The sequence below is a fragment of the Actinomadura latina NBRC 106108 genome, assembly GCF_001552195.1.
Lineage (GTDB): Bacteria > Actinomycetota > Actinomycetes > Streptosporangiales > Streptosporangiaceae > Spirillospora > Spirillospora latina.
The window spans coordinates 171,934-284,822 of the sequence record NZ_BCQS01000005.1; the positions used below are offsets into that span (position 1 = coordinate 171,934).

Consider the following 112,889-nt stretch of genomic DNA (forward strand, 5'->3'; position numbering starts at 1 on the left):
CCGATCGCGCCGGTGCGCAGCCGCGCCATCGGCGTGCCGAGGTCGATCCCGGCGGCGGCGACGATCCGGTCGCGCGGCGCCAGCCCGGCGCCGGCCACCTCGACGTGCCGCACCACCAGCAGCCGGGAGCCGAGCAGCACCCAGGTCACCAGGCCCAGCGCGCCGACGACCAGCAGCGCGACGAAGATCGCCTTCCACCGGTTCGGGCGGCCGCGCGCCCCGTCCGGCCCCGCCTCCGGGGCGGCGCGCCGGTCCGTCTGCGCCTCGGTCATGACCCAAGCTTGGCAGTTCTCTCCCCCGGCGCCGCCGACCGAGCCGGCGGCGGCGTGTCACTCACGACCCGGCGAGCCGGTCCAGGATGAGCGGCCCGAGCTGCGTCACGTCGCCGGCGCCCAGCGTGATCACGATGTCGCCGGGCCGGGCGAGGGACGCCGCGATGCCGGGCACCTCGTCCCGGACGGGGGCGTAGACGGTCTCGGTGCCGGCCGGGACGGCGTCCGCGACGAGGGCGCCGGTCACGCCGGGCTCCGGGTCCTCGCGGGCGCCGTACACGTCCAGCACCACCGCGACGTCGGCGAGGCCGAGCGCCGCGCCGAACTCGGCGGCGAAGAACCAGGTGCGGCTGTACAGGTGCGGCTGGAACACCGCGATGATCCGGCCGCCCCGCCCCTGCTCCCCCAGGTAGTCGCGGGTGGCGTCCAGGTCGGCGGTCAGCTCGGTCGGGTGGTGGGCGTAGCTGTCGAACACCTCGGCGCCGCCCGCCTCGCCCTTGCGCTCCAGCCGCCGCATCGCGCCGCCGAACGCGGCGAGCCCCGCCCGCACGGACGCGCCGTCCACCCCGAGGGCCTCGGCGACCGCGACGACGGCGGCGGCGTTGAGGGCGTTGTGCCGGCCGGGCACGGCGAGCACGACCTCTCCGGCGCCCTCGATCTCGAACCGGGAGCCGAGGCCGCGCGGGGTGAACCCGGTCACCCGCAGGTCGGCGCCCTCGGCCTCCCCGTAGGTGCGGACGGTCAGCCCGCGCGCCCGCGCGAGGCCGGCGAGCTCCATCGCGACCGGGTCGTCGGCGCCGGCCACGAGCGTCCCGCCCGGCTCGACGCGGTCGACGAACCGCGCGAAGTTCTCCTTCACCATGTCGAAGCCGCCGTAGTTGTCGAGGTGGTCGGCCTCGACGTTGGTGACGACCGCGATGCGCGGGGTGTACCTGAGGAACGAGCCGTCGCTCTCGTCGGCCTCGGCGACGAACACGTCGCCGGTGCCCTCGTCGGCGCCGAGGCCCGTGGTGACGAGCTGCCCGCCGATGCAGTAGGACGGGTCGGCGCCGGCGTGCTGGAGCGCGACCGTCAGCATCGACGTGGTGGTGGTCTTGCCGTGCGTCCCGGCGACCGCGACGGCGCGCCGCCCCGCCATGAGCGACGCGAGCGCCTCGGACCGGTGCAGGACGCGCAGCCCCCGCTCGCGGGCGGCGACCAGCTCGGGGTTGGCCTCCCGGATCGCCGTGGAGACCACCACCGTGTCGGCGTCGCCCACGTGCGCCGCGTCGTGGCCGACAAAGACCTTGGCGCCGAGGTCGCCCAGCTGGGCGAGCAGCTCGGAGTCGCGGGCGTCGCTGCCGGACACCGCCATGCCGCGCCGCAGCATGATGCGGGCGATGCCGGACATCCCGGCGCCGCCGATCGCGATGAAGTGGACCCTGCCGAGCTCTCCGGCGGGGACGACCTCCCCCGGGTCGATCAGGCTCATCGCGCGGCGCCCGCCGAGCGGACCACGTCGTACACCATCCGGGCGAGCGCGACGTCGGCGTCCCGGCGGCCCATCCGGCCGGCGGCCTCCGACATGTGCGCGACGCGGCCCGGGTCGGCCAGCACCGGCAGCAGGTTCCGGGCGATCCAGTCGGGCGACAGCTCGGCGTTGTCGACCAGCATGCCGCCGCCCGCCGCGACGATCGGCTCGGCGTTGAGGCGCTGCTCGCCGTTGCCGATCGGCAGCGGCACGTACACCGCGGGGAGCGCGACGGCGGCCAGCTCGGCGCAGGTCATCGCGCCGGCGCGGCACATGGCCATGTCGGCGGCGGCGTAGGCGAGGTCCATCCGGTCGCAGTAGGGGATCGTGACGTACTGCGGGCCGCCGGACGCGGGCTCGGGCTCCTCGGTGTTCTTCGGCCCGACGATGTGCAGCACCTGGATGCCGGCCTGCCGGAAGTACGGCGCGGAGGCCACCGCGGCCTGGTTCAGCGAGCGGGCGCCCTGCGAGCCGCCGAAGATCAGCAGCGTGGGCAGGTCGGGCAGCAGCCCGAAGTAGGAGCGGGCCTTGTCGCCCATGGCGAGCCGGTCGAGGGTGGCGATCTCGCGGCGCAGCGGGATGCCGACGAACGTGGCGTTCGGCAGCGGCGAGTCGGCGTGCGAGACGGCGACGTGCTCGGTGAACCGGGCGCCGAGCTTGTTGGCGAGGCCGGGCTTGGGGTTGGCCTCGTGCACGATGATCGGCACCTTGCGCTTGCGGGCCGCGAGGTAGCCGGGGGTGGCGACGTAGCCGCCGAAGCCGACCAGGATGTCGGCCCGGGCCTGGTCGAGGACGTTCGCCGCCGCGTTGATCGCGCCGCGCAGCCGGCCGGGGACCGACAGCAGCTGCGGCGTCAGCGTGCGCGGCAGCGGCACCGGCGGGATCAGCGCGAGTTCGTAGCCCCGCTGCGGGACCAGCCGGGTCTCCAGCCCCCGCTCGGTCCCGAGGCAGACGATCCCGGTGTTGGGGTCGTTGCGGCGCAGCGCGTCGGCGAGGGCCAGTGCGGGCTCGATGTGTCCGGCGGTGCCCCCGCCGGCCAGGACAACCCTCATGCTCGTTGACAACTCCTCAGCGTGGTCGAAAGGGGGGATTTCAACGCCGTGCCAGACCCAGCCAGCTTAGAGCCCTCACGACGGGTCCGGGGCCACGTGCGGAGAGTGCCTGCCGCGCGCCGGGCTCGCGTTTGGCGAACGACAGCAGCATCCCCAGCGCGAACAGCGTCGGGATGAGCGCCGACCCGCCGTAGGACACCAGCGGAAGCGGGATCCCCGTGATGGGTAGGACGGCGATCACGGCGCCCATGTTCACGACCGCCTGCACGACGATCCAGGCGGTGGCGCCCGCGGCGGCGAGCCGGGTGAACGGATCCTTCACCCGCCGCGCGATCCGCAGCCCGGCGTAGGCGAGCATCCCGAACATGCCGAGGACGACGAGGGTGCCGACCAGCCCGAACTCCTCCCCCACGATCGCGAAGATGAAGTCGGTGTCGGCGTGCGGCAGGTAGTCCCACTTGGCGCGGCCCTCGCCGAGGCCGGTGCCGAACAGGCCGCCGGAGGCGAGCGCGTACAGCCCCTGCGTGCCCTGGTAGTTGGTGGTGAGCTTGTTGCCGGACTGGTCGAGGTAGCCGGTGAGGCGCTGCAGCCGGTACGGCTCGACGACGATGAGGATCGACACGAGCATGCCCACGAGCCCGGCCATGCCGACGAACAGCCGGCCGGGAGCGCCGACGACCCACAGCAGCGCCAGGAACACCGTGAGCAGGACCAGCGTGGTGCCGAGGTCGCTGCCCAGCATGACGAGCAGGACGAGGACGCCGGCTCCCGGCATCAGCGGGACGAGCAGCGGCCGCCACTCGGTGAGCTGGCCGAGCCGGTCCTTGCGGGCCAGCAGGTCGGCGCCCCACAGCACGAGGGCGAGCTTGGCGAGCTCGGACGGCTGGATCTGCACCGGCCCGAGGTCGACCCAGCGGGTGGCGCCGCCCGCGCTGCGGCCGAGCCCGGGTACGAGCACCAGCGCCAGGCAGACGATCGACAGCAGCAGCAGCGGGTAGGCGAGGGCGCGGAACGTCTTCACCGGCAGCCGGGACGCCAGCCACATGGCGGGCAGCCCGATCGCCACCCACACGGCCTGCTTCTGGAACAGCGTGTACGCCGACCCGGTCGCCTGGAGCTGCTTCACGCTGGAGGCCGACAGCACCATCGTCAGGCCCAGCGCGAGCAGCATCATCGAGCAGCCCAGCACCAGGTAGTAGGAGGTGAGGGGCCGGTCGAGCAGCCCGACGGCGGCGACCACCTGCTCCCGTGGCCCCGGACGCCCGCCGCCCTCGTCTTCGGCCGCGGCGGTCACGGCTACTGAACGTCCCCGGAGCCGGCCGTCCCGGCGAGGCGTTCCACCGCCGCGATGAAGGCGTCGCCCCGGGCCGGGTAGTTGGCGAACATGTCGAAGGACGCCCCGACGGGCGCGAGGAGCACGGTGTCCCCGGGGCGGGCGAGGGCTGAGGCTTCGTTGACGACGCGTTCCATGGCCCCAGTGTCGGTGTCGGAGACGTCCACGACCGGGACATCCGGGGCGTGTCGCGCGAGTGCCTCCGCGATCCGCCGCCGGTCGCGTCCCATCAGCACGGCGCCGCGCAGCCGCCCGGCGCACGAACGCACCAGGTCGTCGACGTCCAGCCCCTTGAGGAGGCCCCCGGCGATCCACACGACGCTCTCGTAGGCGGCGAGGGACGCGGCGGCCGCGTGCGGCTGGGTCGCCTTGGAGTCGTTGACGTAGGCGACGCCCGCTATGTCGGCGACGTGCTGGATGCGGTGCGGGTCGGGCACGAACGAGCGCAGCCCCTCCCGGACGGCCTCGGGCGGCACCCCGAACGCGCGGGCCAGCGCGGCGGCGGCCAGCGCGTTCGCGACGTTGTGCGGCGCGTACGGCCGGACGTCGGCGAGCGCGGCCAGTTCCTCGGCCCGGCTCGCGGGGTCGTCGGTGAACGCGCGGTCGACGAGGAGGTCCTCGACGACGCCCAGCTCGCCGGGACGCGGCATACGGAGGGTGAACCCGACGCGCCGTCCGGCGCCCTCGGCGAGCGCCGCGGACGTGTCGTCGTCGGCGTTGTAGACCGCGACGCCGCACCGCGCGTAGATCTTGCCCTTGGCGCCGACGTAGGCGTCCATCGAGCCGTGCCAGTCGAGATGGTCGGGGGCCACGTTCAGCACGACCGCCGCCTCCGGCGCGAGCGAGCTGGACCAGTGCAGCTGGTAGCTGGACAGCTCCACCGCCAGCACGTCGTAAGGCTCGGCGACGGCCTCCACGATCGGCGTCCCCACGTTCCCGACGGCGAGGGCGTCGTGGCCGGCGGCGGTCAGCATGCAGGCCAGCATCCGCACGACGGTCGTCTTGCCGTCCGTCCCGGTGATGGCCAGCCACGGCGCCGCGCCCGGCCGCTCCCCGGGGCCGCCGGGCCGCAGCCGCCAGGCCAGCTCGACCTCGCCGATGATCTCGATGCCCGCGGCGGCGGCCGCGGCGAGCAGCGGCACGTCCGGCCGCCAGCCGGGCGACGTCACGACGAGCTCCGTGCCCGCGGGGAGGCTCTCGCCGTCGCCGAGCCGGACGGTGACCCCGCGCGCCTCCAGTTCGGCGGCGTGCGCGCGCTGCTCGTCGCCGTCGCGGGCGTCCACGACGGTGACGCGGGCGCCGCGCCCGGCGAGGACGCGGGCGGCCGCGCGGCCGGACACGCCGAGCCCGGCCACGCACACCGCCAGTCCGTCCCAGGGGCGGTTCACTTCTTCGGCATCCATTCCAGGTAGAACAGGCCGATGCCGATCGCGGTGAACAGCGCGGACATCAGCCAGAACCGCACGACGATCGTGGTCTCGGCCCAGCCGGACAGCTCGAAGTGGTGCTGCAGCGGCGCCATCTTGAACACCCGTTTCGGCTGCGGCATGAACTTCGCGGTCACCTTGAAGCTGCCGACCTGGATGATCACCGAGAGCGTGATCATCACGATCAGGCCGCACAGGATGGCGAGCAGCAGCTGGGTGCGGGTCAGGATCGCGAGGCCGACCAGCACGCCGCCGAGGGCCAGCGAGCCGGTGTCGCCCATGAAGATCTTCGCGGGCGGGGCGTTCCACCACAGGAAGCCGAACACGCCGCCGAGCATGGCCGCGGCCACCACCGCGAGGTCGAGGGGGTCGCGGACGCTGTAGCAGTTGGGCGCGAGGGCGGCGGCGCAGCTGTTGCGCAGCTGCCAGTTCCCGATGATCACGTAGGCCGCCAGCACCATGCCGGCCGGGCCCGCGGCGAGGCCGTCCAGCCCGTCGGTCAGGTTGACGCCGTTGGACATCGCCGCGATGAGCAGCAGCGCCCAGATCACGAACAGGTACGGGCCGATCGAGGGGCCGAAGTCGCGGAGGAAGGACAGGTGGGGGTCGGCGGGGGTGACGTCGTAGCCGTTGGGGAAGTTCAGCGACGCCACGGCGAACACGACGCCGACCAGGATGATGCCGATCATCTTCGCGCCGCTGCGCAGGCCGAGGCTGCGCTGCTTGAACACCTTGATGTAGTCGTCCACGAACCCGACGAGGCCGAGGCCCGTCATCAGGAACAGCACCAGGATGCCGGAGATCGTCGGTTCCTCGCCGGTGAACAGGTGCGCCGCCGCGTAGCCGACGAGCGCGCCGACGATGAAGACCGCCCCGCCCATCGTGGGGGTGCCGCGCTTCTTGAGGTGCGCCTCCGGGCCCTCGTCGCGGATCATCTGGCCGTAGCCGAGCCGGTTGACGATCCGGATCCACACCGGCGTCCCGACCATCACGAAGATCAGTGCGACCCCCGCGGCGAGGATGATGTTGGTCATCGGGCCGCCTCCGCGAGAAGCGCCTCGGCCACCCGTTCCAGTCCCGCCACGCGAGAGCCCTTCACCAGTACGACGTCCCGCGGCCCGAGCCGCCCGCTGAGCGCGGTCACCGCCGCGCCGACGTCATCCACCTGCACGCACTCTCCCGTCCATGACGCCACCTGCCCGGCCCCTTCGGCCATCGCCGCCGCGTTCGCGCCGACGACGATGAGCCCGGCGATCCCGCTGCGCGCGACATGCTGCCCGATCTTGGCATGTTCCGCCACGGCGGAGTCACCGAGTTCGGCCATCTCCCCCAGCACCGCGTAGGCGCGGCGCCCGCGCGCCATGTGCACGAGCACGTCGAGCGCGGCGCGCACCGAGTCGGGGTTGGCGTTGTAGGCGTCGTTCACCACGGTCACCCCGTCGGCCCGCTCGGTGACCTCCATCCGCCACCGGCTGGCCGGCGTCGCCGCCGACAGCGCGTCCGCGATCGTCTCCGGCGGCAGGCCCGCCGCGCGCGCGGCGGCGGCCGCGGCGAGCGCGTTAGGGACGGCGTGCGCCCCGTGCAGGCGCAGCGCGACCGGCGCCGAGCCCTCCGGCGTGACGAGGGTGAACCGGGCCCGGCCCTGCTCGTCGAGCGTCTCGTCCACGGCCCGGACCGCCGCGTCCGGCGCGCGGCCGAACGTGACGACCTCGCCCCTGGTGCGCGCGGCCATCGCGGCGACCAGCGGGTCGTCGGCGTTGAGGACGGCGGTCCCGCCCGCGGGCACCGCCTCCACGATCTCGCCCTTCGCGCGGGCGATGTTCTCCCGGCTGCCGAACTCCCCGACGTGCGCGGTGCCGACGTTCAGCACCACCCCGACGTCGGGCCGCGCGATCCCGGTCAGGTAGGCGATGTGACCGATCCCACGCGCCCCCATCTCCAGGACGAGGTGGCGGGTCCCGGCGTCCGCGCGGAGCACGGTGAGCGGCAGCCCGATCTCGTTGTTGAACGAGCCCGGCGGGTGGACGGTCGGCCCGGCGCGGCCCACCAGCTGCGCGATGAGGTCCTTGGTGGAGGTCTTGCCGGCCGAGCCGGTGACCGCGATGACGGTCACGCCGGGCAGCCGTTCGAGCAGGCCCCGGGCCAGCCGGCCGAGCGCCTCCCGGACGTCCGGCACCACGACGCACGGCCCCTCCGCCGTCCCCTCGACGGGACGCTGCGCGAGCACTCCGGCCGCCCCGGCGGCCAGCGCGCCGGCCGCGAAGTCGTGCCCGTCCGCGCGCTCGCCCTTGAGCGCCGCGAACAGCGCCCCGGGCTCCACGGCGCGGGAGTCGATGACGACGGGACCGCTCACCACGACGTCCGGAGGCCCGTGCACGGTCCCTCCCGTGATCTCCGCGATCGTCGCCAGCGGAAGTGGGATCACGCCTGCGTCCCGTCCCCTCTAGTCCCTTGTGACCGGCCGCCGGACGCCCGGCGCAGCAGCGCCGCGCGGACGACCTCGCGGTCGTCGAACGGATGCACCTCGCCCGCCACGTTCTGCCCCGGCTCGTGGCCCTTGCCCGCGACGACGATGACGTCGCCGCGGCGGGCCCGGCCGACGGCCAGCCCGATCGCGGCGGCGCGGTCGGGCTCCACGACGATGTGCGCGCGCTCGGGCTGCGGCACCTTGAGCCCGCCCTCGACCATAGCGGCGAGGATCGCGAGCGGGTCCTCCGACCTCGGGTTGTCGTTGGTGAAGAACGCCGTGTCGGCCAGCCGGGCGGCGGCCTCCCCCATCAGCGGCCGCTTGCCGCGGTCCCGGTCGCCGCCGCAGCCGAGCACCACCGTCAGGTTCCCCTCGGTGACGGGCCGCAGCGCGTTCAGCACGGCCTCGACCGCGCCGGGCTTGTGCGAGTAGTCGACGAGGGCGATGAAGTCCTGGCCCTCGTCGACGCGCTCCAGCCGGCCCGGGACGCCGGGCAGCGACGCGATCCCGTGCACGGCGGCCTGCAGCGGGATGCCCGCCTCGACCAGCGCGACGAGCGCGGCGAGCGCGTTGGCGACGTTGAACGGCCCGGCGAGCCGGACCTCCGCGTCCGCCTCGATGCCGCCGGGCCCGACGACGCGGAACACGCTGCCGTCGGCGCCGACGCGCACGTCCTCGGCCCGCCAGTCGGCCGCCGGGTCACCGGACGCGGAGAACGTCGTCGTCGGCACCGCGGCGATCTCCAGCAGCTCCCGGCCGTAGTGGTCGTCGAGGTTCACCACGCCGACGCGCGAGTACTCCGGCGTGAACAGCCGCGCCTTCGCCAGGAAGTAGTCCTGCATGGTCGGGTGGTAGTCGAGGTGGTCCTGCGAGAGGTTCGTGAACACCGCGACCTCGTAGCGGGCGCCGCCGACGCGGCCCTGCACGAGCGCGTGGCTGGACACCTCCATCGCGGCGGCGCCGACGCCCCGCTCGCGCATCATCGCCAGCAGCGCGTGCAGGTCGGTCGCCTCGGGGGTCGTGAGCGCGCTCGGCACCCGCTCGCCGGCCACCCGGATCTCGACGCCGCCGACCAGGCCCGTCTCGATCCCGGCCGCGCGCAGGCCCGCGTCGACCAGGAACACGGTGGTGGTCTTGCCGCTGGTGCCGGTGACGCCGATGAGCGTGATGTCGCGTCCCGGATCGCCGTACACCCACGAGGCGGCGTCGCCGAGCCGCGCGCGGACGTCCGGCACCACGAGGACCGGCAGGCCCGCCGCCGCCGCCCGGTCGCGGCCGGCGGGGTCGGTGAGGATCGCCGCCGCGCCCGCGTCGGCGGCCTGGCCGGAGAACTGCGCGCCGTGTGCGCGCGCGCCGGGCAGCGCCGCGTAGACGTCGCCGGGGAGCACCGCCCGCGAGTCGTGCGTGATGCCCGTGGCCGACGTGCCGTCCCGGCCGTCCCACTCGATCCCGAGAAGCTCCGCGAGCCCGCGCAGCGGACGGGCCGGATTGGTGGTCGGACGCATGGCTGTTCTTTCGGTGCGAGCGAAACGGGACTGGTGGGGCGCGGGTGGTGAACTCACAGGCGAGGAGGGTACTCGCTGCGGTCAGTCTCCGGCGTGGATCTGGATGATCGGCGCTCGGCTCCCCGTCGGCGGGATCTTCTCGGACTGCAGGGCGAAACTCATCACGTCCTTGAAGACCGGTGCGGCGACATCGCCACCATAGTGGCTGCCCCGCCGCGGGTTCTGCAGGACGACCTGCACGACGAGCTGCGGGTCGTCCGCCGGGGCGAACCCCGCGAACGACGCGGTGTAGCCGCCGCCGTCGTAGCAGCCGCAGCGCGGGTTGACGATCTCGGCGGTGCCGGTCTTGCCCGCCACGCGGTACCCCTTGATCTGGGCCTTCGGGGCGGTGCCCTCGTCGGTGGTGACGCCCTCCAGCATGTCGCTGATCTGCCGTGCCGTCTCCGCGCTGATCACCTGCCTGCGCTGCGGCGCGGGCGACGGCGTGAACGCGTCGTCGCCGCCGACCGTCCCCGCGATCAGCGTGGGCGCCACGCGGACGCCGCCGTTGGCGATCGTCGCGTACACGCTCGCCATCTGCACCGCGTTCACCGACACCGTCTGCCCGAACGCGATCGGGTAGCGGTCGGTGCCCGACCACTTGCCCGGCGGCTCCAGCAGGCCGGGCGTCTCGCCGGGCAGCGGCAGGCCGGTCTTCTGCCCGAACCCGAAGTCGCGCAGCGTCTTGTAGAGCTGCTGCGCGGTGATGCTCTCGCTGGCCATGATGGTGCCGACGTTGCTGGACTTGGCCAGGACCCCGGCGAACGTGAGCCGCTCCGGCGCGTGCGGGTGCGAGTCGTGGAACACGACGTCGTACTTCTTGATCTTGTCGGGGACGGTGTAGGGGGTCAGCGGGGTGACGCCGCCGTACTCCATGGCGGCGGCGGCCGTGACGACCTTGCCGGTGCTGCCCGGCTCATAGGCGTCCTGCACCAGCGGGCTCCCCCAGCGGGACCGGTCGGACTCGGCGTAGTGGTTCGGGTCGAACCCCGGCGCCGACGCCATCGCGAGCAGCTTCCCGGTGCGCGGGTCCATCACGATCACGCTGCCGCCGGCGGCCCGGCTGGCCTTCACCTGCTTCTCGATGGCCTCCTGCGCCTTGAACTGCAGGTCGTTCTGGAGGGTCAGGCGGAGGCCGCGGCCCGGCACGGAGGGGCGCTTCTGGTCCTCGCCCATGGGGATGTGCTGACCCTCCAGGCTGATCTCCACGCGCTGCCAGCCGTCCCGCCCGGCGAGCACGTCGTTCATCGAGCTCTCCAGGCCCGCGGCGCCCTTCCCGGTGTCGTTCACGAACCCTACGACGCTCGCGGCCAGCGAATCGTTGGGATATTCGCGGCGATATTCCGGCGAAGTCGCGATGCCGGGGAGGTCCCACGACATGATCAGCCGGGCCTGGTCGGGCCGGACGCCGTGCGCCAGGTCCACGAACCGGGTGCCGGGCCTGCTGATCTTCTTCAGCAGCGTCGCCGGGTTCAGGCCGAGCGTCGGGGCGAGCGCGCTCACGACCTGCTGCCGCTTCTCCGGCTTGATCAGCGACGGGTCGGCGTAGATGGCGCGCGCCTCCACCGTCATCGCGAGCGGCTGGCCCTGCGCGTCGGTGATGTCGCCGCGGACGGCGGGCAGCTTGATCGGCTGCATCCGCTGCCGCATCGCCTCCTCGGTGTACGTGCCGGACTCGATCGTCTGCAGCTGGACGAGCCGCCCGGCGAACAGGGACAGCACGAACGCGACGGCGAGCAGGCCGACGTTGAGGCGCTTCATCGGGTCGCGCCGGTTGAAGGGCACGCGGGTCCGCGGGCCCCGGCCCGGCGGTCGCGGCCCCCCGCCGCCGGGGCGCGGCCCGCGCGGCCCGGCGGCGGTGGCCGCCCGCGCCGTCCGCGTTCCGCCCTTGCCCGCAGCACCCTTGCCCGCAGCACCCTTGCGCCCGGCCGTCCCTTTGCGATCGGTTCCCTTCCGGGAGGTCTCCTTGCGCTTCGCGTCCTTGCGGGCGGTCTCCTTGCGGGGGGCGGGGCCCGTCCCGCTGCGCGCGGGACGGCGGGGCGCGCTGCCCTTGTGGCCCGGCCGTCCCGCGCCGTCCGCCCTCCCGCCCGGGGAGCGCGGAGTGCCGCCGGTCTGGTGCCCGGACGCGCGCGCCGCGCCCGGGCCGCTCTTGTCGTCCCGCCCGGCCGAGCCCCGGGGGGCCCGCCCGTCCGGGCCGCGTCGCCGGCCGGGCGGCGGGCCGGCGGTCCCGGGTCCCGGCCGTTTCGTCACCGTGCCCCCCGCTCCCTCGTCACCGTGTGCCCAGCTCCTTCGTCACCGCGCGCCCAGTTCCCTCGTCACCGTGTGCCCAGTTCCTTCGTCACCGTGTGCCCCGCTCCCGGACGCCGTCGCCGGGCACCACGGTGCCGGGGACGCCGATGACGCCCGCGGCGCCGGCCGACGCGGCGGCCGCGTGCGGGACGGGGCGGATCCGGCCGCCGCTCGCCCGGCCGGTCTCGGTGTCGAAGAAGGCCGGGTCCTCGGCCTCCTTCATGCCGAGCGCCTTGGCCTTGCGCGACAGCCCCGCCGGGGAGCCCTCGCGCGCGTTCTCCTCTTCCAGGGACTGGCGCTGCTGCTCGAGCTGCTTGTTGCTCTGCTGCAGCCGCGTCAGCGTGAAAGCGTCCTGGGCGAGGACGGTGTTCAGCAGCAGCAGGCTCACCAGGGCGCCGCCGAGCAGCCCGACGATGAGCAGCACGAACGGCGTGCGAGGCGCGGCCCGCTCGACCGCGGCCGGGCGGGTCCGGACGGCCGCCGCCTTCGTGCTCCTCGCCTTGGCGCTCTTCTTGGGCGCGGCCTTGGCCGGCGCCTTGGCCGGCGCCTTGGGCGCGGTCTTCACGGCCGTCGCCGTCGCCGCCCCGGTCCCGGCGGCCGGTGCCGCGGCCGTCCTCTTCTTCTTGGGCGCCTTAACCGGCGGGCGCCTGCTCGTCGTCGTCATGTCGCCTCCCGGACCCGCTCCGCGGCGCGCATCCGCACCGATCCGGCCCGTGGGTTGGTCGTGGTCTCCTCGCCGGACGGCAGCTCGGCCCCGCGCGTCAGGAGCCGGAACCTCGGCTCGTGCTCGGGCAGCGGGACGGGCAGGTCCGGCGGGGTGGTGTCGGCCGCCTGGGCGGCGAGGACGCGCTTGGTGATGCGGTCCTCGAGGGAGTGGTAGGAGAGGACGGCGACCCGGCCGCCGACCGGGAGCGCGTCCAGGGCGGCGGGCAGCGCCCGGCGCCAGTTGTCGAGTTCGCCGTTCACCTCGATCCGCAGCGCCTGGAAGGTGCGCTTGGCCGGGTTGCCGCCGGTGCGGCGGGTCGCGGCCGGGATGGAGGTGCGCACGAGGTCGGCGAGCCGGCGGGTGGTCTCCAGCGGCGCGCGCTCGCGCTCGCGGACGATGGCCGAGGCGATCCGCTGGGCGAACCGCTCCTCGCCGTACTCGCGCAGGATCCGGGCGAGCTCGGCGGGCGGGTAGCCGTTGACGACCTCGGCGGCGGTGAGGCGCTGGGTGCGGTCCATCCGCATGTCGAGCGGCGCGTCGTAGGAGTAGGCGAAGCCGCGGCCCGCCTCGTCGAGCTGCGGGGAGGACACCCCGAGGTCGAACAGGACGGCGTCCACCGCGGGCACGCCGAGCCGGCCGAGCACCTCGGGGATGCGGTCGTAGACGGCGTGCTCCAGGGTCACCCGGTCGCCGAAGGGCGCGAGCCGGCGCGCGGAGCGCTCCAGCGCGACGGTGTCGCGGTCGAGGCCGATCAGGCGGAGCCGCGGGACGGCCCGCAGCATCGCCTCGGCGTGGCCGCCCATGCCGAGCGTGGCGTCGAGGTAGACGGGGGCGCGGCCGGTGACGGCCTCGGCGGCGGGGACGAGGACCTCCAGGACGCGGCCGAGCATGACCGGGACGTGGCCGTCCTCCGGCCCCCGGTCGGACGCGCGGCCGGACGTGCGGTCGCCTGCGTCCATGGTTCACCCCCTGTACTGCCACTTCGCTCGCGGACTGTGTGGCATCGCCGGTCCGGACCGTCCCGTGCCCCCGGCGGCGGCCTCGCCCGGCCAGGTCCCCATCCGCTGCCCTAGAGGAAGATCACCGCGTTTCCGCGGGGGGTCGCCGTCTGGCACCGGGGAAGCTGCGCCAGCTGGCTCGGAGAGCGGCTGGAGACCTGGCCGAACGTGGGCCATAGCCGGTCAACGGACCGACGAGTCTTCGCTCAGAGGATCCCTGGCAACACCTCCTCCGAGACATCGGAGAACGTCTGCTCCTCCTGCTCCAGGTAGGTCTCCCAGGCCTGGGCGTCCCAGATCTCCAGACGCGTGTTGGCCCCGATGACCGTGCAGTCGCGGGTGAGACCCGCGTACTTGCGGAGCGGCGAAGGAATCGTGACGCGGCCCTGCTTGTCCGGTACCTCGTCGGAGGCGCTGGCGAAGAAGACCCGGCTGTAGCCCCGGACCGCCTTCTCGGTGACCGGCGCGGCACGCAGAGCCTCGGTGATCCGCTGGAACTCCGCCATGGGGAAGACGTACAGGCAGCGTTCCTGGCCCTTCGTGATCACCAATCCCCCCGACAGCTCCTCGCGGTACTTCGCCGGCAGGAACAGTCGTCCCTTGTCGTCGAGGCGCGGCGAATGGGTGCCGAGGAACACCGGCCCCACCTCCCGCGCCGCATGAGGTGCTACCGCCCCCCACGGCGCCCCACTCTACTCCACTCTTCCCCACCGTCAACAAGAAAAACATCGCTCGCGGGCGAATTCGGCGAACGAAAGTGCAGGTCAGAGGGGGTGGTGCGGAGTGGGGCCCAGCGGCCGCCGGTGCGCGTGCCGGACGGCCCGCGGACGCCCTCAAGCGACCTTCACGGGTTTCGGCGGGTGCTGGATGATCGTGGTGGAGCAGAGTGGTGAGCAGGGCGGCGGGCGGGCGGGCGCCTCCGGGCGGCGTTCGCCGTCCTTCCCGTGGAGCACAATGGGCTCGCGTTCCCCATGAACATCGCAGTGGGCCTTCCGACGACGTACTGTCGGGTGGAACGGCTGAGGAGGGTTTGGTGGCAGTAGGCACGCACGGCGAGTCGTTCATGGAGACCGACCCCCCGGCGCCCCGCCCTGCCCGGCGCCGCGCATCGGGGGGCGAGGGGACGGGCCACGCGCTCGACGGGCTCGCCCACATCGCGAACAAGATCCGGGACGCCGTGGAGTCGGTGATCGAGGGCAAGCCCTCGGCGGTGCGGCTCGCGCTCACGGTGCTGCTGGCCGAGGGGCACCTCCTGATCGAGGACGTGCCCGGAGTCGGCAAGACGATGCTCGCCAAAGCGCTGGCGCGCTCGGTCGACTGCTCGGTGCGGCGCGTCCAGTTCACCCCCGACCTGCTGCCCAGCGACATCACCGGCGTCAGCGCCTACAACCAGGAGCTGCGCGAGTTCGAGTTCAAGCCGGGCCCGGTCTTCGCCAACATCGTGGTGGGCGACGAGATCAACCGGGCCTCCCCCAAGACGCAGTCGGCGCTGCTGGAGTGCATGGAGGAACGCCAGGTCACCGTCGACGGCACCACCTACGCGCTGGAGCCGCCGTTCATGGTGATCTCCACGCAGAACCCGGTGGAGATGGAGGGGACCTACCCGCTGCCGGAGGCGCAGCGCGACCGGTTCACCGCCCGCATCTCGATGGGCTACCCCGACCCGGCCGCGGAGCTGGAGATGCTCGACACGCACGGCCAGGCGTCCCCGCTCGACCGGCTCACCCCCGTCGCGCACGCCGCCGACGTCCGCGACCTCATCGAGGTGGTGCGGCGCCAGCACGTCGCGCCCGCGGTGAAGCAGTACGCGATCGACCTCGTCGCCGCCACCCGCAAGCACCCCGAGCTGCGGCTCGGCGCGTCCCCGCGGGCGACCCTGCACCTGGTGCGGGCAGCGCGCGCGTACGCGGCGCTCGACGACCGCGACTACGTCGTCCCCGACGACGTCCAGGACCTCGCCGTCCCCGTCCTCGCGCACCGGCTGCTGCCGACCGCGGAGGCGCAGGTGGAGCGGCGCCGTCCCGAGCAGGTCGTGGCCGACCTGGTGAAGCGCCTGCCGGTGCCCTCCCCCGGGAAGTGACCGGTGCGACGCGCGCTGGCCGGCCTCACCACGCGCGGGCGGTCCTTCGTGGCCGCCGGCGCGACCGCGATCGTGTGCGCCGTCGTCCTCGGCGAGCGCGATCTACTGCGGGCCGGGGTGCTCGTGCTGGTGCTGCCGCTGCTGTGCATGCTCGCGGTCTCGCGGACCCGGTACCGGCTGGCGTGCGCGCGGCGGCTGGAGCCGGCGCGGCTGCCGGTCGGCCATGAGGCCCGCGTCGACCTGCGGCTGGAGAACGTGTCGCGGCTGCCGAGCGGGGTGCTGATGGTGGAGGACCGGGTCCCGTACGCGCTCGGCGGCCGGGCCCGGTTCGTGCTGGAGCGGATCGAGCCGCACGGCTCCCGCCAGCTCGGCTACCGGATCCGGTCGGACGTGCGCGGCCGCTACCGCGCCGGGCCGCTGACGGTCCGGCTCGCCGACCCGTTCGGGATGGTGGAGCTGGTGCGCTCGTTCAGCCTGTCCGACACGCTGACCGTGACGCCCGCGATCGTCCCGCTGCCGCACGGCCGGCTGTCGGGCGCGTGGACGGGCGGCGGCGACAGCGTCGCCCGCGCGGTGTCCGCGGCCGGCGAGGACGACGTGGCCCCCCGCGAGTACCGGCACGGCGACGACCTGCGCCGCGTGCACTGGCGGTCCACCGCCCGGCACGGGGAGCTGATGGTGCGGCGCGAGGAGCAGCACTTCCAGAGCAGCGGGACGCTGTTCCTCGACACCCGCCGCGGCGTGCACTGGGGCGAGGGGCTGAGCGGCTCCTTCGAGCAGGCCGTGTCGGCGACCGCGTCGATCGGCGTGCACCTCGTCCGGACGGGGATGACGCTGCGGTACGTCACCGACGCCGGCGAGGCGCTGCCGGCGGCACCGTCCGAGGGGGCGTTCGAGGGGCTGCTGCTCGACGCGCTCGCGGTGACGCACCGCTCCAGGGGCCGGTCGCTGGCGGCGGGACTGGCCGCGCTGCGCGGGCCCCACGCCGGCGGGCGGGGCGGCCGGGAGGGCGACGGGCTGGTCGTCGCGGTGTTCGGCACGCTGTCCGCCGAGGACGCCCGCGAGGTGGCGGCGGCGCGGCACGGCGCCGGGACGAGCGTCGCGGTGCTGGTCGAGGGCGCGCCCGCCGGGGCCGCTCCGGCGGCGGGCGCGGACCCGGCCGGGCCGGGGTCCGGGCCGGGGACCGGGCCGGGGACCGGGCCGGGGGCGGGGACGGCCGCGGGGCTGCTGCGCGCGGCGGGGTGGCGGGTGCTGTCCGTCCGGTCCGCCGCGGAGCTCGCCCGCGCGTGGACGACGGCCGGGAAGGCCGGCGAGGACTTCGTCAGGGACGGTTCATGAGGATCCGGATGACGGTGATGGCCGGGCTGGCGACGCTCGCCGGGTCACTCGGCCTGTACCCGCTGTTCGAGAAGGCCGGCTGGTTCTGGGCCGGGTTCGGCGCGGTGCTCGCGGTCGCCGGCGGCGGGCTGCTGGCCCGGCGGCTGCGGCTGCCCGCGCTGCTGAACCTGGTGTTCGGGCTGGCGGCGCTGCTGCTCTACCTCAATCTGGTCTACGCCGCCGACAGGGCGTGGCTGGTGTTCATCCCGTCCCCGGACTCGCTGCACCACCTCGGCGACCTCGCCGGGGAGGGCTGGCGGGCCGCGAACCGGTACGCGGCGCCGGTGCCGCTGCTGCCCGGCATCGCGATGCTGGCCGCCACCGGGATCGGGCTGGTCGCGGTCATGGTCGATCTCCTCGCCGTCCGGCTGCACCGCACCGCGCCAGCCGGGCTGCCGCTGCTGGCCATGTACAGCGTGCCCGCGGCGATCCGCGAGGACGGCGTCGGCTGGCTGGCGTTCGGCGCCGGCGCGCTCGGCTTCCTCGGCCTGCTGATGGCCGACTCCCGGGAGAAGGTCGGCGGCTGGGGCCGCACCGTCACCACGCACCACCGCCCCCGCGAGGTCCCGCTGGCCGGGGCGGCGCCGCCCCCCGGCGAGGAGGCCGCCCCGCTCGACGCGGCGGCGCTGGCGGCGAGCGGCCGCCGGATCGCGGTCGGCGCGGTCGCGGTCGCGCTGCTGCTGCCGGCCGCGGTGCCGGGCCTGCAGCCGCGCGGCGTGTTCGGCCTGGACGGCGGCGGGAACTCGGGCACCCGCACCGTGACGACGCCCGACCCGCTCGTCAGCCTGAAGCGGGAGCTGACCCGGCTGGACGACTCGATCGTCCTCACCTACCGCACCGACGACCCGGACGGCCCCGACTACCTGCGCCTCTACGCCCTCGACCGGTTCGACGGCGACCGGTGGACCTACAGCCCGCTGAAGAGCAGCTCCAGGGACAAGGTGGTCGTCGGGAACACGCTCCCGCCGCCGCCGGGCCTGTCCATCGGCCGCGTGCACAAGGTGACGACCACGGTCCATGTGAGGCCCGAGGTCCGGAACATGACGTTCCTGCCGGTGCCGTACGCCCCGACCAGCGTGTCGATCAAAGGCGACTGGCGGGTGCACACCTCGTCGCTGATGGTCTACTCGCTGCGCGACTCGGCGAGCGGGCGCTCCTACACCGTGGAGAGCATGCGCGCCGACCCGACCGCCGGGCAGCTCGCCGCCGCGGGCGGCTACCCGGCCGATGTCGTCGCGCACTACACGGCGGTGCCCAAGAACATCCCGCAGCAGGTCAGGAGGCTCGCCGAGCAGGTCACCGCCGGGTCGGCGACCGCGCTGACGCAGGCCGTGCGGCTGCAGCGCTGGTTCACCAGCACCGGCGGGTTCAGCTACGACCTGTCGGCGCCCGCGCCGCAGCACGGCAGCGACCTCGTCGACTTCCTGCTGCACAGCAAGCGCGGGTACTGCGAGCAGTACGCCGCGTCGATGGCGCTGATGGCCCGGATCCTCGGCATCCCGTCCCGCGTGGCCATGGGGTACACGCCGGGCAGCGAGGTCAGGCCGGGCGAGTGGATCGTCCGGTCGCGGGACGCGCACGCCTGGCCGGAACTGTACTTCCAGGGCACCGGCTGGGTGCGGTTCGAGCCGACGCCGTCCGGCGCGGCCGGGCAGGGCACCGCGGTCACGCCGTCCTACAGCCGCCCCGCGGTCAGCAGCGGCGGCGGGAGCGACTCGTCCTCGGCGCAGGCACCGGACTCCTCCGCCGCCGGCGACCAGAGCACCGCCGCGCCCAGCCCCGGCGCCCGGCACCGCAACGACGAGGGCCCCGGCGGCGCCGCCGCCGCGCAGGACGGCAAGGAGAGCGGCACCTCCGCGGCGCCCTGGGCGGCGGGCGCGCTGCTGATCCTGCTGCTGCTGGCCGTGCCGATGGCGCTGCGGGCGTACACCCGCCGCCGCCGCTGGATCGCCCTCTCCCAGGCGCCCGCGTCGTCGCGCACGCCGGCGTCCGACTTCCTGTCCCGCATACGCGCGGGCCGGTCGCCCGCACCGCCGCCCGACGCCCGGCACTCGCCCGGCGCCCGGAGCCGGGCCGGTGCCCGGCTCCGGCCCGGCGCCCAGCTCCCGCCGGGGCGGGCGGCTCAGGTCGACCCGGCGAGGGTGGCGCACGCGGCGTGGCGGGAGATGCGCGCCGACGCGCTCGACCACGGGCTCGAATGGCGGGCCAGCGACTCCCCGCGCGCCGCCGCGCGGCGGCTCGGCGAGCAGCTCGACCTGGACGCCGCGAGCTCGCGGGCGCTCACCCGTATCGCCCGCGCCGAGGAACTGGCCCGGTACGCGCAGTCCCGCTCCCCCGAGCCGGTGGAGCGGCTGCGCGCCGACGTGAAGACGGTCCGGGAGGCGTTCGCCGCGTCCGTGAGCCGCCGCGCCCGGTGGCGCGCCCGGCTGCTGCCGCCGTCGACGGTGGCGCAGACCCGCGCCGCGCTCCGCACCGGCACGGACCGCGCCCTGGACGTCACCGCCCGCCTGAACGACCTGCCCGGCCGCCTCCACCGCCGCCGCTAGGGCCGAGCGGGCGCCCCGCGCACACGTACGTCCCGGCCCCGCGGTCGGGGCCGGGACGTTCGGCTGGAGCTCCGCTCAGTCGCCTTCGGTGCGGCGGCGCCAGCGTTCCTCCATGCGTTCCATGAAGCCCGCCTTGGCCGGGCGGGAGGAGCCTGCGCCGCCGCTGCGGGCGGGCTCGTTCCCGATGCCGGTCATCCGCTTCCAGCTCGTCAACGCCCAGACGCAGCACACCACCATGAGCAGGAAACCGGTCACGCTGATGGCGATGGTGACGGTGCCCGCGTTGATCACGAGGCCGGCCATCAGGGCGCAGACGCCCACGACGAAACCCAGGGCGGCCTTGATGATCCGGCGCTTGTAGTGGATCTGGGGGTTGGTCGAGCGAACCGCGTGAGCGAACTTCGGATCCTCGGCGTACAGAGCCGATTCGATCTGTTCGAGCATGCGCTGCTCGTGCTCAGAGAGCGGCACGGCACCTCCCAACGACAGCTCCGCGACGGGGTATCCGATGCGGGACGCGAACGTCAACGGTGATATGCCCAGAATACGAGCACTGTCGAGCGTACGAAAGCGAACGGCCCGTCGAGGGCCCGGTGCCGGTCACCCCACAGCCTTCTTTCATTGTCTTCCGTCCCTGCCGTCACTTCCGTCACCGTCCACCGCACGCCGGACGAGCGCGGCGGGACGGACCGCGCCGCGGCCGAACCGGTGCGCGACCTGGTCCATGGCACGCTCGGCCTCACGCCAGCCGCGTTCCGGCTCGTCGAGGGCGAGCTGACGGGGGGCCTCGCCGGCGGGGCCCAGGTTCTCGACCCGCACCCCGACCAGCCGGAGTCGTACCCGTTCCAGCCCGGCCGCCTCATACAGCTCGCAGGCTGTGACATAGATCACACGGGCGAGGTCGGTCGGCTCGCTCAGCGTGCGCGCCCGGGTGATCGTCTTGAAGCTCGCCATCCGGAGTTTGACGCTGACCGTCCGGCCGGCGTTCCCGCTCTCCCGCAGCCGCTCGCCGGTCTTCTCCGCCAGCCGCAGCAGCGACCGGCGGATGACCTCGGGGTCGTCGACGTCGGTGTCGAACGTCTCCTCGGCGCCGATGCTCTTGTCGGGCGTGTGCGGGACGACCTCGCGCGGGTCGCGGCCCCATGCCAGCTCGTGCAGGTGCGCGCCCAGCGCGTTCCCCAGCTCGCGCTGGAGCGTGGCGAGCGGCACCTGGGCGAGCTGCCCGACCGTCCGGAGGCCGAGCCGGGCGAGGTTCTGCTCCGTCCGCTCCCCGACGCCCCACAGGGACGCGACGGGCAGCGGGTGCAGGAAGTCGACGGCGCCGCCCGCGGGCACCACGAGAAGGCCGTCGGGCTTGCACCGGGTCGAGGCGAGCTTGGCGATGAACTTGGTGCTGGCGACGCCGACCGAGCAGGTGATGCCCTGCTGGTCGCGCACCTGCTCGCGGATCAGCTGGGCGATCCGCGCGGGCCGGCCGAGCCGCCGCCCGGCGCCCGCCACGTCGAGGAACGCCTCGTCCAGTGAGAGGCCCTCGACCAGCGGCGTGACGGAGCGGAAGATCTCGAACACCGCGGCGGACACCCGCGAGTACTTGCCGTGGCTCACCGGCAGCACGACCGCCCGCGGGCACAGCCGCCGCGCCCGCGTCATCGGCATCGCCGAGTGCACGCCGAACGTGCGGGCCTCGTAGGACGCCGCGGACACCACGCCGCGGGGCCCCGCGCCGCCCACGATCACGGGACGGCCGCGCAGCTCGGGACGTTCGAGCAGCTCGACGCTGACGAAGAACGCGTCCATGTCGACGTGCAGGATGGCGCAGCCGGTGTCGTCGGCGGGCGGGCCCGGCTGTGGCCCCGGCCGGTGCAGCTGCTGCTTGCGGCTCATGGCACTTACCCGGCCGGCTTGTCGGCCACCAGGTGGAGCTGGGCGGCCAGGTCCCGCAGGACGGGGTGGACGGCCGCGACGGACTCCAGCGCGATCAGCGCGTCGGCCGAGTCGGCGTCGGCGTCCAGCAGGCCGCTCGGCACCAGGTCGGCGAAGATCCGCACGCCGTGCAGCTCGGCGACCCGCAGGCCCGCGCCGCGCACCAGCGCCGACAGCGTCTCCCGGGTGAACCGGCGGGGCATCCGGTCGCCCTCGCCCCACCGCCCGGACGGGTCGGTCAGCACCCGCCGCGCGTCGTCGAAGCGCCCGGACACGGCGCGGTGCAGCGCGGCGGCGACCTGCCCGGCGACCAGCACGCTGACCGAGCCGCCCGGCCGGACCACGCCGGTCAGCGCGGCCATCGCCGCGCCGGGGTCGTCGACGAACTCCAGGACGCTGTGGCACAGCACGAGGTCGGCGGCGTCCGGGCCCAGCAGGTCGGGCAGGTCGACGGCGTCGCCCTGCACCGCGCGGACCCGCACCCCGGACTCGGCGGCACGGCGCTCCAGCGCGGCGAGGGCGTCCGGGTTGGCGTCGACCACGGTGACGCGGTGACCCAGTTCGGCGAGGGGGACCGCGAACCCGCCGGTGCCGCCGCCGACGTCGACGACGTCGTGCGGGCCGGCCTCGGGCGTGATGCGGCCGAGCACGGTCCGCAGCGCGTCCCACAGGACCGCGCTGCGCACCCCGCCGCCGCCCCGCACCCGCTTCTGCTGCCGGCCGGTCACGGCAACTCCCCTAACGTCGCTCATCCCGCCCCAGCCTAGCCGCCCAACGCCCCGGCGAACGCCGGACACCGAACCCCGAACCTCAGCCCCGACGGGTTGAGCCTCGGCCACTGGAACACGGGCAGGCGCGGAGCGAGCTCTGCGAGCGCAGCGGGCATGCCCGCCGACGCAGGCGACCGCAGCGACGCCGCGCACACCCGCACAGGCCCGGCAGACCGCAACAGCGGCGTGAGGATCGCCTGCGTCGTGACGGGGGTTCCAGGGGGGTCGCCCCCTGGGTTATAGCGCGAGCGACGGCTTGAGCTGCTGGAGGCGGGAGAGGAGGCCGTTGACGAAGCGCGGGGACTCGTCGGTGGAGAGCTCGGTCGCGAGGCCGACGGCCTCGCTGATCGCGACGCCGTCCGGGACGTCGTCGACCCACAGCAGCTCGAAGGCGCCCATCCGCAGGATGTTGCGGTCGACGGCCGGCATCCGCTCCAGCGTCCAGCCGGTGGCGTAGGTGGAGATCAGCTCGTCGATGCGCTCCCGGCGCCCCTGGACGCCCTCGATCAGCCTGACCGCGTGCGGGTACTCGGCCAGCTCGTCCTGGTTGGGACGGCCCCGCGCCGCCAGCACCGCCGTCGGCTCCTCCTCCCGCAGTTCCGCCGCGAACAGGATGTCCAGCGCGAGTTTTCGCGCCTTGGTGCGTGCGGCCATCTCAGGCGCGGCCGAGGTAATCGCCAGAGCGGGTGTCGACCTTGACCTTCTCGCCGGTGGTGATGAACAGCGGGACCTGGATCTGCGCGCCGGTCTCCACGGTGGCGGGCTTGCTGCCGCCGGTGGAGCGGTCGCCCTGCAGGCCGGGCTCGGTCTCGGTGATCTCCAGGACGACCGCGGCGGGCAACTCGACGTACAGCGGGTTGTCGTTGTTGAAGGCGATCACCGCGTTCTGCTCGGGCAGCAGGTAGTCGGCGGCGTCGCCGACGACGGCCGCCGGGATGTGCGGCTGGTCGTAGGTCTCGGTGTCCATGAAGACGAAGTCCTCGCCCTCGCGGTAGAGGTACTGCATCTCCCGCTTGTCGACGCTCGCCACCTCGACCTTGGTGCCGGCGTTGAAGGTCTTGTCGACGACCTTCCCGGACAGCACGTTCTTGAGCTTGGTGCGGACGAACGCGCCGCCCTTGCCTGGCTTGACGTGCTGGAATTCCTGGACGGTCCACAGCTGGCCGTCGAGGTTCAGCGTCATGCCGTTCTTCAGGTCGTTCGTCGTCGCCACTGGTTGTTCTCCCGGTCGCGGACCCGCGCGCCTACAGGACGAGCAGGTCCTTGGTCGTTGTGGTGAGGAGCTCCGGGCCGTCCGGGCGGACCACGATCGTGTCCTCGATGCGGACTCCGCCCCGGCCCGTGAGATAGACCCCCGGCTCCGCGGTGATCGGAACCCGATCCATCAGTTTACCGGTCCCGTCGTACCCCAGGAGCGGCGCTTCGTGGATCTCCAGGCCCACGCCGTGCCCGAGCCCGTGGGTGAACGCCTCGCCGTGCCCCGCGTCCTTGATGACGTCGCGGGCGGCGGCGTCGACGTCCTTGGTCTCCGCGCCGGGGCGGGCGGCCTCGACGGCGGCCCGCTGCGCCCGGTGGACGAGGTCGTAGAGGTCGCGCTGCCAGCCGGCGGGCTCGCCGATCGCGACGGTGCGGGTCATGTCGGCGTGGTAGCCGCCGTACAGGGCGCCGAAGTCCATGGTGACGAGGTCGCCGGCCTGGAGTTCGCGGCCGCCGGGGTGGTGGTGCGGGACGGCGCCGTTGGGGCCGGACGCGACGATCGACTCGAACGCGGGGCGTTCGGCGCCGAAGCCGACCATGGCCCGTTCGAGCGCGACCGCGACGGCCCGCTCGGTGACGCCGGCGCGGATTCCGGGGAGGACGGCCTCGAACGCGCGGCCGGTGATGGCGCACGCCTCGCGCAGGAGGGCGATCTCGTCCTCGTCCTTGACCATGCGCAGTTCCTCGACGAGGCGGCCCAGCGGCGCCAGTTCGATCTCCGCCTTGCCGAGGAGGGCCGTGTGCTGCTCGACGGTCATGTCGTGCGCCTCGAAGCCGAGGCGGCCGCGGCCGTCCCCGGCGGCCCGCGCCGTCAGCGCCTCCGCCACCTGCCGGCCGACGACGACGGGCAGCTCCGGGCAGACCTCGGCGGCCATGCCGGCGTACCGGCCGTCGGTCGCGAGGACGGCGGGGCCGTCGGCCGGGACGAGCAGCGCCGCGCGGGAGCTGTCCAGCCCGGTCAGGTAGCGGACGTTGACGAGCCTGGTCACCAGCAGCGCGCCGGCGCCGCGATCGGCGACGAGCGCGGCCAGCCGGCGCCGCCGCGCCGCGTGCGTCCGTTCCCCGCCGTGAGTCTCCCCCATGCGCAGGACTCTAGATGATCGCCGGGGCGGCCCGCGGAGGCCGTCTCGACGCGGTCACAAAACATGAAGAACCCTCGACTTTCCCTTGAGGCGCGGCCTAGCGTGATCTGCCGTGTGACCCTTCCCCCCATCTCCCCCATCCCCCCGCACGGACCTCCCCAGGAGGGATTCCCCTTGACCCGAGTCAGCCGACGCAGACTGCTCGGCACGGGCGCGCTCACCGCCGCCGGAGCCGTCGCCTCCGCCGCCGCGGCGCCGTCCGCCGCCGCCCGCACCGCACCGCTCAGCACCGACGTGGTCATCGTCGGAGCGGGCCTGTCCGGCCTGGCCGCCGCCCGCGACCTCGTCGCCGCCGGCCGGTCCGTGATCGTCCTGGAGGCCCGGGAGCGGCCCGGCGGGCGCGTGTACGGGCTGCCGCTCGGCGACGGCACCACCAGCGAGGGCGGCGCCGAGTTCATCGGCCCGACGCAGGACCGCATCGCCGCGCTCGCGGCGGACATGGGCGTCGAGACCTTCAAGACCTACAACGCGGGCAAGAACGTCTACTACCGCAACGGCAAGCGGTCCCTGTACGCCACCGACGGCGTCCTCGGCGCGGTCCCCCCGGACTGGGGCGTGATCGACCTGGAGCTGGCGCTGCTCAAGCTCGGCAGCATGATCAAGGACGTGCCGGTCGGCGAGCCGTGGAAGGCGGCGAAGGCCGAGGAGTGGGACGCCCAGACGTTCTACACCTGGTCGCGGTCCAACTCGCTGAGCAGCGGCGCGCGGTTCCTGATGGACGCGTTCGCCTCCTCGACGCTGTCGATGCGCTCGCAGGAGATCTCGCTGCTGTACCTGCTGCACTACGCGGCCGCGGCGGGCAACGAGAGCACCCCCGGGACGATCGACCGGCTGATCAACACCAGCGGCGGCGCGCAGGAGTCCCGGTTCGTGGGCGGCTCCCAGGAGGTGCCCGTCCGGCTGGCGGCCAGGCTCGGCGACGTCATCCGCTACAACGCGCCGGTGCGGTCGATCGTGACGGGCTCGGGCGGCGTCACCGTGACCGCGGACGGGATCACGGTGTCGGCCAAGCGGGTCGTCGTCGCGATGTCCCCCGCGATCGCCGGCAGGATCGACTACTCGCCGGCGCTGCCCGCGAGCCGGGCGCAGCTCATGCAGCGCTACCCGATGGGCTCGATCGCCAAGTTCGTCGGCGTCTACGACACGCCGTTCTGGCGGGCGGACGGGCTGACCGGGCAGGCGGTCGCCGACAGCGGCGCGATCGACGCGACGTTCGACAACAGCCCGCCGGACGGGTCGCGCGGCATCCTGATGGGCTTCATGAACCAGGCGAACATCCGCAAGCTGGACGGCGCGTCCGCGGACGAGGTGCGGGCGGCGGGCCTCGACTCGTTCACCAAGCTGTTCGGCGACAAGGCGGCGAACCCGCGGATCACGGCGTTCCAGCGCTGGGACAACGAGATGTGGAGCGGCGGCGGCCCGGTCGGCATCGCCCCGCCCGGCGCGCTCACCGCGTTCGGCCCGGCGCTGCGCGCCCCGTGCGGCCCGATCCACTGGGCGGGCACCGAGACGTCCGACTACTGGACGGGGTACATGGACGGCGCCGTCCGCTCCGGCGAGCGCGTCGCCAGAGAGGTCCACGCCGCGCTCTGACCGTCGACTTGCGGCGTGTTGTTGTTATCCAGCGGCTCATAACGACAACGCGCCGCAAGTCAACGAAGCGGGGTCAGAGGCCGGCGGCCAGCTCCTTGACCTTTTCGATCAGGGCGAGGCGGCTCTTGTGGTCGCCGGCGATCGGGGCGACGTTCAGCGTCGTGATCCCGGACTCCTTCATCGCGGCGAGCCGCTCGCGGACGTGGCCCTCGGAGCCGATGAGCGACATCTTCTCCAGCAGCTCCTGCGGGACCTTCGCGGCGGCCTCGTCCTTCTTGCCGTCCAGGTACAGGTCCTGGATCTCCTCGGCCTCCTTCTCGAAGCCGTACCGGCGGGCGAGGTCGTTGTAGAAGTTCTTGCCCTTGGCGCCCATGCCGCCGATGTAGAGCGCCGCCATCGGGCGGCCGAACTCCAGGTAGCCCTGCACGTCGTCGCCGATGGCGAGCGCGGCCTGGCCGACCACGTCCAGCTCGCCGAGCGCCGGGTCGCGCTTGGCCTTGCCCGCGGCGAGGGACGCGCCCCACACGTCCGCGGCCTTCTCCGGCATGTAGAAGATCGGCTCCCAGCCGTCGGCGATCTCGGCGGTCTGCTCGACGTTCTTCGGCCCGATCGCGGCGACCAGGATCGGGATGTCGGCGCGCACCGGGTGGTTGATGAGCTTCAGCGGCTTGCCGAGGCCGGTGCCCTGGTCCGCGGGCAGCGGCAGCTTGTAGTACCTGCCGTCGTACTGGAGCCGCTCCCGGCGCCACACCTTGCGGCAGATCTCGATGACCTCGCGGGTGCGGCCGAGCGGCGCCGTGTAGGGGACGCCGTGGAAGCCCTCGATGACCTGCGGGCCGGACGCGCCGATGCCGAGCGTGAACCGCCCGTCCGACACGTAGTCCAGGCCGGCGGCGGTCTGCGCCATCGCGGTGGGCGTGCGGGAGTAGATGTTCAGGATGCCGGAGGCGATCTGCAGCCGCTCGGTCTTGGCGGCGATGTAGCCCATCTGGCTCACCGCGTCGAAGCTGTAGGCCTCCGCGACGTAGACGATGTCGAGGCCGGCCTTCTCGTAGTCGGACAGCTCCTCGACGGTCTCCTTGAAACCGCCCGAGTAGCTGAGCGCCATCCCGATGCGCATCCGGCATCCTCTCTCTAACCGAATCAGATTCCAGTCGAACGTAACCTACTCCGCCGCCCGGGGGTCAGGGCAGGGCGGGACCGCGCAGCGCGTCCAGCACCGGCCGGTACAGGTCCGTGCGGATCTTGGCGACGGTCTTGCCCTTCCTGCCCGCCGCGGCCGCCGCCAGCTCGACGGCGGCGGGCAGGACCTCGTCCTCGGGGGCGATCCGCTGGACGATCCCGGCCTCCCGGGCCTGCTCGGCGGTGTAGCGGCGGCCGGTCAGCATGGCCTCGTGCGCGGTGGCCCTCGGCAGCCGCTCCTTGATCAGCGCGTTCATCCCGGGCGTGAAGTTCATGCCGAGGTCGACCTCGGGCAGGCAGAAGTAGCCGCGGTCCGTCCGCATGACGGCGGCGTCGTGGCAGAGGGCCAGCATCCCGCCGCCCGCGAACGCGTGCCCGTTCAGCGCCGCCACGGTGGGCATCGGCAGTTCCAGGACGCGCGCGAACAGGCCGTGCACGCGCCGCAGGTACTCCTCGAACTTGTCCCCGTTCGCGCCGAGCCAGTCCAGGTCGAGGCCGTTGGAGTAGAACTTGCCGGTGCCGATGCTGACCAGCGCGCCCGGCCCGTCGTGCTTGGCCACGGTGTCGAGCGCCCCCTCGACCGCGCCGAGGAAGTCGGGGCTGAACCGGTTCTCGCCGGCGTCGAACCGCAGGACGTACACGTCTCCGTCGCGCTGGAGGTCGATCACGAGGCTCTCCTTCATCCGTGCCTGAGCGAACCCTACTCGCGAGTACCAGCGGGGCGCCCGTCATGGGCACCCTTCTCTATGACAGCCGTCATGAGCAACGCGACCACCCTATGATGAATGTCATAATCGAGTCATGGGGACGGACAGCCGGGAACGCATGGTGCGCAGCGCCGCCTACCTCTTCCGCGAGCGCGGCTACAGCGGCACCGGGTTCCGCGACGTCATCGCGCACAGCGGCGCCCCGCGCGGGTCGATCTACCACCATTTCCCGGACGGCAAGGCGCAACTCGCCGAGGAGGCCGTCCGCTACGCCGGCGAGTTCCTCAACGCCGGCATCCTCGCCGCCACCGAGGGCGGCGACGCCGCCTCCGCCGTGGACGCCTTCGTCGGCTGGTGGCGGCAGGTCCTGATCAAGAGCGAGTTCCGGGCGGGCTGCCCCGTCGTCGCCGTCACCGTCGAAGCCCACGACGACGCCCCGCAGCTCGCCGCGGCCGCCGCGGCGGTGTTCTGCCGCTGGCAGGACACCCTGGCCACCGGCCTCGGCAACGCCGGCGTCCCCGACGACCGCGCCGCCCGGCTGGCCCGCCTCATCGTCGCCGCCGTCGAGGGCGCCACCATCCTCTGCCGCGCCCACCGCGACGTGGCCCCCCTGGACGACGTCGTGGCGGAACTCAAGGACCTCACGCGAAGCGCGGTCCAGGACGGCTAGGCGGCGGCTAGGCGCTCTCGGCGAGGAGTTCGGCCATGGCCTGGAGGGCGAGGACGTAGGACATGGGGCCGAAGCCGGCGATGGTGCCGGTCGCGACGCCGGCGACCACGGAGGTGTGCCGGAACTCCTCGCGGGCCGCGGGATTGGTGATGTGGACCTCGATGAGCGGGGCGGTCCGCTGGGCGAGGGCGTCGCGGAGGCTGTAGGAGTAGTGGGTGAAGGCGGCCGGGTTCAGCACGATGGGGATGCGCTCGTCGGCGGCCTCGTGCACCCAGTGCACCATCTCGGCCTCGTCGTCGGTCTGCCGGACCTCCACGCTCAGGTTCAGGCGGCGGCCCGTGTCGCGGCACAGGGCGGCGAGGTCGTCGAAGCTGGTCGTCCCGTACTTGTCGGGCTCGCGGACCCCGAGGCGCCGCAGGTTGGGACCGTTCAGGACGAGCACGCGGGTCATCGGGTGAGCTCCTGGTAAGCGGCGGCGAGCAGGGCCTCGTCCGGGCCTTCGAGGCGGCCCGGTCGCGCGATGCCGTCCAGGACGACGAAGCGGAGCGTCGCGCCGCGCGACTTCTTGTCGATGGCCATGGTGGCGCGCAGGCCGGGCCAGTCCGCGGCGTAGGAGATCGGGAGACCGACCGAGGTGAGGACGTCGCGGTGCCGCCGGACGGTCTCGGCGGGCAGCCGGCCGGCGAGGCGGGACAGCTCGGCGGCGTAGACCATGCCGATCGCGACGGCGTGGCCGTGGCGGAACCTGTAGTCCTCGGCCTTCTCGATGGCGTGGGCGAGGGTGTGGCCGTAGTTGAGGATCTCGCGGAGGCCGCTCTCCCTGAGGTCGGCGGAGACCACGCCGGCCTTGACCCGGACCGCCCGTTCGACCAGCTCGCGGGTGTGCGGGCCGTCCGGGGACGCGGCGCCCTTCGGATCGTCCTCGACCAGGTCGAGGATCTCCGGGTCGGCGATGAAACCGGCCTTGATGATCTCGGCGAGGCCGCTGATGTAGTCGTCGTGCGGCATCGTCATCAGCGTGGTCAGGTCGCACAGGACGCCGGCGGGCGGGTGGAACGCGCCGACGAGGTTCTTGCCCTCGGGGACGTTGATGCCGGTCTTGCCGCCGACCGCCGCGTCCACCATGCCGAGCAGCGTCGTCGGGACGAGCACCGCGCGGACGCCGCGCAGCCACGACGCCGCCGCGAACCCGGCGAGGTCGGTGGTGGCGCCGCCGCCGACGCCGACGACGGCGTCCGTGCGGGTCATGCCCGCGCGGGCGAAGGACGACCAGAGGCCGGCGAGCACGCCGGCCTCCTTGGCGGCCTCGCCGTCGGGGACGGGCAGCGCGCGGACGGTGTACCCGGCCTGTTCGAGCACGCCGCAGACAGGACGGGCGATCTCCGGCAGGCCCTCGGCGTGGACGACGGCGACGGTGCGGGCACGGCCGCCGACCATGGCGGGCAGCTCGCCCAGGACGCCCGCTCCGATGACGACGTCGTAGGGGTCGGCGCCGCCGACGTGCACCCGCCCCTGCGTCACGCGTCCTCCAGGGCCTTGACGATCTCTTCGACGATGTCGGCGGCGTCGCGGCCGTCGGTGTCGACGCTGACCGTGCCGAGGCTCTCGTAGATCGGCAGGCGCTCTTCGAGGAGCTTGCGCATCTGGCTCCGCGGGTTCAGGACGAGCAGCGGCCGCGCGGCGTTGAGCCCGACCCGCTTGATCGCCTCGGCGAGGCCGACCTTCAGGTAGACGACCGTGTGGCCGGCGAGGAGTTCCCGCGTCTGCGGGGCGAGGACGGCGCCGCCGCCGAGGGCGACCACGCCCTCGTGCTCGGCGAGGGCCGCCGCGACGGCGGCGCGTTCCAGCTCGCGGAAGCGGTCCTCGCCGTCGTCGATGAAGATCTCGCCGATCGGCTTGCCCGCGGCGGACTCGACGTCGGCGTCGGTGTCGCGCAGCGCGGCGCCGAGGCGCTCGGCGAGCGCGCCGCCGATCGTGGTCTTGCCCGAGCCGGGAGGCCCGATGATGACTGCCTTCGGTCGCATGGTCCCGCTCACTTGATCGTCAGGGAGGACAGGTATCCGCGCAGGTTGCGCGCGGTCTCCTCGGCGGAGTCGCCGCCGAACTTCTCCAGCGCCGCGTCCGCCAGGACGAGCGCCGCCATCGCCTCGGCGACGACCCCGGCGGCCGGCACGGCGGTGACGTCGCTGCGCTGGTTGATCGCCTTGGCCGGTTCGCCGGTCTTCACGTCGATGGTGTCGAGCCGCCGCGGGACGGTCGAGATCGGCTTCATCGCGGCGCGGACCCGCAGCACCTCGCCGGTCGTCATGCCGCCCTCGACGCCGCCCGCCCGGTTCGTCCGGCGGCGGACGCCCTCGGGGGTGCCGTCGATCTCGTCGTGCGCCCGCGACCCGGGCCGCCGCGCGGTGGTGAAGCCGTCGCCGAGCTCGACGCCCTTGATCGCCTGGATGCCCATCAGGACGCCGGCGAGGCGCGAGTCGAGCCGCCGGTCCCAGTGGACGTGGCTGCCGAGGCCGGGCGGGAGCCCGTAGGCGAGGACCTCCACGACGCCGCCGAGCGTGTCGCCGGCCTTCTTCGTCTCGTCGATGTGCGCGACCATCGCGGCGGACGCCGCCTCGTCGAAGCAGCGGACGGGGCTCTCGTCCACCCGCGCGAGGTCGCCGGGCTCCGGCAGGACGCCGTCGGGCGCCGCGACCTCGCCGAGCGCGATCACGTGGCTGAGGACGTCCACGCCGAGGGCCTGCTTGAGGAACGCCTTGGCGACGGTCCCGAGCGCGACCCGCGCGGCGGTCTCCCGGGCGCTGGCCCGCTCCAGCACGGGGCGCGCGTCGTCGAACCCGTACTTCTGCATGCCGACGAGGTCGGCGTGCCCGGGGCGCGGCTGCGACAGGGGGGCGTTGCGCGCCTGGGCGGCGAGGACGTCGGCGTCGACGGGGTCGGCCGACATGACCGTCTCCCATTTCGGCCACTCGGTGTTGCCGACCTCGATCGCGACCGGCCCGCCGAGCGTCACCCCGTGCCGGACGCCGCCGAGGATCCTCACCTGGTCCTGCTCGAACTTCATCCGGGCGCCCCGCCCGTGCCCGAGCCGCCGGCGGCGCAGGTCCTCGGCGATGTCCCCCGAGGTCACGCGCACACCGGCCGGCAGCCCCTCCACGATCGCGGTCAGGGCCGGGCCATGGGACTCCCCCGCGGTCAACCAGCGCAGCATGACAACGATCCTATTGACTCCGCGTGCCCGCCCGTGACCGCGTCCACCATCTGAGAGGTTCGTCGGCTCACGTGGGTGCTGAGAGAGGCGACGCCCGCGCGGGCGCGGGCGTCCGCCGGGCGGTCCTCGGCCTGGTTCTAGCCGCGGTCCTGCCAGGACTCGTGGTGGACGAGGTCGCCGAGGGGTTTGCGCATCGAGCGCAGGCGGGCGGTGCCGGACCGGGTCACGGCGTCCTCGCGGGCGTGGCCGATCGTGATGACGCCGACCACGGCGACGTCGTGCGGGATGCCGAGCAGGGCCTTGAGCTCCTCCTTGTTCCGGACGGTCGCGAACCCCGTCGCGAGCCCCGCGTCGATCGCGGCGAGCTGGACCAGCATGAGGAACGCCCCGGAGTCGACCCACCAGTAGGGGGCGGGCCATTCCAGCTCCTTGCCGTCGATGAGCTTGTCGGGCCGGGTGTAGCGGTCGTGGTAGTCGTCCTCGCGGACGCCGAGCACCATGAGGACCGGCGCGACCGACAGCCACTTCTCGGGATAGCGGGACTCCTCCGCGAGTTCGGCGATGCGCTCGCGGGTCGCGCGCTCGGTGACCACGACGAGGCGGTGGCCCTGGCTGAACCCGGCACTCGGCGCCCGGCGGATCGTCCCGGCGATCCTCTCCACGGTCTCCGCCGGGACCGGGTCGGTGCGGTAGCGGCGGACCATCCGCCGCGCCGCGAGCACGTCGTCGAACTCCACCGTCGTCTCCGTTCTCAGATGCCCTGGCTGAGGCCGCCGTCGACCAGCAGGGTGGTTCCGGTGATGAAGCCCGCCCGCTCGCTCGCGAGGAACGCGGCGGCCGCGCCGAAGTCGGCGGGCGAGCCGAGCCGGCCGAGCGGGATGCCCGCCGCGATCTCCGCGCGGCCGCCGTCCGGGTCGTCGCCGAGGAGCGCCTCCACGGCCGGGGTGAGGTGGTAGCCGGGCGCCAGGACGTTGACGGTGACCCCGGCCGGGCCCAGTTCGCGGACGAGCGTCTTGGCGAACCCGGCGAGGGCGGGCCGCACGGTGCCGGACAGGGCGAGCTTCGGCGTCGGCTGCCGCATCGTCTCCGATGCGATCATGAGGATGCGGCCCCAGCCGGCGTCCACCATGTGCGGGACGGCGGCCTGGACGAGCGCGATATGGGACAGCACGCACAGCTCGACGGCGTCGCGGTAGGCGTCGAGGCCGAACCCGAGCGCGGGGCCGGCCGGCGGCCCGCCCGCGTTGGTGACCAGGACGTGCGGCCCGCCGAGGGCGGCCGCGGTCTCGCGCACCCAGGCGGCGGACGCGGCGTGGTCGCGGACGTCGAGCCGGGTGGGGACGGCGCGTCCGGGGCCCGCCGCGCCGATCTCCTTGCGTGCCGTCTCCAGTCTCGCCTCGTCGCGTCCGCAGAACGCGACGTCCGCGCCCGCGGCGGCGAGTTCGCGGGCGGTGGCGAGGCCGAGGCCGCTGGTCCCGGCGGCGACCAGGGCGACGCGGCCGCGCAGTCCGAGATCCATCAGGCCTCCTCGGGCACCGGGGCGGGGACGGGACGGAGCGGGTAGCCGTAGCGGGCCAGCAGCGGCGCGGCGAGGAGGGTGGCGACGGCGCGGGCGGGGGCGGGCTGGGCGCGCACCCACGCGTCGTCGTCGCGTATGCGGACCGGGCCCCGCCGCAGCCGGTCGGGGTTGCCGGTCACCGTGTGGTTGGCGCCGAGCCGGGCGGTGCCGCAGCCGTCCACGGGCGGGTCGCCGCCGAGGCCCGCGTGCTCCATGACCCGCGCCAGCTCGGCGCGCGGGCGCGCCGCGAAGTCCTCGTACCGCAGCCGCAGGCACCGGCCGGGGAACGCGCGGGCGAGGCGTTCGGACGCCAGGTTGAACCCCGTCCAGTAGGCGGTGCTGCGGGCCGGGCCCATCGCCGGGATGTACTCCTTCGCGCGCCGCCACGACTCGGCGGTGGCGCGCGGGTCCCGGACGACGTGCAGGACGCGGGCGTCCACGCCGGGCGCGCCGCACAGCGCGGCGGCCTCGGCGGGGAACTTGCCGGTGTCGACGACCAGCGCGGCGCCGGTCTCGTCCGCGATCGCCTCGTACAGCGCGGCCAGGTCGCGCACGGCCGGGTGGGGGGCGCGGGCGCGCCGGGCCTCGGCGAGCCGCCGGCCGGTGTGCCGGGTCCGCAGCGCCGCCTCCTGGCGCCGGACGGCGCGTTCGGCGTGCCAGGCCGGGTCGTCGCCGGCGAGCCGCCCGATGACGGCCCTCCACAGCGGGCACGACGGGATCTCCCGCCCGCAGCCGCAGAGCGTGTTGGTGCCCCGGCGGAGGACGCCGTTCGTCCACAGGTAGCGCAGTTCGCCGACGTGGACGGCGCCGGGAACCTCGCCGAGGAGGTTGCCGAGCAGGGTCGTCCCGCTGCGGCACCAGCCCGTCACGTACAGGACGCGGAGCATCAGCAGCGCCCGGCGCCGGCGCCGACGACCTTCCGGACGGCCTCGACGACGTGGTCGCGGTCCCGCTCGGTGAGGTTGGCCGACAGCGGGATGTCGATCGCCTCGTCCAGCCGCGCCGCCGTGGCCGGGTACCGCGCGCGGGCGCGCTCCGCGTCCGGGAACAGGAACCGCCAGTTCCAGAAGGCGCGGACGTTGGTGTCGCCGGGGTCGCCGAGGGCGCGCGCGCCGATGCCCTCGGCGCGCAGCGCGGCGGCGGTCCAGGCGGCGGCGCGGGCGCCCGCGCCGGGCAGCCGGAACACGAGCGCCTCGCCGAGGCAGGCGCCTTCGGCGACCGGGCGGCGCAGCGCGACGCCGGGCACGCCGGCGAGCCGCGCCGCGACGTCGTCGTGGTTGCGGCGGTGGGCGGCGAGCCGGTCGGGCAGGCGGCGCAGCATCGGGCGGGCGAGCGCGGCCCGGATCTCGTCCATCCGCAGGCCGAAGATCGGCAGGGCCAGGTCGTCGACGGGCGGCGGGGGGCCGTCGAAGTGCCGCGCCATCCGGCCCTCGTAGGCGCCGGAGTAGACGACGGCGCGGGCGTGCACGGCCGGGTCGCGGGCGAGCAGGAACCCGCCTTCGCCGGTGTTGAGCGACTTGTCGGACTGGGTGCTGAACGCGCCCGCGTCGCCGAAGGTGCCGAGGAGGCGGCCGTTCAGCCGGGCGCCGAGCGCGGGCACCGCGTCCTCGACCACGGGGACGCCGTGCTCGCGGGCGAGCGCGCAGATCGCGTCCATGTCGCAGGCGAACCCGCGCATGTGCACGACCACGACCGCGCGGACGTCCGGGGTGAGCCGGCGGCGCAGGTCGGCGACGTCCATGTGCAGGTCGTCGTCGCATTCGACGAGGACGGGGCGGTGCCCGGCGAGCAGGATCGCGCTGGGCGTCGCGGCGAAGGTGAAGGCGGGGCACGCGACGAGGGAGCCGGGCGGCAGGTCCAGGGCGAGCAGCGCCAGCGTGATGGCGGCCGTGCCGCTGGCGCACGACAGCGCGTGCGGGACGCCGAAGTACGCGCACAGGTCGCGCTCGAACCGGCCGGTCTGCGTCTCGGCGTAGGGGCGGTGGTCGTAGCGGAAGTAGAGCCGGTCCCGGATCGCGGCGAGCGCGTCGTCCAGGTCGTCCTCGCCGATGAAGACGTCGCCCTTGTCGTAGGTCGGCCAGGGGTCGGTGCGCACCGGCTCGGCGCCGTCGATGGCGAGCAGGCCGGGCTGAACGTCCACGGTCATGTCGTCTCCTCCACGGGGAACGGGAGCATGGCTCAGGGGTGCGGGGGCGCCAGCGTGAGCACCGCGGGCACGTCGGCGGGGAACGCGCGGCGCAGCAGCCCGAAACCGATGCCGGACAGGCCGGCGAGGAGTCCGGGCGCGGGCGCGGGCAGGGCGGTGCGCAGCGCGCCGGACGGGCGGGGGGCGGGTTCGCCGAGGGCGGTGAGCAGTTCCGCGAGCCCGCCCGCGCCGTGGCAGAGCGAGTCGTCCGGCGGCGGGGCGGAGCCGCGGACGGTCCGGGTGGCGGCGTCGAGGGAACGCTCCAGTCCGGGCGCGGCGTCGCGGAGTTCCAGCAGGGCGAGGCCGGTTCCCGCCGCGCCCTGGCACCAGCCCGGCTCGGCCACCGGCTCCTGGACGGCGAGTTCGCGGGCGCGCGACGCGTGGCGGGGGTCGCCGAGCAGGGCGTGCAGGCGGGCGAGGGCGACCGCCGCGCCGGGCGCGCCGTACCCGAAGCCGGGGCCCTCCGGTTCCATCGCCATGAGCCGCTCACCGGCGGCCAGCGCCGCGGCCTCCACCGCTTCGCCGGGGAGCACGGCGTGCACGGCGAGCGCGGACAGCAGCGCACCCGCCTCGCCGTCCAGGACGCCGGGCCCGGCGGGCGCGGACGGCGGCGCGTCCCGCGCGGCCTCGGCCAGGTCCGCGCGCCGGTGGACGGCGGCGGCGTGCGCGAGGTGGTAGGCGGGGCCGAGGGCGGGCACGGCGGCGGACGCGCGGCAGCGGGCGGCGACCTCGTCGGCGACCCGGCCGGCCAGCCCGGCGACCCACCGCTCGCCCGTCACGGCGGACAGGTAGGACAGGAACAGGCCGATGCCCGGCAGCCCGCCGTAGAGGTCGAGCCCGGCGGGCGCGACGCGGCGGGACGCGGCGTCGACCACCTCGATCGTGAGCCAGCCGATCCGGTCGCCGTCCCGCACGGCGGTCGCGTCGAGCCGCCGCGCGATGTCCAGGGCGCCCCGCACCGGATCGGCGCCCGACGGCCCGCGCGCGGGGTGCCCGGCGCGCGGCCGGGCGTCCAGCGCGGCCAGGCTCGCGTCGACGATCTCCAGCTGGGCGGCGAGGCCGTCCTCGTCGAGCGCGGCGAGGCAGGCCGCCGTCTCCTCCAGCGGCGCGGCGGGCAGGACGTCCGGGAGGCGCGTCCCGTCCTCCAGCCACACGTCGCGGTGGCCGGGCCGGACCTCGAACACCGGCACCTCGCCGCGCCGCAGCGCCGCCTTCTCCGCCTCGACGAGCGCCGCGCGGTGCGGGACGCCGGGCCAGCCGGCCGCGAGCCGGTCGAGGCCGCGCTCATGGACGGCGGGGTCGCGCACCGCCTCGGGCCGCCATCCCTCCAGCAGCAGCCGCACGTAGAGGAACGTCGAGAGCTGGATCAGCCGGACCGGGACGTCCGCGCAGCCGTGCAGCGGCCCGCCCGGCGCGAGGAGGGCGGTCCCGGCGGCGGCCAGCCGGCGGTGGGCGAGGGCGTAGCCGGCGGTGAGCGCGCCGCGGTGCGCGCGCGGGTCGGCGGTCCCCCCGTCCGGCAGGCGCAGCCGCCCGCCGGGCGCGGGAACGGCCCGGTAGCCGAGCCTGACCCGCATCCGGTCGGTACCGGGGGCCTCGGCGATCGGCGTCGGGATGAGGGAGCGGCGGCCGGGCGCGATGCCGAGCGGGCTGATGTCGACGCCGAAGGGCAGCTCGGTCTCCACGTCGGGCATGACGAGCGGGCCGGGCAGCAGGCCGGTGCGCAGCACGGACCCGGCGAGCCGCTCGGCGGCCGGGTCGCCGAGCCGCGCGCGGCGCGCCGCCGGCTGCGTCCCCTCGGTGTGGAACAGGGCCTCCAGGTCGATGACCACGGGGTCGTCGCCGGCGGCGATCACGTTGTCGGCGTGCAGGTCGTAGCCGTGGACCGCGTGGGTCAGCGCGAGCAGCGCGCCCATCCGCCAGAAGAACCCGGGCAGTCGCTCCCGGTCGCAGGGCGCGGGCTCGATGTACTCGCTCCAGCCCCGGTCGCCGCGGTCCAGCAGCCGGGGGCGGCGCAGCGGGTGCGGGACGCCGGGCGCGTTGAACCAGCCGAGGAGGCGGTCGAAGCAGCGGTCGACGGCGAGGCTGCGCGGCTTGTAGACGACGGTGGCGCGCTCGAACCGGACGATCGCGACCGTCCGGCCGCCCCGGTGCGTCTCGGCGGACCCGAACACGACGTCGTCCAGGGCCCCGGGGTCGCCGAAGGTCTCGGTGAGCGGGGGCAGGTCGGCGGCGAGGTCGCGGGCGAAGGCGACGCGGGCGGCGGCCCAGGCGTCCAGCAGGCCGGCGGCCTGCTCCGCGAGGACGGGGTACTCCGCCCAGATCCGCCGTGCCGTCCCGGGGTCGCGCAGGCTCCGCACGAACGCCTCGTAGCGCTGCCGCGGCGTCGCGCCGTCCAGGCCCCGCCGGCGCGCCGCGTCCAGCTCCCGCGTGAGCGCCGGCTGGACGGCCATGGCGAGCCAGCCGAGCGGCGGCTCGCGGACGAGGAGTCCGGGCAGGCCGTCCGGCAGGCCCTCCACGGCGCGCAGACCGGCGCGCAGGGTGCGGCAGGCGGCGGCGATCAGCGGCCGGGCGACCTCCAGGAGGCCGAGGCCGGCGTCCGCCAGGTCGTCCGGCGCCCCGGCGGGGGCCGCCGCCGGGGCGCTCATCCGGCGTCACCCGGGACGTCGTCCCGGCCGGCGCGCTGCTCCCCCGCCGCCCGGCGCGCGCCGGAAAGGGCGCGCAGCGGGCAGCCGGGGGCCGGGCGAGCGGCGGGGCGCGGACCCGTTCCGCGAATGGGATCGATCACCGGATCGGTGAATCCGGTGGCCGGCTCGGCCGCATTATCCGGCTTCGGCATGGCACCGCCCCTTCCAATCCGCTACGAAGTTCTATCATGACCGATTTTTCCGAACAAGATCGAAGGGGACCCTTTTAATTCCGCCGCGGATGTGCTTACCCTCTCGGTTGGCACGGTGCAGGATCGGCATCGTGCATTTGTCGGCCGGCCCGAGATCCGGGCGGCCGCGCAAAGCGTGTCTGATGGGAGTTCGCCGTGCTGGACTACCTCATCGATGACCCCGGGCTGCGCGAGCGCGGCCCCGGGGAGGAACTGGCGGTCGCGGTCGCGCGGGCGGCCGGGGGCGACGCGGCGGTGCGGCTCCGGGCGCCGCTGACGACGCTGTTCCCGCTCGCCTCCACCCGGCCGCGGCCGACCGTCCGGGAGCAGACCAAGGGCGGCACGGTCGCCGACCGCACCCTGCGCTACGTGCGCGAGCACCGGGACACCGGGCGCGACGGCGACCGGGGCACCCGCTACGGCGCGACGCCGGAGGCGGTGTTCCGCCCGGCGGTCGCCAAGGCGGAGCTGACCGAGATCTCCGTCGCCGTGCCGGTGCCCGCCGAGCTGTGCGGCGACCCGGCGCTGCTCGCCCGCTTCGTCGACCACCGCGTGATCGTCCGGCTGTGCACCGTGGAGAACGAGGTGCTCCTGCACGGCAGCGACGACGGCGCGATACCCGGGCTGCTGCGCCTGGACGGGCTGCGCCGCCTCCCCGCCCCGCGAGAGGACGCCCAGGTGAGCGCGGTGCTGGACGCGCTGATGGGCGGCTGCGCCGAGGTGGAGGAGATGGGCGGCTCGTGCGACGGGCTCGTCATGCACCCCGCCCTGTACTGGCGGCTCGTGGGCGGCGGCGCGCTGCCCTCGCTGGACGCCGCGGGGCTGCGCGTCACCCGCACCCGCATGATCGAGCGGGACCGCGTCCTGCTCGGCGACTTCCGCGCCGGCATCACCCTGCTGGACGGCGAGGAGTCGACGCTGGCGCTGCGCCGGCCGGCCGGTGACGGGGACGCGACGATCACCGCCGCGATGCGCCTCGGGCTGGCCGTGCACCTGCCCCAGCACTTCGTCCTGCTGGGCGGCTGACCCGCGCTCCGCTCTCCCCGGTGCTCCCCCGGGCCCGAGCCGACGGGCCCGCGACCGCGAGAAATGGAGGTGACCCGTATGCGCACGCCGCCGTGGTGACGACCCCCGCCCCGTCCCGTCCTCGCGAGACCGGGAGGTGAATCGCATGCGCACGAAGCCGTGGTGATTTCCAGCCGCGTCCACCGACGATTCTCCGGGCCCTGAGGAGGAAAAATGCGTACGACTCCGTGGTAAACCCGCACCGACACTCCGCGGACAGGCGGAAGGCATCACAACAATGGCCGCATGCCGATGCTCGTGATGTCGCCCGCATTTCGACCGAAGGAATTCGGTCGCACTGATCCGCGGAAATGGGCGCCGTATCACCGATGCCGGCGCAGCGGCGCCCGCGGCACCCTCCGGGGCCGCGGGCGCCCCCCTTCGCGGGCGGCGGCGCCGGCGAGCGCCGTCGCCAGCAGGCCCGCCGCGAGCCCCGCCCAGGCGACGCGGAACGCGGCGCCGGTCGGTTCGTGCAGCACCGCGGCGAGGCCGCCGATCCCCGCCGCCGCGCCGGCGGACCGGGCCAGCATGATGAGCGCGCTGCCGCTGCCGAACCGGGCGGGCGGGACGGCCTCCATCGCGATCGTCTCGATCGCCACGGCGGCCGCCGCCATCCCCGCCGTGCCCGCCACGAGCGCGGGCAGCACCACCAGCGGGTAGCTCCGCCCGGCGCCGAGCGCGCCGGCCGCGAGGGGCCAGCACCAGCCGGCGGCGCCGACCGCGCCGCCCGCGACCGTGACCGCCCGCGCGCCCGCCCACCGCACCAGCGGCCCGCTCCGCCAGGAGACGACGGCCGAGGTCAGCGGTCCGGGCGTGAGCGCGATCGCGGCGGCGAGCACCGGGTAGCCCCAGCGCTCGGTCAGGAACAGCGCCACGCACAGCGCCACCGCGAACTGGGTGACGCTGAGCAGCGCCATCGCCGCGTTGCCCGCCGCCGTGGACCGGGCCCGCAGCAGCGTGAAGTCCGCCGCGGGGCGGGGGTGCCGGAGCGAGCGGCGCACCCCGAGGCATGCCAGCGCGGCGCCGGCGGCGAGCGCGGCCGCGGTCCGGCCCGCCGTCCAGCCCCAGTCGGGGCCCTGCACGACACCGAGGACCAGCGCGGCGACGCCGCCGGCGAGCAGTGCCGTGCCGAGCAGGTCGGGCAGGCCCCGCTCCTCCGCCGGCCCGGGCCGGTCCGCGGGCCGCGCGGGAACGCCGGCGGCCGCGCAGCCCAGCGCGAGCACGCCGAGCGGCAGGTTGATCAGGAAGATCCAGCGCCAGCCGCCGAGCGCGAGCAGCGCCCCGCCGAGCGCGGGCCCGCTCGCGCCCGCGATGCCCGCGGCGGCGCCGAGCAGCCCGAACGCGTGCCCGGCCCGGCCGGGGAACTCGCTCAGCCCGACCGAGATCGACAGCGCGACGACCGCGCCGCCGCCGGTGGCCTGCAGCATCCGCGCCAGCACGAGCCCGAGCGGCCCGGTCGCGAGCGCGCAGGCGGCCGAGCCGAGCGTGAACACCGCGAGGCCGCCGAGGAAGATCCGCTTGGGGCCCAGCCGGTCGGCCATCCCGCCCGCGGGCAGCAGCACTGCGGCGAACACCACCGTGTAGGCGGTGATCGTCCAGGACAGCCCGGCGAGGGTGCTGCCCGGGAAGGCGCGCAGCAGCCGCGGGATCGCGATGCTGACGATGTTGTAGTCGATCACCGCCATGACGTTGGCGAGGACGACCGCGGTGAGCGCCAGCGCCCGGCGCCGGGACGCGCTCGCCGGGGGCGCGACCAGCCCGGCGAGCAGCCCGGCGCTCACTGCGCGGCGGCGGTGCCGGCCCTCCGGGCGAACTCCTCCTCCAGGACGCGTTTGCGGACCTTCCCCGTCGGGGTCTTGGGCAGCTCGGCGACGATCTCCAGCCGGTCCGGCTCGTAGCCGGGCGTCATCCGGGCGTCCGCGACGAGCTTCTGGAGGTCCTCCAGGGCCGGGGGCTCGGCGCCCGGCGCGGGAACGACGACGGCGACGATGGTCTCGCCCAGCAGCGGCTCCGGCTCCCCGACGACCGCGACCTCGGCGACGCGCGGGTCCGCGCGCAGGATGCCCTCGACCGTGACGCCCGGCACGTGCAGCCCGCCCTTGTTGATCATGTCCTTGGTGCGGCCGATGATCTTGATGCCGCCGCGGCCGTCCGGCCGGGCGAGGTCGCCGGTGGCGAACCATCCGTCGTGCAGCGCGGCGGCGAACGCCTCGTCGGCGCCCTCGTAGCCCAGGCACATGTTCGCGCCGCGGACCTCCAGGCGACCCGGCCCGTCGTCGACGACCGCGCCCTCCTCGTCGACGAGCCGCGCCGACATCCACTCCACCGGGCGGCCGTCGCTGCGGGCCGCCCAGTCCGGCGGGTCGTCCGGCCGGCTGATCGTGACGCCGCCGTTCTCGGTCATCCCCCACAGCGACCGGACCGGGAACCCGAACGTCTCGCGGAACCGCCCCGGCAGGTCCGGCGGGATCGGCGTGGAGCCGGTGACCATGTGCCGCAGCGCGACCTCCCGCGGGTTCGCCCGCTGCTCCGCCACCAGCTCGTCCAGGATGAACGGGGTGAAGTAGGCGGCGGTGATCCCGTACTTCGCGGCGAGGTCGAGGAAGTCGGCGGGCTGGAACGCGTCCGCCCACACGGCCGTCGCGCCCGCGACGAGCGGCGCCAGCATGCCGTAGAGCCAGCCGCCCTGCCCGCCCACGATGCACGGCGTGGACAGCACGTCGTCCTCGCCGAGCCCGAGCGGGACGGTGTAGGAGCGCGCCATCGCGTACAGCGTGTTGTGGGAGTGCCGGACGCCCTTCGGCCGCCCGGTCGTCCCCGACGTGTACATGATCTGGAGGACGTCGTCGCCGGACGGCCGGTGCCGGGGCGCGGCGCCGGCCCCGGCTCCGGCGAGCAGGCCGCTCTCGAAGCCGATCGCGCCTTCGGGGAGCTCCTCCCCCACCACGATTTGGTGGCGCAGCGCGGGCAGCCGGTCCCGCATGCCCGCGATGGCCGCCGCGATGTCCAGGCCCCGCACCCCGTCCAGCGACACGACGGCGCGGGCGCCGGACTCGCGCAGGATCCACTCGGTGTCGGCGGCGCCCGTCGCGATGTAGTACGGCACCGCGACCGCGCCGGCGCGCCCGCAGCCGAGCGCGAGGACGGTCGCCTGCCACTGGTTGACGAGCTGCATCGCGACCCGGTCGCCGGGGCCGACGCCGAGGCCCGCGAGGCCCGCCGCGCACCGGTCGACCAGCGCGGCGAGCTCGGCGTAGGTGAGGACGGTGTCGGGCCCGTCCCCGGTCTCCCAGACGTGGCCGACCACCGCCGGGCGGTCCGGGGCGGCGTCCGCCCACCGGTCGAGATCGTCCAGGAACGTTCCGTCCCGCCACCAGCCGCGCCGCCGGAACTCCTGTGCGTCGTGAAGGCTCGCCATCGTCGGCCCCTTCCATGCCGGGTGGCTTGATCATGACCACGGCGCGGCCGGAACGGCAACGGAAAGTCTTGACGAAGACCGCCGGGGCCGGACGGCACTCCGGTCAGGCGATCTCGCGCCAGTCGAGGACGGGGGCGGCCGTGTCCCTGATGGCGGCTAGGAGGCCGAGCCGGTTGGCGCGCACGCCCGGGTCCTCGGCCATGACCATCACGTCGTCGAAATACGTGTCGATGGGCGCGACGAGAGCGGCCGCGGCCGCGGCGAATTCCGGCAGGGACGGCCGGGCGGTCAGCTCTGCGGTGACGCGGGTGAACGCCTCGTGCAGGTCCCGCTCGGCGGGCTCGGTGAACAGGGCGGGGTCGTAGCCGGCGCCCGTCCCGTCCGGGACGATGCGGAGGACGCGCTGCAACGCCGCCGTGAGCCGCCCGAACCGGGACGAGCCGAGCAGCTCCGCGAGGTCGCCGGCGGCCCGCGCGGCGTGCGCGGGCGCGCCGGCGAGCGGCAGCACGGCGCGGACGACGTTCACCGGGCGCCCCTCGTCCAGGAGGTTCTGCTCCAGGCGCCGCGCGATGAACCGCTCGGCCTCCGCGAGGGCGCCGGGCGCGACCGCGACGGGCTGGTGCCGGGCGGCGAGGGCGAGGCCGTCCCCGACCGTGATCGGCGCGAGGCGCGGCACGTCCCGCAGGATCGCGGTCAGCGCGAGCGCGGCGCGGCGCAGGCCGAACGGGTCGGAGCTGCCGGTCGGCGCCGACCCGACGGCGAACAGCCCGGTGAGGACGTCGAGGCGGTCGGCGGCGGCGAGGACGGCCGCCGCGACCGTGGCGGGCAGCGCGTCCCCGGCCGAGCGGGGCAGCTCCATGTCGTGCAGGGCCCGCGCGACGGCCTCGTCCTCGCCGGCGCGGCGGGCGTACTCGCGGGCCATCGTCCCGGCGAGGCTCGGCAGCTCGATGACCATGGACGAGGCCAGGTCGAACTTCGCGAGCGCGGCGGCGCGGGCCAGCGCGGCGCCCTCCCCGGCGGTGAGGTCGAGGCGGCCGGCGAGGTCGGCGGCGATCGCGGCGATGCGGGCCGACCGGTCGGCCATCGACCCGAGCCGTTCGGTGAACGTGAGCCTGCCGAGCCCCTCCTTGATCTTCTCCGGCGTGCTCCGGAGATCCTGCTGGAAGAAGAACGACGCGTCCTCGTAGCGCGCGCGGAGCACGGCCTCGTTCCCGGCCCGGACGGCGTCGTGGTCGCATTCGCCGTTGGCGACCGTCACGAAGTGCGGGAGGAGCCGGTTCGAGGAGCCGCGCACCGGCAGGTAGCGCTGGTGCTTGCGCATGACCGTGGTGAGGATCTCCTCGGGCAGCTCCAGGTACTTCTCGTCGAACGAGCCGAGGATGGTGACGGGCTCCTCCACGAGGTTGACGATCTCCTCGACGAGGGCGTGCTCGGCGGCGAGGTCGACCGTCCCGCCGCGGCTCCGGGCGAGGTCCCCGGCGTCCTCGGCGATGCGTGCGCGGCGGCGGGACGGGACCGGCTCGATCCCGTGCTCGCGCAGCACGCCGACCAGCGACGCGGCGTCCGGCACGCCGACCTCCGGCGACCCGGCCGTCCGGTGGACGCGGGTCGAGCGTCCGGCGGTCAGGCCGGAGACCGCGAACGGGACCTCCCGCCCGTCCAGCAGGGCGAGCAGCCAGCGGATCGGGCGGGCGAACGACAGGCCGGGCGCGTTCCACCGCATGTTCTTCCCGGCGCGGAGCCCGGCGACGATGTCCGGGAGCAGCCCGGCGAGGACCTCGGCGGCGGAACGTCCCGCGACCTTCCGGGTGTATCCGGCGTACTCCCCGCCCGCGACGGTGACCTTCCGGACGTCCGGCACCTCGATGCCGTGCCCGCGCGCGAATCCCAGCAGCGCACGGGTCGGCTCCCCGGACGCGTCGTAGGCGGCGGCGAGCCGGGGGCCCTTCACGACCTGCTCGGTGTCGGGTTCGCGGGCCTCCAGGCCGCGGGCGAGCACGATGATCCGGCGGGGCGTCGCGGCCGTCTCCACCGAGGACGCATCCGTGACGAGCCCGGCCTCCTCCAGCCCGTCGCGCAGCCGCTCCGCCACATGGCCGGCCGTCCGCGCCACCTCGTGCGGCGGCAGCTCCTCGACCCCGATCTCCAGCGCGAACGTCCCGGCCGGGGCGGCGTCCGGCAGCGCGCCCGGCTCGGCGGCGGCGGCCCGGGCCGTGGCGTCGCCGAGCGGATGCCCCAGCTCGGCGCGGCGCTCCACCCACAGCGCGGCGACCTCGTGGGCGAGGCCGCGCATCCGCGCGAACGCGCGCGCCCGCTCGGTGGTGCCGACCGCTCCCCGCGCGTCCAGGACGTTGAACGCGTGCGAGCACTTCAGCACGTAGGAGTGGGCCGGGACGGGCAGCCGCGCGTCCAGCAGCCGCCGGGCCTCGGCCGCGTACACCTCGAACAGCTCCCGGTTCGCCGCGATGTCGGCGTCGTCCAGGTAGTAGCGGCTCATCTCGTACTCGGCCTGCCCGAACACCTCCCCGTAGGTGATCCCGGGCGCGTACGCGATGTCCTTGAAGTGGGAGACGCCCTGCAGCGCCATCAGGATGCGTTCCATCCCGTAGGTGATCTCGACCGACACGGGGTCGAGGGTCAGCCCGCCGGACTGCTGGAAGTAGGTGAACTGGGTGATCTCCAGGCCGTCCAGCCACACCTCCCAGCCGAGCCCCCACGCGCCGAGCGCGGGCGACGCCCAGTCGTCCTCGACGAACCGGACGTCGTGGGCGCGCAGGTCGACGCCGAGCGCGCCGAGGCTGCCGAGGTACCGCTCCTGCGCGTCGCCCGGCTCCGGCTTGAGGATCACCTGGAACTGGGTGTGGGTCTGCAGGCGGTTCGGGTTGTCGCCGTACCGGGAGTCGTCGGGGCGGACGCTCGGCTCGGGGTAGGCGACGCGCCAGGGCTCCGGGCCGAGGACGCGCAGCGCCGTGGACGGGTTGAGGGTGCCCGCCCCCACCTCGGTGTTCATCGGCTGCGCGACGAGGCAGCCGCGCCCCGCCCAGTAGTCGGTGAGCCGGATCAGGGCGTCCTGCATGGTCAGCACGGGCAGTCTCCAATGGGCGCGGGAAGGACAAGCCTAGAAGCGCCCGAGACCCCTCCGCATCGCGCGGCGTGGACGGGGAGCGGGCGGCACGGCCGGACGCCGCCCGCTCTACCGGCGCAGGAGGTTGAGCTCGACGCCCCCGACGATGCGCCCGCGGAGCACCTCCGCGAGCCGGTCGGACACCCGCTGGACGGTGGCGCGCTCATCGTGCCCCGCGACGACCGCGAACCGGACGGCGACCTCGGCGGACGTCCCCTCGGCCACCCGGACGCCGGTCACCGACGGGTCGGAGCCGAACGCGGCCTCGACGGCGGCGAGGACGTCGGGGTCCTCGTGCGGCGGCGGGACGGGGCGTCCCTCGGCGAGCAGGTGCAGGCGCAGGCCGTCCACGGCGAACGGGACGGGGCCCGCGACGTCCACGACCAGGGCGTCGGCGCCCTCGTCGAGGGCGGCGCGGCACGCGTCGCCGCCGCGCACCGTCACCGGGCGGGCGTCGGCGCGCCACGCCTTCATCGTCTCCGTGCAGGTGAAGCCGAGGACGCCGCGCCGCCCGTCGTCGCCGATCAGCGTGGGCACCGCCATGTCGCTGCTCTTCTCGCGCCGCAGCTCGCCCGGCGCGACGTCCTCCTCCTCGGTGAGGACGGCGACGATCGGCACGAGCAGCCGGGCGCCCTGCAGCCGCCGCAGCACCGCGTGCGCGCCGACGCGCCCGGCCGCGTACCCGGCGAGCGCTTCGCAGAGCCGGGGATCGGCGCTTCCGTCGTCCCCGGGGAACTGTGGTTCGGGAATGGTCAGTCCGGACACGGCAGGAAGGCTATAACCTCCGGCGGCCGCCGTGGGCGCCTATCCGGATACTGTCCGTGCCCGCCCGGTCACCCGAGGTCGGCGATGGCGGCCACGGTGCCGCCGCCCGAGGGCCCCTGGTGGACGGCCGCCACCGACACGAACACCGCCGGGTCGCCCGTGACGGACGCCGCCACACCGCCGACGCACGCCTTGATCTGCCGGTGCCAGTGCACGTCGGAGTCGTCCAGCATGATGTTCCGGCGGCCCCTCACCGAGCCGGCCGGGTCCGCCTCGCACTTGATGAACACGTTGACGAGCCGGTCGCCGAGGTCGGACGTGCGGGGCCGGTCGGGCAGATCGAGGCCGGTGCTCCGGACGGCGTCCCAGATGCCGTCGGCGTCCAGTGCGTCCTTCATCACACCGTGCCCGGCCCGGTACCGGCCGCCGACGCCGCGCACGTTGCCGACGACGACGATCTGCGCCCGGTCGAGCTCCACGCCGGACGAGCAGGACGCCACCGACGAGTACAGCGACAGGTCCTTGTGGATCTGCTCCGCCGACGGTGTCGCGATCTCGCCGAGCGCGACGGCGATACCGAGCGCCGTGGTCGAGTTGGAGATGTCCATCGACTTGAGCGTGTCCTCGGTGACGACGTCGCGGCCGCGCGACTTCGCGTCGTTGATCGTGTCGAGGGTGAGCAGCGGCGTCTTCGTCTGGACGTAGTGGACGTCGGCCGGGTCGTCGATTCCCGCGATCTTCATGGCCTCGCGGACGCCGGCGGCGACGGTCTCGACCATCGCGGGCCGCCCGATGTCCTCGGGCAGGATGACGTCGCTCATCGCGACGCCGACCGACAGGCGCGGCTCGTCCGACGCGGGGGCCTTCGCGGGGTCGACGGTGGCGAACACCGTCGCGTGCGGGCTGAGCACCCCGTCGGTGCCGCCCGACCACACGAGGGGGACGCGCGCCACCTCGTCCGCCGGCCGCGTGCCCTTCGCGACGAGCACCTCGCGGAACGCCCGGTCGGCGAGCAGCCGCGTGTAGTCGTTCACGCCGCCGTTGCCCTCGGTCTTGCCGACGACGGCGAGGACCCGGTCGGCCTCCAGGACGCCGTCGTCGATCAGCCGGGCCAGCCCGGACGCGTCGGTCACGGACTCGATGGGGATCTTGCGGACTTCGATCGGATCGGGCACGTCATCGCTCCTCAGCTGCTGTGGTCGACTCGGTCTGTACCCCGGGCGGCGCCTCGACGACCGTCCCCGCCGCGCCGTGCGCGGCGTCGCCGAGCCGGGCCAGCGACGCGATCGCGGCGCGCCTCCCGCCGGAGGCGACGAACCGCCGCACCGCCTCCACCTTGGGGCCCATGCTGCCGCCGGCGAAGTGCCCGGCGGCGGCCAGCTCCGCCAGCTCGGCGATCGTGGTGCGGTGCAGCGGGCGCGCCCGCGGCGTCCCGAACCCGGCCATCGCGTTCTCCACGTCCGTGGCGATCACGAGGGTGGACGCGCCGAGCCGACGGGCCAGCAGCTGCGCCGCCAGGTCCTTGTCGACGACGGCCTCGACGCCGCGCAGCGTCCCGTCCTCCCGGACGACGGGCGCTCCCCCGCCGCCCGCCGCGACGACGACGTGTCCGGCGTCGAGCAGCACCCCGGCCGCGTCCGCGTCCAGGATCTCCAGCGGCTCGGGCGAGGCGACGACGCGCCGCCAGCCCCGCTCCCCGAACGGCCGCCACGTCTCGCCGTGCGCCATGGAGCGGCGCGCCTGCTCCTCGGGGAAGTACCGGCCGATCGGCTTGGCGGGGGCCCCGAACCCGGGGTCGGACGCGTCCACGAGCGTCCGCGTCACGACCGTGGACACCGGGCGGGCCGCGCCCCGCGCGCGCAGCGCCCGCTCCAGCGCATTCATGATCATCACGCCGACGGTGGCCTGGGTCTGGGCGCCGCACCAGTCCAGCGGGACGGGCGGCACCACCCCCGCCGCCAGCTGGTTCTTGATGAGCAGGTTGCCGACCTGCGGCCCGTTGCCGTGCGTGAGCGCGACCCGCGCGCCCGCCGCGACCAGCTCCGCCACGTGCGCCATCGCGGCCTCGATCGCCGCCGCCTGCGCGTCCGGGGTGGCGCTGCCGTCCGGTGCGGTCATGGCGTTGCCGCCGAGCGCGATCAGGATCCGCTCGCCGCTGAGCGATCCCCCGCCGTTCCAGGTCACGGGACGGACGCTAGCCGTGCGAAGGGGCGGCGCTCACGGGCGAAATCCGCCCAACGAGCGCCGCTTCTTCGGCACTTTCTAGGGACGCGCGCCGAGCGAGCCGCACCGGCATCCGCGAGTACCTCCCGCCGGGTCGGTCGGGATCCCGTCCACGGTCCCCGATTTCTCAGCGGAGGCGGGCGAGTCGCTCCACGGCCTCGTCGATGACCTCGTCCTTCTTGCAGAACGCGAACCGGACGAAATGGGCGCCCGCGTCGGCGTGGTCGTAGAACACCTGCGTCGGGATGGCCACGACGCCCGCCTTCTCCGGCAGGGCGCGGGCCAGCTCCATGCCGTCGGTGAAACCGAGCGGCCGGATGTCGGCCTGCACGAAGTACGTGCCCTGCGGCCGGTAGGTGGTGAAACCGGCGGCTTCCAGGCCGGTGATGAGGCGGTCGCGCTTGGCCTGCAGCGACTTGCGCAGCTCCTCCACCCAGGGGATCTCGTTGCGCAGCGCGTACGCGGCGGCCCGCTGGTAGGGGGCGCTGACCGCGTACGTGAGGAACTGCTTCACGGTCTGGACGGCCCGGACGTAGGGGGCGGGCGCGGTCACCCAGCCGGTCTTCCATCCGGTGACGGAGAACGACTTGCCGGCGGACGACACCGACACCGTCCGCTCCCGCATCCCGTCGAGCGTGGCGAGCGGGATGTGCTCGGCGTCGTCGAACGTGAGGTACTCGTACACCTCGTCGGTGATCGCGACGAGGTCGTGCTCGCGGCACACGCCGGCGATGGCCTCCAGCTCGTCCCGCGTGAAGACGGTGCCGGCCGGGTTGTGCGGCGAGTTCACCAGGACCGCCCTGGTGCGCGGCCCGACGGCGGCGCGCAGCTCGTCCGGGTCGAACGTGAAGCGCCCCTCCACCGGCCGCAGCATGACGGGCCTGCGCACCGCCCCGGCCAGCGCGATCACGGCCGCGTAGGAGTCGTAGTACGGCTCGAAGACGATGACCTCGTCACCGGGCCCCGCCAGCGCGAGCACGGACGCGGCGATTCCTTCGGTGGCGCCGACCGTCACGTACACCTCGGTCGCCGGGTCGTACGTCAGCCCGTACCGCCCCAGCCGCTGCACCGCCACCGCCTCGCGCAGCTCGGGCACGCCCGGCCCCGGAGGGTACTGGTTGCCGCCCGAGCGGATGGCCTCCACCGCCGCGTCCAGGACGCCCGCGGGGCCGTCCTCGTCCGGAAAGCCCTGGCCCAGATTGATCGAGCCGGTGCGGACGGCGAGAGCCGACATCTCAGCGAAGATCGTCTCGCCGAATCCCTGCATGCGCGCTACGAGAGGCTCACCCACGCCGACCAGACTAACGGGGCTCGGATCCAGCCCATCCGCTCGGCGGCCGGCGCATGTCAGGCGATCGGCAGGGCAGGTGTCGTCTCCTCAGCCGGAGACGCTGACGACGTGCCCGACGGCGGACGGGTCGCCCGCCACGTCGAGGAGCGCCGCGGCCAGGTCGGCGCGGGCGATGGAGGCGCCGCCGAGGACGTTGCGGTCGACGGCCTTGCGGTAGCGGCCGTTGCCGGGCCCGTTGGTGAGGCGCGGCGGGCGGACGATCGTCCAGTTCAGGCCGGAGCCGCGGGTGACGTCCTCGGCGGCGCGCATGTCGGCGAAAGCGTGCTTGAGGAGGGGCTGCAGGATCAGCGGCTTGACGACGAACCGGGTGAGCGGGTCGTCGCCCGGCCCCGCGTGCAGGCCGGACGCGCTGACCAGGATGAACCGGTCGGCACCGGCCGCGGTCATGGCGGTGGCGATGCCGCGCGTGCCGTCCTCGCAGACGCGCGTCGGCGCGCGGCCCTCGCGGGTGCCGAGGGCGGACAGGACGGCGTCGCTCCCCTTGACCGCCTCCTCGATCGCGGCCGGGTCCGTGACGTCGGCCTGCACGACGTCCGCGCAGGCGCGCAGGTCGGACGGGAGGCCGGCCGGGTCGCGGACGACGGCGGTCACCTCGTGCCCGGCGTCCAGCGCCCGCCGGACGGTGAGGACGCCGGTCCCGCCGGTCGCCCCGAAGATCGTGAGCCGCATCGGATTCCCCCTGGGGTGAGTGAGCATTTACTAACCCCTACTCTGGTAAGCGTTCACTCACCTGTCAAGGGGGCCTCTTTGAGCGCGCGGGAACGGATCCTGGACGCCGCGGCGGACATCATGCGGCGGCACGGCGTCGCCCGCGCCACCACCAAGGAGATCGCGAAGGCGGCCGGCTACTCCGAGGCGCTGCTGTACAAGCACTTCCGCGACAAGGAGGAGCTGATGGTGAGCGTGCTGAAGGAGCGGATGCCGCCGTTCACCTCGATGGGCGTGCCCGGTGAGGAGACGGTGGAGGCCAACCTCGTCGCGGTCGTCCAGGGCGGCCTGCGCTTCTACCGGCTGACGTTCCCGATGATGGCCTCGATGGCGGCGCAGCCCCGGCTGATGAACGCGACGCGGGAGTCGCTGCGCAAGTACGGCGCGGGCCCGCAGGAGCCGGTGCGGGCCCTGGCCCGGTACCTGGACGCCGAACGCGTCCTCGGCCGCGTCGCCGCCGGCGCCGACACGGCCGCGGCGGCGGCGCTGCTGATGGGCGCCTGCTTCCAGCAGGGGTTCCTGCTGTACTTCGCGGAGGGCGAGGACGGCGCGGACCTCCCCGAGTCGTTCGCCCGCGACCTCGTCCGCCCGCTGCTGGCCGAGCTGCTGCCCTAGAGCTCCCCCAGCCGGGTCTTGACGACCTTGCCCATCGCGTTGCGCGGCAGCGAGTCGACCAGGTGGACGACGCGGGGCCGCTTGTGCACCGACAGGCGCTCGGCGACGAACTCGATGAGCCGGGTCTCGGCGACGCCGTCGGCGACGACGTAGGCGGTGACCTGCTCGCCGAGGTCGTCGTGCGGCGTGCCGACGACGGCGGCCTCCCGCACCGCGGGGTGGGCGAGCAGCGCGTTCTCGATCTCGCCAGCGCCGATCCGGTAGCCGCCGCTCTTGATGAGGTCGGTGGACGCGCGGCCGACGATGCGGTGCCAGCCGTCCGGGCCGGCGGCGGCGATGTCGCCGGTGCGGAACCAGCCGTCCGGCGCGAACGACTCCGCGGTCGCCTCGGGGCGGTTGAGGTAGCCCTTGAACAGCAGCGGGGCGCGGACGTGCAGCTCGCCGGGCGTCTCCCCGTCCGGCGGGACGGGCGTGCCGTCCTCGGCGACGAGGCGCGTCTCGACGCCCGGCAGCGGAGTGCCGACGTAGCCGGGCCGCCTGTCGCCGTCGGCGCGCGCGCTGAGCGTGATGAGGGTCTCGGTCATGCCGTAGCGCTCGACGGGACGGTGCCCGGTGAGTCCGGCGAGGCGCTCGAAGACGGGCACGGGCAGCGGCGCGCTGCCGGAGACGAGCAGCCTCGCGGTGCGGAGGGCCCGCGCGGTGGACGGGTCCGCCGCCGTCCTGGACCAGACCGTGGGGACGCCGAAGAACAGGCTGCCGCCGTCCTTCTGCGCAGCCTCCGCGTACAGCTCGGGCCTGGGACGCCCGGTGTGGACGAGCCGCGACCCGGTCCGCAGCGCCCCGAGCACGCCGAGGACGAGCCCGTGCACGTGGAACAGGGGCAGCCCGTGGACGAGGACGTCGTCGGGCGTCCAGGCCCAGGCCTCCGCGAGCGCGTCCAGCCCGGCGGCGATCGCGCGCCGCGAGATGAGCACGCCCTTCGGCGCGCCCGTCGTGCCGCTCGTGTAGAGGATCAGCGCGGTCGCGTCGCCGGGGACGCCGGCCGCGGCGCCGTCCCCGCCGCGCGGCAGCCCGTCGACCGGGACTAGGGGCGGCTCGCCGTCGACGGGCTCGGTGCCACCGGCGGCGAGGATCATGCTCGCGCCCGAGTCGCCCAGGATGTGGGCGCGCTCGGCAGGCCCCGAGTCGGGCGGCAGCGGCACCACCGGGACGCCCGCGAGGAGGCCGCCGACGACCGCCGCGACCGTCTCCAGGGAGGCCGTGGCGTGCACGGCGACCGCGTCCGCGCCGCGGACCTCCGCCGCCACGGCGGCCGCCCGGCCGAGCAGTCCGTCGCGGGACAGTTCGCGGCCGGCGATGCGGATCGGGCCGCCGGTCTCGCCGAGCAGGTCCATCACTCGTCCCTCTCCCTCTTCTCCTTCTCTTTCTTCTCTTTCCGCAGATCCTCCCGCTCCTCCCGCTCCTCCAGCCAGGCCAGTACCTCGCCGGTGTGCTCGCCGAGCAGGGGCGGCGCGGTGTGGTCGCGCGGGGCCGCCCCGTCGAAGCGCAGCGGCGGGCCCGGCAGCTCGATGCGGCCGAGCTGCGGATGATCGACCTCGATGACGAGGCCCTGCGAGCGCGTCTGGTCCCACTCGTACACCTCGTCGATCGACCGGATCGCGCCCGCCGGGACGCCCGCCTCGTCCAGCCGCGCGAGCCACACGTCGCGCGTGCCGTCCGCGAGGGCCTTCTCGATGTCGGCGGTCAGCTCCGCGCGGTGCGCGGCGCGGTCGGGGATCGTCGCGTAGCGCGGGTCGTCGGGGTCGAGGCCGACGAGCGGCGCGAACCGGCGCCACAGGTTCTGGTTGGCCACCCCGATCTGGATCTGCCCGTCCTCGCAGTGGAACGTCCCGTACGGGGCGATGGACGGATGGTCGTTGCCCACCGATTCGGGGGCGTCGCGGGCGACCGTCCAGCGCGTCCCCTGGAACATGTGCGCGCCGACGACCGACGCCAGCAGCGAGGTGCGGACGACCGTCCCGCGTCCCGTCCGGGTCCGCTCGTACAGGGCGGCCAGCACCCCGGCGACGCCGTTGTGCGCCGCGAGGATGTCGGCGATCGACAGGCCGACCTTGCTGGGTGTGCCGGGCGGGCCGGTCACGCTCATGATCCCCGCCTCGCCCTGCACGATGGCGTCGTAGCCGGGGCGCCCGCCCTCCGGGCCGCCGTGCCCGAAGCCGGTGATGGACAGGACGATCAGCCCGGGGTTCAGCTCGTGCAGCCGCTCGACGGGGAAGCCGAGCCGGTCGAGCACTCCCGGCCGGAAGTTCTCCACCAGCACGTCGGCGTGCCGCACCAGCCGGGCCAGGACGCCCGCACCCTCGTCCGACTTCAGGTCGAGGGTGATCGACTCCTTGTTCCGGTTGATCGACAGGTAGTAGGTGCTGACCTGGTCGTCGCCCGCGAACGGCGGCCCCCAGCCGCGGGTCTCGTCCCCGCCGCCGGGATGCTCGACCTTGATGACCCTGGCGCCGAGGTCGGCGAGGGTCATGGTGGCCTGCGGGCCCGCCACGACCCGGCTGAGGTCGACGATCACGACGCCTTCGAGCGGTCCGGGCAAGGACGTCCTCCTTAGCGGGTGCTCCTTCGCGGGTGCGGCACCTGGAAGTATGCCGTCCGTGCCGGGACCCGCCATGACCTACCCCGCGCTCGCCGCGCGGCTGCTCGCGCTGCCGCCGTCCTGCGGTCCGGCGCGCCTGGTCGCGGTGGACGGGCCGAGCGGCGCCGGCAAGTCGACGTTCACCGACCACCTGGCCGAGGTTCTGGTCGGGGCGCCCGTCATCCGGTCGGACGACTTCCGGGTTCCCTGGGAGGCCGACCCGCTGACCTGGTGGGAGCCTCTGCGCGTCGCCGTTCTCGGCCCGCTCTGCGCGGGGCGTCCGGCCCGGCTGCGCCGCTACGACTGGCACCGCGACGGTTACGGCCCCGAAGAGGAGATCTCACCGCCGCCCGTCCTCATCGTCGAGGGCGTCGGCTCGGCCTGGGCCGGGTCGCCCGCCGCCTACCGCATCTGGATCGACGCCCCCTACGACGTCCGCCAAGCCCGCGCCCTCGCCCGCGACGGCGTGGAGTACGCCGACGCCTGGGAGCGGTGGGCCGCGCGCGAGGGCGAGTTCTTCGTCAAGGACGGTACCAAAGCCCGCTGCGACCTCCAGGTGGACGGGACCACTTTCACTCCGCATCGGTTCTCAATCGCATCCGACCCGTAACGGGTGCCTCAGTTGGGTGTGGAGTGTCGGTCTTCGGTGTTCGGTTGGTGGGGGCGGGTTTTTGTGGCGTGCTTTGGGGACTCTTTGGTGGCGTGCTTTGGTTTCGCGGCCGCACTCGGTGCCGTGCTGTCGGGCGGCCACCGCGCCACCAAGGTCACCGTCGTCTGCGACCTCGACACTCTCACCGGCGGCACCGCCCCGGCGCGGCTGACCGACGGGACCCCGATCCCCGCAGCACAGGCCCGCCGCATCGCGCTCAACGCCGGCGTGTCGCCTCTGCTGCTGGGACGCGGGCACACGCCCCTCTACCTCGGCCACAGGGTCCGGTTCGCCACCGGCCCGCAGCGCCAGGTCCTGGAGACCCTCTACCCGACGTGTGCGGTACAGGGCTGCGAGGTCCCCGGGACGCTGTGCGAGGTCGACCACGTACGCGGCTGGGCACTCGGCCGCTCCCCCACCGACATCGACGTACTGTCCCTGTGCTGTGGCTGGCACAACCGCTACAAGCACACCAACCCGGATCGGCTCCACATCACGACGGACGAGAACGGCCGCTACATCTACCGGCTGCGTCCACCCGGAGCCGACCCCCCTGCCGAACGCCGCCCGCCACCGTGGCCGCGCGCCGCCTGACGGCCTGCGGGGCATACGCTCACAGCCATGACCAGTGCGGAGTACGTCGCGGTCAACAAGGCGCTCTGGGACGAACGAGTCCCGATACACGTCGCCAGTGACTTCTACGACGTCGCCGGATTCAAGGCCGGGGGTCAGCCCCTGCGAGACTTCGAGCTGGCCGAGGTCGGGGACGTCACCGGCCTTCGGCTGGTCCACCTCCAGTGCCATTTCGGTCTCGACACGCTCTCCTGGGCCCGCCGAGGCGCGCACGTCACCGGCCTGGACTTCTCCGAGAAGGCCGTCGAGGCCGCCCGCGCGGTGGCTGAGGAGACAGGTCTGCAAGCGCGCTTCGTCGCCTCGGACGTCTACGACGCGCCGACCGTCCTCGACGACACCTACGACATCGTCTACACGGGTCTCGGCGCCCTGTGCTGGCTTCCCGACATCGGCCGCTGGGCCGAGGTCGTCGCGTCACTTCTGCGTCCGGGCGGGTTCCTCTATCTCGCGGAGTTCCACCCCTTCGCCGACACCCTCGATGATGAGGAAGGCCACACGGTCGCCTACGACTATTTCGCCGAGGGGCCGCAGATCTGGGACGAGCCGGACGCGGGCAGCTACGCCGATCCGCAGGCGTCCGTCCAGCACACCCGGTCGATCGAGTTCGTCCACGGGCTGGGCGAGGTCGTCACGGCCCTGGCCGCTGCCGGCCTGCGCATCGACTTCCTGCATGAGCACGACTACACGCTCTGGCAGCGGTTCTCCGTACTGGAGCGGGACGGCACCGCCTACCGCCCTCCCGAGGGCCGTCCCCGCGTCCCGCTGATGTACTCCCTCCGCGCCGCCAAGCCCTCGCCCTGACCGGGCCGGTGCCTACAGGAAGCGGCGGATCGGGGTGATCGACAGTTCCCTGGCGCGCTGGGTCAGGGAACGCCGGGCCCAGCGCGCGTGGTCGACCCGCTCGCTGCGGGCCAGGTCGTCGTCGAAGTGGGCGTCGAGCGTCGTGGTCAGGTCTTCGTCGATCACGGCGAGCATGACCTCCTCGTCGTGGTCGAGGGACCGCCGGTTGAAGTTCGTCGAGCCGAGCAGGGAGACCATCCCGTCCATGGTGATGATCTTGGTGTGCAGCATGGACGCCCGGTACTGGTGGATGCGCACGCCGCAGCCCAGGAGCGTCTCGTAGTTCCGCTGGCTCGCCAGGCGGCTCACGCGCTTGTCGGCGTGCGGACCCGGCAGCAGCAGGTCCACCTCGACGCCGCGGCCGGCCGTCTCGCACAGCAGGTCGATGAAGTAGGGATCGGGGGCGAAGTAGGCGGTGGCCACCCGCAGCCGCCGCTCCGCCAACTGGAGGACGACCCTGAAGAGGGTCTGCATGTCCTGCCAGCCGAGACTGGCCGACCCGCGCACGACCTGCACCACGGCGTCGCCCGCCGGGTCGTGTTCGCCGAAGCGGTCGCGGTCGTCGAACAGCACGTCGTCGACCTCGGCCCAGTTCTGGGCGAACGCGGCCGCGATGCCGTCCACCGCGGGTCCGCGCACCCGGAAGTGGCTGTCCCGCCACTCGTGCTCGTTGCGGGCGTCGCCGCACCATTCCTCGGCGATGCCGACTCCCCCGGTGAACGCCGTCCGCTCGTCCACGACGAGCACCTTGCGGTGGCAGCGGTGGTTCTGCTTGAACGGTGAGCGGGCGATGGGCTTGCGGAACCATCTGACCGTGACGCCCGCCCGGTCCATCCGGTCCAGAAGATCCCTTTCGATCTGCCAGCTGCCGATGCCGTCCAGGAGCAGGCGGACCCGCACCCCGGCGCGCGCACGGTCCGACAGCGCGTCGGCGAAGCGGCGGGCGATGTCCCCGCGCCAATAGACGTAGGTCATCATGTCGATGGTGTGCCGGGCTCCGGCGATCTCGTCCAGCATCGCGGGGAAGATCGCATCCCCGTTGATCAGGGGGGTCACGGCGTTGCCCTCCGTCGCCGCCACGCCGATGAGCCGCTCCAGGGACCGGCGGATCCGGTGCGCGCGGTCTGCGGGGGGTGTCGCGGGGGCGCCGGGGGTGGTCTCGGGTTGCGCCGGTCGTTGCTGGGGGACGGTCATTCCGGCCTCTTCTCCTTACACTGCCGTCGACGACCAGCCCGTCCTCGCCGGGCGCGCCGAGGATCCGAAGCCGATCGTTCGGCGGGGATTCGTCCCCCTGTCCGCGCGTTTCATACCTGTCCGTACATCTGCCGAAATCGGTACGGTCGGGTGATCTTCGTCGTTAGCGTGGTGCCATGAGCGGTGACGGGCTTTCCCAGGGGATCGGTCCTGCGGCGAAGATCGCGTTGCGAGGGGCGGCGGCCGAGGACGACGAGGACGCCGCGGCCCTGTGGTGCTCGCGGCTGGCCGGGTTCGGGCTGGTCGAGGCGGCCAGGGACCACTTCCGCCCGGCCGCCGGGGAGGGCGACCTCGGGTCGCGCCTCAGCCGCGCCGGCCGGCGCGAGGAGGCCATGTCCTGGTACCGGCGCGCGGCCGAGGCCGGCGCCGGCATCACGATGAACAACCTCGCCGTCCAGCACGTCCTGGAGGGGGAGCACGCGGAGGCCGAGCGGTGGTTCCGGCGTGCCGCCGACGCCGGGAACGTCGACGGGACGGCCAACCTGGGGCGCCTGAAGCTGGAGGCAGGCGATCTGCGGGACGCCGAGACCTGGCTGACCGCGGCGGCCGAGCAGGGGCACGGCGGCGCGGCGGCGCGGCGGAGCAGCTCGCCGGCCTGCTGGCCGACGCGGGCCGGACGGAGGAGGCCGAGGTCTGGCGGGCGCGGTCGGCGGCCCGGCGATGATGATCCGGGTCGACCGCGACAGCGTCGCCATGGGGGACGACGTCCGCCCCCATGACGAGACGATCGACCTGCCGGGCGAGACGTCCCTGGCCGACGTCGTGGCGCACCTGCTGGAGCGGCGGTTCCTCGCCTCGATCGCGAGCGGGAGGGCCACCTGGATCCTCGTCGGCGACCGGCCGCTGGCGGTCGTGGCGCAGCAGTGGGACGAGCCCCGCTTCCTCGTGGACGGGTCGCGGCCGATCCGCTCGTTCGGGGCCGGGGGCGTCTCCCTCAGGTTCCGGTACTGGAAGCAGCACGACCCCGACGGGGTCTTCGAGGAACTGGCCGCCGGGCGCGAACCCGAGCGGTGAGCCGGCCGCGCCCGGGGCGGTCGGTAGCATCGGTGGAGCCTACGGGGAGGGCGCCGCATGCCGATCGAGAGCGAGCACCGTGCGTCCGACTCGCCGTACGTCGCTCGTGTCTGGCGCGGGCGCGCCGGCGGGGTGGAGAGCCTGACGTCGGTGGCGACGTCGAACTGGGAACTCGTCTTCTGGGAGTTCGAGGGCGCCGTGCACGCGGGCGTCCGGGGGCCGGAGACGGCGGCGTCGACCGTGACGGCGGCCGGTGACTCGGATTCGCTCGGGATCACGTTCGCGCACGGGACGTCGATGCCGCATCTGCCGGTCGCCGGGCTCGTCGACGCCGAGAGGGAGAGCCCGTACGCCGACAGGCGCGTCTTCGTCCTGCGGGGCGAGGAATGGGAGATCCCCCGCTTCGACAGCGCGGAGGACCTCGTCGGCAGGCTCGGGCGCGCGGGCGTGGTCATCCGCGACCCGCTCGTGGACGAGATCGTGCGGGGAGGGCCCGCCGGGGTCGGGTCCCGGTCGGTGGAGCGGCGCGTCGCGTCCTCGACGGGCCTGACGCAGGGCGCGATCCGGCAGATCGACCGGGCCCGCCACGCCGCGGTGCTGCTCGGGGAGGGCGTGCCGTCCCTGGAGGTCGTGCACCGGCTCGGCTACTACGACCAGCCGCACATGGCGAGGTCGCTGCGGCGGTTCATCGGCCGGACCGCGACGCAGCTGCGGCGGGACGCCGGGGGGCCGCTGTCGCTTCTGTACAAGATCGAGGGCGACGAGCGTTTCTAGGGTTGGGTCGCCGCGATCGACGCGGCCCGACACTGGAAGGGTGTGACCTGATGTTCGAGGGCACCGTCACCTCGCCCGACGGAACCGTCATCGCCTACAGCGCGTGGGGCGAGGAGGAGCCGATCGTCCTCATCGACGGCGCGACCGCCCACCGCGCCTCGACCCCCGAGAACGCGGCGGCGGCGGAACTGCTCGCCGGCCGGTTCCGGGTGATCAACTACGACCGGCGCGGCCGCGGGGAGAGCGGAGACACCGCCCCCTACGCGGTCGAGCGCGAGGTCGAGGACCTCACCGCGGTCATCGAGCGGGCGGGCGGGGGCCGCCCGGCGACGGTGTTCGCCTGGTCGTCCGGCGGGCACCTGGCGCTCAACGCGGCGCAGGCCGGGGCGCCCGTCGCGCGGATGGCGCTGTTCGAGCCGCCGGTCATCGCCGGCGGCGGCCACCCGCCGCTGCCGCCCCGCTACGTCGAGCGGCTCGACGCGGCCGTCGCCGACGGGCGGCCCGGGGACGCCGTGGCGCTGTTCCTGACCGCCGTCGCCGGGATGCCGGAGGACGCCGTCCGCGAGATGCGCGGCGCCGACTTCTGGCCGGCGCTGGAGGCGGTCGCCCCGACGATCGCCTACGACGGCCGCAACGTCGGGGACACCATGTCCGGCAGGCCGCTGCGCGCCGACCTGTGGGACAAGGTCGACGTGCCCGTCCTCGTGCTGTACGGCGAGGACACGTGGCCGCACCTCGCCGCTGGCGCGAAGGCGCTGGCGGACCACCTGCCGACCGCCACCCTGAAGGCGGTCCCGGGCGAGAACCACAGCACCACGCCCGACGTCCTCGCGTCCGTGCTGGGCGACTTCGCCGAGGGGGCCTGACATGGGGAAGATCGTCGTGACGGAGTTCATCTCCCTGGACGGCGTCGTCGAGGCCCCGGGCGGCGAGGACTTCAAGTACCCGGACTGGAGCTTCGCGTTCGACCGCGGCGAGGACGGCGAGCGGTTCAAGACCGACGAGGCGCTCGGGTCCGCCGCGCTGCTGCTGGGCCGCACCACCTACGAGGGCTTCGCCTCCGCGTGGCCGGAGTACGAGGGCGAGCTCGCCGACAAGTACAACACCATGCCGAAGTACGTCGTGTCCGGCACGCTTCGGGACCCCGGATGGAACAACACGTCGGTGCTCTCGGGCGACCTCGCCGGAGAGGTGTCCCGGCTCAGGCGGGACGTCCCCGGTGAGATCTCCGTGCCCGGCAGCATCCGGCTCGTCCAGAGCCTGCTCGCGGGCGACCTGGTCGACGAGATCCGGCTCATGTGGTTCCCGGTGATCCTCGGCCACGGCCGCAGGCTCTGGACGGCGACGTCCGACAAGAGCACGTGGACGCTCACCGAGTCGACGAGGTACGGCAAGGACTCCCTGGTCACCATCCATCAGCGGGTTCGCTGACCGGCGGGCCGATCGCCGCGTTCCGGCCCGGTCAGGTCGCCGGGCGATCCCGGTCGAGGGTGTCGACGTCGGCGGACGTGGCGCCGCCCGACAGGCGCGGGTAGCCGGGGCCCCGGTCGAAGAACGGTACGGGGCCTCGTTCGGCCCGCAGGCGGGCGCGCAGGGCCGCCGTCGCCCCCTCGTCCACGACGCCTTCGCTCAGGACCACGCCGTAGTCGTCGCGGGCGCCGTCCTCGGACACCTTGCCGTCGCGGACGTCGGCGGCCACCCGGGACGGTTCGCGGTTCAGGGGGTCGCCCCAGCCTCCGCCGCCGGTGGTGCGGATGCGGATGACCTGGCCGGCGCGGACGAGGTGGTCGTCCACCAGGCCGTCCATCTCCTCGCCGTCGATGTCGACGCGGAAGGGGCGTCCGGCGCGGCCGCCGTCGACGCCCCAGCAGGACAGGATCGAGCGGTCGGCGATCGACATGTAGCGGGCGTCGCGGAGCATGCGGATGTGCTTGTCGTAGCCGAGGCCGCCGCGGTGCTCCCCCGGGCCGCCGGAGTCGGTGGCGAGGCCGAGGCGTTCGACGATGAACGGCCAGCGCGCCTCGGCGAACTCGGCGGGGATGTTGCGGGAGTCGGGCACGACGTGGATGGTGTCCTCGCCGTCGGCGTAGTAGCGGCCCCCCGAGCCGCCACCGAGCACCTCCCGCATCAGGTACGGGCCGCGGTCGTCCTCGCCGTAGACGCCGGTGTAGCGGATCGTCTCCTGGTCGGCGGGCATCCGGCCGTTCGTGGCCTTGGCCAGGACGCCCGAGAGGACGCCCAGGAGCCGCAGGATCACGAACGTGCGGGCGTTGGTCGGGGCCGGGAAGACCGGCGTGAGGAGGGTCCCCTTCTCCGGGAAGCGCATCTCGATGAGGGGCACGACGCCCTCGTTGACGTCGAGTTCGGCGGCGCGCTCGGGGGTGTCGGCGAGGTTGCGCAGGACGGGCGCCAGCCACTTCTTCAGGAAGACGCCGCCCGCGTAGTCGCCCGCGTGGTTGATGGGGCCCTTGGCCTGGGGGGACGTCCCGGTGAAGTCGATGGTCAGCGGGACGGCCGCCGCCTTGTCGACGGTCAGCGTGATGCGCTGGGCGTGCAGCCGGGGCGGGTCCACGCCGTCGTGCTCGGCGTAGTCCTCCCAGACGAAGACGCCGTCGGGGATCTTGGCGAGCAGCTCGCGGCGGAACGTCTCGGTGGTGCGGTCGATGATCGCGTCGAAGCACGCCTCGACGTCCGCGCGGCCGTAGCGGGCGAACAGGTCGCCGAGGCGGCGGGCGCCCATCAGGCACGCCGAGCACTCGGCGTCGAGGTCGCCGGCGAGGGAGTCGGGCATCCGCGAGTTGCGCGTCATGATCGTCAGCGCGGCCTCGTTGGGGACGCCCCGGTCCCACAGCTTGATCGGGGGGACCATCAGGCCCTCCTCGAACGCGCTGCGGGCGTGGCTCGGCATCGAGCCGGGGACGGCGCCGCCGATGTCGTCGTGGTGGCCGAACGCCTGGACGAACGCGACCACCTCGCCGGAGTGGAACACCGGGACGGTGACGCACAGGTCGGGCAGGTGGCCGATGCCGCCCTCCGACAGGTACACGTCGTTGTGGAAGAACACGTCGCCGGGGCGCATCGTCTCCGGCGGGAAGTCGCGCGCGACGGGCTGGACGAGCGCCGAGTAGGAGCGGCCGGTCAGCTTGCGGAGGCGGCGGTCGTGGATGCCGGCGCGGAAGTCGTGCGCGTCCCGGATCATCGGGGAGCGGGCCGTGCGGGCGATGGCCGTCTCGACCTCGCGCTCCACGGACGCGAGCGTCCCCTCGACGATCTCCAGCAGGATCGGGTCGGTCAGCGGGTCGGTCATCGCGTCACCACCAGGTTTCCGAAGCCGTCGAGCCGCGCGGTGAAGCCGGGGTGGAGCGGCAGTGTCGAGCCGAACTCCTCGATGACGGCCGGGCCCTCGACCGCGTCGCCGGGGGCGAGCTTCTCGCGCCGGTAGACGGGTGTCTCCGCCCAGCCGTCGAAGTACACGGCGCGGGCGCCGGTGCGGGCGCGCGACGGGTCGCCGTCGCCGGGCGGGCGCTCGGTGAGGAGGGGGCGCTCCATCGGGCCGATGCCGGAGACCCGCAGGTTGACCCATTCGACCGGATGGCGCGGGTCGTCCCGGTAGCAGTAGCCGTAGAGGGCCTCGTGCGCGTCGTGGAACCGGCGGACGACCTCGGCGCGGAACGCCTCGTCCGGCGGCCCGGCGGGCGCGGACACCCGCACCTCGAACGCCTGGCCGCAGTAGCGCAGGTCGGCGGAGCGGGCGAAGCGGCGGCGGTCCTCGGCGAACCCCTCGCGGGCCAGGGCGGCGGCGGCCTCCGCCTCCAGCCCGGTGTAGACGCCGCCCAGCAGCGAGGGGTCGAGTTCGGCGTCGCGGACGACCCGCGTCCGCACGTAGTCGTTCTTCACGTCCACCGTGAGCAGCCCGAACGCCGACAGGTTGCCCGGGTTCTCCGGGACGACGGCGGCGGGCAGCCCGAGGACGTCGAGCAGCCGGCACGCGAGCAGCGGCCCCGACCCGCCGAACGCCACCAGGGGGTAGTCGCGGACGTCCAGGCCCCGCTTCACCGTGATCTGCCGGATCGCGTTGGCCTGGTTCCACGCGGAGATCTCCAGGATCCCGGCGGCGGCCCGTTCGAGCGTCAGCCCGAGGTCGTCGGCGAACGCCCGCAGGCCGGTGCGGGCGGCGCCGACGTCCAGGGGGACCTCGCCGCCGAGCAGGTGCGGCGGGATGCGGCCGAGGACGGCGTGCGCGTCGGTCACCGTGGCCTCGGTGCCGCCGCGCCCGTAGCAGAGCGGGCCGGGGTCGGCGCCCGCGCTGCGCGGGCCGACCTTCAGCGCGCCCTCGGGCGACCGCCGCGCGACCGACCCGCCGCCCGCGCCGACCGTCACGATGTCGATCATCGGGATCTTGACCGGGTGCCGCCCGATGGAGCCCTCGGTCGTCAGCGTCGGCTCGCCGTCCAGGACGACCGCGACATCGGTGGACGTCCCGCCGCCGTCCAGCGTCACGACGGAGCCGTGGCCGCTGTGCGAGACGACGAACGCCGCGCCGAGCGCCCCCGCCGCCGGGCCCGACAGCACCGTCGTGATCGGCTGCCACGCGACCTCGTCCGCCGACAGCACGCCGCCGTTGCTCTTCATCACCAGCAGCCGGGACGCGACCCGGCCGGCGATGCGCCCCAGGTAGCCGTTCATCGCGGGCTTCACCGCCGCGTCCACCAGCGTCGTCACCGACCGCTCGTACTCGCGGTACTCGCGCAGCACCTCGCACGACAGCGAGACGACCGCCTCCGGATGCTCGCGGCGGAGCACCTCCCGCATCGCCAGCTCGTGCGACGGGTCGGCGTAGGAGTGCAGGAGGCACACCCCGATCGCGAGGACGCCCTGGCCGCGGAACCAGCGGGCCGCCGCCACCGCCGACGCCTCGTCGAACGGGCGGATCTCCGCGCCGGTGTGGTCGAGCCGCCCGCCGACCGCCCGCACCCGGTGCACGGGGACGATCCGCGGCGGCTTCACCCAGAAGTAGCTGTTGCCGTAGCCGTCCGGGACGCTCTGCCGCGCGATCTCCAGGATCGGCTCGAACCCCTCGGTCGTGATGAACCCGAGGTCGTCGATCCGGTCTTCGAGGAGCCGGTTCGTCGCGACCGTCGTGCCGTGCGACAGCGCCGCGACGTCCCCCGGTTCCGCGCCGAGCAGGCCGAGCACCTTGCCGACCCCGGTCGCGAACCCCTCCGCCGGGTCGGCGGGCGTCGACGGCGTCTTGGTGGTGACGAGCCCGCCGTGCTCGTCCAGCGCGACGACGTCGGTGAACGTCCCGCCCGTGTCGATCCCGATCCGCAGCCGCCTCGCCATGATGAAGGGTCTACCGGACGGTGCCCACCTGCGAAACCGTCGCAATCTGCCAATGGGCGCGTCGTTCTTTGGCGAGAGCGCATAGGGCTAGGCTGAGTCTTTTCCCATCCGACGAACCCACCACGACACAGCTGGAGCCCTTTCATGGCGCTTGAACGCCCCGAGATCGACTTCCCCGAGGGACAGCCGCCCGAGTACCTCGACATCACCGACATCACCGAGGGCGACGGCCCCGAGGCCGCCAAGGGCTCGAACGTGTCGATGCACTACGTGGGCGTGTCGTGGTCCACCGGCGAGGAGTTCGACGCGTCCTGGAACCGGGGCTCCACACTCGACTTCCAGCTCGGCGCCGGCCGCGTCATCAAGGGCTGGGACATGGGCATCGCCGGCATGAAGGTCGGCGGGCGGCGCAAGCTCGTCATCCCGCCGCACCTCGCCTACGGCGACCGCAGCCCGAGCCCCGCGATCAAGCCGGGCGAGACGCTCATCTTCGTCGTCGACCTGGTCGGGGTCGGCTGACCCGCGCCGACCGGACAACGGCGGGCGATCCGCGGCGGCCGAGCAGGTAGCCGAGGGCGACGCCGGCGAGCGCGACCGCGCCGCCGGAGGCGAACGCCGCCGCCATCGGCCACGCCGCGGACGCGCGGTCCGGCGCGGCCGGCGCGCGGCCCGGATAGACCGTGCCGGCGCTCGCGACCTCGGCCGGCGCGGGCGCGGCCTCGGCGGCGGGTGCGCACAGGTCGCGTTCGACGGCGGCGAAGAACTCGCCGGCGGTGCGCTTGGCGACGCTGCCCAGCATCCGCTGTCCGACCCCGCCGACCATCCCGCCGACGACCGCGTCCGCGTCGTAGTCGATGCGGGTCGCGCCGCCTCCGTCCGACAGCCGGACGCGCACGGTCGCGTCCACCGTGCCCGGCGCGCCCTGGCCGCGCGCCCGCAGGACGAACGAGCGCGGCGGGTCCGGTTCGGCGAGTTCCACCTGGCCCACGTAGGTGCCCTGGATCGAGGCGACGCCCGCGGTGACCGTCATGCGGTAGGTGCCGGGTCCCGTCTCCTCCAGGGAGCGGCACCCGGGGATCGTCCTGGCGAGGACGGCCGGGTCCTGAAGCGCGTCCCAGACGCGGTCGAGCGGCGCGGCGACGCCGGCACTGCCGTTCAGCTGCATGACCCGACTGTAGAGAACGCCGCCGCCGCGCCGAACGGCAACATCTGCCGAGTACACGCCGATGTTTGGGCAGAGCCCCCCGAAGGGCGGTTCGAGTGGTCAGATATGTCCGGAGGTTCCGATCGGGTGCGAACCCGGGCCGCCGCCCGTGCGTCAATCGATGCGGAACCCCCGACTGGAACACCAGACTGGAACCCCCGTCTGAACCCCCACTGAACGGAGTACACGGCCGATGCGAGGGAAGACGCCCGTGATCGCCATGGTCGCCGCCGGAGTGTTCGGCGTGGCCGCGGGCGGCTGGCCCGTCGTGGCCGCGCAGGCCGGCGACTCGGGTCCGTCCATGGAAACGCAGCTCGCCTCGGTGCTCGGCGCCCAGAAATGGGCGACGCCGAAGCCCGGGTCCTGGACGGTGCCGAAGCCCTCCCCCAACGGCCTGCCCGCGGTCATCGACCACATCGAGACCCAGGAGCGCGTCGTCTTCCTCACCATCGACGACGGCTACACCTACGACTCCGAGTTCGTGAACCTCGTCCGCAAGGAGAAGGTTCCGATCCTGACGTTCCTGACCTCCACCTACATCAAGGGGCAGGGGCAGTACTTCTGGGCGATGCGCAACGCGGGCTCGCCGATGGAGAACCACACCATCAGCCACCCGAACATGGCGACGCTCAGCGCCGAGGCGCAGAAGAAGGAGATCTGCGGGGCGTCCGACGCGATCCAGACGCAGTACGGGCGGCGGCCCGAGATCTTCCGCCCGCCGTTCGGCAGCTACAACCAGACGACCCTGCAGGTCGCCAGGGACTGCGGCATCAAGTCGGTGCTGCTGTGGTCGGCGGAGTTCTACAACGGCACGTCCGGCCCCGGAGTCGGGTACAACGGCTTCGCGCGCGGTGACGGCGGCAAGGGGTTCAAGCCCGGCGACATCGTCCTGATGCACTACCGCAAGGGGCTGGCCGAGGAGTTCACGATGATCCTCGGCTGGATCAGGCAGGCCGGTTTCCGTCCCGCCGCCGTGGAGAACTACCTGCCGGCGTCGCTCGGCGGCAACGCCCCCGACACGCCCGCGCACGGGTGATTTCCGACCTTCCCGGAGGAATCCCGGTTACGCCGAAGGCGCAGGTGGTCCTTCACTAGGGTCAACACGCTGGCGGGGCCGAGGTCCCCCGCTTCCCGAGCCGGCCCCGCCAGCGTCAGCCCGCCCGGACGCCCTCCCGGACGCGCAGGGACGCATCGGCCGCGGCGCGTTCCCGCAGCGTGTAGAGCTCGTCCGGGGAGATCGGCATCGCGTCCACGCGGACGCCCTCCGCGTCCTCCACCGCCGACGCGATCACCGCTGACACCGGGATGACGCCCGCCTCCCCCGCGCCCTTGATGCCGAGCGGGTTCAGCGGCGACGGCGTCTCCATGTGGTCGGTCTCGATGTGCGGGATCTCCGTGGCGTACGGCATGAGGAAGTCCATGAAGGACGCGTTCAGCAGCTGCCCCGACTCGTCGTAGACCATCCGCTCGTACAGCGCCCCGCCGACGCCCTGCGCGACACCGCCGTGGATCTGCCCTTCGACGACCATCGGGTTGATCAGCCGCCCGCAGTCGTGGACGACGGCGTACCGCAGGATCGCGATCTCGGCGGTGTCGGGGTCGACCTCCACGATCGCGGCGTGCGCGCCGGCCGCGAACGTGGACCGGACGGGCGAGTAGTAGTCGCGCCCCTCCAGGCCCGGCTCGTCGCCGGACGCGACCGGCGGCTCGGTCACGGGGCGGCCCACCGCGAACTGCGTCGCCGCGGCGGCCTCCGCGTCGAACGCGTACCGCAGGGGGTTCGACAGCACCGCGACCGTCCGCAGCGGGACGGACGCCGACGGGTCGCCGCGCACGTGCACGACGCCGCCGGTGATGTCGAGGTCGCCCGGGTCGGCCTCCAGGGCCTCGCCCGCGATGCGCAGCGCCTTCGCGCGGACCTTCCGGCTGGCCAGCGCTATCGCGTTGCCGCTCATCACCGCCGCCCGGGACGCGAACGTCCCGACCGCGTACCCGAAGCGGCGGGTGTCGCCGGTCGTGACGTGGACGTCCTCGATCGGGACGCCCAGCTCGGCGGCGGCGATCTGCGCGAACACCGTCTCGTGGCCCTGGCCCTGCGACGTGAGTCCGGTCGACACGTGCACCCGCCCGGCGGTGTCGATCTCGACGTGCCCGCCCTCGTACGGGCCGACGCCCGTGCCCTCCACGTAGACGCCGAGGCCGATGCCGATGCGGCGGCCATGGGCCCGCGCCTTGGCCCGCTCGGCCTCGAAGCCGTCCCAGCCGATCAGCTCCCGCGCCTTGCGGAGCAGCTCCGGGTAGTCGCCCGAGTCGTAGATGAGCGGGCGGCCGTCCTGGAAGGTGAGGCCCTGGTCGTAGGGGAACTCGTCGGGCTGGATGAAGTTCGCGGCGCGCACTTCGGCGCGGTCGCGGCCGAGGTGGCGGGCGATGCGGTCCATCGTCCGCTCCATGCAGAACACGCCCTGCGGGCGGCCCGCGCCCCGGTACGGGGTGACGATCAGCGTGTTGGTGTAGAGGCTCGTCACTTCGGCCCGGTACGCGCCGATCTTGTACGGGCCGAGGAGCTGGGTGGACGTGACGATCGGGATGATGATCCCGTACGGGGTGTAGGCGCCGTGGTCGTGCCGGATCCGCACGTCCAGGCCGAGGACGCGGCCGTCGTCGTCGAACCCGACCCGCACGTCCTGGAGCTGTCCGCGCTCGTGGGCGGCGGACACGAAGTGCTCGCGGCGGTCCTCGGCCCACTTGATCTCGCGGTCCAGCAGCCGCGCCGCCCACGGGACGAGGATCTCCTCCGGCCACGGGTGCACGATCTTCACGCCGAACCCGCCGCCGACATCCGGTGCGATCACCTCGACCTTGCCGTTGGGCAGCCCGAGCCGCGCGGCGATCGCGGCGCGCACGCTGGTGGACGCCTGCGTGGACGAGTACACGCGCAGCGACCCGTCGTCGGCGTCCCACCGCGCGTACACCCCGCGTCCTTCCAGCGGCATCGACGCGCTGCGCTCGATGGACAGGCTGAACTCCAGCACGTGCGGCGCCGACTCGATCGCGGCCGGCGCGTCCCCGTTCTCCTGGACGAGCACCGCCCCGACGTTGCCCGGCACGTCGTCGTGGACGAGATGCTCCGCCCGCGACGCCGCCTCGATGCCGACGACGGCGGGCAGCGGCTCGTACTCGACGCGGACGCGCTCGGCGGCGTCCTCGGCCAGGTAGCGGTCGCGGGCGACGACCATCGCGACGGGCTCCCCGACGTGCCGGACGACGTCCCGCGCCAGCGGATACCCGGTGCGGCCGTGGGTCAGCGCAGGGTGCGGGATGAGGAGCGGCAGCGGCTCCCCGATCCGGCCGGGAAGGTCCTCCCAGGTGTAGATGGCGAGGAGGCCGTCCACGTCGAGCGCCCCGGACACGTCGATGTCGGCGATCCGGGCGTGCGCGTGCGGCGACCGGACGAACGCCGCCGCGAGCGCCCCCTGCCCGAGGTCGTCCAGGTAGCGGCCCTGGCCGGTGGTGAGCCGCGCGTCCTCGCGCCGCTCGACCCGTTCCCCGAAGACGCGCGTCCCCATGCGTCACTCCCCTTCTTCGGCGGACAGCGCGAGCAGGTCGGCGGCGCGGTGCACCGACTTGACGATGTTCTGGTAGCCCGTGCAGCGGCACAGGTTCCCGGAGATGCCCTCGAGGACCTGGTCCTCGGTCGGGCGCGGCGTCTCCCGCAGCAGCGCCGTGACCGTGCAGAGGAACCCGGGCGTGCAGAAGCCGCACTGCAGGCCGTGGCATTCGCGGAACGCGCGCTGCACCGGCGACGGCGTCCCGTCCGGCGCCGCGAGCCCCTCCACGGTCGTGATGCCGCGGCCGGCCGCGGTGACGGCGAACATCAGGCACGACCGCACCGGCTCCCCGTCCAGCAGGACGGTGCAGCACCCGCAGACGCCGTGCTCGCAGCCGACGTGCGTGCCGGTGAGCCCGAGGTCGTGCCGGAGCAGGTCCGACAGCAGCCGCCTGGCCGGGACGCGCGCGGTGCGATGCGTCCCGTTGACGGTCAGCGCGACCTCGAAGTGCTCCTCCATCAGTCTCCCGCCTTCCGCAGTGCCTCGGCCGCCGCTGCGCGCAGGGCGCGCTCTGTCAGCACGCCGGTCAGGTGCCGGCGGTACTCCGCGCCGGCGTGGATGTCGGGTTCGGGGTCGATCCGCTCGCGGACGTGCGCCGCGGCCGCGGCCCAGTCGCCGTTGCGCCCGGCGGCGGCCGCCAGGTCGAAGACGAGCGGCACCGCGGCGATGCCCAGGTACCCGGCGCGGGCCGCGGACACCCGCAGGTCCTCGTCGAGGGTGACGACGGCGGCGACCCCGGCGAGCGCGTAGTCGCCGTGCCGCCGCGCCGTCTCGGTGAACGCGGTGCCGGTGCGGGACGGCGCCGCCGGGAAGAACGCGGAGACGGCCAGTTCGCCGGGCGCCAGCGCCGATTCCAGGGGGCCGGCGAAGAACTCGGCCGCCGGGATCGTGCGCCGCCCCCGCGCCGACGCCGCCTCGACCGTCCCGCCGAGGACGGCGAGGACGGCGGGCAGCTCGGCGGCGGGGTCGGCGTGCGCGAGGCTGCCGACGACCGTGCCCCGGTTGCGGATGACGGGGTGCGCGACGTGCCGGAGCGCCTGCCCCAGCAGGGGCTGGACGGCGGCGGCCTCCGCCGAGCGCTCCACCCGGGCGTGCCGGGCGAGCGCGCCGACCCGCACGCCCTCGTCCCCGATGTGCAGGGTGTCCAGTCCGGCGACCCGGTTGATGTCGACCAGGTCGGACGGCGCGGCGAGCCGCATGTTCAGCAGCGGGATGAGGCTCTGGCCGCCCGCGAGGACCTTGCCGCCCGGCGCGGCGGCGAGGGCGTCGAGCGCCTCGCCGACCGTGCCGGGGGCGTGGTAGCCGAACGGTGGCGGCTTCACCCGTCAGCCCGCGTCCGTGTCCGGGGCCGGGCGGACCGGCCCGCCGATCTCCTCCTCCGCCGGCGCGATGATGCCGCCGCCCGCGTCGTCCGGCCCGCGCAGCACGTTGAGGACGTGGTAGCCGAGCAGGACCGCGATGGTGCCGAGCGCGATGCCCTGCAGCGGGAAGTCGTCGGTGACCTGCAGTGTCACGTTCCCGATCGCCAGGATGATCGCCGCCGCGACCGGGACGAGGTTGACCGGGTCGCCGAAGTCCACCCGGTTCTCGATCCAGATCTTCGCGCCGAGCAGGCCGATCATCCCGTACAGGACGACGGTGATGCCGCCGAGCACGCCGCCGGGGGTCGCGGCGACGAGCGCGCCGAACTTGGGGCACAGCCCGAACAGGATCGCCACGATCGCGGCGACGTAGTAGGCGGCGGTCGAGTAGATCCGGGTCGCGGCCATGACGCCGATGTTCTCGGCGTAGGTGGTGGTGGGCGAGCCGCCGACCGCGCTGGCGAGGGTGGTGCCGATGCCGTCCGCGGCGATGGCGCGGCCGAGGACGGGGTTCAGGTCCTCGCCGGTCATCGCGGACACGGCCTTGACGTGCCCGGTGTTCTCCGCGATGAGCGCGATGACCGCCGGCAGCGCCAGCAGGATCGCCGAGGTCTTGAAGTCGGGGCCGTGCAGGCTCGGGAACCCGAACCAGTCGGCGGCCTTCACGCTCGCGAAGCCGACGCGGTCGTGCGGGAACGCGGTGGCGATGCAGTACGGGCCCTCGGCGGTGCACGCCTTGCCCGCCCCGTCCAGCAGGTTCTGGCCGGGCAGAACCGACGTGATCTGGCCCGCGGTCTTGTCGAGAATCCACGAAAGGACGAAGCCGAAGATCAGCGCCAGCAGGATCGTGATGCGCGCCCAGAAGCCGCGCAGCAGCACCGCGCACAGGACGGCGAAACCGAGCGTGGCGAGCGCGATCCACTGGTCCTGCGGCCAGTACACGGTCGCGACCACCGGGGCGAGGTTGAAGCCGATGAGCATGACCACGGCGCCGGTCACCACGGGCGGGAACACCCGGTGGATGACCTCGGCCCCCGCGAAGTGGATGAGGACGCCGATCAGCGCGAGCACGGCTCCCGAGACCAGGATCGCGCCGGTCACGGTCGCGCTGTCGCCGCCCGCCGCGCGGATCGCCGCGACCGCGCCGACGAACGAGGCGCTCGTGCCGAGGTAGCTCGGCACCCGGCCGCCGACGATCAGCAGGAACAGGATCGTCGCGACCCCGGACATCATGATGGCGAGGTTGGGGTCCAGGCCCATCACGATGGGGAACACGAACGTCGCGCCGAACATCGCCACCACGTGCTGGGCGCCGATGCCGGCGGTGCGCGGCCACGACAGCCGCTCGTCCGGTCGGACGACCTCCCCGGGCGGCGGCGTTCTCCCGTCGCCGTGCAGTTTCCAGCCGATCACCATCGGGCCCCTCCTGCTCATCCGGCCGCGGTCATGCGGGCAAGGTAGATCTACCCCGATGGCCGGGCATCGGCGAGTTCTGCCAAAGCCCGGGCCGCCTCTTGGGAGGACCGGCCGACGTGAGCCCGGTTACACTACCCTCAGATACCGCGCATGCGCAGTACGTGCAGAGCGAGGGTGAGGTTGAGCCGTAGATGCGCGTCCTCGGTGAAGGCGCCGAGCATCCGTTCCAGTTTCCCGATGCGGTACCGGAGCGTGTTGTAGTGGAAGTGGAGCCGGCGGGCCGTCTCGGCGACGTTGAGGTTGGTCTCCAGCAGCACCTGCAGGGTGCGGCGCAGGTCGACCAGTTCGGGCTCGTCGTCGGCGGCGAGGTCGCCGAGCGTCTCCCGGACGAAAGCGTGCAGTTCCGCCGGATCCGACACCAGGCTGAGCAGCCGGTACACGCCGAGCTGGTCGAAGTGCGCCCGCGCGCCCGCGCCGTTGAGCTGGCGGCCGACCCGGACGGCCTTCCCCGCCTGCTCGTACGCCTCGGGCAGCGCCACCGGGGACGTCACCGTCCGGCTGATCCCGGTGGAGAACGTCCGCCGCACCGGCAGGTGTTCGGCGAAGATCGACGAAGCCTCCTTCACCATCGCCTGCACCGGGCCGGCCGCCCACTCGGCGGGGTCCTCCCCGTCCGCGCCGACGACCGCGACGACCTCGTGCGCGAAGCTCGCCACGGCCGCGCCCTTGTCGTGCCGGCGGACGGCGGTCGTCCACGCGGCGGCGAGCCGCTCCTGCGCGGACCGCTCCTCGGCGCCGCGCCCCTTGCCGTCCGGGTCGGGCGCCCGGCCGCGCCCCTTGCCGTCGGAGTCGGGGGCGGCGCCGCGCGGGCGGCCGTCGAGCTCGGCGACGATCACCATCATCGGGCGGTCCAGGTCCCAGCCGAACCCGCCGCAGTGCGCGACGACGCGGCCGTCGTCGCCGGCGCGCCCGGCCAGGATGTCGCGCAGGAAGTCGGCGCGGTACTTGCTCTCGACCGCCGCGACGGCCTGCTGCTTGGTCACCACGAGCGCGGCGACGGTCGCGGCGCGCTCCAGGATGCCGAGGTCGGTCCCGCGCAGCGTGCCGGCGGGGCTGAACGCGACGATCCGGCCGTGGTCGAAGCCGCCCGCCATCACGGGCACGGCCAGGTGGTCGCCGGTGCCGTGCGCGCCGATGATGCCGCAGCCGCCGCGCCCGCAGGCCGCGTGCCGGCCCGCGTCGAACGCGCGCATCGCCTGGACGTGCTCGTCCGGCCCGGCGCCGGCGAGGACGCGCTGCTCGCCGTCCAGCACCACGACCGCCACGTCCAGGAGGGTGGCGACCTCGTCGACGACCTCCTGGAGGCCGCCGCCGCACAGCACGATCTGCACGAGCGCCCGGTGCACCTCCTCGGTGCGGGCGAGGACGGACGCCTGCCGGTTCAGGATGTCGGTCAGGACCTGGTTCAGGATGTCGTCGAAGCCGACGTCGTTCGGGAGCAGGATCAGGGGGAAGCCGCGCCGGTCCGCCTGCGCGATCATCTCGGCGGGGAGGGAGTCCAGGTAGCGGCCCAGTTTGATGGCCAGGGCCGCGAGGCCGCGCTCGTCCAGGTCGGCGACCAGGTTGTCGAGCGACTGGGGGGTGTTGCGGAGGGGGTAGCCGGTGGTGAGGAGCAGTTCGTTCGGTTTGACCCACGACAGGATGTCGGGGACCTCCATCACGTTGAGCCGCTGGACGACGCGCTCGAGTCCGGCGCGGCCGGCGATGAGGCGGGCGCCGTTCAGGGTGCTGACGCCGAGGACCTCCCCGACCGACAGGCCGTAGGTCAGTGTTCCGGTACTCGCGAGCCGGAGGGCCGGTGGGCCCGGGTCCGCAGTGGTGTAACTCATGCCAGGGGTCACCTCGCTTTTGGTGCGTACATCGTCCGTAACGATGTGATCGCTACCGGTTCCTGATCAAAAATGACAACAAAGACGAACGATGACAACCATCCTTGGCAGCTTTCTCCATACGTCCGGTGCGGGGCCCGTTCTACCGTCGTCGCGAGGCCGGGCCGCCCGCATGCCGGACGGCCACCGACACCGGCCTCGGGAGGATCCGTGACTGCCCTCGTCCGCGACCCGATCCCGCTGCAGGCCCGGCCGCGGCGGCGGCCGCCCGCCGCCGGGGCCGCGAGCCTCGCGCTGCGCCCGCTGCTGGACCCGCCGCGCCGCCCGGCCCGGGTCATCGCGGTGTTCCCGGCGGCGCTGTACCTGGAGATGCGGGGCGGCCCCGAGCCGCGCGTGCTCGCCGTCGTCACCTCCGACGCCGGGCGGCTGCCGAACGCGGTGGTGGTCGTGGCGACGCGCCGCGAGCACCCGTTCCGGTCCGTCCGCGAGGGCGGGGACGCCCTGGTCGGCGAGGGCCGGGTGGAGGCGGACGGGCTGACCGTGCGCGTCCGCCGCTGGTGGGACCCGTCCCCGGCGCTCGCCGGGATGCGGCCGGCCGCGCTCGACCGCGGCGTCCGCGCCCTGGCGGACGAGCTGACCGCGGCCGGCGCGCTCACCGCCGCCGGACCGGCGGGCGGCGGCCTCGACGGGCACCCGGACCCGGTGGACCTCGCCGCCGCCTGCGCGGCCGGCGACCTCGCGGGCGCCGTGGAGGCGGCCGAGCGGATCGTGGGCCTCGGGCCGGGGCTGACGCCGTCCGGCGACGACATCCTGTGCGGCCTGCTGGTCTCGCTGCGGCTGGTCGGCGGCGCCGTCCGGCACGGCGAGCCGGCGGTGCGGCTGGCCGACTGGCTCGGCGCCGCCGTCACCGCCGACGCCGGCACCCGCACGACCGCACTGGCCGCGACGCTGCTGCACTGCGCGGCGGCGGGCGGCGCGGGCGCCGAGGTCGCGGCCGTGCTGCGCTTCGTCACCGGCCACGAGCCGCCGGGCGGCGCGGGGCAGAGCGCCGTACGGCGGCTGCTGTCGGTCGGCCACACCTCGGGCACCGACCTCGCGCACGGCGTCCTCGCCGGCTGCCGCGCCGCCCTCGCCCTGACCGCGCCCGCCGCCCGCCGCGTGCCGAAGGCCACCGCATGACCGATTGGGTCGAGGTCCGGCGGGGGGGCTACCACGATTCGGTCACGCTCATGCGGGTCAGCCGGGAACTGGCCGGGCGGCCCGGCGTCACCGGGGCCATGGTGGCGATGGCTACCGGGCTGAACCGCGAGATGTTCGAGCGGATGGGGTTCGCCGTCCCCGGCGAGGCGGGGCCCGACGACCTCGTCGTGGCGATCCGGGTGGACGGCGGGGGGCTCGACGAGGCGCGCGAGGCGCTGGACGGGCTGCTGCGCGACGCGTCCCGCCCCCCGGCCGGCGGCGGCCTGCTGGGCGCCCCGGAGCCGCCGCGCACGACCTGGTCGGCGGCGGCGCGGGCGGACGCGACCGTCGCGCTGGTGTCGGTGCCGGGCCCGCACGTGTTCCCCGAGGCGGCGGACGCCCTCGACGCCGGCCTCAACGTGATGATCTTCAGCGACAACGTGCCGCTCGCGCAGGAGATCACGCTGAAGGAGGCGGCGGCCCGGCGCGGCCTGATCGTGATGGGCCCGGACTGCGGGACGGCGGTGATCGGCGGCGCGGGCCTCGGGTTCGCGAACGCGGTCCGCCCCGGGCCGGTCGGCGTCGTGGCGGCGTCGGGGACGGGCGCGCAGCAGCTGATGTGCCTGCTGGACGCGGCGGGCGCCGGGGTGAGCCACGTGCTGGGCGTCGGCGGCCGGGACCTGTCGCCGCAGGTGAGCGGCCGGTCGGCGCTGTCCGCGCTCGCGGCGCTGGACGCCGACCCGGGCACCGAGCTGATCGTGCTGGTGTCGAAGCCGCCCGCGCCGCAGGTGCTGGACCTGATCCGGGAGGCGGCGCGGCGGCTGGACACGCCCGTGGTGTTCGCCCTGCCGACGCCCGGCGAGGACGACCTGACGCGGGCCGCGGAGAAGGTGCTGACGGCGCTCGGGCGGACCGTCCCGGAGTGGCCGCGCTGGACGGCGGCGAGACGTCCGGCCCCGGTGGCCGGGCGGGCGCTGCGCGGGCTGTTCGCGGGCGGCACGCTGCGGGACGAGGCCGAGATGATCGCGCGGGAGGCGCTCGGCTGGGACCTGGAGGCGCGCGGCCACCGGTTCACCGACTTCGGCGACGACGCCTACACGCGGGGCCGCGCGCACCCGATGATCGACCCGACGCTGCGGCTGGAGGCGCTGCGCGCCGCGGCCGCCGACCCGGGCTGCGGCGTCCTGCTCCTGGACGTGGTGCTCGGCCACGGCGCCGAGCCCGACCCGGCCGCCGCGCTCGCCCCGGCCCTCGCCGACGCGGTGAAGGACCGTCCGGACCTGGCCGTCGCCGTGTCGCTGTGCGGGACGCCGGCCGATCCGCAGGGCCGCGACCGGCAGGCCGCGGCGCTGTGCGAGGCCGGCGCCGACGTGTTCGCCTCGAACGCGCAGGCGGCCCGGCACGCCGTGCGGATGGTGGAAGGGGTGTCGGCGTGACCGATCAGCGGCTGGGCGGGCTGCTCTCCCGCGACCCCCGGGTGGTCACCGCGGGCGTCGAGGTGCTGGCCGAGGCCCTCGCCGAGCAGGCCGTCCCGGTGGAGGCGGTCGACTGGCGGCCCCCGCCGGCCGGGACGGAGGCGGCGCTCGCGGCGGTCCTCGGCGACCCCGGTCACGCCGAGGCCAACGCCCGCGCCGTGCGGCGCATGGTGACGGCCCGTCCGCACCTGGTGGACGTGCGGCCTGCGCGGGACGTCCTCGGCCTGGAGCCCGGGACGTTCCTGCACGCGGGCCCGCCGCTGGAGTGGGACCGGGCGTCCGGCCCGATGCGGGGCGCGCTCATCGGCGCGATGCTCCTCGAAGGGCTCGCCGAGACGCCGCTCGGCGCGCGGCACGCGCTGGAACGCGGCACGGCCACCTTGGAACCGTGCCACCACCACGGGACGGTCGGGCCGATGGCGGGCGTGGTCAGCCCGTCCATGTGGATGTTCGTGGTCGAGGACGCCGAGCACGGCGGAACCGCGTACTGCTCGCTCAACGAGGGGCTCGGGAAGGTCCTGCGGTACGGGGCGTACGGGCCGGAGGTCATCGAGCGGCTGACGTGGATGGGCGAGGTCCTCGGCCCCGCGCTGCGGGCGGCGGTCCGGCGGCACGGCCCGCTCGACCTGATGTCGGTCATCGCGCAGGCGCTGCAGATGGGCGACGAGCTGCACAACCGGAACCGGGCCGCGACGTCGCTGCTGCTGCGCGAGCTGGCGCCCGACCTCGCCGCCGCCGAGGAGGTCCCCCGCGCCCAGGCCGCCGAGGCGCTGCGGTTCGCGGCGGGCAACGACCACTTCTTCCTGAACGCGGGGATGGCGGCGGCGAAGGCGTGCGCGGACGCGGCCCGCGACGTTCCCGGGTCGAGCCTGGTCGTGGCGATGGCCCGCAACGGCACCGACTTCGGCATCCAGGTGTCGGGCACGGGCGGCCGCTGGTTCACCGCGCCCGCCGGCGTCCCGGACGGCCTCTACCTGGGCGGCTACGGCCCGGACGACGCCAACCCCGACATCGGCGACTCGGCGATCACCGAGACGGCCGGGACGGGCGGGTTCGCGCTCGCCGCCGCGCCCGCGATCGTCCGGTTCGTCGGCGGCGAGGTCCCGGACGCGGTCGCCGCCACCCAGCGCATGTACGAGATCACGCTGGCCGAGCATCCGGCGCTGCAGATCCCGCTGCTGTCGTTCCGGGGCACGCCGGTCGGCGTCGACGCCACCCGCGTCGTCCGCACCGGGATCCTGCCCGTCATCGACACCGGCATCGCGGGCCGGGAGGCCGGTACCGGCCAGGTCGGCGCGGGGCTCGTCGAGCCGCCGGCGGCCGTGTTCACCGCCGCCCTGCACGCCCTCGCGGAGATCGCGTAGGGGCCGCGGCAAGGGGTACCGTCCCGGACATGAGCGAGTCGATCACCGGGGAGCAGTACGCCCTCAGCGCCGGGCCGTACCAGGCCGTCATCACCGAGTCGGGCGCCAGCCTGCGCGAGCTGACCCGCGAGGGACGGCCGCTGGTGCTGTCGCACGGCGCGGACGAGCCGGCCCCGGCCGCGTTCGGGCACCTGCTGATCCCGTGGCCGAACCGCGTCGACCGCGGCCGCTACTCCTACGGCGGCGCCGAGCACCAGCTGGACGTGTCCGAGCCCGCGAAGGACTGCGCGATCCACGGCCTCGTCCGGTGGGCGTCGTGGCAGGTCGCCGAGCACGAGCCGGACCGGGTGCGGCTCACCCACCGCCTCCTCGCGACGGGCGGCTACCCGTTCCGCCTCGACCTGGAGGCCGAGTACTCCCTCGACGCGTCCGAGGGTCTCCGCGTGCGGATGACCGTCCGCAACCCGGGGACGAAGACGGCGCCGTACGGGCACGGCGCGCACCCGTACCTGACGGTCGGCGAACCCATCGACGGCTGCACGGTCCACCTGCTCGCCGACCGGTACATCCCGGTGAACGACCGGATGGTCCCGTGCGGGCCGTCCGAGGACGTCACGGGTACCAGGTACGACCTGCGCACGGGCCCGGTGCTCGGCGACCGGCGGATCGACAACGCGTTCGCCGACCTGAACCGCGACGGCGACGGCCGCGTCTGTGTGATCCTCTCCGGCGGCGGCCGGACGGTCCGCCTCTGGGCCGACGAGTCGCACCCGTGGATGGAGATCTACACCGCCGACAACACTCCCGACCCCCGCGAGGGCCTCGGCGTCGAACCCATGACGTGCCCGCCGAACGCCTTCGTCTCCGGCGACGGCCTCGTCCACCTGGAGCCGGGCGCCGAGTTCACCGGCACGTGGGGCATCGTCGAGGACGCCTGATCCGGACCGTCCCGATGTGTTCCCCGGCGGGCGGCGGTTGGGGGATCATTGCGGGGTGAACCTCAGTGTGTCCTCGTTCGACGACCTGTCCGCGCGCATCGCCGCCGCCCGCGACGCGCACGGCGAGCGCTTCCCCGGCGGCGCGGAGGGCCGGCAGCCGGTGCACACCGTGTACGTGCCGGCCGACCGGTTCTCCCGCTCGACGCCCGCCGACTTCGGCGCCGAGGCGCTGCGGCTGCTGAACACGCACACGCCGGGCGCCGGGTCGTTCGGCGCCGCGTTCGGGCTCGATCCCGAGCTGGCCGAGCCCGTGCGCGAGCGGGTCGCGGCGAAGCTCGCGAACGAGCCGGTCGAGGACGTCCGGATCGACTTCGAGGACGGCTACGGCGTCCGCGACGACGCCGAGGAGGACGCGCACGTCGAGCAGGTCGTCGACGCCGTCGCCGCCGCGTACCAGGTCAAGGGCCTGCCCCACTACTGGGGGGTGCGGGTGAAGTCGTTCGCCGACGGCGGGCACGAGCGGGCGATGCGGACGCTCGACGGGTTCCTGACCTCGCTGCGCGACCGGCTCGGCCGGCTGCCGGGCGGGTTCACGATCACCTTCCCGAAGGTGCTGACGGCCGAGCACGTCCGGCTGTTCACCGAGTTCCTGGACCGGCTGGAGACCTCGCTCGGGCTGCCGCAGGGCATCCTGCGGTTCGAGATCCAGGTCGAGACGCCGCAGTCGCTCATCGACCACGCGGAGGAGCGCGTCGGGCTCGGCCCGCTGGTCGCCGCGGCGCAGGGCCGCGTCACCGCCGCCCACTTCGGCGTGTTCGACTACACCGCCGCGCTGGGACTGCCGCCGCACGAGCAGCGGCTCGACCATCCGGCGTGCGACTTCGCCCGGCACCTCATGCAGGTGTCGCTCGCCGGCACCGGCGTGCGGCTGTCGGACGGCTCCACCAACGTCATCCCGCGCAACGACGGCCCGGACGAGGTCAACGCGGCGTGGGCGGTGCACGCGGCGCACGTCCGGCACTCGCTGACGCACGGCTTCTACCAGGGCTGGGACCTGCACCCCGCGCACCTGCCGAGCCGGTACGCCGCCGTGTACGCGTTCCACCTGACCGGCGTCGACGACGTCATCGGACGCGTCCGGGCCTGGCACGAGCAGGCGGCGGGCAGCGCGAGCGGCTTCCTGGACGAGCCCGCCACCATCAAGGCGCTCACCGCCCGGCTGCGCCGCGCGGTCGACTGCGGCGCCCTGGACGAGAGCGTCCTCCCCGTGTCCTAGCCCCGCTGCCGACCGCTCCGCCAGAGCGGGACGACCACGTCGAGGACGGCGCCGAGCTGCTCCTCCTCGTAAGCGAAGTGCGCGTCCAGGTCGGCGGTCATCGTGTCGAGTTCCGCGCGGACGCGGTCCGGGTCGCGGGAGCCGGCGTCGTCCAGCAGGGCTTGGATCTTCCGCCGGTTCGCGGTGACGGCCGTGTGCTCGCGGCGCAGCCTGGCGATGACCGGGGCGAGGCCGGGGAACTGGGCCTCCAGGCGGGGGAAGGCGCGTCCCTCCTCGTTGTCGTGGTGCTCGCCGAGGACGCCGCAGACCGAGACGCAGTGTTCGCGGAGCTGGCGCGCCAGGCCGGGAACGTCGCGGCGCCCGTCGTCCAAGGCGTCGGCGTCGGCGCGGAGGTCCGCGAGGCGGGCCCGCAGGTCGTTGTGGATCCGGGCGAGTTCGGTGCCGGCTCCGTCGGGGAGCCCGCGGTGGACGGCGACGACCGGGATGACGCGCGCGGTCTGCAGCTGGTACTCGGCGAAGACGGGGATGGCCTCGCTGCGCAGCGCGTACAGCCGGTCGCGCTCGTCGCCTTCGATGGGGACCGCGACGCCGTCGAAGGTCTCGGTGCCGAGTTCGACGGTGACGCGGGGGTCGGCGCGGATGTTGTGGTACCAGGCCGGGTCGTGCGGCAGGCCGGCGTTGGAGGCGAACACGAGCAGCCGGTCGCCGTCCGGCATGCAGCCGAGGGGCGTGGTGTGCGGCCTGCCGGTCCTGGCGCCGGTGCTGGTGAGGATGAGCAGGTCCGCGCCCTCGAAGCGGCCGCCGACCCGGCCGGCGTTCGCGCGGAACTCCTCGATGACCTGCCGGTTCCAGTCGCTCATCGGAGCCGTCTCCTATCCTGGACGCGATCGGATCATTTGCTTTGGAAGCAAAGCTATTTTGGAAGCAGAGGCAATGTCAACCGATGAGAGCGCCGGTCCGGACGTCGACGACGGCATCCGGACGATGCTGCTGCTGATGCCGCGGCTCGTCTCCGCCGCCAAGAAGATCAGGGTGCCGGCCGAGCTGGCGTCCTTCGACCTCGCGCCGCGGCACCTGTCACTGCTGGCCTACCTGCTGTTCGACGGGCCGATGACCGTGAACGCGCTGGCCGGACGGCTGGAGGTGGCGCCCGCGACGGTCAGCCTGATGGTCGGCGACCTCAGCCGGCAGGGCATCCTCGAACGCCGCGAGGACCCCGGCGACCGGCGCCGCACGATCGTCAGCGTCGCCGAGCGGCACCTGCCCGCGATCAACGGCTGGCTCGGCCAGGGCGCCGGCGCCTGGCGCACCGCCCTGGAGCCGCTCACCGCGGCGCAGCGGAAGCTGTTCATCGACACGCTGCTGGCCTACGAACGCGCCGTCACCGAGGCCCGCGCCGCCCGCTGACACCCCGCACGCCCTTGACCGCGAACGCGGGTCAGCGATCAGCGGTCGCGGCGGTTGAAGGCGTCGAGGTCGCCGGGGGTGTCGATGTCGTCGGGGGCCGCCACGTCGCCGCACGGAACGGGTGTGACCAAGCCGGAGTGGGCGCGCAGGTAGCCGCGCGCGCCCTGGTCGCCGACCGCTGCGGCGGCGACGCCCGCGAAGTGCTCGGCGCGCAGCAGGACGGGGTTGCGGCGCTCTCCCCCGTAGGTCGCGACGGCGATCGTCGCGCCCGCCTCGTAGGCGGCGATCAGGCGTCCGACGGCGGCCGGGGTGATGAGGGGCTGGTCGACGAGGGCGATCACCACGGCGGGGCAGGCGGGCGGCAGCGCGGCGAGGCCGGCGCGCAGCGAGGAGCCCATGCCGTCCCGCCAGCCGGGGTTGGGGACGACGACCGCGCCGATGACCTCGATTTGGGCCGCGCCCGCCACCACCAGGACCGGAGAGCAGCCGCCGTCCCGCAGCGTCCGGACGCCCCGGTCGACGAGGCGTTCGCCGTCCAGCTCCAGGGTGGCCTTGGGACGCCCGAGCCGGCTGCCCTCCCCCGCCGCGAGCAGCAGGCCGGCCGGGGACTCCGCACCGTGCAACGTCATCCCGCGAGGGTAGTGCGGACGGGCGCGCCGGTGTGGAAGGTCAGGGCGCGTCGGCGTGGATCTTGCCGCTGGTGTCGGTGAGCGGCCGTCCCGAACCGCCCCAGCGGAGCTGGACGAGTTCCGCCGCGATCGACACCGCCGTCTCCTCCGGTGTCCGGGCACCGAGGTCGAGGCCGATCGGGGAGCGCAGCCGCCCGAGCTCGGCGTCGCTCAGGCCCGCATCGCGGAGCCGGGCGAGCCGGTCGTCGTGGGTGCGGCGCGACCCCATCGCGCCGATGTAGCCGGCGTCCGTGCGGAGCGCCACCTCCAGGAGCGGCACGTCGAACTTGGGGTCGTGGGTCAGGACGCAGATGGCGGTGCGCTCGTCGATGCCGGTGCGCGCCTCCTCCAGGAACTTGTGCGGCCACTTCACCACGACCTCGTCGGCCTCGGGGAACCGCTTGGGCGTCGCGAACACCGGCCGCGCGTCGCAGACCGTGACGTTGTAGCCGAGGAACTTGCCGACGCGGGCGACGGCCGCCGCGAAGTCGATCGCGCCGAACACCAGCAGCTTCGGCGGCGGGGCGAAGGAGTGGACGAAGACGGTCAGGTCGTCCAGCCGCCGCTCCCCCTCGGGGCCGTAGTGGCGCTGGCCGGTGATGCCCTGCGCGAGCATGCCGCGCGCGTCGTCGTCCACGGCGGCGTCGAGGCGTTCCGCGTGCGGCTCGCCCGGCGCGAGAGAGCCGGAGGCGCGGCCGGCCCAGACGACGCGGCGGGCGCCGATGCGGCCGGGGCCGGCGACGACGGTCGCGACCGCGACCGGCTCGTGCCGCTCGATCGCCTCCGCGACCTCGGTGAACTCGGGGAACGTGGCGGGGCCGACGGGCTCCACCAGCACGTCCAGGATCCCGCCGCAGGTGAGGCCGACGGCGAACGCGTCGTCGTCGGTCACCCCGTACCGCTGGACGACCGGCTCGCCCGTCGCCAGCACCGACTGCGCAAGCTCGTAGACGGCGCCCTCCACGCAGCCGCCGGACACGCTGCCCGCCACCTCCCCGGCGGGCGACACCGCCATCGCCGCCCCCGGCGGGCGCGGCGCGCTGCGGAAGGTGTGCACCACGGTCGCGAGCCCGAAGGTCTCCCCGGACGCGTACCAGCCGGCGATGTCGTCGAGCACGTCACGCATGAGCCCTCCTCTTTCCGCCGCCCGCGACGATGCGGGCCAGCTCCTCCAGCGCCGCCAGGCTGTGCCCGGACGTGAAGTCGTCGACGTGCGGCAGCGCCGCCGCCATCCCGGCGGTCAGCGGCTCGTAGCCGGGCCGCGCCCGGTGCGGGTTCGCCCACACGACGCGGTGCGCGAGCCGGTGCAGCCGCGCCATCTGCTCGCCGAGCAGCGACGCGTCGCCGCGCTCCCAGCCGTCGGAGGCGATCACGACGATCGCGCCGCGGGCCAGGCCGCGCTGCCCGAACCGGTCGAGGAACTCCTTCAGCTCCTCGCCGAGCCGGGTGCCGCCGCTCCAGTCCGGGATGGCGGCGGACGCCGCCGCCATCGCCGCGTCCGGGTCGCGGTGCCGCAACTCCCGGGTGAGGCGGGTGAGCCGCGTCCCGGCGCTGAACACCTCGACGTCGCGGCCGCCGGACCGGGCGGCGGCGTGCGCGAACCGCAGCAGCGCGTCGGCGTACGGGCTCATCGACCCGCTGACGTCCACGATCAGGACGACGCGGCGGGGACGGGTTCGGTGCGCGCGGTGCCGCAGCAGGGACATCTCGCCGCCGCGCCGCAGCGTCTCCCGGACCGTCCGCGCGGGGTCGAGCCGCCCCGCCGGGGAGGGCGCGAACCGGCGCGACCTGCGCTGCTCCGCGCCCGCGTCCAGGACGGCGATCAGCCGCGCGACCTCGGCGCGCTCGGCGGCGCTCAGCCGCGCCAGGTCGCGGTCGCGGAGTACCTCGACCGCGCTGGCGGTGGCCGCCTTCAGCTCCCCGGCCTCCTCGTTCCCGGCCTGCGCGCCCGGATCGGGCATCGTCATCCGGCGGACGACGACGGGCGGGGGGCGGCGCCCCGGCCGCGCGGTCGCGCCGGAGAAGTACGCGGCGAAGCACCGGTCGTAGCGGGCCAGGTCGTCGGGGTCGGCGCACAGCGTCAGCCGTCCGGCCCAGTACACGTCGTTCGGGTCGAGGACGTCGAGATGGTCGAGCGCCGCCAGCAGCGCCTGGAGGCGTTCGGGATCGGCCGCGCCGCCCGCCGCGCGCAGCGTCCTGGCGAACCCGACCATGGTCTCGACGACGTCCCGCTCCACCGCTATCCCCCGTTGAGCAGGGCCTCTAGCCCGGCGCCGAGGACGCGCTGCTGGTCCTCGCGGTACTTGAGGACGGCGCCGAGCGTCACCGCGGCGGACGCCGGATCCAGCTCGCGGACGCCGAGGGCGACGAGCGCCTCCGTCCAGTCGAGGGTCTCGGCGACGCCGGGCGGCTTCAGCAGGTCGGTCTCGCGCATCCGCTGCGCGGCGCGGGCGACCTGCCCGGCGAGCCGCTCGGCCGCGCCGGGCAGCCGCCGCCTGATGATGGCGACCTCGCGGTCGAACGACGGGTGCTCCAGCCAGTGGTACAGGCAGCGCCGCTTGAGCGCGTCGTGGACCTCGCGGGTGCGGTTGGACGTCACCACCACGACGGGCGGGCGCTCCGCCCGGATCGTGCCCAGCTCCGGGACGGTGATCGTGAAGTCGCTGAGGACCTCCAGCAGGAACGCCTCGAACTCGTCGTCGGCGCGGTCGATCTCGTCCACCAGCAGGACGCTCGGCGAGGTCTCCAGCGCCTGGAGCAGCGGCCGGGCCAGCAGGAACCGCCGGTCGTACAGCTCGCCCTCCAGCCGGGACACGTCGCTGACGCCCGCCGCCTCGGCGGCCCGCAGGTGCAGCAGCTGGCGCGGGAAGTCCCAGTCGTACAGGGCCTGGGACGCGTCGAGGCCCTCGTAGCACTGCAGCCGGATCAGCGGCGCGCCGAGCCCGCGCGCGAGGGTCTTGGCCAGCTCGGTCTTGCCGACGCCGGCCTCGCCCTCCAGGAACAGCGGCCTGCCCATCCGCAGCGCGAGGAAGCACGCCGTCGCGAGCCCCTCGTCGCACAGGTAGGCGTGCCGGTCGAGCAGTCCCGCGAGGTCCGCGGGCGATGCGAGCTGGTCCGTGGTCATCGACGCCGTCTCCCCCACGGCTCCGAGGCTACTCGGCGGGAGACGCAACTCACATGCCCGGAACCCTTGCGTTTTCGCGGTCCCTTCCTCGTGCCCGCAATCACTGATAAACCGGTAGGGAAAGTTTGAGCAGGCAGGTCTTACCCGCACGGCCGTGGACATCCCGCGGCGCGGGCTGGACGCTGGCCAGGTGGACGGGCGCGGCACCTCCGGCCCCGGTCACCCGCATCTGGAAAGGACGACCATGGCTCTGTGGAAGCCGGACCCGACCTTCTACGCCTCTCCCCGCGACGCCGCGGCCGCGCCGGCCGAGAAGCTCGCGTACGTGGCGGCCTTCGACCGGGCAGCCGAGAAACCCGACGCGATCGCGGTGCTCGACGTGGATCCGGGCTCCGGCTCCTACGGCTCCGTGGTGGGCTGGACCGACCTGCCGTACCTCGGCGACGAGCTGCACCATTTCGGGTGGAACGCGTGCAGCAGCGCCCTGTGCCCCGGGTCGCCGCATCCGCACGTGGAGCGGCGCTACCTGATCGTGCCGGGGCTGCGGTCGTCACGGGTGTACGTGATCGACACCAAGGACGACCCGCTGGCCCCGAAGATCATCAAGGTGCTGGAGCCGGACGAGCTGGCCAAGCGCGCCGGGTACTCGCGGCCCCACACCGTCCACTGCGGGCCCGAGGGCCTCTACCTGTCGGCGCTCGGCGGCGCCAACGGTGAGGACGGGCCGGGCGGGATCGCGCTGCTCGACCACGCCTCGTTCGACGTCCTCGGGCGCTGGGAGGTCGACAGGGGGCCGCAGTACTTCGCCTACGACATGTGGTGGCACATCGCGCACGACGTCCTCATCACGTCCGAGTGGGGGACGCCGTCCATGGTGGAGGACGGGGTCGTCGGCGAACTCCTGCTCGGACGCAAGTACGGGCACTCGTTGAACTTCTTCGACCTGCGCAAGCGCAAGCACGTCCAGACCGTGGACCTCGGAGACGAGCACCAGATGGTCCTGGAGCTGCGTCCGGCGCACGACCCGACCAAGCTGTACGGGTTCGCCGGCGTGGTCGTCAGCGTCGAGGACCTGTCGGCGTCCGTCTGGGTGTGGCACCGCGACGGCGACGCGTGGGCGGCGAAGAAGGTCATCACCATCCCCGCCGAACCCGCGGACGCCTCGGCCCTGCCCCCGGTGATCCAGCCGTTCGGCGCGGTTCCGCCGCTCATCACCGACATCGACCTGTCCGTGGACGACCAGTGGCTGTACGTGTCGTGCTGGGGCACCGGCGAGCTGAAGCGCTACAACGTCAGCGACCCGTTCAACCCGGTCGAGGCCGGCTCCGTGCGCATCGGCGGCATCGCCGGCCGGACACCGCACCCCGCCGCCCCGGACCGCCCCCTCGCGGGCGGCCCCCAGATGGTCGAGATCAGCCGCGACGGGAGCCGCGTCTACGTCACCAACTCGCTCTACGGCTCCTGGGACGACCAGTTCTTCCCCGACGGTGTCGGCGCGTGGATGGCCAAACTCGACTCCACCCCCGACCGCTTCTCCTTCGACGAACGCTTCTTCCCCAACGGCGACGACTTCCGAGGCCGCCGCCCGCACCAGACCCGCCTCCAGGGCGGCGACGCCTCCTCCGACTCCTACTGCTATCCGTGAACGACGGTTCGCTCGCGGCGCTCGTGGCGCTCGGCGCGTTCCACGGCCTCAACCCCGCGATGGGCTGGCTGTTCGCGGTGGCCCGCGGCCTCCAGGAGCGCAGCAGGAAGCTCGTCCTGCAGTCGCTCCCGGCGATCGCCGCGGGCCACGCCGCGTCCGTCGGCGCCGTCGCGATCCTCATCGCGCTCACCCGCTCCGCCGTCGCGACCCAGGCGGTCGCGATCGGCGGCGGCGCGGTGCTCGTCGGCTTCGGCTTCTGGCGGCTGCTGTCGCAGCGGCACTTCCGCTGGGTCGGCATGCGTATCTCGCTGTGGCAGCTCGCCGGCTGGTCGTTCCTGATGTCGTCGATGCACGGGGCGGGCCTCATGCTGCTGCCCGTCCTCACGTCCTCGGGGACGGCCCCGGCGCACCACGACCACGGGCTGGCGGCGTCGTCCGGCAGCGCCCTGTCCACCGGAATCTTCGTCACCGCGGTGCACACCCTGTCGATGTTCGCCGTCGCGGGCGTCATCGCGGTGCTCGTCTACGAGATCGTCGGCCTGGCGATCCTGCGCCGCGCCTGGTTCAACCTCGACCGCGTCTGGGCCGTCGCCCTCATCGGCGCCGGCACCGTCACCCTGTTCACCGCTCTCTAGATTCACCGCTCCCCAGGTTCACCGCTCCCCAGCGGGTCAGACGGGGTCGGGGGCTTCGCCTCGTGCCTTCAGGAGGGCCTGGAGCTCGGCCAGCTGGCGGGCGGCGAGGGTCTTCTCGGCGCCGTTGATCCCCATGGCCCCGATCGACGTGCCGTCCGACAGGTCGAGGGTCGGCCACGGCTCACCGACCGTCATGGTGACGTCCAGGATCTGCGGCCATTCGAGGCGGCGGGTCTTGAACGCGTTGACGACGGTGACGCCGGACTCGTCGGCGGTGACGCGGCAGCGGGCCAGCATGTGCAGGATCCACGCGAGGAACGCGCCGAAGGCGACCATCAGGGCGCGGTCGGCCAGGGTGTACTGCTCCGGCACCACCACGGCGAGCACGACCAGCCCGAGCAGGAGCACGCCCGCCGTGGTGTAGGCCACGATCCGTGTGGTGCGGGGACGCCACACGGTCGGCAGGGCCGGTGCCTCAGTCAACGATCTTCGTGATGGGGATCTCGAGGATGTCGTGCGCGCCGGCCGCCTTCAGCGCCGGGATCAGCGTGTTGACGCCGCGCTTGGCGACGACGGACTCGACGGCGTTCGACTCCCCGCCGGCGAGCGAGGTCACCGTCGGGGACGCCATCGCGGGCATGATGTCGAGGACCTTCTGCAGGTCGCTCTGCGCGACGTTCAGCTTCAGCAGCACCTTGCCGCGCGCGCGGATCACGCCCTGCAGCAGGAGGGAGATGTCCTCCATCGCTGCGCGCTTCTCCGCGTCCTCGTAGGCGTCGCGGTTGGCGACGAGCTCGGTGTAGCTGGTGAGGAGCGTGTCGAGGATGCGCAGGCCGTTCTTGCGCAGCGACGAGCCGGTCTCGGTGAGGTCGACGATCGCGTCCACGATGTCGGGCACCTTCGCCTCGGTCGCGCCGTAGGACGGGACGACCGTGGCCTTCACGCCGTGCTGGTCGAGGAACCGCTTGGTCATCGCCGGGAACTCGGTGGAGATCCGGACGCCCTCCGGCAGGTCGGCCACCGACTGCCACGGCGCGCCGTCCGGCACCGCCATGATCACGCGGACCGGGTTGGCGGTGGCCTTGGAGTACTTCAGCTCGCCGAGGCTGACGACGTCGGCGGCGGTCTCGGTGATCCAGTCCCGGCCGGTGATGCCGAGGTCGAACAGCCCCTGCTCCAGGTACGTCGGGATCTCCTGCGGGCGCAGGACCCGGACCCGGTCGATGCGGGGGTCGTCGATGGAGGCGCGGTAGTCGCGGTCCGACGAGCGCTGGACGGTGAGGTCGGCGGCGTCGAACAGCTGCATGGTCGCCTTCTCCAGCGACCCCTTGGGCAGGACGAGTGACAGCACGGAATTGCCTTTCGATGAGGATGCGTACGGGATGCCCGGGCGGTCAGGAGCCCAGAGGATGCGCGAGTCCTTCAGGGGCGGAACCCCTGTACCCGCTACAAATGCTCCATGCCGTGCCCGGCGTGACCGTGATGCCGCAGACCTCGCAGGGTCAGTGCCGTGTCGAGTGCGGCCACAGTCGCCTCCCATCCCTTGTCCTCGGAGCTGCCCGGCAGCCCGCTGCGTTCCAGTGCCTGCTCAATGGTGTCACACGTGAGGACCCCGTTGCCCACCGGAGTCGACTCGTCGAGCGCGACGCGTGTCACACCGGTGGTGACGGAGTCGCAGACGTAGTCGAAGTGGGCGGTCGCGCCCCGGACGACCGCGCCGAGGCAGACGACGGCGTCGAGGTCGCGGGCCATCTGCTGGGCGATCACGGACAGTTCGAGCGCGCCGGCCACGCGGGCGACGACGGGCTCGTCGATCCCGCACGCCTTGGCCGCGGCGAGCGCGCGGTCCAGGAGCCGGTCGGTGATCTGCCCGTGCCAGCGGGTGCAGACGATGCCGAGCGTCAGCCCGGCCGCGTCGACGGTGATGTCCTCGGGGCGTCCCGCGCCGCTCATCAGAGTCCCTCGATCTGGTGTCCGAGACGGTCGCGCTTGACCGTCAGGTAGCGCCGGTTGTGCTCGGTGACGATGACGGGCATGGACTCGCGTCCCCGCACGTCCACGCCGAAACCGTCCAGGCCCTTGAGCTTGTCCGGGTTGTTGGTGAGCACCCGCACCGACTTTACGCCCAGGTCGCGCAGCATGTGAGCGGCGTTGGAGTACTCGCGCGCGTCGGCGGGGAGGCCGAGCTCCAGGTTCGCGTCGACGGTGTCGGAGCCGTTGTCCTGGAGCGCGTACGCCTGCAGCTTGGCGAGCAGGCCGATGCCGCGTCCCTCGTGCCCGCGCAGGTAGAGGACGATGCCGCGCCCCTCCTGCGAGATGCGCTCCATGGCGGCGTCCAGCTGCGTCCCGCAGTCGCAGCGCTCGGAGTGCAGGACGTCGCCGGTGAGGCATTCGGAGTGGGCCCGGATCAGGACGTCGTCGCCGTCGCCGAGGTCGCCGAGCACGAGCGCGATGTGCTCGCCGCCGTCGATGGCGCTGGAGAACCCGACGGCGCGCCACGTCCCGAACCGGTTGGGCAGGCGCGTCTCGACGACGCGGGTGACCATCGTCTCGTGGCGGCGGCGGTATTCGGCGAGCTGTTCGATGGAGACGAGCTTGAGCCCGTGCTCCTTTGCGAAGACCTGGAGTTCGGGCAGGCGCGCCATGGTGCCGTCCTCGTTCACCACTTCGGCGAGGACGCCGGCGGGGGCGAGGCCGGCGAGCCGGGCGAGGTCGACGGCCGCCTCGGTGTGGCCGCGGCGCCGCAGGACGCCGCCCTCCCGGTAGCGGAGCGGGAAGATGTGGCCGGGGCGGACGAGGTCGCGCGGCTCCGACGCCGAGTCGCACAGCGTCCGGATCGTCTTGGCCCGGTCGGCGGCGGAGATCCCCGTGGTGACGCCGAGGCGCGCGTCCACGCTGACGGTGTACGCGGTGCGCATCCGCTCGGTGTTCTGCGCCGTCATCAGCGGGATCTGCAGCCGGTCGAGGTCCTCGCCCTCCATCGGGACGCAGATGACCCCGCTGGTGTAGCGGATCGTGAACGTCAGCAGCTCGGGCGTCGCCTTGGACGCCGCGAAGATGATGTCGCCCTCGTTCTCGCGGTCCTCGTCGTCGACGACCACGACGGGGCGTCCCGCCGCGATGTCGGCGACCGCCTCCTCGATGGAGTCGAAGATGCCCGTGCCGCCGTTCCGTATGTCGTTGCCGCTGCTCATGCGGTCACCGCCTTCTGCCTGGGGGTTTGCGCGCCCCGGGACTCCCGGAGCCAGTTCCTGAACCCGACCATCACCATCACGAAGAAGATCCCGTAGACCGCGCCGGAGACGTACAGCCCGGACTTGAGCGCCAGCGGCACCCCGACCAGGTCGACGAGCACCCAGACGATCCAGAAGTCGACCAGCGCGCGGCTCTGCGCGAACGTCGCGACGGCGCTGCCGACGAAGATGTAGGCGTTCGCCCACGGCGACCAGGCGATCTGCAGCCAGTCGAGGCGGGTGAACAGTTCGGCGACCACGGCCGTGCCGACGAGGAGCGCGCCGATCAGGATGGCGCGTTCCTTCGGGGTCGCCTGCCGGACGACGAGGCCGTCGGCCTCCCGCCGTCCGCGCGTCCACATGACCCACCCGTAGAGGGCGAGCCCGCAGAAGAGCACCTGCTTGAGCGCGTTCCCGGGGACGTTCGCGTGCAGGGAGGCGGCGAGCAGGAGGAGTGCGCCGGCGAGCTGCACCGGCCACGTCCAGAGGGTCTTGCGCATGGCGAGCCAGACGACGGCGAGCGAGAGCACGTTGCCGGTGAGATCCGTCCAGAGAATGTGCTCGCCGAACACCTCGAAACCGGCGTTGAGCCAGCTCATGCCCGGTCGCCCATCATGCGCTCGACGTACTTGGCGACGACGTCCACCTCGAGGTTCACGGGGTCGCCGGGCTTCTTGTGGCCGAGCGTGGTGAGGGCGAGCGTCGTCGGGATAAGGGCGACGCTGAACCGGTCGGCGCCGGCCTCCACGACTGTGAGGCTGATGCCGTCGACGGTGATCGAGCCCTTGTTCACCAGGTAGCGGCTCAGGTCGGAGGGCAGGGACACGGTCACCACGTCCCACCGCTCCCCCGGCTCGCGGGAGATGATCGCGCCGACGCCGTCCACGTGGCCCTGGACGAGGTGCCCGCCGAGCCGGTCGGACAGCCGGACCGGACGTTCCAGGTTGACCTTCGAGCCGGGTTCCAGCGCGCCCAGGCTGGACTTGCCGAGGGTCTCCTTGATGGCGTCGGCGGTGAAGACCCCGTCCTTGACGTCCACCACGGTGAGACAGACGCCGTTGACCGCGATCGACGCGCCGTGGACGGCGTCCTCGGTGACGAGCGGCCCGCGGATCGCGAGCGTGACCGAGTCCCCCTGGGGGTCGATCGCCACGATCTCGCCGAGCTCCTCGACGATGCCGGTGAACATCTCTCCCGGGCCTCCTAGATCAGGGCTCCGGGGACGTTCATACTCGGGCGCACGCCCCTGGCCAGGGGCGTGCCGCGCGCTGCCTCCCATCCGGACTTTAACCGTCGGTCCCGGAATCCCACCGGGTCAACCGGCCGATGGCTTCGGCCGGGTCGCGGACTGTCACCGCCGGTTCGGAATTTCACCGACCCCGGAGCACGCGTTCATGCTTTGCCAACCAGTGTGCCATGCATTCCATTCCGGGCCCCATGTGACCATCGCCACTACCCACCGCGGGTTGAACGTTCAACGATCTTGAAAGGGGGTAGATCTTGGGGCATCTGTGACGCATGACGACATTCCCCCCAGGAGGCAGTCATGGACGTCGTCGCCCTCATCGCCCGCATCGCCTTCACGGCGATCTTCATCGGCGCCGGTATCGGCCACCTCACCGCGACCGAGGCCATGGCCGGCTACGCGGCCGCGAAGAAGCTGCCCATGGCCAAGCTCGCCGTGCAGGTCTCGGGCGCCTACATCCTGCTCGCGTCGGCCCTGCTCATCCTCGGCATCTGGCCGGACCTCGCCGCCATCGCCCTCGTCCCGTTCCTGCTCGTCACCGCGTTCGTGTTCCACGACTTCTGGACGCAGGAGTCCCCGGAGGCGCGCCAAATGGAGCAGCAGCAGTTCCTCAAGGACATCGCCCTCGCAGGCGGTGCCCTGGCCCTGTTCGTCCTGTACGCCTCGGACGGCCACCCCGGCCTGAACCTGGTAGGCCCCCTCTTCGCCTGACCCCGTCGACGGCCGCGCCGCCGACCACCCGGCGGTGCGGTTCACCCGGACGTCAGTCCTCGAACTTGCGGAGCTTGGCGATGTAGGCGTCCACCTCACGGACCTCCGGTGAGCCTTCGCCGTACCGCGCGACCATCGCCGGCCGCAGCTCCTCGAACGCCGTCAGAGCGTCGCGGACCCGGCCGCCCCGCGCATGCAGGACGCCCATCTGCTTCCGCATGTCCTCGGCCCGCCCGTCGCCGGGGTCCGCGACACGCGCCTGTCCAAGACGGTGTCGTAACCGGCCCAGACCTCCCCCATGCCGCCCTGGCCCAGCGGCCTGTCCACCCGGTATCGGCCGGCGATCAATCGCCCCCATGCGGCATCGGTCATAGCAGTCAAGCTTGACAGTTGCCGTCAATTCATCACAAGGGGAATGCTGTCACCGGCGGCACCGGCGGGGCAGAAATCAAACCTCCCTCTCAGGGGGATCTGCCCCATAATGTTCATGTTCGAGGAGTCTCATCACGTCGGACCGGTAAAAGCGCAGCCTTTCCGATGGCGTCCGCGTGTAGGGAAGGAGTCTCCTCCGGGCCCAGCCGAGCACCGTCGAGCGTGCCACCCTGAAGATCCTGGCGACCTCTGCGGAACTCAGAAGTTCGGGATCGTCCATGCACCCTTCCGGAAGAATCGGGAGCGAGCAGGCCGTTCCGCGGTCGGCCACCCGTCGAGGATCATCGGTTCACCGTGCAGGTAACGCCGGTATTGGACGATCAGATCGGCTTCCGAGAGCAGCGGCCAGCGGCTCATCCGACCATGCGTCTTCTCGATGACCAGCACCGTTTCCGCGTCCGGCGCCGGAACCCGTGGTGGCTCGGCCAGGCGCACCCGCACACCCCTGGCGACGTAGAAGGCGCCGAGGTCGGCGAGCGAGATCAGCCGGCGCGAACCGCCGGAGGACGACTCGTTGAAATGAGCCTCGGCACGTGCCCATGCGGCGCCGCGATCAAGCGGAGCACCTCGGCGGGCCCCGTGCGACGCGAGCGCGGCGGCGACGCGATGCACGGTCGGGCAGGGCGCCGCCGTCTCACACTCCGGGCACGTCCGCCCGCCCGCGCTCGTCAACACGGGACGGTGCGCGTCCAGGACGTCGGCGAGCGCCGCCATCGCGTCGGCCAGGAACCGGCGCGCCCCCTGGATCAGTTCGACCGCCGAGTTGCCCGCCTCGTCCTGCGCGAGGTCGGCGAGGGCCGTGTCACGGGCTTCACGGACGAGCCTCTCCAGGTGCTCGTGGAGATCACCATGGGACTGAGCCGTCATCGCCCGTCATCTCCGGGTACGACACCGCGTTCGTGGTGGCAGACGACCTCGTCGGCGACATCGTGCAGGTCCGCGAACGGCCGGCAGGCGTAGGCGTCCCGTGTTCCCGGCCGGACGCGCCACCGGAACACGCCGGGCGGCTCGGACCACACCGTCAGGCCCCACATCGTGACCACGGAACGGTCGGACCCGTGGTGGCAGCGCGTTCCGTCCAGCCCCCTGGCGATCAGCAGCCGACGCAGCACCACGGCCGCCTCCCATGGGAGCGGACGCGGCCGGTGCGCGCACTTCCAGGCGACCGGGACGCAGAACCAGGTCGCCTTGCCCGGCACCGGCAGCGGCCCCAGCCTGGACCGCGTCCGGTGCCATCCCCACTCCGCCGAGAGTGCGTCGACGACCGCGATTCCCCGGCCGTTCTCCGCCCAAGCGCCGTCCCTCTTCGCGGGACGCGTCCACTCGGGCTTCGGGTCGAAGACCTTGAACACGAACTGGCTCTCCGGCGTGACCCGGTGGTAGGCCCACAGCTCCAGCACGCGCCGCCCCGGCGCCGCCTCCGCACGGACCGACGCACCGCCGATGCCGTGCCGGAGGCCGTTGGTCACCAGCTCCGACGCCGCGAGCGTGACGTCCTCGACGAGTTCGCCGGGCACCTTGGCCGCCATCAGCGCCACCCGAAGGTGCGCGCGGGCCACACCGGCGCACGTCTCATCGGCGGGCAGCGGCCACGCCGAACACCCGCCGAGCACCAGATCGGGGAGATGTCCGTGAACCATGGGGGTCTCCTCTTCACGAGGTCTATGTCCGAAGCAGCAAGATCGTTTCCGTAATCGACTGCGAACGCTGCGTTACCGGCTAGATACTGCTCTCAAGAACTCGAACCATCAAGGGATTCAAGTTAGATTCTCGAAAATCCGTGATTCGATCTTGTGGAGATGTGGACAAATGCCTTCCATTCAGGCAAGCGGCTACAGCCCGACGATCAAGAAGCGCGCTCTCAGCCGCAAACTCGTCGAGTTGCGCGAGCAGTGCGGGATGACCACCAGCGAGGTCTGCAAGCGCCTCCGCTGGAGCCCGTCCAAGCTCAACTACATCGAGAAGGCGAAGTGGGTCGACCCCAACAGCGACTCGGTCGCCGATCTCTGCGAGCTGTACGGCGTGGGCCCCTCGGACACCGAGGCCCTGATCAAGCTCACCCGGGAGGCCCGCCAGCGCGGCTGGTGGCGCAAGTACAACGACGTGTTCACCAACGAGTACCCCGGTTTCGAGGCGGGGGCTTCTGAGATCAGCACGTACCAAACAACGTTCATCCCGGGCTTGCTCCAGACGCCGGAATACATCGAACTCGCGGCCCCCAGCGTCGGGATCAACGATGCCGATGAGATCCGACGCCATGTGGACGCACGCATGGAACGTCAGCGAATCCTCTCTCGGAGGACCGCGCCGTGCCGCCTACACGCAGTGATCGACGAGAGCACGTTTCTACGCATCCATGACACGGCCGTACGCGCCGCACAGATCCGCCATGTTCTGACGATGATCGATCGCGAGAACGTGGACGTCCAAGTGCTGGCGCTGTCTGACGGCCTCTACCCAGGTGCGGGCGAGGTCTTCATGTACCTCAAGTTTCCGGATCCCTCGGACCGCGACATCGTTTACCTGGAGACTTGCTTTGACGACCGGCTACTGGAAGAGGAGGACGAACTCAATCGCTATATGGTCAGGTTTGACCGGTTGTGCGGCGCGGCACTCGACGCTGCGGCAACACGTGAGTACCTGACAGGCTTGATTGAGGGACCTGGATGAACCTTTCCGCAGCTAGGTGGCGCAAGAGCAGTAGATCGAGTCGCGGTGGCCATAACTATGTGGAGGCCACTGTTTCCTGGCGAAAGAGCAGCAAGTCTCAAGTAGGCGGCAACGAGTGCGTCGAGGTGGCCGGCACGCCCGATGCCGTGCTGATCCGGGACAGCAAGGACACGGTCGGCCCCCGGCACATGGTTACTCCGGAGGCGTTCCGCTACCTGGTCAACCGGATCAAGAGCGGCGGGCTCGACCTCTAGAACGTGCCGCATTGGCTTGCGGCGTGTTGCCCTTATCCGCAGGTCGTGAAGGGCAACATGCCGCAAGTCAACGAAGCGGGGACGAGGCCCGGGGCGCGTGTGATCAGCGTGGGTCGGGTTCCTCGCGAGACTCGCCGGCGTGGTCGAAGTATTTGGCCAGGTAGTAGCGGTACATGGCACCGGTGGTGGGCGGGATCTCTCCCCACTTCTTGATGATCTGGTGGCCGGAGAAGTGGTCGGGGTTGATCCGGATGTCGTCGCTCGCCGCGCTGACGACGTAGCCGGTAGAGAGGTCCTGACGCTCGTGCTCGGTCTTGAAGCGGCCGACGTACTGGCCGAGGAACCGCTTGCCGTCCACATCGACGTCCAGGCCGAGTTCGTCCTCGGCGATACGGGCGATGGCATCGTCGATGCTCTCCGGCTTGAACATACGCAGGCCCGGAAGCGCCCACTTGTTCTGGTAGGGCGCGATAGTGCGCCGGACGAGCACGACGCCGCCGTCCTCGGGAAGTTCCACGACGAGGTCGAACGTGGGGATCACCGCGTATTCGAGGATGCTCTCAAAGACCTCTCTCGGCGCGAACTTCACCTCTGGGCGCTTGCGCGACGTCATGGCAGATTCCTCTCGAGGGCCTGCGCAGCCGTGCGCCAGACCTGGTCGCTGTCGGGCAGGACGATGGCCTTCTCGACCAGTTCTATCGTGCGGGCACGGCTCCCCGTCTTCGGATCGTGTGCGATGTCGCCTACCCGGAACAGCATCTGGAACGCGGCGGGCCGGGATCGAAGCTGGTCCACGAGTTCCCGGAGGACGTCCTTGTCCCGGAAGATCAGGCCGAGCGCCCGGGTGCCGGTGCCGTGGGTACCACCGAAGCTGATCACCGCGCGTCCGTCGTCCAACGCGACGGGCGAGAGGTAGTTCCGGAGCTTGGTCACGAGGAGATAGTCCTCCAAGAGAACACCGTCCTCGTCGACTCGCGGGACGAAGCTGCGATCAGGACCTTGGATGCGCCAGTTGGGCCGCTCCACCATCCCTCGCCCGGCGACGAAACGCCGAGCGACCGCCCCCTCTGCGACCTGATTCTTGGAGAGGATCCATCGGTACGGCAGGTCCACGGGCGCATCACCCAAGGCCAGCGAATCGGCGTCCCCATCGGGTTCGTAGCCGAACAGGATCCGCGACAGCCCTTCCGCTGTTGGGCTGCCGATCAGCACCAGGTCATGCGTGACGTGGGCGCTTATCTCGTCCTCAATCCGCAGCCGCCCCGCCTGCTGGGCCCGGATGTAGTCATTGCCACTCGCCGCGACGAGGCCATGAAGGTTGTCGGGATGAAGGGACTCGTTGTAGAGGACATGCCGTGAATCATGCCGGTAGGCGACCATCCTGCCCTGATGCAGGCCGAGGACCTCTTTGGCCACGTCCGCTTGCTGCCGCAGCCTGGCAGTCTTCTTCATCCATTTCGAGGCACTGGACGACACAGTCACCAGACCAGTGGCTCCTGCCACTTCGGACGCGATGGTCAATACCGCGCTGATGTCCACGCCGGCCCCCGGGTCGCCTGGCGCACGTCGGGTCGTGCTCGTAAGGCCATCTTCGACCAGTTGCAGCAACAAGGCACGAAAGGGGACAGAACGCGCGCGCTTCGTCCGCAGGCGGCGAGTATTCGGAGGAACCCGGACGTTCAGGCTTCCGTTGGCTCGGTGCCTCTCTGGCGGAGCCGCTGTTCGGCCTCTCGGCGGGCCGGGCGACGGATCAGGTCGTAAGCCTGCCTGCGCGCGACACGGGTGAAGACCTCTTTGAACTCGGGGTCCTCGCCGAAGAATCGCCGCACGAGCGTATCGTTCGCCTTCGCGCGCTCCCCCACTACACGGCGTAGGTGCCTGTCGAAGACCTGGCCGAACTTGTCGATATCGTCGTTGGCGAGTCCGGCCTGCTGAATCGCCTCGTTTTCAGCGAGTGCCACGACCTGCTGTCCATACCAGATCTGGTCGCCGGTATCGAGGCCCCAGCCGATCTGCCCCGTAACAGCCGCCGTAACCAACGCCCGCTTCCGCTCCTCCAAGAGAGCCGCTGCGCGACCCCAACGACCTCATCGAGATCAGACCGTGAGGCGGACGCCCTCCGGGGTCGTGGTCACGGATCTCAGGTCCGTGATGATGCGGTGGGCCGCGGTGAGCACGGAGCGGTCGTGGCTGGTGGCCACCGCCAGGACGGTGGCTCCGGCGGCGCGGCCCGCGGCTATGCCCGCGGGGGCGTCCTCGATGACCACGCAGGCGGACGGGTCCACGCCCAGGTGCGCCGCCGCCCGGAGGTAGCCGGACGGGTCCGGTTTGCCCTTCGGGACGTCTTCCGCTGTGACGACCACGGGCGGGAGGGGCACGCCGGCGACGGTGGTGCGGAGTTTCAGCTGGGGCCTGTCCATCGAGGTGACGAAGGCGTGGGGCAGGCCGTTCATGGCGGTCAGGAGGTCCACCGCGCCCGGGAGGGCCGTGATGCCGTCCGTGCCCGTTGATTCGAGGGCGTCCAGGCGGGCGGTGGCGTCACGGACCTGGTCGGGTGGGAGGAAGTCGGCGACGCGGTCGCTCGTGCGGCGGCCGTGGGCATCGGAAAGGAACTCGTCCGGGTCGATGCCGTACTCGGCGGCCCATTCGCGGGCCGCGCGCTCGACGAGGGGCGTGGAGTCGACAAGGGTGCCGTCCACGTCGAACAGGACGGCGGCGCAGGGCAGGATCACCAGGCCGCCTTGGCCGTTGCCTCCTCGGCCTGGGCGCGGAGCCCGCGGATCGCCTCAACCGGGTCGTCGGCGCCGTAGACGGCGTTGCCGGCGACGAAGACGTCCGCGCCGGCGTCGGCGCAGCGTTCGATGGTCTCGGCGCTGACGCCGCCGTCGACCTGGAGCCAGATGGGAAGGTCGCGGCCCTTGATGAGCTCGCGGGCGCGGCGGACCTTCGGCAGGACGACGTCCAGGAACTTCTGGCCGCCGAAGCCGGGCTCGACCGTCATCAGGAGGAGCATGTCGATCTCGCCGAGGAGGTCTTCGAAGCCGTCCACCGGGGTGGCCGGGTTGACGCCGAGGCCCGCGCGCGCGCCGGCGGAGCGGATGGCGCGCAGTGTGCGGATGGGGGCCTTCGCCGCCTCGGCGTGGATCGTGACGCTCTTAGCGCCCGCCTCCGCGTAGTCGGGCGCCCAGCGGTCGGGGTCCTCGATCATCAGGTGGCAGTCGAGCGGCAGCCTGCTGTGCTTCAGCAGCGCCTGGACGACCGGCAGCCCCAGGGTGAGGTTGGGGACGAAGTGGTTGTCCATGACGTCGACGTGGACCCAGTCGGCGGAGTCGGCAATGCGCTCGACGTCCTCCGCCAGGCGGGCGAAGTCGGCGGACAGGATGCTGGGTGAGATCTGAGGAGCCATGATGCCCCGAAGTCTATTGGCGCAGTTCCTCCCGGTCCTCACCCGGCCGGGTGACGGCGGGGGTGGCTCGGGTCGCCAGGCGGAGCCGGACGAAGGATTCCGGCGCACCGGCCGTGACCCACAGGGCGAGCGCCGCCTGGACGGCGAACGCCTGGATCAGGCCGGTGCCGTCGAACACGTAGATGACGGCGGCGCCGGCGAGGCCGACGGGGACGCGCGCGATGCGTCGCCACGGCCTTCCGCCCGGGTCGAACCAGCCGCGCTCGGCGAGCACGGACAGGCCCGCGAGGGCGCCGAAGAGTCCACCGGAGGCTCTGGCCGAGTCGGTCAGCGTGATGGGTTCGATCTCTCCCCCCGCGCTCTTGATGGCGTCCGCCCATGCCTGGGGCCACTGCCAGTTCTCCAGTGGATGCCACGCGCCCCAGGCCGCGGCCAGCAGCAGCAGGGAGATCACCAGTGAGAGGACGATCTGCACGGCCAGGTGGTGGCGGGCCCACCACGGGACGGCGATGGGTTCCAGCGCGAGGGCGGCCACCAGGACGGTCAGGCCGATGCCCCATCCCGCGAGGACCTGGCCGACCGAGTGGACGCCCAGATAGACGCGGGACACCCCGATCAAGACGATGACGGCGGCGGCGCCCGCCCACAGGAGCCGCCGCCTGGTCTGGGCGGCGAAGAAGCCCCACGCCACGATGCCGTTCTGGGAGTGGCCGGACGGCATGCCGAAGGACGACAGCGTCTGCCTGCCCTTGATGGCGGGGTCGGTCCAGTAGGGGCGCGGTTCGTGGAAGACCAGTTTGAGGAGCGTGTTGAGGAGCGCGCCGAACAGCAGCAGGACCGAGGCCCGTGCCGCGAGGCGCGGCGCCGCGCACCAGAACAGCACGACGAGGAGCGGGACGTAGAACGCCGCGCTGCCCAGGTACGACATGAAGAGCATGAAGCCGGTCAGCACGGGTCGGTCCCCCAGAGGCTAAGTGCGGCGCAGGAGGGCCAGGAACATCGCGTCCGTGCCGTGGCGGTGCGGCCAGAACTGGGCGTACGGGCCGTCCCCCACGCCGGTGAGGTCCGGGGAGAGCGATGTCAGGACCGCCGGTGCGTCGAGCCGTTCGACGTCGTCGCGCTTACCCACGACGTCGTCCACAACCACACGGGTCTCGGCTAGATGGGGGGAACAGGTCACGTAGGCGACGACGCCGCCGGGCCGGACGGAATCCAGTGCCGCGGTGAGCAGCTTCCGCTGGAGCGTGCCCAGCTCGGCGACCGATTCGGGGCCTCGCCGCCAGCGCGCCTCCGGGCGGCGGCGGAGCGCCCCCAGGCCGGTGCAGGGCGCGTCCACCATGACCCGGTCGAATGACCCGGGACGCCACGCGGGGGCGGTTCCGTCGGCCGCGACCACTCCTGCGCGGTCGTCCACCGCACGCTGGACGAGCGCCGCACGGTGCGGCTGGACGTCGGCGGCCAGAAGCCGTGCGTCACGTTGGGTCGCGATGGCCGACAGGAGACCCGCCTTGCCTCCGGGGCCGGCGCAGAGGTCCGCCCAGCGGGCGTCCGGGCCGTCCAAAGGGGCCTCGGTCAGCGCCAGGGTGACCATCTGGCTCGCCTCGTCCTGGACGGCGGCGCGCCCATCGCGGACGGCGGCGATACCAGCCGGGTCCCCTTCGGGCAGTACGGCGGCGTAGGGCGAGTACGAGGCGGGCTCCGCGCCGGACTCGCGCAGCTCTTCCAGCGTGGCCCGGCCGGGGCGGGCGACCAGCGTCACCCTGGGGCGGGCGTTGTCGGCCGCGAGGAGGTCGTCGATCTCGTCCGGGCCGACGGCGTCGCGCAAGGCGGACACGATCCACTTCGGGTGGCTGTGCGCGACCGAGAGGCGGGACGTCGTATCGGCATCGGCCGGCGCCACGATCTCCAGCCAGGCGTCCATGTCGCGGGTGGCGACCTTGCGGAGCACCGCGTTGGCGAACTTCGCCTGGCCGGGCCCGGCGACGGAACGGGCCAGCTCCACGGTGGTCCCCACGGCCGCGTGCGGCGGGATGCGGGTGGCGAGGATCTGGTGCGCGCCCAGGCGCAGCACGTCCAGCAGCGGGGCGTCGACGCGGCGCAGCTCACGGTCGCTGCACAGCGCGAGGACGGCGTCATAGGTCCCGCGCCCGCGCAGCGTCCCGTAGGTGAGTTCGGTGGCGAGGGCGGCGTCTCGCCCGGTGAGGCCGCGGTCGTGCAGGCGCTTGGGCAGCAGCAGGTTCGCGTAGGCGTCGCGGGTCTCCACCGCCCGGATCACGTCGAACGCGGTGCGGCGGACGAGGTCCTGGGGGCGGCCCGTCCTGCGGGGGCCGCCCGGCCTGCGGTTCTGGGCGTGTCGGCGGTCGCGGGCAGGCGGCATCAGTGCAGCGCGTCCTTGCCGGTGAGGTCGACTCCGCGGATCCAGTCGGCGGCGGCCATGCGGCGTCTGCCCTGGGGCTGGACCTCGCCGAGCACGACGGGATGCGTGGCCGTTCCCACCTGTACCTCGTTCTTTCCAGGGCGGATCTCGCCGGGCGAAAGCTTGTCCGCGTCGGGCGCCGGACGGACCGGCCCCAGCTTGACGCGCGTGTCACGGAAGTTCGTCCACGCGCCGGGGGCCGGCGTGTACGCGCGGACGAGGCGGTCGATGTGCAGCGCGGGGCTCCGCCAGTCGACCCGGCCGTCCTCGGGCGTCAGCTTCGCCGCGTGGGACACGCCCTCGGTCGGCTGCGGACGGGGTTCGAGAACCCCCGCCTCGATGCCGTTCATCGTGTCGAGCAGGAGGGTCGCACCGGCGACGGCGAGCCGTCCCAGAAGCTCACCGGACGTGTCGGTCGGCCGGATCGGCTCGGTGAGGACGCCGTAGACGGGACCGGTGTCGAGGCCCTCCTCGATCTGGAACGTGGCCGCCCCGGTCATGTCGTCCCCGTGCAGGATCGCGCGCTGGACGGGCGCCGCTCCCCGCCACGCCGGCAGCAGCGAGAAGTGGAGGTTCACCCAGCCGTGCCGGGGGATGTCCAGGGCCTCGCGGGGCAGCAGGGCCCCGTAGGCGACGACCGGGCAGCAGTCGGGCGCGATCTCGCGGAGCCGGTCGAGGAACCCGGGGTCGCGGGCCTTGGCGGGCTTGAGCACCTCGACGCCGGCCTCGGCGGCCAGCGCGGCGACCGGAGAGGCGCTGAGACGCCTCCCGCGGCCCGCGGGGCGGTCCGGCCGGGTCACGACCGCCGCCACCTCGTGCGAGGAGCCCAGCAGCGCCGTCAGCGCCGGGAGGGCGGTGTCGGGAGTGCCCGCGAAGACCAGGCGCACCTAGATCGCCTTCCCGAAGGTCCGGTGCGGCGACTCCCTCACGACGGGCGCCGGGTCGCCGAACCACTCGGCCTCCCGGATCGCCTTCATCGCGGCCTTGCGCTGCTCCGGGTCCATCCGGTCGATGAAGATGATCCCGTCGAGGTGGTCGGTCTCGTGCTGGACGCAGCGGGCCAGCAGGTGCGTGCCCTCCACCGTGATGGGCTCGCCGTGCATGTTGAAGCCCTTGGCCACCACGCCCAGCGACCGCGGTGTGGGGAACGCCAGGCCGGGCAGCGACAGGCAGCCCTCGTCGTCGGTCTCCTGCTCGCCGGTGAGGTCGAGGCTGGGGTTGACCAGATGCCCCAGCATGTCGTCGACGTAGTAGGTGAACACCCGCAGCCCCACGCCGAGCTGCGGCGCCGCCAAGCCCGCGCCGGGAGCGTCGATCATCGTGTCGGTGAGGTCCTTGACGAGCTGACGCAGCTCCTTGTCGAAGTCCTTCACCGGCTCCGCGGGCGTGCGCAGCACGGGGTCGCCGAAGAGGCGGATGGGCTTGACGGCCAACGAGGGCTCCAGTTCCTGCGAGGTTCTCTTGCGGGGGACGTGTCCGTCCAGTCTACGGAGACATTCCGCGAGGATTCACACGCCGCCGTGCGCGCCTTGGTGCGCCGAGCGCGCCTTGTAGGCGGCGGTACGGGCCGCCTTGGCGGTCGCCCTGTCGGGGTGGTGCGCGCCCAGGGCCTCAAGGACGTCGGCCACACCGGGGTGCTGGGTGCGCCACAGTTCGTCGACCATGACCTTCATCTCCGCCTCCGGCGGCGCGTCGATGAGCGCGGCCTCGACCGCCTCCTCGGGCTCGGCGGTCTCCAGCATCCCGGCGACGGTGTCGACGAACACCCAGAGGTACTCCTCGCGGGCCAGTTCCCGTCCCGACGGGTCTCCGACGGCGTTCAACCACAGCGCGGCGTAGGGCGAGACAAGCGGGTGCTCCTGCGCGGCGCGCACCACGCCCGCGGCCTCCGGGCCGATGCGGTGCAGGACGGCCGCGGCCAGGTTGCGGGCGCCCGGGCCGCCGGTGCGCATGACGTCCAGCAGGTCGGCGGCGGCGTCCTTGGGGTCGTGCGCGGCCAGCCAGCCGTCGATCTCCTCGTCGGCGGCCCGCGGCCGGTACCAGGTGAGCCCGGCGATGAGCTCGGACGCGCGCGCACCGGCCAGCTCGCCGATGACGGGCGCGGTGAAGCCGTCCGCCAGCAGCAGTTCACGCACGGCCCACACCCCGAGGGGCGTCAGCGCGCGCCCGCCGCCGGACCGCTGGACGATCCCCCAGTCCTCAAGGGTCGCCAGTTCAAGGTGGAACGCGTCCTGGACGAGAGAGGCCATGGCCTCCGCGTCGGACAGGTCGTAGGCCTCCCCGACGTGGCCGAGCAGCGCCCCGGCCAGGATCTCCGGCTCGGTCGGCTCCTCCTGCTCGTACAGGTGGATGAGGACGCCGGTCATCTCGTTCTGGACGAGTTCCAGCGCGTCCAGGCCGTCCGCGTAGTCGTGACCGGGCACGACTATCGCCTCGAACAGCGGCAGCCAAGCGGCGAGCAGGGCCTCGTCGTCCTCGGACCGGAGGTCGTCGCAAGCGGGCCCTGGGGAGGCGGTGCCGTGCTCGGCCGTGATGACCTTCGCCTCGACGGCGGCCCACCACAGCCTTTCCAGCTTGCCTTCGTCCTCCATCTGCCCGTAGCGGCGCGGAGCCTCCAGGCCGAGGGCGGCGCCGGCGGCCTCGATGTCCGACTCGGTCAGGGTGTCGTGCTCGGTGAGGGGGCGCTCGCCCGTCCAGTCGGCCAGGACCAGGACCGTCGCGGTCAGCCGGGACTCGCGCGCCGCAGCGGCCGCCGCCGGCCGGTCCACCGGCCGGACGGGCGGGACGACCAGCTCGCCGGCCCGCCGCAGGTACTCCTCGGTGCGGGCGTAGCGCTCCGGCTCGGGCAGCTCCTCGAACTCGCGCACCCAGGCGTCGACGGCGTCCTGGTCGTCCAGGGAGACCCCGTCGGCCTGCAGCAGCCCGCTGATGACCTCGGCGGCGGCCTGCCGCTCCTCGCTGTCGACCGCGGCCACGAGCTCGGCGAACTCGGGCTCGGCCCGGTCGATCTCCGCCGCCAGCGCGGCGGCCGCCGGAGCGGGGACCGCGGCGGTGTCGCGCAGGTAGTCGACGATCGTGCGGAGGGCGCCGAGGACGGTGGGGACGTCGTCGCTCGCGGCCACCACGGTGTCCGGGAAGACTTCCAGCAGCAGCTCGCGGATCCCGTCCGGGGTCAGCTCCTCCGGGCCCGCGAGGCCCATCTCCTCCCGTGCGAGGGCGAGCAAGATGCTTGCCCCCTGCTCGTCCAGCTTCTCACCGCGTTCGCCCGCCCACCGCCGCAGGTCGCCGGCGGTGCTCTCCACCCAGTTGTCGGCCACCCGAGAACCCTATTGGTCAGATCAGCTCCAGGGGGTCGATCTGAACCCTTACCGTCTCCGTGGCTTTGCGCGCACTGCGCACTCCCTGGGCCTCCTTCAGCGCGCGCGCCATGGCGTTCCCCAGGGAACGCGGCGCCCGTACCAGCGCGCGTTCCTTCTCCTGGACGTCGGCGCCCGCCTGTGAGGCAGGTATCGGGACAGGTACCGGCCCGAGTACCTCCGCGCCATCAGGCAACCTGGCATCGGCCAGAAGCTCCCGTATGGCGGCCGGGGAGCCTGTGAGCGAGGCCATACGCGCGGCGGGCGGGAACCCGGCCTCCCTCCGCTCGGCCAGCTCGCGCTCCGCGTAAGTGACGGGGTCCCACCGGACGAGCGCCTGGACGGGGGGAAGCGACCCTTCGGCGGCCACGATCACCGGCCCCTGCGGGCGGACGAGCGATGCCGCGTTCATCCAGCGCCGCAGCGTTTCCTCACCGGCACGCAGATCCGGGCGGCCCAGCAGGACCCAGCCGTCCAGCAGCAGTGCGGCCGTGTATCCCTCTTCTGCGGGCGGCTCCGCCCCCGGCGTGGACACCACGAGAGCACGTTCCGGGCCGATCTGCTCGAGAATCGCGTCGCGCCCGGACGTGCGTACGGGCACGCCGGGGAAGGCCCTGCCCAGCTCCTCCGCCGTGCGTTTCGCACCCACCACGACGGCCCGCACCTGGAAGAAGCCGCACTCGGGGCAGTGCCAGTCACCCGCGATGCGTCCGCACCACCGGCAGTAGGGCGCGGCATGGGACGACGCCAGCGACAAGGGCCCCTGGCATGCCTCGCACCGTGCCGATGTGCGGCAGCGTCCGCAGGCGATGCCCGGCACGTATCCGCGCCTCGGCACCTGCACGAGGACAGGTCCGTCCTCCAGGGCCTGCCGGGCCGCTTCGAACGCGACGTTCGGCAGACGCGCCGTGCGGGCGGCCGCGTCACGGGCGAGTTGCGCGTCCTCCCCCACGTACCGGACACGCGGCATCTCCGCCCGGACCCGTTCACGACCGGCGGAGAGTGTGTGCGCCCAGCCGCTCTCCACCAGCTGGGTGGCGTCAGTGGTCCTGGTGAACCCGCCTATCAGCGCCCCTGCATCCGCTCTGTGCGCACGCAGGGCAAGGACGTCACGTGGGTGCGGGTAAGGCGCATGGGGTTCGGCATGGACGTCGTCGCCGTCGTCCCACAGCACGACCAACCCGAGATCCGTGACGGGGGCGAACATGGCGGCACGTGTGCCGACGACTGCCCGTGCCTTGCCCCGGAGGACGGTGAGCCATCTGCGGTAGCGCTCGGCAGGCCCGAGCTCCGCTGTCAGGGCAACGTGCAGGCCCTCGCCTAGCTCGTCTTTCAGTGCGGCGTCCACACGCGCCACGTCGCGTCCGTCGGCGACCACCACGATCGCGCCGCGTCCGCCGTTCAGCGTGGCGGCGACGGCCCGCGCTATGGCGGACGTCCAGCCGGGGCCGGGCAGCGCCGTCCAGACCGCCCGGGGTGCTCTGCCCTCGGTGAGGGCGTTGAGAAACGATGGCCCGGCCTGATAGTCGCGCCAGACGCCGGCATCGGCCGCGCCCGGCACCTCACGGGTCTCGGCCTCCGCCACCGGCTCGGCCTCCGGTACGGGCTCGGCCTCTACGCGGGCGTGCCGGGGCGGGACCGCCAGCCGCAGCACGTCCGCGAACGTGCCCGCGTACCGGTCGGCCACCTCCCGGACCAGCACGGCGATCTCCGGTGTCAGGACCGGCTCCGGCGACGTGACCCGCTCCAGGAACAGCAGTTTCCCGTCGTGCCCGCTCTCGGCGACCCGCTCCAGCAGGAACCCGTCGACGAGCTGCCCGGCGAACCGCACCCGCACCCGGCACCCCGGCACGGCCTTGGCGTCCATCCCGGCGGGCACCAGGTAGTCGAACGGCCGGTCCAGGTGCGGCAGGGACATGTCGACGGCGATCCGCGCCACCGGCAGCTCCCCGGCCGGACGGCGCGCCCCCTTCTTCCCCGCCTTCCCCGCTTTCCCGGACTTGTCGGGCTTGTCGGCAGGCGCCCGCGGAAGGTCGTCCAGTCCCGGGATCAGGTCCGTTCCCCCGCCGTCCTTGGTCACGCCCCCGTCCTACCAGAACAACCCGACAGCCGAGCGCGCACGCTAGGGTTGATCCGTTTGAACTGGCGCGCGCCCGCCGGCCCATTGCCCGATGCCCCCCTCCGCGCCCCCGCCGTCCGACGAGCCCGTGCAGGCGAAGTGACCACAGCGCATACCCGAGAGCGGACGGACGCCCCGGTCCGGCATGGATCGTCGCGCCGTCCGGCAGACCCCCCGTCCAAATGGACGACCTGGAAGAGGCGGGCGCGGCACCCGGTGGTCGCGGCCACGGTCGCCGCCGCCGTCCTCCACCTGGTGTGGGGGGTCTTCCTGGCGGCCGAGGGAGGCGACCTCGCCGCCCAGGCCGCATGGACGGACTTCGCCTGGGAGCACCCCGGCGCCGCGTACAGCTTCGCCTGGTACGGCGGCATGCATCCGGCGTCCTACAGCGTCATGTCGCCGTACGTGATGGCGCTGTTCGGCATACGCACCGTCGCGGTGGTGACCGGTACCTTCTCGGCCACCCTGACCGCGTACCTGCTCAAGAAGTTCCGGGCCCCCGTGGCACTGCCCGCGTCGCTGTGGGCGGCGTTCGCGCTGTCGTGCAACGCCGCCTCGGGCCGCGTCACATTCGGCCTGGGGCTCATGTTCGCGCTCCTGGCGACGATCGTGGCGTTCACCCCGCGCGGCACGCCCGCGCTGCGGGCCGCGGGCATGGTCGTCCTCGGTGTGCTGGCCTCGCTCGCGAGCCCGGTCGCCGGCCTGTTCCTGCTGGTGCTGGCCGCCGCGCTGTTCCTGACCGGCCGCCGCCGGGCGGGCGTCTGCGTCGCCGCCGGCCTCCCCCTCGTGGTGGGGACGACGAGCCTGCTGTTCCCCTTCAGCGGCGTCCAGCCGATCTCGCTCACCGCGATCGTGCTGCCCGCCGTGACCAGCGTCATCGCGGTCCTGCTGTGCGCGCCGAGGAACTGGGCGTTCGTGCGCGTCGGCGCGGGCGTCTACCTGGCCGGCATCGTCCTGACCTGGCTGATCCCCTCCCCCGTCGGCAGCAACGTCGAGCGCCTGTCGCTGCTGTTCGGCGGGATGTTCCTGCTGTCGGCGGTCGCCCGCGCGCAGGGCCGGGTCCGGATCGCCGTGCTGTCGCTGGCGTTCATCGTCACCGCGTCCTGGCAGGTCGTGAAGCCCGTCGACGACCTGATCCACACCGAGCCGGCGGCGTCCGCGGCCGACCACGCCCGCGGCCTCGTCGCCGAACTGGACGCCCTCGGCGCGGAGAAGACCCGTATCGAGGTCGTGCCGCTGCGCTCCCACTGGGAGTCGTCCGGTCTCAGCCGCCACTTCATCCTGGCGCGCGGCTGGAACCGGCAGGTCGACGCGGAACGCCACAAGCTGTTCTACGAGGACGGCGCGCTGACGCCCGCTTCCTACCGCGGCTGGCTGCACGAGTGGGCCGTGGAGTACGTCGTCCTGCCCGAGCAGGAGGTCGACTGGTCGGCGCACGAGGAGGCCGCGCTCGCCGAGGACGGCCAGCCGTACCTCACGGAGGTCTGGCGGGACGAGCACTGGCGCCTGTTCCGCGTCGCCCAGCCGACGCCGCTGGTCGACCGTCCCGCGTCCGTCCACAGGCTCACCGCCGGTGAACTCGTCGTGGACATGCCGTCCAGAGGGTCCGTCCTGGTGCGTGTCTCCTGGTCCCCGTGGCTGAGCGCCACGGGAGGGGACGCCTGCCTAGAGCGCGCGGGCGACTTCGTCCGGATGACGGCGCACGAGCCCGGCCGCTACACCATCGCCGCCCGCTACGGCCTGCACCGCGGCAACCACTGCGGCTCCTGACCGGCCGCGGCACCGCACGAACGGAGCGGCAGCACGAACGGAGCGGCAGCACGAACGGAGCTGCCGCACGAACGGAGAAGCCCCGGGGAGGACGTCCCCGGGGCTTCCGCGTCGTTCCAGGCGGCCGGTCAGAGACCGGCGGCGGAGGCCAGGGCCTTGGCGCGGTCGGTCGACTCCCAGGAGAAGTCGGGCTCCGACCGGCCGAAGTGGCCGTAGGCGGCGGTCTGCTGGTAGATCGGGCGGAGCAGGTCGAGGTCGCGGACGATCGCGGCCGGACGCAGGTCGAACACCTCGTCGACCGCCTTCTCGATCTTCTCCGGGGCGACCTTCTCGGTGCCGAACGTCTCCACGAACACGCCCACCGGGTGCGCCTTGCCGATCGCGTAGGCGACCTGGACCTCGGCGCGGTCGGCGAGCTGCGCGGCGACGATGTTCTTGGCGACCCAGCGCATCGCGTACGCGGCGGACCGGTCGACCTTGGACGGGTCCTTGCCGGAGAACGCGCCGCCGCCGTGCCGGGCCATGCCGCCGTAGGTGTCGACGATGATCTTGCGGCCGGTGAGGCCGGCGTCGCCCATCGGGCCGCCGATCTCGAAGCGGCCGGTCGGGTTGACCAGCAGCCGGTAGCCCTCGATGTCGAGGTCGAACTGGGCGAGCACCGGGTCGACCACGTGCTCCTTCACGTCGGGCGCGAGGAGCTCCTTCAGGTCGATGTCGGGGGCGTGCTGGCTGGACACCACGACGGTGTCGAGGCGGACGCCGCGGTCGCCGTCGTACTCGATGGTGACCTGGGTCTTGCCGTCCGGGCGCAGGTAGGGGACGTCGCCGCTCTTGCGGACCGCCGACAGCCGCTGCGCGAGCCGGTGCGCGAGGGTGATCGGCAGCGGCATGAGCTCGGGCGTCTCGCTGGTCGCGTAGCCGAACATCAGGCCCTGGTCGCCGGCGCCCTGCCGGTCCAGGTCGTCGACGCCCTCGCCCTCGCGGGTCTCGTAGGCGTCGTCGACGCCCTGCGCGATGTCGGGCGACTGCGCGCCGATGGACACCGACACGCCGCAGGAGTGCCCGTCGAAGCCCTTCTTGGACGAGTCGTAGCCGATCTCGAGGATCTTCTCCCGGATCACGCCCGGGATGTCCACATAGGTCTCGGTGGTGACCTCACCGGCCACATGCACCTGACCGGTCGTGATCATCGTCTCGACGGCGACCCGGCTCTTCGGGTCGTCCTTGAGCATCGAGTCGAGGATCGCGTCGCTGATCTGGTCCGCGATCTTGTCCGGGTGTCCTTCGGTCACGGACTCGGAGGTGAACAGGCGGCGAGACACGTACGTGAACTCCTTGCAGCGGCTGCTGACTGACGTCGCAGGACGGATTCTTTGTCGAGTTGGCCGGGGAGCGCCGCCCCCCGCCGGGGTTCCCCACGGATGCTAGGTCCAGCAGTCTAGCGGGATCGCCGGTCCCGGCTACGCCGGATCCGGGGCCGGGGGTTTCAGGCGGGCGGCGACGAGGTCCCAGACGACCTCGGCGAGGGCCTCCTTGGGGCCGCGCGGCACCTCGGTGCGCGAGCCGTCCGCGCCGAGGACGACGGCCTCGTTGTCGGGCCGCCCGAAGGTCAGGTCCTCGCCGACCTGGTTGACGACGAGGAGGTCGCTGCCCTTGCGGGCGAGCTTGGCGCGGCCGTTCGCGAGGACGTCGTCGGTCTCGGCCGCGAAACCGACGATCACCTGGCCGGGACGCCGGGTGCGCCCCAGCTCGGCCAGGATGTCGGGGTTCTCGGTGAGCCGGATCGGCTCCGGCTCGGCCCCCTCGGCCTTCTTGATCTTCGAGCTCCGGTAGCCGGACGGGCGGAAGTCGGCGACGGCGGCGGCCATCACGACCGCGTCTGCGGCGCCGGCGGCCTCCACCACGGCCTTGTGCATCTCCTCGGTCGACCCGACGGGGACGACCTCGGCGCCGGCGGGGGCGGGCAGCGCGACGTTGGCGGAGACGAGGGTCACGCGGGCGCCGCGGGACACGGCCGTGCGGGCGAGGGCGTAGCCCTGCAGGCCGGACGAGCGGTTCCCGATGAACCGGACGGGGTCGATCGGCTCCCGGGTGCCGCCCGCGGAGACCACCATGTGCCGTCCGGCCAGGTCGCGGCCGTCCGCGCCGCGGGCGAGGACGTGCCGGGCGACCTCGAACAGCTCGGCCGGGTCGGGCAGCCGGCCGGGGCCGGTGTCCTTGCCGGTGAGCCGCCCGGACGCGGGCTCGACCACGATCGCGCCCCGGGACCGCAGCGTGGCCACGTTCGCGCGGGTCGCGGGGTGCTCCCACATCTCGGTGTGCATCGCGGGCGCGAACACGACCGGGCAGCGCGCGGTGAGCAGCGTGTTGGTGAGCAGGTCGTCGGCCAGCCCGTGCGCGGCCCTGGCGAGCAGGTCGGCGGTGGCGGGCGCGACGAACACCAGGTCGGCGCCCTGCCCGAGCCGGACGTGCGGGACCTCGGCGACGCCGTCCCACACCTGGGGGGACACCGGGTTGCCCGACAGGGCGGCCCACGTGGGCTCGCCGACGAAGCGGAGCGCGTCGGCGGTCGGAACGACGGTGACGTCGTGACCGGACTCGGTGAGCCGCCGGAGCAGTTCGCACGCCTTGTACGCGGCGATGCCGGCGCTCACGCCGAGCACGACGCGCGGCTTACGGGAGGTCATACGCCCACGATCCCATCACACGCCCCACGGGCGCCCACCGGGGGGCTGGGGGGTGCCCTGCTTAGCTCTGGCCTTCGATGGGCTCGGCGTTCAGGAGGCCTTCGCGCGTCTCGCGGAGGGCGATCGACAGCGGCTTCTCCTGCACCTGCGTCTCGACGAGGGGGCCGACGTACTCCAGCAGGCCCTCGCCCAGCTGAGCGTAGTAGGCGTTGATCTGCCGGGCGCGCTTGGCCGCGATGCTCACGAGGCCGTACTTGGTGTCGACGACCTCCAGGAGCTCGTCGATCGACGGGTTGGTGATGCCCTCATTGC

General features: G+C 73.6%; 107 protein-coding genes and 1 riboswitch (2 of these 108 only partly in view). Of the genes, 29 read left to right on the forward strand and 78 right to left on the reverse strand.

What is annotated here, in order from left to right; all coding sequences use genetic code 11:
* The 12 genes from AL2_RS07110 to mraZ all read right to left on the reverse strand — a co-directional run.
* On the reverse strand, positions 1–272 hold the 5' end (the start) of the coding sequence (locus AL2_RS07110) for a cell division protein FtsQ/DivIB (RefSeq protein WP_067631114.1). It extends 472 nt beyond the left edge of the window; the window shows 272 of its 744 coding nt (coding positions 1–272); the start codon lies at positions 270–272; its stop codon lies beyond the left edge, outside the window.
* A 61-nt stretch (positions 273–333) separates the two neighbouring features.
* Positions 334–1,743 carry a UDP-N-acetylmuramate--L-alanine ligase gene (gene murC, locus AL2_RS07115; protein WP_067631115.1) on the reverse strand — a complete coding sequence of 470 codons (1,410 nt, stop codon included), beginning with the start codon at positions 1,741–1,743 and terminating at the stop codon, positions 334–336.
* Complete coding sequence (murG, locus tag AL2_RS07120) at positions 1,740–2,834, reverse strand: undecaprenyldiphospho-muramoylpentapeptide beta-N-acetylglucosaminyltransferase (RefSeq protein ID WP_067631117.1); 1,095 nt, start codon at positions 2,832–2,834, stop codon at positions 1,740–1,742. The genes murC and murG overlap by 4 nt, the downstream gene beginning before the upstream one ends.
* Before the next feature lie 40 nt (positions 2,835–2,874).
* Positions 2,875–4,128 (reverse strand): putative lipid II flippase FtsW, encoded by a 1,254-nt coding sequence (gene ftsW, locus AL2_RS07125; RefSeq protein WP_067631119.1) that lies wholly within the window; start codon positions 4,126–4,128, stop codon positions 2,875–2,877.
* Between the two features lie 2 nt (positions 4,129–4,130).
* Positions 4,131–5,570: a UDP-N-acetylmuramoyl-L-alanine--D-glutamate ligase gene (murD, locus tag AL2_RS07130; RefSeq protein ID WP_067631121.1), complete on the reverse strand. Its 1,440-nt coding sequence runs from the start codon at positions 5,568–5,570 to the stop codon at positions 4,131–4,133.
* Positions 5,552–6,628, reverse strand: a complete 1,077-nt coding sequence (mraY, locus tag AL2_RS07135; RefSeq protein WP_067631123.1) for a phospho-N-acetylmuramoyl-pentapeptide-transferase — start codon at positions 6,626–6,628, stop codon at positions 5,552–5,554. Before mraY ends, murD begins: the two co-directional genes overlap by 19 nt.
* A complete protein-coding gene (locus tag AL2_RS07140) occupies positions 6,625–8,019 on the reverse strand; it encodes a UDP-N-acetylmuramoyl-tripeptide--D-alanyl-D-alanine ligase (RefSeq protein WP_067631125.1) in 1,395 nt (464 codons plus the stop codon). The genes mraY and AL2_RS07140 overlap by 4 nt, the downstream gene beginning before the upstream one ends.
* Positions 8,016–9,566: a UDP-N-acetylmuramoyl-L-alanyl-D-glutamate--2,6-diaminopimelate ligase gene (locus AL2_RS07145; RefSeq protein ID WP_067631126.1), complete on the reverse strand. Its 1,551-nt coding sequence runs from the start codon at positions 9,564–9,566 to the stop codon at positions 8,016–8,018. The genes AL2_RS07140 and AL2_RS07145 overlap by 4 nt, the downstream gene beginning before the upstream one ends.
* Before the next feature lie 81 nt (positions 9,567–9,647).
* Positions 9,648–11,366, reverse strand: a complete 1,719-nt coding sequence (locus tag AL2_RS07150; RefSeq protein ID WP_168444877.1) for a peptidoglycan D,D-transpeptidase FtsI family protein — start codon at positions 11,364–11,366, stop codon at positions 9,648–9,650.
* 577 nt (positions 11,367–11,943) lie between these two features.
* Positions 11,944–12,558, reverse strand: coding sequence for a cell division protein FtsL (ftsL, locus tag AL2_RS38310; protein WP_067631128.1), 615 nt, complete (start codon positions 12,556–12,558; stop codon positions 11,944–11,946).
* Entirely contained in the window at positions 12,555–13,559 is a 1,005-nt protein-coding gene (gene rsmH, locus AL2_RS07160) for a 16S rRNA (cytosine(1402)-N(4))-methyltransferase RsmH (protein ID WP_067631130.1), read from the reverse strand. Before rsmH ends, ftsL begins: the two co-directional genes overlap by 4 nt.
* Before the next feature lie 245 nt (positions 13,560–13,804).
* Positions 13,805–14,236, reverse strand: a complete 432-nt coding sequence (gene mraZ / locus AL2_RS07165) for a division/cell wall cluster transcriptional repressor MraZ (protein ID WP_067631132.1) — start codon at positions 14,234–14,236, stop codon at positions 13,805–13,807.
* A gap of 395 nt (positions 14,237–14,631) precedes the next feature.
* Between mraZ and AL2_RS07170 the strand changes: the two genes are divergently transcribed.
* Genes AL2_RS07170 through AL2_RS07180 form a run of 3 tightly spaced genes read left to right on the forward strand, consistent with a single transcriptional unit; the run spans position 14,632 to position 19,601 of the window.
* Positions 14,632–15,678 carry an AAA family ATPase gene (locus tag AL2_RS07170; protein WP_245666420.1) on the forward strand — a complete coding sequence of 349 codons (1,047 nt, stop codon included), beginning with the start codon at positions 14,632–14,634 and terminating at the stop codon, positions 15,676–15,678.
* A gap of 3 nt (positions 15,679–15,681) precedes the next feature.
* Complete coding sequence (locus tag AL2_RS07175) at positions 15,682–17,016, forward strand: DUF58 domain-containing protein (protein ID WP_067631136.1); 1,335 nt, start codon at positions 15,682–15,684, stop codon at positions 17,014–17,016.
* Positions 17,013–19,601: a transglutaminase TgpA family protein gene (locus AL2_RS07180; protein ID WP_245666422.1), complete on the forward strand. Its 2,589-nt coding sequence runs from the start codon at positions 17,013–17,015 to the stop codon at positions 19,599–19,601. Before AL2_RS07175 ends, AL2_RS07180 begins: the two co-directional genes overlap by 4 nt.
* A 75-nt stretch (positions 19,602–19,676) precedes the next feature.
* Here AL2_RS07180 and AL2_RS07185 read toward each other — a convergent pair whose 3' ends face one another.
* The 6 genes from AL2_RS07185 to AL2_RS07210 form a co-directional block, all read right to left on the reverse strand.
* On the reverse strand, positions 19,677–20,072 hold the full coding sequence (locus tag AL2_RS07185; protein WP_067631138.1) for an SCO2097 family morphological protein: 396 nt from the start codon (positions 20,070–20,072) through the stop codon (positions 19,677–19,679).
* 147 nt (positions 20,073–20,219) lie between these two features.
* The gene (locus AL2_RS07190; protein ID WP_067631140.1) at positions 20,220–21,485 is read right to left on the reverse strand and encodes a DNA polymerase IV; all 1,266 of its coding nucleotides are present in this window, start codon (positions 21,483–21,485) and stop codon (positions 20,220–20,222) included.
* Positions 21,486–21,490: 5 nt separating this feature from the next.
* Complete coding sequence (locus tag AL2_RS07195) at positions 21,491–22,276, reverse strand: methyltransferase domain-containing protein (RefSeq protein WP_083946152.1); 786 nt, start codon at positions 22,274–22,276, stop codon at positions 21,491–21,493.
* Positions 22,277–22,531: 255 nt separating this feature from the next.
* Positions 22,532–22,948, reverse strand: coding sequence for a transcription antitermination factor NusB (gene nusB / locus AL2_RS07200; protein WP_067631142.1), 417 nt, complete (start codon positions 22,946–22,948; stop codon positions 22,532–22,534).
* Position 22,949: 1 nt separating this feature from the next.
* A complete protein-coding gene (gene efp, locus AL2_RS07205) occupies positions 22,950–23,507 on the reverse strand; it encodes an elongation factor P (protein ID WP_067631144.1) in 558 nt (185 codons plus the stop codon).
* Positions 23,508–23,538: 31 nt separating this feature from the next.
* Positions 23,539–24,633 (reverse strand): M24 family metallopeptidase, encoded by a 1,095-nt coding sequence (locus AL2_RS07210; RefSeq protein WP_067631146.1) that lies wholly within the window; start codon positions 24,631–24,633, stop codon positions 23,539–23,541.
* Positions 24,634–24,807: 174 nt separating this feature from the next.
* Between AL2_RS07210 and AL2_RS07215 the strand changes: the two genes are divergently transcribed.
* Entirely contained in the window at positions 24,808–26,286 is a 1,479-nt protein-coding gene (locus tag AL2_RS07215) for a flavin monoamine oxidase family protein (RefSeq protein WP_210748750.1), read from the forward strand.
* 73 nt (positions 26,287–26,359) lie between these two features.
* Here AL2_RS07215 and AL2_RS07220 read toward each other — a convergent pair whose 3' ends face one another.
* Complete coding sequence (locus AL2_RS07220) at positions 26,360–27,406, reverse strand: LLM class F420-dependent oxidoreductase (protein ID WP_067631148.1); 1,047 nt, start codon at positions 27,404–27,406, stop codon at positions 26,360–26,362.
* A gap of 64 nt (positions 27,407–27,470) precedes the next feature.
* The gene (locus AL2_RS07225; RefSeq protein WP_083946156.1) at positions 27,471–28,136 is read right to left on the reverse strand and encodes an enoyl-CoA hydratase/isomerase family protein; all 666 of its coding nucleotides are present in this window, start codon (positions 28,134–28,136) and stop codon (positions 27,471–27,473) included.
* Positions 28,137–28,269: 133 nt separating this feature from the next.
* Here AL2_RS07225 and AL2_RS07230 point away from each other — a divergent pair, with 133 nt between their 5' ends.
* Positions 28,270–28,845 (forward strand): TetR/AcrR family transcriptional regulator, encoded by a 576-nt coding sequence (locus AL2_RS07230; RefSeq protein WP_067631152.1) that lies wholly within the window; start codon positions 28,270–28,272, stop codon positions 28,843–28,845.
* Between the two features lie 7 nt (positions 28,846–28,852).
* On the opposite strand, the gene aroQ is transcribed toward AL2_RS07230, so the two are convergent.
* The 10 genes from aroQ to AL2_RS37300 all read right to left on the reverse strand — a co-directional run bounded on the left by aroQ (position 28,853) and on the right by AL2_RS37300 (position 38,635).
* A complete protein-coding gene (gene aroQ / locus AL2_RS07235; protein WP_067631155.1) occupies positions 28,853–29,296 on the reverse strand; it encodes a type II 3-dehydroquinate dehydratase in 444 nt (147 codons plus the stop codon).
* A complete protein-coding gene (gene aroB / locus AL2_RS07240; RefSeq protein WP_067631158.1) occupies positions 29,293–30,366 on the reverse strand; it encodes a 3-dehydroquinate synthase in 1,074 nt (357 codons plus the stop codon). The genes aroQ and aroB overlap by 4 nt, the downstream gene beginning before the upstream one ends.
* Positions 30,363–30,869, reverse strand: a complete 507-nt coding sequence (locus tag AL2_RS07245) for a shikimate kinase (RefSeq protein WP_067632436.1) — start codon at positions 30,867–30,869, stop codon at positions 30,363–30,365. The genes aroB and AL2_RS07245 overlap by 4 nt, the downstream gene beginning before the upstream one ends.
* An 8-nt stretch (positions 30,870–30,877) precedes the next feature.
* Positions 30,878–32,056, reverse strand: coding sequence for a chorismate synthase (aroC, locus tag AL2_RS07250; protein ID WP_067631161.1), 1,179 nt, complete (start codon positions 32,054–32,056; stop codon positions 30,878–30,880).
* A 137-nt stretch (positions 32,057–32,193) separates the two neighbouring features.
* Positions 32,194–32,793 carry a nitroreductase family protein gene (locus AL2_RS07255; protein ID WP_067631163.1) on the reverse strand — a complete coding sequence of 200 codons (600 nt, stop codon included), beginning with the start codon at positions 32,791–32,793 and terminating at the stop codon, positions 32,194–32,196.
* A 14-nt stretch (positions 32,794–32,807) separates the two neighbouring features.
* Entirely contained in the window at positions 32,808–33,575 is a 768-nt protein-coding gene (locus AL2_RS07260) for an SDR family NAD(P)-dependent oxidoreductase (protein WP_067631165.1), read from the reverse strand.
* Positions 33,575–34,501 (reverse strand): sulfotransferase, encoded by a 927-nt coding sequence (locus tag AL2_RS07265; RefSeq protein ID WP_067631167.1) that lies wholly within the window; start codon positions 34,499–34,501, stop codon positions 33,575–33,577. Before AL2_RS07265 ends, AL2_RS07260 begins: the two co-directional genes overlap by 1 nt.
* Positions 34,501–35,760 (reverse strand): DegT/DnrJ/EryC1/StrS family aminotransferase, encoded by a 1,260-nt coding sequence (locus tag AL2_RS07270; RefSeq protein WP_083946158.1) that lies wholly within the window; start codon positions 35,758–35,760, stop codon positions 34,501–34,503. Before AL2_RS07270 ends, AL2_RS07265 begins: the two co-directional genes overlap by 1 nt.
* A 32-nt stretch (positions 35,761–35,792) precedes the next feature.
* Positions 35,793–38,444: a type 2 lanthipeptide synthetase LanM family protein gene (locus AL2_RS07275; protein ID WP_067631170.1), complete on the reverse strand. Its 2,652-nt coding sequence runs from the start codon at positions 38,442–38,444 to the stop codon at positions 35,793–35,795.
* The gene (locus tag AL2_RS37300; RefSeq protein ID WP_157438048.1) at positions 38,441–38,635 is read right to left on the reverse strand and encodes a hypothetical protein; all 195 of its coding nucleotides are present in this window, start codon (positions 38,633–38,635) and stop codon (positions 38,441–38,443) included. Before AL2_RS37300 ends, AL2_RS07275 begins: the two co-directional genes overlap by 4 nt.
* A gap of 195 nt (positions 38,636–38,830) precedes the next feature.
* On the opposite strand from AL2_RS37300, the gene AL2_RS07280 reads away from it, so the two are divergent.
* Positions 38,831–39,700 carry a family 3 encapsulin nanocompartment shell protein gene (locus tag AL2_RS07280; protein ID WP_210748798.1) on the forward strand — a complete coding sequence of 290 codons (870 nt, stop codon included), beginning with the start codon at positions 38,831–38,833 and terminating at the stop codon, positions 39,698–39,700.
* A gap of 362 nt (positions 39,701–40,062) precedes the next feature.
* Here the strand turns inward: AL2_RS07280 and AL2_RS07285 are convergent, their stop codons facing one another.
* From AL2_RS07285 to AL2_RS07320, 8 genes are all read right to left on the reverse strand, one after another.
* Complete coding sequence (locus tag AL2_RS07285) at positions 40,063–41,520, reverse strand: MFS transporter (RefSeq protein ID WP_083946160.1); 1,458 nt, start codon at positions 41,518–41,520, stop codon at positions 40,063–40,065.
* Entirely contained in the window at positions 41,517–43,157 is a 1,641-nt protein-coding gene (locus AL2_RS07290) for an AMP-binding protein (protein ID WP_067631172.1), read from the reverse strand. The genes AL2_RS07285 and AL2_RS07290 overlap by 4 nt, the downstream gene beginning before the upstream one ends.
* Before the next feature lie 103 nt (positions 43,158–43,260).
* A complete protein-coding gene (locus AL2_RS07295; protein ID WP_067632445.1) occupies positions 43,261–46,233 on the reverse strand; it encodes a glycine--tRNA ligase in 2,973 nt (990 codons plus the stop codon).
* 117 nt (positions 46,234–46,350) lie between these two features.
* Entirely contained in the window at positions 46,351–47,046 is a 696-nt protein-coding gene (locus tag AL2_RS07300; RefSeq protein WP_067631175.1) for an SseB family protein, read from the reverse strand.
* 68 nt (positions 47,047–47,114) lie between these two features.
* Complete coding sequence (gene bar / locus AL2_RS07305; protein WP_067631178.1) at positions 47,115–48,221, reverse strand: barbiturase; 1,107 nt, start codon at positions 48,219–48,221, stop codon at positions 47,115–47,117.
* A gap of 1 nt (position 48,222) precedes the next feature.
* Complete coding sequence (locus AL2_RS07310) at positions 48,223–49,230, reverse strand: carbamate kinase (RefSeq protein WP_245666426.1); 1,008 nt, start codon at positions 49,228–49,230, stop codon at positions 48,223–48,225.
* A 166-nt stretch (positions 49,231–49,396) separates the two neighbouring features.
* The gene (locus AL2_RS07315; RefSeq protein WP_083946162.1) at positions 49,397–50,560 is read right to left on the reverse strand and encodes a pyridoxal phosphate-dependent aminotransferase; all 1,164 of its coding nucleotides are present in this window, start codon (positions 50,558–50,560) and stop codon (positions 49,397–49,399) included.
* Between the two features lie 87 nt (positions 50,561–50,647).
* Entirely contained in the window at positions 50,648–51,289 is a 642-nt protein-coding gene (locus tag AL2_RS07320; RefSeq protein WP_067631183.1) for an NAD(P)-dependent oxidoreductase, read from the reverse strand.
* Between the two features lie 78 nt (positions 51,290–51,367).
* Between AL2_RS07320 and AL2_RS07325 the strand changes: the two genes are divergently transcribed.
* Entirely contained in the window at positions 51,368–51,943 is a 576-nt protein-coding gene (locus AL2_RS07325) for a TetR/AcrR family transcriptional regulator (protein ID WP_083946164.1), read from the forward strand.
* Here the strand turns inward: AL2_RS07325 and AL2_RS07330 are convergent.
* A complete protein-coding gene (locus tag AL2_RS07330; protein ID WP_067631186.1) occupies positions 51,940–53,337 on the reverse strand; it encodes an acyl-CoA synthetase in 1,398 nt (465 codons plus the stop codon). The genes AL2_RS07325 and AL2_RS07330 overlap by 4 nt on opposite strands.
* On the reverse strand, positions 53,337–54,542 hold the full coding sequence (locus tag AL2_RS07335; protein WP_067631188.1) for a CaiB/BaiF CoA transferase family protein: 1,206 nt from the start codon (positions 54,540–54,542) through the stop codon (positions 53,337–53,339). Before AL2_RS07335 ends, AL2_RS07330 begins: the two co-directional genes overlap by 1 nt.
* Positions 54,543–54,615: 73 nt before the next feature.
* Between AL2_RS07335 and AL2_RS07340 the strand changes: the two genes are divergently transcribed.
* The 3 genes from AL2_RS07340 (at position 54,616) to AL2_RS07350 (ending at position 56,664) form a co-directional block, all read left to right on the forward strand.
* Positions 54,616–55,191, forward strand: coding sequence for a uridine kinase family protein (locus AL2_RS07340; protein WP_168444809.1), 576 nt, complete (start codon positions 54,616–54,618; stop codon positions 55,189–55,191).
* Positions 55,192–55,278: 87 nt separating this feature from the next.
* A complete protein-coding gene (locus AL2_RS07345) occupies positions 55,279–55,824 on the forward strand; it encodes an HNH endonuclease signature motif containing protein (RefSeq protein ID WP_168444810.1) in 546 nt (181 codons plus the stop codon).
* A gap of 27 nt (positions 55,825–55,851) precedes the next feature.
* Entirely contained in the window at positions 55,852–56,664 is an 813-nt protein-coding gene (locus AL2_RS07350; RefSeq protein WP_067631197.1) for a class I SAM-dependent methyltransferase, read from the forward strand.
* A 12-nt stretch (positions 56,665–56,676) separates the two neighbouring features.
* Here AL2_RS07350 and AL2_RS07355 read toward each other — a convergent pair whose 3' ends face one another.
* Complete coding sequence (locus AL2_RS07355; protein WP_067631200.1) at positions 56,677–57,897, reverse strand: phospholipase D-like domain-containing protein; 1,221 nt, start codon at positions 57,895–57,897, stop codon at positions 56,677–56,679.
* A 176-nt stretch (positions 57,898–58,073) separates the two neighbouring features.
* On the opposite strand from AL2_RS07355, the gene AL2_RS07360 reads away from it, so the two are divergent.
* Genes AL2_RS07360 through AL2_RS07380 form a run of 5 tightly spaced genes read left to right on the forward strand, consistent with a single transcriptional unit; the run spans position 58,074 to position 61,176 of the window.
* The gene (locus AL2_RS07360; RefSeq protein WP_067631203.1) at positions 58,074–58,676 is read left to right on the forward strand and encodes a tetratricopeptide repeat protein; all 603 of its coding nucleotides are present in this window, start codon (positions 58,074–58,076) and stop codon (positions 58,674–58,676) included.
* The gene (locus tag AL2_RS07365; protein WP_157438049.1) at positions 58,651–58,971 is read left to right on the forward strand and encodes a hypothetical protein; all 321 of its coding nucleotides are present in this window, start codon (positions 58,651–58,653) and stop codon (positions 58,969–58,971) included. Before AL2_RS07360 ends, AL2_RS07365 begins: the two co-directional genes overlap by 26 nt.
* Positions 58,972–59,028: 57 nt before the next feature.
* Positions 59,029–59,745 carry an AraC family transcriptional regulator gene (locus AL2_RS07370; protein ID WP_067631209.1) on the forward strand — a complete coding sequence of 239 codons (717 nt, stop codon included), beginning with the start codon at positions 59,029–59,031 and terminating at the stop codon, positions 59,743–59,745.
* A 50-nt stretch (positions 59,746–59,795) separates the two neighbouring features.
* The gene (locus tag AL2_RS07375) at positions 59,796–60,611 is read left to right on the forward strand and encodes an alpha/beta fold hydrolase (protein ID WP_067631211.1); all 816 of its coding nucleotides are present in this window, start codon (positions 59,796–59,798) and stop codon (positions 60,609–60,611) included.
* A gap of 1 nt (position 60,612) precedes the next feature.
* Positions 60,613–61,176 carry a dihydrofolate reductase family protein gene (locus tag AL2_RS07380; RefSeq protein ID WP_067631214.1) on the forward strand — a complete coding sequence of 188 codons (564 nt, stop codon included), beginning with the start codon at positions 60,613–60,615 and terminating at the stop codon, positions 61,174–61,176.
* A 31-nt stretch (positions 61,177–61,207) separates the two neighbouring features.
* On the opposite strand, the gene AL2_RS07385 is transcribed toward AL2_RS07380, so the two are convergent.
* Positions 61,208–63,052, reverse strand: a complete 1,845-nt coding sequence (locus AL2_RS07385) for a hydantoinase B/oxoprolinase family protein (RefSeq protein ID WP_067631217.1) — start codon at positions 63,050–63,052, stop codon at positions 61,208–61,210.
* Positions 63,049–65,088 carry a hydantoinase/oxoprolinase family protein gene (locus AL2_RS07390; RefSeq protein WP_067631220.1) on the reverse strand — a complete coding sequence of 680 codons (2,040 nt, stop codon included), beginning with the start codon at positions 65,086–65,088 and terminating at the stop codon, positions 63,049–63,051. Before AL2_RS07390 ends, AL2_RS07385 begins: the two co-directional genes overlap by 4 nt.
* Positions 65,089–65,232: 144 nt before the next feature.
* On the opposite strand from AL2_RS07390, the gene AL2_RS07395 reads away from it, so the two are divergent.
* Complete coding sequence (locus AL2_RS07395; RefSeq protein WP_067631223.1) at positions 65,233–65,607, forward strand: FKBP-type peptidyl-prolyl cis-trans isomerase; 375 nt, start codon at positions 65,233–65,235, stop codon at positions 65,605–65,607.
* Here AL2_RS07395 and AL2_RS07400 read toward each other — a convergent pair.
* Positions 65,573–66,253 carry an SRPBCC family protein gene (locus AL2_RS07400; protein ID WP_067631225.1) on the reverse strand — a complete coding sequence of 227 codons (681 nt, stop codon included), beginning with the start codon at positions 66,251–66,253 and terminating at the stop codon, positions 65,573–65,575. The genes AL2_RS07395 and AL2_RS07400 overlap by 35 nt on opposite strands.
* A gap of 232 nt (positions 66,254–66,485) precedes the next feature.
* Between AL2_RS07400 and AL2_RS07405 the strand changes: the two genes are divergently transcribed.
* Complete coding sequence (locus tag AL2_RS07405; RefSeq protein WP_067631228.1) at positions 66,486–67,328, forward strand: polysaccharide deacetylase family protein; 843 nt, start codon at positions 66,486–66,488, stop codon at positions 67,326–67,328.
* A 115-nt stretch (positions 67,329–67,443) separates the two neighbouring features.
* Here AL2_RS07405 and cutA read toward each other — a convergent pair whose 3' ends face one another.
* From cutA to AL2_RS07430, 5 genes are all read right to left on the reverse strand, one after another.
* Entirely contained in the window at positions 67,444–69,858 is a 2,415-nt protein-coding gene (cutA, locus tag AL2_RS07410) for an aerobic carbon-monoxide dehydrogenase large subunit (protein WP_067631231.1), read from the reverse strand.
* 3 nt (positions 69,859–69,861) lie between these two features.
* Positions 69,862–70,359 carry a (2Fe-2S)-binding protein gene (locus AL2_RS07415; RefSeq protein ID WP_083946168.1) on the reverse strand — a complete coding sequence of 166 codons (498 nt, stop codon included), beginning with the start codon at positions 70,357–70,359 and terminating at the stop codon, positions 69,862–69,864.
* A complete protein-coding gene (locus AL2_RS07420) occupies positions 70,359–71,222 on the reverse strand; it encodes an FAD binding domain-containing protein (RefSeq protein ID WP_067631233.1) in 864 nt (287 codons plus the stop codon). The genes AL2_RS07415 and AL2_RS07420 overlap by 1 nt, the downstream gene beginning before the upstream one ends.
* A 3-nt stretch (positions 71,223–71,225) precedes the next feature.
* Entirely contained in the window at positions 71,226–72,677 is a 1,452-nt protein-coding gene (locus AL2_RS07425) for a uracil-xanthine permease family protein (protein WP_067631236.1), read from the reverse strand.
* 137 nt (positions 72,678–72,814) lie between these two features.
* A complete protein-coding gene (locus tag AL2_RS07430) occupies positions 72,815–74,566 on the reverse strand; it encodes a PucR family transcriptional regulator (RefSeq protein ID WP_067631239.1) in 1,752 nt (583 codons plus the stop codon).
* Positions 74,567–74,776: 210 nt separating this feature from the next.
* Here AL2_RS07430 and AL2_RS07435 point away from each other — a divergent pair, with 210 nt between their 5' ends.
* From AL2_RS07435 to AL2_RS07455, 5 genes are read left to right on the forward strand one after another with little or no spacing between them, the layout of a single operon-like run.
* Complete coding sequence (locus AL2_RS07435) at positions 74,777–75,745, forward strand: oxamate carbamoyltransferase subunit AllH family protein (protein ID WP_067631242.1); 969 nt, start codon at positions 74,777–74,779, stop codon at positions 75,743–75,745.
* Positions 75,742–77,181 (forward strand): AllF/FdrA family protein, encoded by a 1,440-nt coding sequence (locus tag AL2_RS07440; protein WP_067631246.1) that lies wholly within the window; start codon positions 75,742–75,744, stop codon positions 77,179–77,181. Before AL2_RS07435 ends, AL2_RS07440 begins: the two co-directional genes overlap by 4 nt.
* A complete protein-coding gene (locus tag AL2_RS07445; protein WP_245666428.1) occupies positions 77,178–78,584 on the forward strand; it encodes a YlbE family protein in 1,407 nt (468 codons plus the stop codon). Before AL2_RS07440 ends, AL2_RS07445 begins: the two co-directional genes overlap by 4 nt.
* Before the next feature lie 29 nt (positions 78,585–78,613).
* Positions 78,614–79,522 carry an aldose 1-epimerase family protein gene (locus AL2_RS07450; protein ID WP_067631249.1) on the forward strand — a complete coding sequence of 303 codons (909 nt, stop codon included), beginning with the start codon at positions 78,614–78,616 and terminating at the stop codon, positions 79,520–79,522.
* Positions 79,523–79,577: 55 nt separating this feature from the next.
* Positions 79,578–80,798 carry a DUF6986 family protein gene (locus AL2_RS07455; RefSeq protein WP_067631252.1) on the forward strand — a complete coding sequence of 407 codons (1,221 nt, stop codon included), beginning with the start codon at positions 79,578–79,580 and terminating at the stop codon, positions 80,796–80,798.
* Here the strand turns inward: AL2_RS07455 and AL2_RS07460 are convergent.
* Complete coding sequence (locus tag AL2_RS07460) at positions 80,795–81,658, reverse strand: nitroreductase/quinone reductase family protein (protein ID WP_067631254.1); 864 nt, start codon at positions 81,656–81,658, stop codon at positions 80,795–80,797. The two genes, AL2_RS07455 and AL2_RS07460, sit on opposite strands and share 4 nt — an antisense overlap.
* Before the next feature lie 73 nt (positions 81,659–81,731).
* Between AL2_RS07460 and AL2_RS07465 the strand changes: the two genes are divergently transcribed.
* Positions 81,732–82,205 (forward strand): MarR family winged helix-turn-helix transcriptional regulator, encoded by a 474-nt coding sequence (locus AL2_RS07465; protein ID WP_067631257.1) that lies wholly within the window; start codon positions 81,732–81,734, stop codon positions 82,203–82,205.
* A gap of 38 nt (positions 82,206–82,243) precedes the next feature.
* On the opposite strand, the gene AL2_RS07470 is transcribed toward AL2_RS07465, so the two are convergent.
* The 4 genes from AL2_RS07470 to AL2_RS07485 are packed head-to-tail and all read right to left on the reverse strand — an operon-like array spanning position 82,244 to position 85,997.
* Positions 82,244–82,834 carry a nucleotidyltransferase family protein gene (locus AL2_RS07470; RefSeq protein ID WP_067631260.1) on the reverse strand — a complete coding sequence of 197 codons (591 nt, stop codon included), beginning with the start codon at positions 82,832–82,834 and terminating at the stop codon, positions 82,244–82,246.
* Between the two features lie 40 nt (positions 82,835–82,874).
* Positions 82,875–83,999: an XdhC family protein gene (locus tag AL2_RS07475; RefSeq protein ID WP_067631263.1), complete on the reverse strand. Its 1,125-nt coding sequence runs from the start codon at positions 83,997–83,999 to the stop codon at positions 82,875–82,877.
* The gene (locus tag AL2_RS07480; protein WP_067632455.1) at positions 83,992–85,086 is read right to left on the reverse strand and encodes a vWA domain-containing protein; all 1,095 of its coding nucleotides are present in this window, start codon (positions 85,084–85,086) and stop codon (positions 83,992–83,994) included. The genes AL2_RS07475 and AL2_RS07480 overlap by 8 nt, the downstream gene beginning before the upstream one ends.
* 26 nt (positions 85,087–85,112) lie before the next feature.
* A complete protein-coding gene (locus AL2_RS07485; protein ID WP_067631265.1) occupies positions 85,113–85,997 on the reverse strand; it encodes an AAA family ATPase in 885 nt (294 codons plus the stop codon).
* A 244-nt stretch (positions 85,998–86,241) separates the two neighbouring features.
* On the opposite strand from AL2_RS07485, the gene AL2_RS07490 reads away from it, so the two are divergent.
* Together AL2_RS07490 and AL2_RS07495 are read left to right on the forward strand one after the other, a co-directional pair.
* On the forward strand, positions 86,242–87,642 hold the full coding sequence (locus tag AL2_RS07490; RefSeq protein ID WP_067631268.1) for a selenium-binding protein SBP56-related protein: 1,401 nt from the start codon (positions 86,242–86,244) through the stop codon (positions 87,640–87,642).
* Complete coding sequence (locus AL2_RS07495; RefSeq protein WP_067631271.1) at positions 87,639–88,277, forward strand: hypothetical protein; 639 nt, start codon at positions 87,639–87,641, stop codon at positions 88,275–88,277. Before AL2_RS07490 ends, AL2_RS07495 begins: the two co-directional genes overlap by 4 nt.
* A 36-nt stretch (positions 88,278–88,313) precedes the next feature.
* On the opposite strand, the gene AL2_RS07500 is transcribed toward AL2_RS07495, so the two are convergent.
* The 6 genes from AL2_RS07500 to AL2_RS07525 all read right to left on the reverse strand — a co-directional run bounded on the left by AL2_RS07500 (position 88,314) and on the right by AL2_RS07525 (position 92,699).
* Positions 88,314–88,760: a PH domain-containing protein gene (locus AL2_RS07500; protein WP_210748259.1), complete on the reverse strand. Its 447-nt coding sequence runs from the start codon at positions 88,758–88,760 to the stop codon at positions 88,314–88,316.
* The gene (gene hisG / locus AL2_RS07505; protein WP_067631276.1) at positions 88,753–89,628 is read right to left on the reverse strand and encodes an ATP phosphoribosyltransferase; all 876 of its coding nucleotides are present in this window, start codon (positions 89,626–89,628) and stop codon (positions 88,753–88,755) included. Before hisG ends, AL2_RS07500 begins: the two co-directional genes overlap by 8 nt.
* Positions 89,629–89,723: 95 nt before the next feature.
* Positions 89,724–90,230, reverse strand: a complete 507-nt coding sequence (ribH, locus tag AL2_RS07510; RefSeq protein ID WP_067631279.1) for a 6,7-dimethyl-8-ribityllumazine synthase — start codon at positions 90,228–90,230, stop codon at positions 89,724–89,726.
* On the reverse strand, positions 90,230–91,471 hold the full coding sequence (locus AL2_RS07515) for a bifunctional 3,4-dihydroxy-2-butanone-4-phosphate synthase/GTP cyclohydrolase II (RefSeq protein WP_067631282.1): 1,242 nt from the start codon (positions 91,469–91,471) through the stop codon (positions 90,230–90,232). The genes ribH and AL2_RS07515 overlap by 1 nt, the downstream gene beginning before the upstream one ends.
* On the reverse strand, positions 91,468–92,109 hold the full coding sequence (gene pnuC, locus AL2_RS07520; RefSeq protein ID WP_067631285.1) for a nicotinamide riboside transporter PnuC: 642 nt from the start codon (positions 92,107–92,109) through the stop codon (positions 91,468–91,470). Before pnuC ends, AL2_RS07515 begins: the two co-directional genes overlap by 4 nt.
* Positions 92,106–92,699: a riboflavin synthase gene (locus tag AL2_RS07525; RefSeq protein WP_067631288.1), complete on the reverse strand. Its 594-nt coding sequence runs from the start codon at positions 92,697–92,699 to the stop codon at positions 92,106–92,108. Before AL2_RS07525 ends, pnuC begins: the two co-directional genes overlap by 4 nt.
* Positions 92,700–92,771: 72 nt before the next feature.
* Positions 92,772–92,902, reverse strand: a riboswitch (FMN riboswitch).
* Positions 92,903–93,056: 154 nt separating this feature from the next.
* Between AL2_RS07525 and AL2_RS07530 the strand changes: the two genes are divergently transcribed.
* Positions 93,057–93,467 (forward strand): DoxX family protein, encoded by a 411-nt coding sequence (locus tag AL2_RS07530; RefSeq protein ID WP_067631292.1) that lies wholly within the window; start codon positions 93,057–93,059, stop codon positions 93,465–93,467.
* A 52-nt stretch (positions 93,468–93,519) separates the two neighbouring features.
* Here AL2_RS07530 and AL2_RS37305 read toward each other — a convergent pair whose 3' ends face one another.
* The 4 genes from AL2_RS37305 to AL2_RS07540 all read right to left on the reverse strand — a co-directional run bounded on the left by AL2_RS37305 (position 93,520) and on the right by AL2_RS07540 (position 95,539).
* Positions 93,520–93,687: a hypothetical protein gene (locus tag AL2_RS37305; RefSeq protein WP_157438050.1), complete on the reverse strand. Its 168-nt coding sequence runs from the start codon at positions 93,685–93,687 to the stop codon at positions 93,520–93,522.
* Positions 93,688–93,915: 228 nt separating this feature from the next.
* On the reverse strand, positions 93,916–94,119 hold the full coding sequence (locus tag AL2_RS36140; protein WP_083946170.1) for a helix-turn-helix domain-containing protein: 204 nt from the start codon (positions 94,117–94,119) through the stop codon (positions 93,916–93,918).
* Positions 94,098–94,766, reverse strand: a complete 669-nt coding sequence (locus AL2_RS07535; RefSeq protein WP_067631295.1) for an SUKH-4 family immunity protein — start codon at positions 94,764–94,766, stop codon at positions 94,098–94,100. The genes AL2_RS36140 and AL2_RS07535 overlap by 22 nt, the downstream gene beginning before the upstream one ends.
* A complete protein-coding gene (locus tag AL2_RS07540) occupies positions 94,763–95,539 on the reverse strand; it encodes an ATP-binding protein (protein WP_083946172.1) in 777 nt (258 codons plus the stop codon). The genes AL2_RS07535 and AL2_RS07540 overlap by 4 nt, the downstream gene beginning before the upstream one ends.
* 169 nt (positions 95,540–95,708) lie before the next feature.
* Between AL2_RS07540 and AL2_RS07545 the strand changes: the two genes are divergently transcribed.
* Both AL2_RS07545 and AL2_RS36145 read left to right on the forward strand, forming a co-directional pair.
* Positions 95,709–96,569, forward strand: coding sequence for a helix-turn-helix domain-containing protein (locus tag AL2_RS07545; protein ID WP_067631301.1), 861 nt, complete (start codon positions 95,709–95,711; stop codon positions 96,567–96,569).
* Positions 96,570–96,628: 59 nt separating this feature from the next.
* A complete protein-coding gene (locus tag AL2_RS36145; protein ID WP_245666517.1) occupies positions 96,629–96,823 on the forward strand; it encodes a DUF397 domain-containing protein in 195 nt (64 codons plus the stop codon).
* A 103-nt stretch (positions 96,824–96,926) separates the two neighbouring features.
* Here AL2_RS36145 and AL2_RS07550 read toward each other — a convergent pair whose 3' ends face one another.
* The 11 genes from AL2_RS07550 to AL2_RS07600 all read right to left on the reverse strand — a co-directional run bounded on the left by AL2_RS07550 (position 96,927) and on the right by AL2_RS07600 (position 108,081).
* Positions 96,927–97,436, reverse strand: coding sequence for an NUDIX domain-containing protein (locus AL2_RS07550; RefSeq protein WP_067631304.1), 510 nt, complete (start codon positions 97,434–97,436; stop codon positions 96,927–96,929).
* The gene (locus AL2_RS07555; protein WP_157438051.1) at positions 97,433–98,362 is read right to left on the reverse strand and encodes a hypothetical protein; all 930 of its coding nucleotides are present in this window, start codon (positions 98,360–98,362) and stop codon (positions 97,433–97,435) included. Before AL2_RS07555 ends, AL2_RS07550 begins: the two co-directional genes overlap by 4 nt.
* Positions 98,363–98,502: 140 nt before the next feature.
* On the reverse strand, positions 98,503–98,883 hold the full coding sequence (locus AL2_RS07560; RefSeq protein WP_067631310.1) for a hypothetical protein: 381 nt from the start codon (positions 98,881–98,883) through the stop codon (positions 98,503–98,505).
* Between the two features lie 36 nt (positions 98,884–98,919).
* Complete coding sequence (locus AL2_RS07565; protein WP_067631313.1) at positions 98,920–99,555, reverse strand: HAD-IA family hydrolase; 636 nt, start codon at positions 99,553–99,555, stop codon at positions 98,920–98,922.
* The gene (gene rpe, locus AL2_RS07570) at positions 99,552–100,229 is read right to left on the reverse strand and encodes a ribulose-phosphate 3-epimerase (protein WP_067631316.1); all 678 of its coding nucleotides are present in this window, start codon (positions 100,227–100,229) and stop codon (positions 99,552–99,554) included. The genes AL2_RS07565 and rpe overlap by 4 nt, the downstream gene beginning before the upstream one ends.
* A gap of 13 nt (positions 100,230–100,242) precedes the next feature.
* Positions 100,243–101,181: a phosphatase PAP2 family protein gene (locus AL2_RS07575; protein WP_067631319.1), complete on the reverse strand. Its 939-nt coding sequence runs from the start codon at positions 101,179–101,181 to the stop codon at positions 100,243–100,245.
* 18 nt (positions 101,182–101,199) lie between these two features.
* On the reverse strand, positions 101,200–102,606 hold the full coding sequence (locus tag AL2_RS07580) for an RsmB/NOP family class I SAM-dependent RNA methyltransferase (RefSeq protein WP_067631322.1): 1,407 nt from the start codon (positions 102,604–102,606) through the stop codon (positions 101,200–101,202).
* Positions 102,606–103,532 (reverse strand): methionyl-tRNA formyltransferase, encoded by a 927-nt coding sequence (gene fmt / locus AL2_RS07585; protein ID WP_067631325.1) that lies wholly within the window; start codon positions 103,530–103,532, stop codon positions 102,606–102,608. The genes AL2_RS07580 and fmt overlap by 1 nt, the downstream gene beginning before the upstream one ends.
* Positions 103,533–104,078, reverse strand: coding sequence for a peptide deformylase (gene def, locus AL2_RS07590; RefSeq protein WP_067631328.1), 546 nt, complete (start codon positions 104,076–104,078; stop codon positions 103,533–103,535).
* A 75-nt stretch (positions 104,079–104,153) separates the two neighbouring features.
* Entirely contained in the window at positions 104,154–105,962 is a 1,809-nt protein-coding gene (locus tag AL2_RS07595; protein ID WP_067631331.1) for a hypothetical protein, read from the reverse strand.
* 16 nt (positions 105,963–105,978) lie between these two features.
* Positions 105,979–108,081 (reverse strand): primosomal protein N', encoded by a 2,103-nt coding sequence (locus AL2_RS07600; protein ID WP_083946178.1) that lies wholly within the window; start codon positions 108,079–108,081, stop codon positions 105,979–105,981.
* A gap of 255 nt (positions 108,082–108,336) precedes the next feature.
* Between AL2_RS07600 and AL2_RS07605 the strand changes: the two genes are divergently transcribed.
* Positions 108,337–109,890 (forward strand): DUF8823 domain-containing protein, encoded by a 1,554-nt coding sequence (locus AL2_RS07605; protein ID WP_067631334.1) that lies wholly within the window; start codon positions 108,337–108,339, stop codon positions 109,888–109,890.
* A gap of 128 nt (positions 109,891–110,018) precedes the next feature.
* Here AL2_RS07605 and metK read toward each other — a convergent pair whose 3' ends face one another.
* From metK to rpoZ, 3 genes are all read right to left on the reverse strand, one after another.
* The gene (gene metK, locus AL2_RS07610) at positions 110,019–111,212 is read right to left on the reverse strand and encodes a methionine adenosyltransferase (protein WP_067631337.1); all 1,194 of its coding nucleotides are present in this window, start codon (positions 111,210–111,212) and stop codon (positions 110,019–110,021) included.
* A 138-nt stretch (positions 111,213–111,350) separates the two neighbouring features.
* Positions 111,351–112,577, reverse strand: coding sequence for a bifunctional phosphopantothenoylcysteine decarboxylase/phosphopantothenate--cysteine ligase CoaBC (gene coaBC / locus AL2_RS07615; RefSeq protein WP_067631340.1), 1,227 nt, complete (start codon positions 112,575–112,577; stop codon positions 111,351–111,353).
* Between the two features lie 61 nt (positions 112,578–112,638).
* Positions 112,639–112,889: the 3' portion of a DNA-directed RNA polymerase subunit omega gene (gene rpoZ / locus AL2_RS07620; RefSeq protein ID WP_067631343.1), read on the reverse strand. 10 nt of this gene lie beyond the right edge of the window; only the last 251 of its 261 coding nucleotides appear in the window; its start codon lies beyond the right edge, outside the window; it ends in the stop codon at positions 112,639–112,641.

What these genes read in the sequence shown, in the direction of transcription:
- murC (WP_067631115.1), bottom strand. Translation starts at nt 1,743, where the DNA reads ATGAGCCTGATCGACCCGGGGGAGGTCGTCCCCGCCGGAGAGCTCGGC.
- murG (WP_067631117.1), bottom strand. Translation starts at nt 2,834, where the DNA reads ATGAGGGTTGTCCTGGCCGGCGGGGGCACCGCCGGACACATCGAGCCC.
- murD (WP_067631121.1), bottom strand. Translation starts at nt 5,570, where the DNA reads ATGGATGCCGAAGAAGTGAACCGCCCCTGGGACGGACTGGCGGTGTGC.
- mraY (WP_067631123.1), bottom strand. Translation starts at nt 6,628, where the DNA reads ATGACCAACATCATCCTCGCCGCGGGGGTCGCACTGATCTTCGTGATG.
- AL2_RS07145 (WP_067631126.1), bottom strand. Translation starts at nt 9,566, where the DNA reads ATGCGTCCGACCACCAATCCGGCCCGTCCGCTGCGCGGGCTCGCGGAG.
- AL2_RS07150 (WP_168444877.1), bottom strand. Translation starts at nt 11,366, where the DNA reads ATGAAGCGCCTCAACGTCGGCCTGCTCGCCGTCGCGTTCGTGCTGTCC.
- ftsL (WP_067631128.1), bottom strand. Translation starts at nt 12,558, where the DNA reads ATGACGACGACGAGCAGGCGCCCGCCGGTTAAGGCGCCCAAGAAGAAG.
- rsmH (WP_067631130.1), bottom strand. Translation starts at nt 13,559, where the DNA reads ATGGACGCAGGCGACCGCACGTCCGGCCGCGCGTCCGACCGGGGGCCG.
- AL2_RS07180 (WP_245666422.1), top strand. Translation starts at nt 17,013, where the DNA reads ATGAGGATCCGGATGACGGTGATGGCCGGGCTGGCGACGCTCGCCGGG.
- AL2_RS07190 (WP_067631140.1), bottom strand. Translation starts at nt 21,485, where the DNA reads ATGAGCCGCAAGCAGCAGCTGCACCGGCCGGGGCCACAGCCGGGCCCG.
- AL2_RS07195 (WP_083946152.1), bottom strand. Translation starts at nt 22,276, where the DNA reads ATGAGCGACGTTAGGGGAGTTGCCGTGACCGGCCGGCAGCAGAAGCGG.
- nusB (WP_067631142.1), bottom strand. Translation starts at nt 22,948, where the DNA reads ATGGCCGCACGCACCAAGGCGCGAAAACTCGCGCTGGACATCCTGTTC.
- AL2_RS07210 (WP_067631146.1), bottom strand. Translation starts at nt 24,633, where the DNA reads ATGGGGGAGACTCACGGCGGGGAACGGACGCACGCGGCGCGGCGGCGC.
- AL2_RS07220 (WP_067631148.1), bottom strand. Translation starts at nt 27,406, where the DNA reads ATGCGCATCGGGATGGCGCTCAGCTACTCGGGCGGTTTCAAGGAGACC.
- AL2_RS07230 (WP_067631152.1), top strand. Translation starts at nt 28,270, where the DNA reads ATGGGGACGGACAGCCGGGAACGCATGGTGCGCAGCGCCGCCTACCTC.
- aroQ (WP_067631155.1), bottom strand. Translation starts at nt 29,296, where the DNA reads ATGACCCGCGTGCTCGTCCTGAACGGTCCCAACCTGCGGCGCCTCGGG.
- AL2_RS07245 (WP_067632436.1), bottom strand. Translation starts at nt 30,869, where the DNA reads ATGCGACCGAAGGCAGTCATCATCGGGCCTCCCGGCTCGGGCAAGACC.
- aroC (WP_067631161.1), bottom strand. Translation starts at nt 32,056, where the DNA reads ATGCTGCGCTGGTTGACCGCGGGGGAGTCCCATGGCCCGGCCCTGACC.
- AL2_RS07260 (WP_067631165.1), bottom strand. Translation starts at nt 33,575, where the DNA reads ATGGATCTCGGACTGCGCGGCCGCGTCGCCCTGGTCGCCGCCGGGACC.
- AL2_RS07265 (WP_067631167.1), bottom strand. Translation starts at nt 34,501, where the DNA reads ATGCTCCGCGTCCTGTACGTGACGGGCTGGTGCCGCAGCGGGACGACC.
- AL2_RS07270 (WP_083946158.1), bottom strand. Translation starts at nt 35,760, where the DNA reads ATGACCGTGGACGTTCAGCCCGGCCTGCTCGCCATCGACGGCGCCGAG.
- AL2_RS07275 (WP_067631170.1), bottom strand. Translation starts at nt 38,444, where the DNA reads ATGAGCGCCCCGGCGGCGGCCCCCGCCGGGGCGCCGGACGACCTGGCG.
- AL2_RS37300 (WP_157438048.1), bottom strand. Translation starts at nt 38,635, where the DNA reads ATGCCGAAGCCGGATAATGCGGCCGAGCCGGCCACCGGATTCACCGAT.
- AL2_RS07290 (WP_067631172.1), bottom strand. Translation starts at nt 43,157, where the DNA reads ATGGCGAGCCTTCACGACGCACAGGAGTTCCGGCGGCGCGGCTGGTGG.
- AL2_RS07295 (WP_067632445.1), bottom strand. Translation starts at nt 46,233, where the DNA reads ATGCAGGACGCCCTGATCCGGCTCACCGACTACTGGGCGGGGCGCGGC.
- AL2_RS07320 (WP_067631183.1), bottom strand. Translation starts at nt 51,289, where the DNA reads ATGCGGCTCACGATCTTCGGGGCGACCGGCGGGACCGGCGTCCTCACC.
- AL2_RS07330 (WP_067631186.1), bottom strand. Translation starts at nt 53,337, where the DNA reads ATGGACCTGCTCGGCGAGACCGGCGGCCCGATCCGCATCGCCGGCCGC.
- AL2_RS07340 (WP_168444809.1), top strand. Translation starts at nt 54,616, where the DNA reads ATGACCTACCCCGCGCTCGCCGCGCGGCTGCTCGCGCTGCCGCCGTCC.
- AL2_RS07350 (WP_067631197.1), top strand. Translation starts at nt 55,852, where the DNA reads ATGACCAGTGCGGAGTACGTCGCGGTCAACAAGGCGCTCTGGGACGAA.
- AL2_RS07355 (WP_067631200.1), bottom strand. Translation starts at nt 57,897, where the DNA reads ATGACCGTCCCCCAGCAACGACCGGCGCAACCCGAGACCACCCCCGGC.
- AL2_RS07360 (WP_067631203.1), top strand. Translation starts at nt 58,074, where the DNA reads ATGAGCGGTGACGGGCTTTCCCAGGGGATCGGTCCTGCGGCGAAGATC.
- AL2_RS07365 (WP_157438049.1), top strand. Translation starts at nt 58,651, where the DNA reads ATGGGGGACGACGTCCGCCCCCATGACGAGACGATCGACCTGCCGGGC.
- AL2_RS07370 (WP_067631209.1), top strand. Translation starts at nt 59,029, where the DNA reads ATGCCGATCGAGAGCGAGCACCGTGCGTCCGACTCGCCGTACGTCGCT.
- AL2_RS07375 (WP_067631211.1), top strand. Translation starts at nt 59,796, where the DNA reads ATGTTCGAGGGCACCGTCACCTCGCCCGACGGAACCGTCATCGCCTAC.
- AL2_RS07380 (WP_067631214.1), top strand. Translation starts at nt 60,613, where the DNA reads ATGGGGAAGATCGTCGTGACGGAGTTCATCTCCCTGGACGGCGTCGTC.
- AL2_RS07385 (WP_067631217.1), bottom strand. Translation starts at nt 63,052, where the DNA reads ATGACCGACCCGCTGACCGACCCGATCCTGCTGGAGATCGTCGAGGGG.
- AL2_RS07390 (WP_067631220.1), bottom strand. Translation starts at nt 65,088, where the DNA reads ATGGCGAGGCGGCTGCGGATCGGGATCGACACGGGCGGGACGTTCACC.
- AL2_RS07395 (WP_067631223.1), top strand. Translation starts at nt 65,233, where the DNA reads ATGGCGCTTGAACGCCCCGAGATCGACTTCCCCGAGGGACAGCCGCCC.
- AL2_RS07400 (WP_067631225.1), bottom strand. Translation starts at nt 66,253, where the DNA reads ATGCAGCTGAACGGCAGTGCCGGCGTCGCCGCGCCGCTCGACCGCGTC.
- AL2_RS07405 (WP_067631228.1), top strand. Translation starts at nt 66,486, where the DNA reads ATGCGAGGGAAGACGCCCGTGATCGCCATGGTCGCCGCCGGAGTGTTC.
- cutA (WP_067631231.1), bottom strand. Translation starts at nt 69,858, where the DNA reads ATGGGGACGCGCGTCTTCGGGGAACGGGTCGAGCGGCGCGAGGACGCG.
- AL2_RS07415 (WP_083946168.1), bottom strand. Translation starts at nt 70,359, where the DNA reads ATGGAGGAGCACTTCGAGGTCGCGCTGACCGTCAACGGGACGCATCGC.
- AL2_RS07425 (WP_067631236.1), bottom strand. Translation starts at nt 72,677, where the DNA reads ATGGTGATCGGCTGGAAACTGCACGGCGACGGGAGAACGCCGCCGCCC.
- AL2_RS07430 (WP_067631239.1), bottom strand. Translation starts at nt 74,566, where the DNA reads ATGAGTTACACCACTGCGGACCCGGGCCCACCGGCCCTCCGGCTCGCG.
- AL2_RS07440 (WP_067631246.1), top strand. Translation starts at nt 75,742, where the DNA reads ATGACCGATTGGGTCGAGGTCCGGCGGGGGGGCTACCACGATTCGGTC.
- AL2_RS07450 (WP_067631249.1), top strand. Translation starts at nt 78,614, where the DNA reads ATGAGCGAGTCGATCACCGGGGAGCAGTACGCCCTCAGCGCCGGGCCG.
- AL2_RS07460 (WP_067631254.1), bottom strand. Translation starts at nt 81,658, where the DNA reads ATGAGCGACTGGAACCGGCAGGTCATCGAGGAGTTCCGCGCGAACGCC.
- AL2_RS07465 (WP_067631257.1), top strand. Translation starts at nt 81,732, where the DNA reads ATGTCAACCGATGAGAGCGCCGGTCCGGACGTCGACGACGGCATCCGG.
- AL2_RS07470 (WP_067631260.1), bottom strand. Translation starts at nt 82,834, where the DNA reads ATGACGTTGCACGGTGCGGAGTCCCCGGCCGGCCTGCTGCTCGCGGCG.
- AL2_RS07475 (WP_067631263.1), bottom strand. Translation starts at nt 83,999, where the DNA reads ATGCGTGACGTGCTCGACGACATCGCCGGCTGGTACGCGTCCGGGGAG.
- AL2_RS07480 (WP_067632455.1), bottom strand. Translation starts at nt 85,086, where the DNA reads ATGGTCGGGTTCGCCAGGACGCTGCGCGCGGCGGGCGGCGCGGCCGAT.
- AL2_RS07485 (WP_067631265.1), bottom strand. Translation starts at nt 85,997, where the DNA reads ATGACCACGGACCAGCTCGCATCGCCCGCGGACCTCGCGGGACTGCTC.
- AL2_RS07490 (WP_067631268.1), top strand. Translation starts at nt 86,242, where the DNA reads ATGGCTCTGTGGAAGCCGGACCCGACCTTCTACGCCTCTCCCCGCGAC.
- ribH (WP_067631279.1), bottom strand. Translation starts at nt 90,230, where the DNA reads ATGAGCGGCGCGGGACGCCCCGAGGACATCACCGTCGACGCGGCCGGG.
- AL2_RS07515 (WP_067631282.1), bottom strand. Translation starts at nt 91,471, where the DNA reads ATGAGCAGCGGCAACGACATACGGAACGGCGGCACGGGCATCTTCGAC.
- pnuC (WP_067631285.1), bottom strand. Translation starts at nt 92,109, where the DNA reads ATGAGCTGGCTCAACGCCGGTTTCGAGGTGTTCGGCGAGCACATTCTC.
- AL2_RS07525 (WP_067631288.1), bottom strand. Translation starts at nt 92,699, where the DNA reads ATGTTCACCGGCATCGTCGAGGAGCTCGGCGAGATCGTGGCGATCGAC.
- AL2_RS07530 (WP_067631292.1), top strand. Translation starts at nt 93,057, where the DNA reads ATGGACGTCGTCGCCCTCATCGCCCGCATCGCCTTCACGGCGATCTTC.
- AL2_RS37305 (WP_157438050.1), bottom strand. Translation starts at nt 93,687, where the DNA reads ATGCGGAAGCAGATGGGCGTCCTGCATGCGCGGGGCGGCCGGGTCCGC.
- AL2_RS36140 (WP_083946170.1), bottom strand. Translation starts at nt 94,119, where the DNA reads ATGGACGATCCCGAACTTCTGAGTTCCGCAGAGGTCGCCAGGATCTTC.
- AL2_RS07535 (WP_067631295.1), bottom strand. Translation starts at nt 94,766, where the DNA reads ATGACGGCTCAGTCCCATGGTGATCTCCACGAGCACCTGGAGAGGCTC.
- AL2_RS07540 (WP_083946172.1), bottom strand. Translation starts at nt 95,539, where the DNA reads ATGGTTCACGGACATCTCCCCGATCTGGTGCTCGGCGGGTGTTCGGCG.
- AL2_RS07545 (WP_067631301.1), top strand. Translation starts at nt 95,709, where the DNA reads ATGCCTTCCATTCAGGCAAGCGGCTACAGCCCGACGATCAAGAAGCGC.
- AL2_RS07550 (WP_067631304.1), bottom strand. Translation starts at nt 97,436, where the DNA reads ATGACGTCGCGCAAGCGCCCAGAGGTGAAGTTCGCGCCGAGAGAGGTC.
- rpe (WP_067631316.1), bottom strand. Translation starts at nt 100,229, where the DNA reads ATGGCTCCTCAGATCTCACCCAGCATCCTGTCCGCCGACTTCGCCCGC.
- AL2_RS07580 (WP_067631322.1), bottom strand. Translation starts at nt 102,606, where the DNA reads ATGCCGCCTGCCCGCGACCGCCGACACGCCCAGAACCGCAGGCCGGGC.
- coaBC (WP_067631340.1), bottom strand. Translation starts at nt 112,577, where the DNA reads ATGACCTCCCGTAAGCCGCGCGTCGTGCTCGGCGTGAGCGCCGGCATC.